This window comes from Ancylobacter tetraedralis (assembly GCF_014195655.1).
Lineage (GTDB): Bacteria > Pseudomonadota > Alphaproteobacteria > Rhizobiales > Xanthobacteraceae > Ancylobacter > Ancylobacter tetraedralis.
The window spans coordinates 449,394-548,154 of the sequence record NZ_JACICD010000003.1; the positions used below are offsets into that span (position 1 = coordinate 449,394).

Below are 98,761 nucleotides of genomic sequence, written 5' to 3' on the forward strand. Positions count from 1 at the left end.
CTCGCCCCCGCCGTGCCGCCGAGGCGGATGGCATCCAGCCGCCGGCGGGCGAGCAGCAGGTCGTCGGGCGCGGTGACGAAACGGTCGATCAGGTCGGCAAGCCAGTCCATGGGCACCCTCACAGATCGACGGACAGCGCGAGCGACACCGGGCCGAGATTGACGCCGAAGGTGAGCCGCAGCGCCGGAATGCCGGTCGCCAGCGCGGAGAAGGCGCCGCCGGCCGCGACGAAGGAGAGATCGAAACCGACATATCCGGCCCGGTCGCGGCTGCGGCTCGGCCGGCAGGCGAGGCAGCGCACGAATTGCGGCGGCTCCATCGGCAGGGTCAGCAGCGAGGCGCCGGGCAGCCCGCATGCCGCGCGCAAGGCGAGGCTCTCCAGGTCCGCCACATCCGAGACGACATAGGCCCGCACGTCGAAGGTCGCCACGCGACGGCCCATATCCTCGGTCACCGGCACCTCGCCGCCGACGATCTGGTGCACCACGACGCGGCGGCCATCCTCCGACGAATCATCCTCGACCCAGAAACGCACCCCGCGAAAGGAGGCGCGGCGCAGGTCGCGCTGCCAGTTGCGCATGCGAACTCCTGATCAAGGTTGTGAGCCGGGCGCCCCTCACGGCGCGCCCGGCGTGCCCGCCGTCGGCATCGAGGCGCCGAGATTGGCGTTCGGCCGGGCATAGGCCCCGCGTCCCACCGGCCCGGAATAGGCCGGCGCCTGTGGCTTCGCCGCCGAAATGGCGGCGGCGGCATCCTGCCCCGCCCGGCGCAGATTGTCGGCCGCGCCATTGAGCAGATCCGCCCCCTGCCGGGCGCCGCCCTCGATCGCGGTGCCGGCCTCGGTGCCCGCATCGGAGACCGAGCCACGCGCCTGATCAAATGCCGCCCGCAGATCCTCGACGCCCGCTCCGACCGGCGCGGCCTCGAAGCTCATCGTCGGCGCCGCTCTCTCAGGGTTCGCCGGCGGCAGAGGAACCCCGCGCAGCGGGCTGGCTTCAGGGCGAGGAGTCGTCGGCATGTCGGCGAGATTGGACCAGATTGGCGCCTCACCCCTCATCCAGGCCGGCGCGCCTTCCGATCCACCCCACCGGCTCTGCGCCTCGGCCTGCGCCCGGTCATTGAGTGCCTGGTCGTGCGCCGCGCGGGCTTTCTCCACCTCGCCGGGGACGTACGGGAAAATCCCGCTGTCGCGCTGCTGCTCCGCCTCACGCAGCGTCTTCTCGGTCGAGACGATCCGCGAATCGCTCTGCACCCGCGTTTTCTCCGCGGCGGCGGCCTCTTCTTCCGGCGTGCCACGCCAGCCGCCCCGCCGCGCCAGGTCGCGGATGTCGTCGCCCGAGGCCCACATGGTGAACTTGCGGCGCTTGGAAGCGTCCCAGCCCTCCTTATCCATGACCTGCTGCGCGACCTTGTTGGCGTCGAGCGCGGATTGCTGCTGATCGACCGCGTAATTCAGCCCGCCCGAAATCTTCTCCATCACCGTGCTGGCCCCGAAACTGTCGGCGGCCTTGCCCACGGTTTTCCAGAGTTTGCCCCAGGCATTGTCGAGCCGGTCGACCGCCGCCTGTGTGTCCGCGAGCACACGATTGAGATTGCCCTCGACCGCGCCTGCCGAATTACCGATCTCCTGCTGATACCCCTTGTAGGCATCCCGCAGCTTCAGGAGCGCGGTGACGCCTGTGCGGGCCTGCTCGTCGGTGAAAATCGACGAGATCATCATGTTACGCTGTGTCTCGCTCATGCCCTTCGTGAGGTTGCCGAGCACGTCGAGCACGGCTTCAAACTGGTCTTTGCCTGTCTTCGCCGCCTTTTCCAGCACCTGCCCGATATTGACGCCCTGTTTTTTGAACGCAGCGGCCACCGTGGGCGACAGGATCTTTTCAAACGCCTGCCGCACGGCGGTCGCGGCCTCTTCCGAGGTGCCGGTGACCTGCCGTACCGTCTGCAGCATCGCCACCAGCTTTTTAGTGCCATCCAGCCCGGAATAGCCGAGCTTGGCGGCCGACGCGGTGAGGCTGGGCAGGTAGCGCGCCATGTCCTTGAGTTCGAACTGGCCGAGCTGGCCACCCGTCACCAGCATGTCGAAGGCCTGCTGCATCTCGCCGCCCGCCACCTTGAACGAGGTGCCCAGCGCATTCGCCGACGCCGCCAGTTCGTCGGTCGAGGATCCGCTGGCCTGCGCCGTGCGCAGCACGGACGGAAGGAAGGCCATTGCCTCCCTCATGTTCATTCCCGTCGCCACCAGCGCGTCGAGCCCGGTTACCGCCTGATCGAGAGGCAGGGCGACAGCGTCGGCGAGCTTGGCGACATCCTGCGTCGCCGACTTGGTCTCCTCGTCCGTGGCGCCGGCGGCAAGGCCGATCCGCGTCATCTGACGTTCGAGCGCGGCATAGTCCTTGACGGCCGAGACAATCGCGCCGGTCGCCAGCGCCCCACCCAGCGCACCCGCCGCCATGCCGCCAAGCCGCCCGACCCCCGCCGCCATCGCGGACTGGCGGGCGACCTGCGCCTCGCGCTGCTCCACTTTTGCCGCAAGCCCATGCGCGCGGTCGATCTTGGCAATCTGCCGCTCCCGCCTCGCTACCTGCTCGGATAGGCGCTCCGCCTTCTTAAGACGACTTTCGAATGAGGCGAAGCCCTTGGCGGTGTCATCAACCGCCTTGATTTTCAGGCGAGCTTCAACGTCCGTGGCCATGAGACACCTTACGATCCGTTCACCAACCGTATATTCTGACAATCAAAACAACACACTTCCGGCGAACGCAGGCCATATCACTACCGACTCTAGCCATATAAACGTGGCTTATCTAATATCTCTATCAAAAATTCTACTTCGTCACGAAATAACACAATCGCGTCGTGTCGCTTTCTCGCAAATATATTTATGGTCTAAATATCGACATTAGAGGGTCGGAATCCAAAACGGATACGATATTCGACGACCGACGATGAGACAAATCCGAGTTGAAAGTCTTTTGTTTCCGTGCGGTAATCGTCCGGTACCTGCCAGCCGACAAACTGTGAGATGAGCGATGGATCCTGCAACAATCGCCTCAATTATCTCTTCGGCGATAAGCTATTTTGACAAGCAAAGCGATTCTAAATGGAAAAACGAAGTATCCTCTAAACTTGATGAGATTTCTTCAAAATTAGATGTCGTAATTGCCGAGTTGAATGAGCTAAAAGTATGGATTGTAATCATTGACGGCAAAGTTAGCAATGTTGCCCCATCAATTTTCAAAAATCAAGTGGAAGGGAACCGAATATCTATTGAGTCAATAGCCCCCGATGTAAGGAACGGCACGGCACCTAGCAGCCAAAGAGATGCATTAATTGTAGCTCATTCGCTGATCACGCAGGCTTTTGGCTCTTTATACGACTGGAATCAATTCGGATTTACGTATTATTCTGGTGTTTTTTCCGGCGTTCTTACCCAGCTCTATGCTGGAAGCGTACTGCGTTTCACCAAATCGTCCATGAGCACGATTCGCATCGGAGCCGTAGAGCAGTACTTCAGTCACGCGATAGCCGCATCGAACCCAAAATCCATAGAACATGCTCGGTTGCGTGCAATTGCGAGTATGGATCAATTAAGGTCCCAAGCTAATTCCTTCCTCGGCACGGCATGGCTATCCAACTATGATGCCGGCTCGGCCCCCAGCACCAATGATTCCGGAAAGCGAATACCAGGAATACCGTCGAAATATGTCGTGACGGTTATTTCCGGTTCCATCGATTCGGGGTTCACTTACTCAAGAGAACAGAAGCAGGGTCCGGGAGGAAAGGAGCCAGTTCCGTGGTTCCCCGGCCTCAAGCATTTCGACGTGGGGGACGGCGAAAGCAGTCTTATCGACATAAGAGCATGCATGGATGGCTTGACCAGGCAGTTCATCGGCTATCAGAAAAACTGCGAAGCTCTCCAGGCCCACGTCACTGCCGTGCAGAATATGATCGATTTTCTGGCCAATTCTCAAATCTTGGAAAAGGATGCGCCGGAAGCGTAGCGAGTAGTATCGGCACTCGCCCTGCTTTCACGGCGAGTGCCGAGGGCTTCGGGCGTGGCCTATCCCACAGCATTTACATTCGAAATTATTCGGGTGGCGAGTGCGTGATCATTGGCACCACAACGCCGCGCCTCAGCTTTCCGTCGATCTGCATCGGTTTGGCGGCGCGGTGTGCGCCCGGCAGCAGGCGCAGCCGGTCCTTCCACGCGTAGCAGATTTCCGTGTCCTCGAAGCCCTGCCGCAGGAACGGATGATCGTCCGCCACGATCATTGCCGGCCCGGCGTCGAGGTCGAGCAGCAGCACGCCATACTCCTCAAGGTCGCGCCGCTTCGCCTTGTCGTTGAGCGCCGCCCGCACCAGTTCGCCCAGTGTCAGCGCGTCGCCCGCGGCGAGGTCCAGCAGAAACGCGAGCGTGTCGTCGGCACTCCACCGGCCGGCGGAAAGCGCAAGCGCCGCGCTCGGTGGCGGGAGCGGACTTCGCTCGATCAGCTCCTGCGCCGCCTTCTTGCCGTAGACCGCGTGATAGACCCGCGCGGCGCTCGACCATGCCGAGACCTCGGCGGGGTGAAGATCACCCTTGAACCGGGGCCGAAGCGGTCGACGGGCCGCCGGCATCACGTACGAGCCCGTCTTACGCAGTGCCGGCAGCACCTCATGGGCGAGCCATCGCTTGAAGCGCTCGGCGGCAGGCTTGCGCGAGGCGAACACCAGCCGGTACACACCGGGCTCGGAAATGACGATAACCTGCTGCTCGCCGCGAGGGGTGGGTACAGTGCACCCACCCCTTTCATCGTCACTGAGCCGATCCAAAGCCTGCGTATGGTCCTTAATTTCGAGGATGCGGCAGACATCCAACCCGACGAACCAAGGTTCATTGTCGATGGTCACGGTGCGGACGCCCTTGCCCTCGAAGTCGAAATTCACGATCGCATTCATGCTCAGTCTCCATCGGCGTCCGGCCGGCCAAGCCTGAGACGCACAGGGTCGCTTTCGCGATCACCGGAGCCGATGGAGCTCGGTGTCGCGTCTTCCCCTTGGCCCCGGGGAAAAGGCGGCAAAGCGTGGGATCAGTTGGACTGGATCAGGCGCAGCGAGGCCTGAATGGTGTTCATGATATCGGCGAATACCTCTTCGGCGGAGATATCGCGATATCCCTTCTCACCCCGCACATGCGCCACATAGGCCGCAAGGCCCGGCGCCGTGCGCGGCACGGTCGTGATCAGCACTTCGTCCCGGTAATCGCAGGCGGCATCGCCGATCTCCTGCTGCTGGTCATAGGCGCTGTGGTAGGCGGCGGACGCCTCGCCAAAGGCCTCTTGGGCGGCATCGGTCCGCGAAATCGCCGCGCCCCAGGCTTTCCACAGGGCGGCATGGCGCTTCAGCACCGCGAAAGTCGGGTCATCGCTGGCGGGCGACGGGTTCGTGTCGGCATGGCGCGGCAGTGCCGCCCGCGCTAAGGTCGCGTCAGCTTCAATCATCGGCTTAGCTCCGATGGAGGGGGTTAGGGCCGAGCAAGAGGTTGCCTCCTCCTGCTCGGCCTGTTACTTTATGACGTCATAAAGTCTTGACGTCAACGGGTGACTTTACAATGGCAAAAATTGGCAGGCCTCCAGCGGACACGGAAGCCGTTACGGTTCGCGTGGCTAGGGATATGATCACCCAGTTAGACGACTGGCGGCGGGAACAGGAAGATTTACCAACCCGCCCTGAGGCAATCCGCCGGATCGTCAAGGACTGGCTGATCGGCCACGGGCTGCTATCGCCAGCGCCGGAGATCGAGGAAGGCGACGATCAGCCGAAATAGCTCAGGCTATCAAGGCAAGAGCGTCAGGGCGTAAGCCCCACCGAGAAAAAGGGACAGCCACGTCGCGATGAGAGCCGCGCGCATGCAGCGCCCATTGCCGCGCAGAATGGCGGCATTGTGCAGTATTTGGTCATCATAGTGTTGAAGCTGCTCGGCAAGCGCATCCTCAAGCGTCACCCTGCGGCGGATATCTTCAATCCAGGATGAAGGTGTGTTTCCGCAATAATGGAAGCCGACGGGGCGCGCCGAGTAACTAGCAAGCCCCATGGCGATGAGGAACCCGCCGGCAATGGCCAGCGCCGGCCGGCCAAATGGTGACGGGTCGGTTTGCAGAAGCAGCGTGAACCCTGTCGCCGCAACGATCGCCGCCGCCGCCGCAATCACACTGACGAAGGAGATGGCCCGCGCATCGGCGGCCAACCCGCACTGCAACTGTGCCGCGAGATAGGATTCGGCTTCCCGCAGGACCTCAGCTAGCATCTTCGGGTCGGCACCTTGGTAAGGATTCCCGCTCATGCAGCCACCTTTCCTTGAAGTTCTTCCTCAGAAACAGCCTACCGGCACAAAAGGCCCCGGCACCAGTGTTGTTCGCACGGGTGATAGCAAGCCCAAGCCAGCACCTCCCCCACCCCCGAAGCCCTCTGGTGGCTCGAAGAAGTGAGATGATGGTCATGCAACAGGTTCATGCATCCGGTTCGCTGCCCAAACCGCCGACGCCGCCAAACCAGCCGGGGCCTGGACCCATCGGAGAGAAATAGCTCAGGACTCGATTTCCGCGTGCACCCTGCGGGGGGATGGCCCCGGGAAAACAAAAGGCCCCGCATGCGGGGCCTTCCACCGTTCGTCATCCTGTGTCCGATTACGCCATGGCAGCGTGTGCACCCAGCATGATGCTCCCCTGACCTTTTTCTCGGAACTGATCCGTGGCCGCGCGCGCGATCACCGCTTCTTGGCGACGGTTCGTCAGCCGCGCAGCGTAGCGGGGCAGCAGTTCCACGGTTTCCGGCCAGCGTAGAAACATGGCGACGATGCCGCTGGCAAGCGCGGTTTCGAAAGCCTCGTTAAGATCTGGGCGTGAAGTCGCCAATTTCGCTAGATCGGCCATCATCGCCTGATCTTCAGCCGATGGCGCGCCCAGTTTCTTCTTTTCACAAAGGCGCCGAGCAAGCTTGGCCGCCAGATCGCGATCAGCCGAAATATCGCTCACAGCCAGTAGTATCTCGACAGCGCTCGCCGGAGCGGCGGGGTCGGTTACAAACGCCTCCATCGCCTCGTAATGCTGGCGCAGGTTCGCCGCGGCGGCGTCGTACTTGATGACAGCTTCACGAACCCTGGCACGACGGCGCGTAACAACGTTCCACGCCAGCGAGATCAGCAGGCTCATCGCGAAGGCGGTCCAGATGTCAAAGGTCTGCGGCATCGTTCATGTCCTGTCCCGCTCGGCACCATTGCCAGAACCATCTGGCTTCGACAACTGCTTTCGCGCCTTCTCGCGAACGCGCGCTCCCTTCTCCGCCTCGATCTTGTCAATCGCTATCTGGGCCATCCGTTCCTTGTGCACGTCCGACCGATCGCGCTTCCAGAAATAGACCCATGCTAGGCCTACCGTCAGAAATACTACCACGAATTGGTCTATGCCTACGCCGAAAAGCACGCCGGCCAGCACCATAACGGCTATGACGACGAAGGCATCTAAACCGTCGCCGCCCAACTTGAGCATTGACGGCAACACGGATTTGAGAAAATCGAACGCCTTCGTGGGATCCATATATGCACCCGGCTTTTCAGGTGCAACGAGGCTTGTCCATTGCCACGCCAGATTGCAACGAGAGTTTTCGTTCTGGCCCGCACCATACACAGGTGCAAACATCGCGGAGCGAGTGTCTTCCTTCTGTTAGGCCGCCGTACGCCCCATCAGATACGTCACCTGCTGCAGAATGACATGGGCGAACTGGTTGCGGGCGATCTCGGCCAGCAGTTCCTCGTAAAGCTTCGGGTTCTCCCGCGCCGCGTGCGCAGCGCTCGGGCCGAACATCATGCGCACCGGGGTGCGCCCGGCATTCTTGTCGCGCCGCATGACATGGCCGGCGATGCTCTTGGCATTCGACGGCGCGATGAAGAATTTCGCCATGCCATCGCCTTCGAGATTGCGGTACATGTCGCGGCCGGTGATTGTAATACCTCGCGCTGACTGGCGCGGGTTCAGTTCTTTCAGCGCGATGTTGCGATCCTTGACCGTGAGGGTCACGAAACCCTCCTCCAGCCTGGACCTCATCGCCCGCTTGATGATCCGCTGCGGCACCCGGATATGTTGGGAAGCGAAGCGCGCATAGGTGCGTTCCACCACCTGTTTGGTCCGCGCCGCCGCGCGGCCGAAGGCGATGCGCTGCATCTTGTAGGGCAGCGCGGTGAACATGCGTTCGATCCGCTGCAAGTCGGCAGTGTCGAGATCCAGCCGGGGGGCCATCATCATCTCCTCCGCGCCCGACGGCGCGCCTCATCCTGATGCCATGTCACCGCGCGGGAAAACCACGCGGCGATCTCGGGCAGGGTCAGCCGGTCGAGATAGGCGGGGTCCCATCCGAGCCGGAAGACGAGTTCGTCGACGCGGGCGCCGACGTCCGGGCATTGATAAAAAAAGCGAGGATGTGATCCTCCAGCGCCAGCGTGTCCGTGAGGTCGAGCACGGCGAGCGCGCCGGCGGCCGGCGAGGTGATGAGCCGATCAACATAAGTGAACACCGCCTCGCGGTCGCGGATCACGATGCCACGCTGCACCTCGTAAACCGGGCCGATCTGCCGATAATCGGCATAGCCTGGGTCGCGCAGCTTGATGACGGCGAAGCTCTCCGAGCCCGCCGTGTAGGTTTTGGAGAGCGGGAGATCCTTCATCCGCCAAGCCTCTGGTAACCGTTGGCATTGATGGTGATGCCCGTCCACTCGCCCGTCTTGCGGTCAACCATCGGCTCGCCCGAGAAAAAGGCGCCCGTGAACACATGGCTCACCCCGGTGAACTCCTCGGCGACATAGATGTCCTGACGCGGCGCCTGCATCAGGGCATCGATGTCGGTGCCATCATCCTCGAGCGTCACCTCCGCGGTGCGCGGGCGCGGCGCCGCAGTGCGCGACACCGACCCATTGTCGTTGGTCACCGCCTCGATCGAATAACGCGACGGGCCGATCGAAAAACTCCCCCGCATCACCAGATTCGCGCCGCTCGCGAGCCGCAGGCGCATGTGCCCGCCGAAATCACTGCCGGCCATGGATGCGTCTCCCGGTTAAGCCGCCATCGAGGCGGGATACTGGCTGTAGATGCGCGCGTTCGCGGCGATCACATCGAGCGGGTTGACCATGTCGAGCGGGGCGTAGATGTCGACACGGTCAGGATTGTCGCCATTGCGCTGCACGATCAGCGCGCGGCAGAAGGCCTGGACGTTTTCCAGCACCCCCGGCATCTCCATGTAGGTTGCCGCCATCGTGTTGCGGATGTCCTCCGGCGTGGAGATCGCCGCGAGATTGCCCGGGTTGTCGTCGGCAACCGCCTTCTGGCCGTGCTCGGCCTGCAGTCGCGCCCGGAAGCGGCGCAGCGCATACATGAGCTGGCCGATTTTCTGCACGTCGCGGAAGGTCGTGTCGACATTGCCCGCGCCATCGGTGCGCTGCATCGTCACGATCTTGTCGATCGCCACCGCCCCGTCGCTGCGCACGAGATAGGTGGAGAGGCCGGAAACCAGGAAGGCGTTGCGGTCGGCATAGGCGTTGAGCCAGCGCGTGCGGTCGCGCGGGGCGGCAACACCTTCCACCACCAGACCGGACTGGGCGCGCGAGACATTGCCGGTCGCGCCGTCCGACAGCCAGGGCACCACCCGCCCCGCCTGCGCCGCCACCCACACCCAGGGCGGCGTTTCGTCACCGCCGGAGGAGAGGCGCGGCAGCACCGAAATGTGCCGCGTGTCGTAGCCCAGGCCGAAGGTCGTCAGGTTGCCGGTCGTGTCCGTCTTGGGCACGAAGACATGGCCATAGACCTGCCGGCTCCACGCCCAGCGGCCGGAAATGTCCGACAGCGCCGTCTGGTAGCGCCCCATATTCGTCGCGTCGGCGAAGGGCGAAGCCCACCAGTCGAACGGATCATCGCCTAGCGCGGCGAGCCCGGCCGCCAGATTCGGCGCGCCGACGCCGGCCGTCACCACCGCCGCGGTGATCAGCGTGGCGAAGATGTTGCCGGAGGCAACGGTGGGCACATAGATGTCGACGGTGTTGTACACCTCGCCGGCATGGCGCGCGGTCAGCGTCACGACATTGGTCGCGACAGTCGCCGTGAAGGGCAGCGCCGATTTGGTGAGCGGGTCCTGATAGGCGTTGATCACGGCCGCGAGCGCGGTCGCCACCGTCGCCGCCGTGTCGCCGGCGCTGACGGTGAGGTCGATCCACTGGCCGGCGATCTTGATCGCGCCGTAGCCGCCATCGGCCGGCACCGCGCCAATGGTGAGGCTGCGCACCTCCGCCGTGCCGGTGGCGGGCACCGGCAGCACCCAGATGTCCTGTGCCGGCGCGTTGCGGCGCGCCGCGATCACCATCTCGGCCAGCATCGAGCCCTTGCCGAAATAGGCGATGGCCTCGGTCACCGCGTTGCAGCGGATCGGCATATTGTCGAGGATGATGGCCGGCGCGCCGGCATTCTTGTGGCCGATCAGCAGCAGGCGCGAGACGTTTTCGAACTGGCCGCCCGAGTTGACCTCGAAGGAGATGATCGGCGCGACGATATTGCCGGGGATGGAATTGAAACCGATGCCCGCCATCACTTTTTCCCTTCCGTCTTGCCCGTGGGCGTGCTTGCCGGCGCCTCCACCAGGTCCCCATCGGCGACCAGGCGCAGGAAGAAGCCGTTCTGTTCGTCGATGACGATGCCGTCCCCGCCCTCGGGGACGAACTGACCCGGCCGCCCGGGCATGGGGATGCGCAGCCCCGGTCTGGCGCGGTAGCGCGTCATGGGTGTGCCTCTCAGGTGGATGTGGTGTTGTGTCAGCCGCCGATTGGCGGGGTGATCGCCGGCCCGTCGCCGGCCGTGGGGTGGATATCCATGCCGGCGAGCGGCGTGCGCGTCGTGGCGGCAAAGGCCGCGCCGAGCTCGATCAGCTTGGCTTTGGCATAGGCACCGTCCGGCAGATCCTCGGCCACCCGCTTGAGCGGCTCCGGCAGGCCCGGCGCATCGGTATATTTGTCGTCGGCGATCCGGCAGGTGAAGGTCATCACGTCGCGCATCATGCGCACGCCATATTGCGGCAGGGCATAGGGTTCGACCTTGATGGACTGGACGGACATCAGCACCCGCCGCAACCCGGCCGCTTTCTCGTCGCGGGTGAACACCCGGCGCACCTGCGCGCCCAGCGCCTCCAGCGTCAGGCGCATCAGGGCGTCGCCCTCGATCACCGCCTGTGCAAACTCCCCGTCCTCGTCGCTCGCCTTCTGGGCGATCTCCACGACCACGATGAGGTCGGCACTCGCATCGCCGATGGTTGAGGTGGCGATGCCGCCCCGCCGCTCGACCATCGTGTCCTCGGTGTAGACCGAAAGGCACGGCGTGCCGGGCAATCGCTTATCCAGCTCATTCACCAGCACCTGACGGCTGTCGAACACCCGGTGCTGCGCCATGGTGGGGAACCCCTCCCCCGTGCCGGCCAGCACCGACGCGGTCGGACACAGCGCCTCGATGGCGGAGAGGCGGAGAGCGGCGCGCGCGAGCATCAGGGGGTCACTCCGTTGAGCCAGAACACGAGGCGTCCGGTGCCGTCGCGCTCCGCATTGGCGGCGACGAGATAGAGCGTCGTCCCCGCCTCGATGCGGTCGCCCTGTCGCGGCACCCACGGCCAGCCCGTGGCCAGCGCGGTGAGGCAGGCGCGAAACACCTGCCGCACATTGCGGTCCTGCGCGCCGGCCGTGCGCGCGCCAGTCATCGCGCTCATTTCCGGCCCGAATTCGAGCGAGCCGGCGAAGACGAAGCTTTCCCGCGTCGGGTCCGCCTCGTCCGCCGACGCATTCACCGCCAGCCCCGGCTTGCACATGGGGATGGCGGTGAAACTGCCGGTGTCGAAATAGCCCGCCACCGCCGCATCGCCGCGCGCGAGGTCATCGTCCCACGACATGGCGGGTCAGGTGAGCGTGAGCTTGCGCAGCACCTGCGGCCGGGTGCACAGCGAGATGGCGTTCATCTGCACCTGCAAGTTCCGGCCCTTGTCGTCGGGAGTCGGGAATTGTTTGGCGTAGAACGGCAGGCCGGGCGTGTTCACGGTCTCCTCATAATCCGCCGGGGCGAAGCGGGTGATGAAGAGATCCGGCACGCCCTTGACGATGACGCGCGCCTCGGTCGCCGCGATGTAGGGCGCACCGAGATCCGTGGTTGCCTTGGCACCCGTGCGGTAGCGTTCCCAGGTCGCGCCGCCGAATTCGAATGTGTCGGGCACATCGAGCCGCAGCTGCGCGGCACCGGCATGGTAGAGAAACGTGTCCATGACCGACTTGTGCGTCCACAGCGCCTTGTGGAAATCGCGGCCGGTCAGCACATGGAAGCCGTCATAGGGCTCATCGAGTGCATCCTCGATCGAGTAGCGCACATCCTGCCACAGCGCGGCGACCTTGGTCGTATCGACATCCAGCTCGAGCGACACGGCCGCCGGCTCGGCGATGCCGAAGCGGGTGTAGAGATTGTGCAGCACCTTGCCGCTCTTGGAGGTGACGATGCCCTTGAGCGAACCGACACGCTGGTGTTCCAGCGTCATGGTCAGGTCCTGGGCGTGTTTCGCCGCCTTGCTGTTCACCCGCTCCAGCACGGTCTCGAGCTGGCTGTCGGTGCCGAAGGCCCGGACGTTCTGCACCTCGTCGGCCTTGACCCCGGAATCCCGCTGGTAATGGTCGACGATGAAGGGAATCAGATCGCGATCGTCATCGTCATTGACCACCTCGCCCGGGCCGCCTCGCGGGGTCGGCTCGATCAGCGACAGCTTGCCTTCCTTGTACTCGATGGACACAACCGTGGTGGAAACGCTGTCCTCGCCGAAGATACCGAGCGCCGACACCTGGCCGGGGCGGTAAGACCGGCTATTGACGGCTGCGGTGAGCGATTCGAGGGAAAAGCCATCGGCCTCCCAGATATTCACGCGGGGCATGCGGGCCTCTCCTCAGCGCGGGATGATGTTGGCCGCCACCAGCTGCGCGTATTTCGCGGCCAGCTTCGTGGCGTCGTTGACCGTCGCATCGACGACCAGATAGGGCTTCTTGACCTCGCCGAGGCGGGCAAGCACCACCACATCGACATCGGCCGACGTGGCGTCGACCGCATAGGCCAGCACGGCCTTTGCGGTTTCCGCGCCCGTGGCGCCGGTGGCGGGCGACGGCCCCCACTTCTTGCTCGCCGTGATCTGGCCGAGCAGCGTGCCCGGCTGCAGCTTGCCCGAGCCCGCGACGACGGTGACGGTGTCGTAGGAGAGCGAGCGCTCATCCGACAGCACGAAGCCCAGATTGCGCGGGCCGATGCTCTTGATCGAGAGATCCATGGTCAGGCTCCCACCTGCTTGGCGCGGGCCGCGAAGATCGCCGCGCGGTCAATCTTGACCTTGGCTTTCGGCGGGTTTCCGCCGCCCCCACCCAGACCGGCGCCGGCGGCGCGGCTGCGCTCATAGGCTTTCGGGTCGGGCAGATCGTCGCCGTCCTCGTCATCCTCGGGCGCGGCGGCCTTGGGCGCGGCGGCGAGCACGGCTTTCGCCTGTTCGATCGTGATGCCGGTGTCGCACAGCGCCTTGGCCTGCGCCTCGCGGCCCTTGGCCTCGTCCAGCGCCAGGATAGCGTCGCGCCGCTCGCGATCCTGTGTGGCCGCCTTCATCTGGGCGAGTTCCTCGCGCAGGCGCTTGATTTCGGCAGCATCCTCGCCGCCGGTCGGTTCCGTCATTGTCTTCTCCTTCTGACGGGGGGGAGCGGGCGGAGCCGCCGGGTCACGAGCCTGAAAGGCCCAGTTCTTCCGCTTCGCCAGCGCGACAAGGCGCGGCGGCGCATGGTCGAAGGTGCGATAGTCGAAGGCGGCAACGGGCACCGCCTTCGTCGCCGTCGTCGCATCCGCGAAACCTTCGGCAACCGCCTGTTCGGGGGTCAGCCAGGTCTCGCGCTTCATGATTTCGCGGCATTCAGCCTCGGTCTTGCCGGACTTTTCGGCATAGACGCGCGCATAGGCGGTCGCCAGCGCCTCGAGCTGTTCGACCGTCTTGGAGTGATCGGCCGACGTGCCAATGGTGTAGCCGCTCGGATCATGGATCATCATGATCGAGCCGGCCGACATGGTGACCGCATCGCCCGCCATGGCGATGAGCGAGGCAGCGGAGGCAGCAATGCCCTCGACAATGATGTTCGTGGGGCCCGGTCGATCCCTCAGCACGGCATGGATGGCGGCGCCCTCGGTCGCAACGCCGCCGCCCGAGTTGATATAGACGTCGACTTCCTCGTCGCGGGCAAAACCGGCAAGGGCGAGGACCACGTCGGCGGCGGTGAAGCCATCCTCGAAGTAATAGTCGCCCACATAGCCGGAAAGCCGAAGCTTCCCGTCTTCAACGATAACGGCCATGGATCGGACCTCAGTAAGGGCGGAAACCGCCGCTAATGGCGAAGCGCGTGCGCTTGCCGCTCTTGGCATCGCAGGCGCGCTGCAGGTCGCGCAGCTCGGCCTCGATCGCCGCAATGTTGCCGGGCGAGAACCGCGTGCGGCGATTGGTGAGAGGCGAACGGATCTCGATTTCCTCGACCTGCTCGCCGGTCAGCACCTTGAGCTTGTAGGCATAGAGCGCCTGCCAGAGCGCGCACGGGTCGTCCGCGTCGACGCTCTGGCCGGCAATGGTGACCATGCTCATGGCTGTGCCGGCTCCCGCCTGCCCTCGGCCGCCGCGCCATTCGGCCCGGCGCCGCCGCTCATTGGTTCGTACGGATTCGGCAGGCCGAGGTCTTTCAGCCGGGCGACTTCGCGCGCCATCTGCTCAAGCTCGGTCTCCCAGTCTTTACCTTCCGCCGCATATTCGGCGGCGAGCGTGGTGAGCTGTTTTTCCAGCCGGGTCTTGGAGGTCAGCGCATCCTTGTAGGCATCGGCGCTCGGGCGCGGCGGACCCTGCCAGATGCCCCGGCAGATCCGCGCCCGATTGGCCGAAAAGGCGCGATAGCCCCCCTTGAACGGGATGCGGCCGGCCGCGATCTCCTCATCCAGCCAGCAGGCGAAGATGCCGAGCACGATCGGCTGCGGCACCCGCGAGCGCCGCCGCTCGATAATCGGCCAGATGGTCGCCACGCCCATTTTTTCCGAGGTGTAGGTGGAACCCTCATGGTCGAGCGAATAGGCCTCATAGGTCACGCCCAGGCACCGAGCGATCTCGCGGCGAATGTCGCGGGAGAAAGGCAGGTAATTGTTGCCGGGCGTCTGGGCAGTGTGGAAATCCAGCTCCTCGCCGGGGCCGAGATGGCCGATGCGCGCCGATTCCGCGAGGTTGATCCCGCCCTTTTTCAGCGCGTCGATCCGCTGGCCCCACACGTCGATGAGGTCGGCCTGAATGCCCCCGACATGCGTCGTCCACTCCGCCGCCGTGCCCGTCCAGCCGGACGGCGGATCGGTATCCGCCAGCGTCTGGATAGCCTCGAATGCCGCCTGGCTCGGTTCCGGGCTCTTGATCGTCGCCGCGAATGCCGTCTGCAGCAGTGCGGTCGCCAGTGTCGCGTCCGCCAGCTGGTCGCTCTGCGCGATCGCCTTGAGGCACGGCGCCAGCGGCGTGATGCCACGCGGGCTGCCCGGCGCCGCGCCGCGATCCATGGCGTGGATCACGTTCGGCAGGCCGTTCGCGGTGCGCGCGGCGATATCCTCGTCGCGATCGATCCCGTCCTGGCAGCGGCGAAAGCGATAATGCGTCGCCCGGCCGTTCGCATCGCGAAAGATGCCCTGATACAGGCCCTCCATCTGATTCGTCGTGCGCGGCACCCGGTGCGGCGCCACCAGGCTGAAGCGCGTGCCGCTCTCGGCCCCCTGCCGCTGCAGGGGGGGCAAAAAATCCAGCACCACAAAGGCTTCGCCGCCCGCGAGATAATAGCGTGTGGCGCCGTCCAGCATCTCGATCAGGGTCGATTCCCCCGCGAGATCGCACTCGTTCTTGTCGCCCGACCATTGGGTGAAGCGGTCCTCGACAAGGCTGGCCCAGGCCGAGGCCTGCTTGTCGTCATAGCCGAGACCGGTCAAGTTCGGTCGAAAGTTGAAGGTCAGCGCGGGGCCGACCATGTCGGTCACAACCTGCTCCACCGCGCCGGCGATCCAGCCATTGTTCTGGACAAAGTCTGTCGCCAGCGCATAGGCGCGGTCTGCCGCCTCCCACACATCGCGCGCGCTGTCCCGGGTATAGGCCCGCCGCATCGACAGGATGCCGGTGCTGTTGTCCCTGAGGTAGCGCGCCGAAGGCCGCATCGCCGGGGCCGCGGCGCCCGCCGCTGGGGCGGGAAGCGCCGGCACGGCGTCCGGCAAAATCGCGCGCGACCCCGCCGCCCGCCGATACCTCGGTTTCGCCTCGACCATGCTCTCTTTTCCCTAGGAATAGGCCCCCCACGATCCCCGCCGGCGGGATGGCTGCGCGGGTGGCACAGGAGGCGGCGGCGCGGGCGAGGCCGGTATCGGACTCGGCGCCGCATCGAGCGGCGCAGAAGCGCTGCCGCCCCCCGCCACCGCCTGCTTTGCAACTTCCGAGGCGAACAGGTCCGCCGGGGCGGCCACCGCGTAGCGTGCCCGCAGCGCCGCCCAGCCGTCGCGCGTCAGGCGGGAGATGCCGAGCAGTTCGGCCATCGCCATGGCGTAGATACGCGCATCGAGTAGATGGTTGTCCTTGCGCAGCTTCTTCCATTCTTCATGGTAGCGCCCGTTGACCATCTTCTGCTCGAACCATTCCGCCGTGATCTGTTTGAAATATTCCTCGCCCAGATCAGCGTGGAAATGACAGTAGCCCGGAGGATCAACCTCGGCGCCCGCTGCCAGTCCCTTGCGATGCAGATTGCCGTAGAATTCGCTTTTCAGCGACCAGGTGCCCACCGGCCATACCTTGCCGCCACGGAATTTCCGTAGCTTTCCATCTTTCTTCACGGACTTGTTCGATGGTTGGCCGATCGCCGGCACACCTCGGCCTTTCAAGCCCTTGATGGCGTAGGCATTCACATGCCGCCGGCACCATTCGATGACTTGCGAGGTGCGGTTTCCGTCGCCGGCATCCACGGCGATGGCATCAAGCCGGCGCGCATTACCATGCGCGTCCGGCCATGACTTGGCGTGCAACTCCTCCAGCAGCAGCCAGGCACCCGCATTCGGATCGTCGGTCGAGCCGGCGAGAAATCCGGCATCGACCACCCAACTCTGCCGATCCTCGGCGAAAGCGGGGAGCTCATACCACAGCCCGTCACCCTGCACGTCGACCCCACCCACAAAGATAAGGCCATCGGGCGGGATCACACCGCGTTCATAGGCCTCGCGCCGCTCCATGAGCCTTTCATGGTCCGGCGCGTTGCCGCGCTCCTGAAACGGCAGGGCGAGAACGCGCTTGGTGTAGCCGGCAATGCCCGCCTCGCTGCCAGTGCGTTCAGCCGTAATCTTGGCATTGGCGATCGCTTCATAGCTCAACATGAGGCTGATGAAGCCGTCGATGTGGAAGCCGGGATGACGATCCGGCCCCTCCCGAGTGGCGATGAAACGGCCGGCGCGTACCGCGGCGACGCGCTCCATCTCGCTCATCCAGTGACCGCAATTGGGGCAGACATAGTAGCTCTTGTGCGGCTGAGCACGATCGACATGGAAGCCCGCATCGGTCTGCACGAATTCGAAGTCATCGGCCGGCGGGCATTCCGGGCAGCGAATGTGCCAGAACCTCTGGTCGGACCTGCGAAAGGACCGATCGATCCGACAATGGCCGGGCGCCTCACCCAGTTCGTCGCCACTATCCTGCTCCGGCGTCGATAGCTCGAAAATCTTGTAGGACTTCTGCCGCAGAAAGGCGGTGAAGCGACCGAAGAACAGCTCTTCCGGGTCCTCGCCCTTCGCCGTCTCACTCCACTTCGACAACTCGTCCTTGACGCCATAGCGCGTGGTGCGCATCGACAGGTCAGTCGCCACATTCGCATTGGCGAGGCTGATATAGCCGCCGGGGAACCTCTTCTCATAGACCGTCGAGCCAGCACCGGAGCGCTCTTTCCCCGGCAGAATGATCCGCTTACCCGTTTCCTTCTGCCACGCGTCGATCAGCGGCTGCAGCTTCTGGCCGTTGATGTCCTGCAACATGTCGATGCCGGGCACGCCGTAGATGATATTGTCCGGCGCCACCTCGGCCAAATACAGGCACCATGCCAGCGCGAGGATCGACACGCCGGTCTGCTGGCTCTTGCGCACCGTGACGAGGTTGCACGGGTGCTCGATCGACAGGCACCGCGCCACCTCGACCAGATAGGGCGCATCCGCCGCCGACCAGCGCTCACCCTTCCTCTCGCCATCGACGAGCACGATGTTCCGCGCCAGCCAGACATCGAACGGCAGGGGCAGTTGCGGGCGGATGGCGGCCGACAGCCGCTCGGCCACCAGCCGCAACGCGCCCGCATGTGCGTTCATCCGCCGTCATCCGTGAGAGCCGCATCGGTCGCCGGCGCCTCCACGCCGATCTTGGCCAGGGCATCCGCGATCTGCGTATTGATTTCCGCCGCGAGCGTGCGCAGCAGCACGCGCACGCCATGCACACCTTCCTTGGCACCGGCAAGAGCGATGTCGTCCGCCTTGTTCGGCAGACGGGCGATGATGGCCTGTGCCTCGCGGCCGACATGGTCCAGCGCCTCGCCGATCTTGTCGGCGCGCAGCAGCTTGCCCGAATCGACACGCTGCTGCAGCCGGGTCTGCTCGACCTTGAGCCACTCGTTGATGCGCCGGGCTTCGTCAAAACTGTCGTTGCGCCCCGTGCCAGGTTCGGCCGGCGGCGCAGATGCGCCGCGCGCCGCCGCGACCTTGGCCGGGTTCACGAACTGCCCGCGGTGAAAGTCATAATGGGCCAGCGAGACCTTCGCGACGCGCCCCCGCCCATCGCGCTCAACCGGGATATCGTGCTTCTCGATGAGCGACTGCACGACTTTCGAGACAGCCTGCTTCGAAATCCCATCCCGCTCGACGATCTGAGAGATCGCCCACATGATGCGCGGCCCGCCGCTGTCAACCGGCTGCGCCATCTGTCAACCCTGTCAACCCAAGCTAAACCACTGTCTCACTGACAGAATTCCGCGCTCCGCCGGGACCGCGGGCTGTCGGAAAGGGGGTACGGTCCCTGAACCCGGGGGGTGCAGTTGCGCGGGCGCAACAGGTCGGAGGGGCGCGGAGGGGGGATGCCTTCGGGGTCACATCGCCACCTCCCGCCGTCAGGTCCGTCGCTTGAAAACGAAAGCGCCCGGCTGGGGGTCCAACCGGGCGCTCTTTCGACGGGGTGAATATGCGTCAAGGTGGATCGGCTGTCAAACGCGCCGTTTCCGCTTTGCTTTCAATGGCTTGCCAGCCGCTGAATTATCGCTCGAAACGGCCTCCAGCACGCGGCCGGTGCGCAGCAGCCACGGCGAATCACTGACTTTCGGCCCTTGCGGCGCCCAGCGGGTGAGGCGATCGGTGAGATCGGTGGCCAGGATGCCGAGCGCCGCGTGCCATACGGCATAGACCGCACGGGCATGCATCATCTCGGCAAAGGTGAGGCCCGGCGCGATCTCGCCATCGCGCGACGGGCGGCCGCGCCGGCGGGCGACATCGGCATAACAGTCCGGCCGCGTGGAGGAACGGGCGTGCAGCAGCAGATGCACCGATATGGTGATCTTGCGGGCCAGCGTCACCATGCCATCCGCCCCGGTGATGCGCGCCCGCTCGCCGGGGAACTCCTCCACCCTGCCGCCCTCGCCCTCGATCATCGCCCGGTCCAGCACCATGGTCGTGCCCGTGTCGGCATCGATCGCCGCGAAGGCCGCATCGAGCGCCATGACGGCGTCATGCACCATGGCCGCGTCGTCGCAATCACCCGGCAGAAGCTCGTAGGGCGACACCCGCACCACGGCGCCGAGCACCGAGGCCCGATCGACCGCACCCCAGCTGGAGGCCAGATCGCCCGGCCCGGTCCACCCCATCCCCGCAACCTTGTCGGCTTCCATGTCACGGTAAGCCCAGACCAGCAGATCCTCGATATCGATCGCTTGTTTCACGCCTCGCCCCTTCTGTCCCACCTGTCCCACCTTTATTTTCAAGAAAACAAAGGTGGGACAGGCATAACGCCTTGCCAATGCTGGCATTGTCCCACCTGTCCCACCTGTCCCACCTCAAATCGACCTTTGAGCCGCGAGAGCGGTGGCGTCGGCGTGATCCACATTCCAACCCCGTGGCTTTCGCGCGCGCGTGATCGCGTACATACGCGCGGCAAGGTGGGACAGGTGGGACAAAACCTTGAAGATGAACCCGTTTTCGCGTCCCACCTTGCAAATCCGCTGCGCGCGAGGTGGGACAGGGTGGACGCTGCCGGGGGATCTACCCCAACAAGACCGGTCTCTCTCACGCATCGGTTTCGCCCCAATCCACGGGCTGGCCGAGTTCAGTGACGAAAGCCTCTCGGCACGCATCGAGTTCGGGCAGCACGTAGCACCATGTGCGTTTGAAAACGCCGGCGGCCACCTCCCAGGTCAGCCGCGTGCGCTTGATGCCCGGCACCAGCTTGCGCAGCTTCATGCCGACCGCCGTCGCCTCCGCCTTGCGGCGGATACCTATCTTCTCGGAGGCGTCGAGATAGTCGGAAAACATCACATCGGCCGATATCTCAGTGAGCCAGTATTCGCCGGTGCGCGTGGTCGTGCCGGTGGTCAGCCGCTCGAACCACCACGATTCGACGCTGTCGAGCGAGCGCAGTTTCTGTTCGAGCAGGCCTTCCGTGCGCGGGATCTTGCGCAGATCGACGGTCGAGAGGTCGAAATGCAGCAGGTCGTGCAGCAGCGCCTCGCGCCCGCCATTATCGAGCTCCTCGTCCATTTCGCGGAAATAGTCGGTGTTCTGGGCGCATCGCGGGTGCACGTCCAGCACACAGAATCGCCGCTCGTCCTTGCCGGCCGGCACCACCCAATCCTCATTCGAGGTCATGAGCAGGCGCACGAAATTGTCGATGCGGATGGGATCGATGCCCTTGGCCTCGATCATCTGGAATTTCGAGGTGACAAGCCCCTTGAGCCGGCCTTCCGCCGCCTTGTCGCCCGCCCACACCGCTTCTTCCGCCTGAAGGAAGATACAGGACGCCATGTGCGCGTTGAACTGCCCCGTCACGTAGCGCGGGTCGTCGACGGCGAAGTAATGGGCGGAGATCAGCCCGCCGATCACCTCGCCGATCTTGGTCTTGCCCGTGCCCATCTTGCCGCGCATCACCAGCGCGGTGCCGATCCGCTCGCGCGGGCGCTGCATCATGTGGGCAAACCAGCCGAACACCCACTTAAACAAATCGAGGTCGCCCCCGCAGACATTGTTCAGCAGATGGTCCCGAAAAATCGCGTAGGAGCCGCCCTTTCGCGGCGCCACGGTGAAGCCGCGCCAGAGGTTGAGATAACCCTCGGTCGGCTCGGCATCGCTCCCCGGCTTGAACTCGATACCCTTGTACTGCCGGCGCTCGCGGCTGGTCAGCCAGCGGTTCGCCCACGTCATCACCTTGAGGTCGCCAGCGGAGTTGACGGTCTCGGTGTATCGATTCGCGAACCATGCCTTGAATGCGTCGATGGAGATGATGCGTAGCCGATCCTCGATCGGACCATCGGCCTGCTCATGCACGATGACGGCCTTCGAGCCCATGAGCACCAGAGCCCATTCCTCGTTCATCCGCTCCAGCGAATAGCCCATAGTGCGACCGCGCGGCGGCTCGCCATCATCATCAGGCGCCGGCGCCTCGGCCTTCTTCCGGCGCTTGGGCTTAGGCGGCGCTGGCGGAGTTGTGGGTGGCGGCTCATCGGGACCTGCCTGTCCCGCCGGGACAGTCCCGCCTGTCCCGATCGCCGGGGCGTCTGCCCCCTCCGGGAACACGGCCGCAAGGATGGCGTCGTCCGGATCGATCGTGGGAATATCGTCCGTCACGCCGCGCACTCCCCGCCTTGCAGCATGGAATTGAAATCGCGGCCCGGCTCCGGCCAGGCCGTCAGGATGCGCCGCCCCGCGCACGCGTGGCGGGCTTCGGCCCGCTGCATGGCGAGGCGCGTGGTGAAGGGGTCGCTGTCGCCGTCGCCGAGCAGGCGCAGGTCGAAGACGCTGTTGGGGATCGTCACCGCCTTGCTGGCCAGGTCCGGCTCCGCGCCCGGCACCAGCAGGGTGCGCCCGGCCGCATCCTTGGCGATGGGATGGCGCACGCGGCAGCCCGCCGCCGCCTTGCCCGCCAGATTGCCCAGGTCGCCCGCCGCCCAGAAGGCGATGCCGTCCAGCGGGCGCCCCTTGCGCACCATGGCGGCATAGATGGACAGCACCGTCTCGATGCCCTCGCCAATGATCAGGCAGGTGGGCGAGGCGCAGCGCAGCAGCTCGATCTGCCCGCCCTGCTTGCTGCCGCGCATCTTCTTGGCCTGCAGCACCTCGCCGGTCTCGGGGTGGGTGATCACCGCCTTGCCCTTGGGCTGGTCGAGATCGAGCCAGGTGATGTGCAGGCCGAGGAAATGCCCGGTTGGTGCCGTGATCGCCGCGATCATGGCCGGCCCGCGATGGATGGCGCGCCACACATCGCGCCCGCGCTCGTCGCGCCCCTCATGCACCATGTAGGGGTGATCGGGGCGGAAGCGCAGCCGCGCGCCGGGCGGCACCCGGCACCCTCGGCGCAGCAGATATTGCTCCGCCGGCGAGCCCGCCACCGGCCGCGCCTCCTGCCACCAACCATAGAGCCTGTCGCGCTCGCGGTTGCGAAAGCCCGCCTGCGCCACCTCCTGCTGCGCCTGCTTTTCCGCCCGCTCGGCCGCGCGCCGCGCCTCCTCCGCGTCATCGACCTCGCGCGGCCCGCCAAGCCATTCCACGGCCTCGCGAAAGCTCTTGTGCTCGTACTCCTCCACCAGCCGGATCACGTCGCCGCCCTTGCAGCAATGGGCGCACACCCAGCCATCGGACCAGCATTCGAAGCTGGTAGAATCCTTGGCGTGCGGGTCCTTGGAGTGCAGCGGACACGGGCCAACCATGCGCCCAGTCTTGGTGCCCCGCCGCAGGCTCACCCATTTGCCAGCCACCTCCGGCACCGGGTTGCGCCGGCGCAGATCTTCGAGAGCGGCGGGGGTGATCATTCCGGAACCTCCAAAAACGTATCTTGAGATGATACTTTTCTCTTGCTCTTCGTATCATAACAAGATACGTTTTTATCATCGAAAGCGGCGAGGCAGCGATGATCGTGAACTTCAAAAACAAGCTGGCGGAAACGGTGTGGACCGGCACCGTCGGCAAGGGGTTCCCGGCCGATCTCGTCCGCACTGCCCAACGCAAGCTGGCCATGCTCAACGCCGCCGTCACACTCGACGCGCTGCGCGTGCCGCCCGCCAACCGGCTCGAAGCGCTGAAGGGCGACCGCGCCGGCCAGCACTCCATCCGCGTGAACGATCAGTTCCGCATCTGCTTCGTCTGGCGCGATGGCAGCGCCGCCGATGTCGAAATCGTCGACTACCACTGAGGAGAGACAATCATGATTGGCCCCCACCCCCCCATCCATCCCGGGGAGATCCTGCGGGAAGAGTTTCTCACCCCCCTCGCCCTCAAGCCCTACACCGTGGCGAAGGCGCTCGGCGTGCCGCGCACCCGCATCGAGCGGCTGATGCGCGAGGAAACACCCGTCACCGCCGACACGGCGCTGCGGCTCGGCCGTTTTCTCGGTACCGGCGCGGAATTCTGGATGAACCTGCAGTCGAGCTTCGACCTCGCCACGGCCGAAGGCGCGCGTCCGGAGATCGCAGAGATCAAGCCGCACCAGGTCGCGGCGTGAATGCCCGGCCCCCGGAATAAAAGTCACGTGCCCGCGCATCACTCCGCTGCCTCCTGAAACAGGGGCATCGCGAGCGGGGCCTTGCGACTGGCGGGGCGCAGGACCTCGCGCGGGCGATAGTTCGCGCGCACCAATGCCTCGGCCTCGGCAGGGCACACCGAGTTGCCGCACATGCGGCCCTGCTGCTCCAGCGTGAAATGCACCGTCGAACCATCCTCGAGGATGCCGCGATCGATGATGTAGTCAGGCCGGAAACCCTGCGCATTGAACCGCTCGCGCGGGGTGAGCATGCGCATTCCGATGTCGACCAGCACAGCCGCATGTCCGTCCACATCCAGGGTGACGAACTCCCCGTCACCCCAGCACCCGTGGGAGCGCAGGAACTCCGCCACCTCGCGCGCACGGGGTTCGTGCTCACGCCCGAAAGGCGGCGCGCAAGCGAGAACATCCACTAGGCCGAACCGGGGCTTCTCGGTCTCGGTGCGGCTGGGCTGGTCGACGGGCGCGCCGTCATCGTCGGTGCCGTAATAGACCGTCATCAACGGCAGAGAGATCACCGCGCTGTGCTGACCGCCGGCGCTTTGCGTGCGCACCGGCGCGTCGACCGAGGCGTCCCTTCGGTCGCTGCCGCGCAAGGTCAACATGCTTGCGGCGACCACACCGTGCTGGGAACCCGCGCCTAGAATGGTATTGGTCGGCTGCTCGACTCGGTGAGCCGGCGAGCCCGGATGCGAACCGGCCGTGTGCTGGGCAATGAAAACCGCCGCAAGGCCGGCTTCGTTCCCGGTCGGCACTGGCGTCGGATGAGGCCGATCAACTGACAGGGATCGCGGCTCCTGCCCATCGCGCTCACCATAGCGCGGGACCAACATGGGCACCGCCACGCACAGGTCCGGCTTGCCGGTCTGGGTCAACACAGGCGCGTCGCCGGGCTGCGGCTCGCTCTGTGCGGCTCGGCCACCACAGCCGACGAGGACGGCAGACACCAGACCAAGGGGCGCTGCGCCACCACCATGCGTTGCGGAGGCATGCGCGGTGACGGTATGCAGCGGTTCATCGATCTTGTGCCCGGTAGAGCCAGAATTGAACTTCGTCACATAGGGCATGATGACGCCGTTCTGGTCTTTCTCGGAGGCGCAGACCGTATGGAGCGGCGCCGTTGACGGCCGCGTGCCGCCGCCCTGCTGCGCATAGGTGACAATGGGCACCGCCACGGCATCGTCCCGCGTCAGGGTGAGCGATGTCACGGGGAGCCCGAGCGCGCGGTCCCGCGGCTCTCCCCGCGCGGTGTGGTTTACCTTGACGAGGAAGGGGCGCGGGTTGTCGAGCACATGCCGTTTCGTGCCGACGGCCAGTCGTGCCCGCGTATTGAACACCAGCGGACGCTTCGCCCGCACGCCGAATTTGCGCTTGATCTCCTCCGCCGTGTCGAAGATCGAGGGGCCCGGCAGCGAGAAGTCGATCACATGGCTGGCCGCCGTCCGCCACGGCTGCAGCTCGCCGCGCGCAATGCGCCCGGCATCCGCGGGATCGCTGGGGTTGCCGAAGGCCGGCTCGGGCCACACGATCGGCTCGCCGTCGCGACGGATCACCATGTAGAGCCGCTTGCGGATGGTCGGCGCGCCCGCCTTCCAGGCGCGGCGCTCGCGCCATTCGATGGCGGGATAGCCAAGATCGCGCCACGCCTGCACGAACTGCTTGAAGATGGCGCCCTTCTGAAGCGGGCAGCGCTTGCCGTCCTGCGTGAGCGGGCCCCAATGGGCGAACTCCTCGACATTCTCGAGGACGATGACGCGCGGGCGCTGCCATTTGGGCAGGGCCTTGACCCAACCGACAATCGCCCAGGCAAGGCCGCGCGTGCTGTCCGCCCCGCGCCGCGGCGGGCCGCCCTTGGCCTTGGAATGGTCGGTGCAGTCCGGGCTCATCCACAACAGGCCGATCGGCTGCCCGGCGCACATGCTCACGGAATCGACCACCAGCACATCCTGCACCAGGTGCCGCGTGCCGGGGTGGTTGATGCGGTGCATGGCGAGGGCCATGCGATCGTGGTTGACCGCGATGTCCGGATCGCGCCCGAGCGCCGCGCGGATGCCTTCCGACGCGCCGCCACCGCCCGCGAAACTGTCGATAACGAGTTCGAGCATCGGGCCCATCACTCCGCCGCCTCCCCACCTGCGAACAACGGCCCGAAGTCCGGCGCCTTGCCCTCCGCCTCGGCGCGCGCCTTGGCGGACTCGCGCTTGCGGGTACCGGCGCCGGCGCCGCACAGCGCCATCCGCCGGCGGATGTCGTCTTGAAATTTCGGCTCGCGCTCGATCAGCACCGCGCGGCAGCCCTCGCGCCACGCGGCCTCGCCCGTGGTGCCCGTGCCCGCGAAAGGATCCAGCACCACGCCGCCCGGCACGGTCACCAGCCGCACCAGCCACGCCATGAGATCGACCGGCTTGACGGTCGGATGCGTGGAGCCGAGCCGGTCATCGGCGTCCGCCTTGGCCGAGTAGAAAAAGCGCGCGGCGGAACCACTGTCGCCACGCGGCTCGGCCCGGCCGGCGCGTGCGGGCATATCGCCATAGACATTGGCGAAGGGCGACGACGGCTCATCGCCAGTGACCGGGCGAAGCGCGCCGGGCGCAACGGGGAAAGCCGCCACGACTTCGGCGCTGCCGTCATGGATGATGTTGGCGGGGTGCCGGCCACCAGCCTTCTGCCGATACACCCCGGCTACGTTCGCGCCGCCATAAACGCCATTGCCCGATGAGCCCAAAGCAACATTGCGCGTAGCGGTGATGCTTTCGGCCGTCGCTACCCGGCACCCGTCGATGTTCAGCGCGCCCGTTCCGTGCGCCAGCACATTTTCTGCGACGCTCCCCACCAGCGGCTTGCGCGCCAGCACGATCGGCTCCCAGGCCGGCTTAAGCGCCGTGCCCCAGCCCTGCCATTCGCGGGCTGCATCGGTTACCGGGGCAGTTGCGAAGGCGCCCATTCCGATGCTCTCGGCAAATGCCGAAGATCCTACTAAGCCTTCTGTGCGCTGGTTCGGCTTGCCGCTGACATGCCTTGCGCTGCGCCCGATGACGGGTCTTTCAGCCCCTGCCATCTTGTCGAGCGCCTTGCTGACATCGTGGCTCTTGGGAAAGCCGGTGCCATAGACCCACGCGAGCAGACCCTCGAATTCGATCTGGTCGGCGAGGCGCAGGAAGGCGTCCAGCTGCGCCGCGTCCAGGCTCTCGACAAAGGCCCGCACGGCGGGGTCAAGGCTGATGGCATTGGCGATGGAATCGCGGATCTCGAAGCCGGCATCCTCGATCGCGCTGGCGAGACGGTGATAGGCTCGCGTGCCCCCGAAGGCGACCACATGGCCGCCGGGCTTGAGCACTCGCCACACCTTCCGCCAGAATTCGGCGGAGAAGGCGACCTCACCCGTGTCCCAGCCCTGCCCCATGAAACCCGCGGAGGCGCGCGCATAGGCGTCATTGCCCTTCGCCGGCGCCGCGCCGTCTTTGCCGAAGCGCTTGCCGATCGACACCAGCGCATAGGGCGGATCGCACACGCAATGATCGATGCTCTCGGGCTCCAGAGTGTCGAGCACGTCCCGGCTGTCGCCGCAGTGAAGCGTCACACGCCCATCGAGAAAGGATTCAGGGGGGCTCATCGCAGCGCCTCCGCCTTGCGACGCTCGCCGGCCTTGCCGATCTCAGCGGGGACGCGAAAGCCCCGGCGGACGCTGTCGCCCGCCAATTCGACATGGCGTGTCTTGGCGACATAACCCCGCGCGCGGTTGCCGACTTCGCGCCCTTCGATCCAGACAAAATAGGGATCGAGCCGGCCTTCGATCAGCCGCCAGTGGCCAACCCGCATATGCGCCCGCACCGACGCCATCTCATCGCAGGACCTCAAGACACCGTTATGCACGGCCGTTTTCGGCAGCAACAGATCGACCTGGTTGTGCGAAAAGATCGGCCGCCCGCGCTGCGCATTGCGCGCGAGAAAGGCGCGGCGCGCAGCATCGCCCTCAGGACCCGGCATGACCCGCCGCGTGCTGGCAAAATGCGGCGATGAGAGCACACCGAGGATCGTGACCACGCGCGCGGAGATGCTCGCGATGTAGTCATTCGCCCCAGCCCTACCTGCCAAGGTGCTGCGCATTGGCGGCAGAAGGAACGCATCTCCGAAGCTGGGCGAATCCGCGGCGACCACAACGCCTGCAACGGGTGTGGGAAAACGCGCCAGCCCCTCAACGGCCGACTGGTCGAAGTAGATCGCCACATCACCATCGACGAGAAACGCCCAATGGTAAGACGGCACATCCAGCCAGAGGCGCGGCAACGGAGAACGGGCCACTTGCCGAAGCAGATCAAACTGACCCGGCTTACTCACGACATCGGCCAAGACATCAGCCGTTGCCGCCGTAAGCACGAACCGATCAACCGCGCCCTGCGGATGCGCCAATATGTCATGGTTCGTGTCCGGCATTTTCAGGAGGTCCCGGGCTCGCTCGAACCATTTGAGTTGCGAGCGAGGCGCCGCCAAGATCCGATCCGCCAACAGTTTCACCGTCCCGCCTCCGCCTTCCATGCCGCGCGCATCCGCGCCATTTGCTCCGGGGTCCAGATGCCGGCGCCCTCGCTGAGGGCGAGGCGCACCAGGCGCTGGCTGATGTTGAGCCGGCTCGCGATTTCCCATTCCCGCACCGAGCGCGCGGCCAGCCCGCGCACCACGGCCACCAGCCGCCGCCAGGGCCTTCGCCGCACCACCACCACGGGCCGGCGTGTGCCGGCGCGCGGCGCGAATGGGCTGGCGGGAAAGGGGCGAGGCGGGCGCGCGAGCATGTCCCTCACCACTGCTTGCGGTCGCCCTCGTCCGCGCAGAGCGCGGCGGGGCTGCCGGAAGAGCCCACGCCGGCCACCAGCCGGCGCCAGTTGAAGGCCGCGCCATCGGCTCGGCCGGGCCGCACATCACGCGGGGCGCCGGCGTGGTGCGCGGAAAGGGCGCACAGAAGCGGATCCTCGCCCCGCGTATCGCGCACCTGCAGGATCTCGTCCGGCTCGGCGCGCTCATCCAGCAGGCCGAGGCGCCCGGCCCTTGCATGCGCGGAATCGGCCGTGCGCCGCTGGCCCGCCCAGCGAAGCTCCTCGGCAATGGCGGAGAAAGAGCGCCCCCGCCGCAGGCCATCCCGCAGGATGGCGTCTTCCGCCGCCGACCACGGTGCGCTCATCTTGTGGCGCGGGGCCGGGCGCAATCTGTCCGGCCCGCTCATGCCGCGCCCCCGATCGCGTCCACCAGGTCCGGCACCTCGATTTCCGGCGCATCCTCTTCCCGCGCGGCCGGCCGGGGCCCGCGCGGGGCCACGCCGTCATGCCGGGCGAAACTGCCGGCGCGGTGCTCCAGCGGCCCGCCGCTCGGGGCGTTGTGGGTGTGGTCGTAATGCGCGGCGCAATAGGAGTGCCCCGCCCGCACCGGGGCGCCGCACACCATCGGCCGCGCGGGAATTGGCGCATGGTCCGGCCAGAGCGGGAAACAGCATTGTTCCGGCGTGCGCCCGATGAACGGCACGCCCCGCCAGCCCACCGGCGGCACGAAGGCCGGGGCAACCGGGACAGTGGGGACGATCGGCGCGGCCACCTCCGGCGCGGCGGCGACGCGGGCGCGGGCCCTCGGCACCGCCTTTTTGACCGCTGCCGCTTGCGCCGCCTCTTGCGCCGCCTTCGCGCCAAGCGCCGCCACCGCGCGAGGCTGCAGCGCCGGCTGCTCGCGCTTTTCCAGCCCCATGCGGTGGCCGCGACCGAGCACCGCATTGCGGCTACGTGCGGGAAACCCCTCCCCGGCCAGCTGTGCCGCGATCTCGCGGGCGCTCAGCCCCTCGGCATGCAGCGCGCGCAGGCGGGCATCTTCCTCGCGCGTGAAGCTCGCCCCTCTCATGGTCAGGCGCCCCGCTCGTCGACATCGGCTAGCTTGCGGGCGATGCGGGTCAGCACATCATGGTGGGCGGCCTTGACCTTGAGGATCTCCCGCCTCTCCGCGGGCGTGACCTTGCCGTCCTGCAGCGCGTCCGCGACCACGGTCTGCACACGCGAGGAGGAGGCCGAGAGGTCCAGAAGGTCCGCCATGCCCAGCTCGGCAAGGGCGTCCTCGTCCTCGGCGATCGGCACCAGCTTGTGGCCGGTGAGCGCGGCCAGCGCCCGGGCGAAGATCGGCTTCTGGGTCAGGAACTCGACCAGGAAGGCGACCTCGATAGGCATCAGGTCCTTGTGCGCGTCGCCGCCCCACCGGCTGATCGTGCCGGCCGAAAAACCGGCCAGATGCTCGATCCGCTGCGGCCCGGTCATGCCCGGCACGGCACAGGCCACCACGGCGAGCCGGGTGGTGTTCTTGATGAGCGGGATGAGCCCGTCAGGCAAAGCGGTATCGGTCACGAAAAAAGCCCTCATGCTTTTTCGTTGGGAAAACGTGCGGTGGGTGCGACGGTCAGCCCGTCAGATCACAGAGACAGCCTCACGGCGGAGCGCGGACATGCAGGGCGGCGAAGAGCATGGAATGAGCCTCGAGGATCGGCGCGCCGCACAGCGCGAGAAGCTGCGCCGCGCGCTGGAGCGTCTGGCGCGGGCAGAGAAGATGAGGGGAGAGGCGGAGAGTCATGCGGCCTCACCGAACGAAGAAGCGGAGCGACGTAAATGCCGGACTGGCTGAACCTGCCCAACATCACGGCTGTGCTGACCACGATCGTGGGAAGCGCGACGGCGCTCCTGCTGTTCATTCAAGACCGGCGCCAGCGCAACGGCGAGCTGCCAGACGTGGAATGCACCATTGCACCGCGCCCGCGCGGCGAGGACTGGTTCCCCGTCGTCATATCGGTTCGAAACTTCGGGCCGAGAACCGCGCATGTGAAGGAGTTTCGGCTCGAGAAGCCGCGCAGCGGTCGCATATTCTCGGCTTATGCTGACAACTTTGGCGACCAGACCGACCCTAAGGTGCTGCCCGTTGGCAGCGATGTATCGGCCGCCGGCTCCACAACAGGCCCACTTCTGCAATCGGGCGTCGCTTTCGCGAGCGGGTCCGCCGTTCGAACCGATACTCAGTCCTGGCGCTTCGCAATCGATCCCGGCGCCTCGAGCGGGGGCATGGGCGCACGGGTGGCAGTCTTGATCAGCGTCATCATCGAGGAGAGAAGCCGGGTGCTTCGATCCAGACGCATCGCCATCCATAGGATCATCAGGCTCTGAAGCAGCAAGACGACCTGCTGAACCATCATTCCCGTTTCGGCAGTCATAACGGATCTCCTTCATGCGGCGGCCTCTTCGGTGGGGGCCGGCACACATGGCGCCGGGTAAAGGTCGGGGCGCAGTTCGTGCCGCGGAACGCCGGTCACGCGCTCGACATCGAGCACGCGCAGCGGCGGCACTCGCCGCCATTGCGAGAGAGCTTGCGGCGATACACCGACCAGCGTTGCCAGCTTTGCAGCCGACCCGATGCGATCGATGGCGCTCACGAGAGATGCGTCGCGGTTCTCCATGCAACATACAAAGCATTGCTTTCATGAAAAATCAAGCACCGCTTTCTGCCTTTCATCAAGCGCGGCTTTATGCTGGCCAGATGAGCCTCGACACGAGAATCCGCGCCGTCCGCAAGCACATGCGCCTTTCTCAGGAGGCGTTCGGCGCGCGGTTCGGAATCACATCGCAAGCCGTCAGCCAATGGGAAAAGCCGGAACGCGCTGGGCAGGCGCGGAGGCCCGCTCGACCGAGCAAGGATAATCTAGCCGAGATGTCGCGCATGGCTGGCGTGCGGCTCGAATGGCTGATGTCCGGCGTCGGGGAGATGCTTCCCGAGCATCTCAGCTCCGAAGACATCGCCGCGTCATTGGACGATACCCGCCAAATTGATTCGATGGACGACGCTTCCGACGGCCGCGCTATCGACCCTGACGAACCCATGACTATCGGCAGCGAGACCGGGCGACGCGGCCTCCCGAAAGATGCTTCGGCACAGCTCGACGTGACAGCAGGAATGGGCGGCGGCGGATTGACCATCATCAGCCCTGGCGTGCCGGGACGAAGCGGCATGACTTTTGCGGCCGAGCATGTGCGGGACTACTGGCGTCTGCCGCCGGAGGTTCTGGCTGGCATGGGCCTGCGCCCGCATGACATTATCGTCATGCCCGCCCAAGGGGATTCGATGCTGCCCACACTCAACGAGGGAGACTTCGTCTTCATCGACACGCGACATCGGCTCCCCTCGCCGGATGGCCTCTATGCCATCACCGACGAGTTCGGCGGCATGATTATCAAGCGGCTGGAAATAGCCGGCACGGAAGATGATGACATCCGTATCCGTGTCATTTCCGACAACGCCGCGCGGCATGAGCCGAAAAGCCGCTTGCTATCGGAAATGCAGATCATCGGGCGCGTGGTGCGTCGGTTTGGCGTGATAATCTGACCTGCGCCTTGCTCTCCGTAGGTTGTTGATTTGCTTGCTGACAACGCGCACAGCCTGTGGCGCATGAGTTCCCGAACGGTATTATGATTCATCCGACCGGGCAGGAGAAACACATGCGCCGAACACTGGCCACCGTCATTACGATCGCTTCGCTCGCAGCCTCCGCTAACGCGTCAGCAGAAGAAGTCACGAAAAAGTTCGGCTCATGGGAAGTATCGATTGATACAGATAGATTTACTGGCCAATCAAAGGTCATTGCTATGAGCTTTCAGCGCGGCGACATCATTGCCGTTCGTTGTTTTCCGAAAGGAATTAGCATTGCTGTCGGAGAATTGGGCGCTGGGCCTGGACGGTTTGATGAAGGCATGGAGTTCGACATAAAGTTTCGTGCGGACACTGGTGATATAATTGAAACAGTTGGTGTAGCGATCAACGATAAAGCTGTCGAACTTGCCGATTCCGCGTCCATGGCGCGGCAGATGAGAAACGCAAAAGAGGTGGCGTTTCGCCTAAGTTACAAAGGCGTAACAGGGGACAAGGTCTTTAAGCTCGGGCCAAATGCGTCGAAAGCGCTAGATGAGGTATTCAAAGCCTGTCCTGAGCCTGCCTGATTGAGGCGCATGGTTGAAAAATGAAACCCGCCATTCTCATGAGTGGCGGTTTTTTTGCTTGAGGCGCCATGGCCATGAATGAAAGCATAGCTTGACATTGATATAAAGCATTGCTTTCATGCTCCCAATCCGCACCGATTGGGAGCGCCTCCATGGACAGTTCCGACCCCGCCAGCCAGCAGGCGATTGTCGCCTCGTTCTTCGGCCGGCATGACATTTCCGTCCGCTTTGCCGAGCATCTGCCGCTGTTTCCCCGCCTTGGCCTGGCGCTGAGCCTGGGCTTCGCGCTGCGCGCGGCGGACTACCAGACCCACGCCCCCGGCCGCCGCAATCTTGGCCGTTGGCAGGTCGGCGAGATGACCTATCCCGAACGGGACTGGCAGCCGGCTTTCGTCACGGCCGCGCAGATTGCCTTGCGGCTCGATGAAATCTGCCTGCGCCGCGATCCCGCCCGCCTGCCGACCGATCGCATGGCGGTCCTCTTCCTCGCCGCCGAGCGCGACAGCATCCCCTGCGACGCCGATTTCCTCGCCCGCGAAGGCTATCCCGCCGCCGTCATCGCCGAATATGCCGGCGAGGCCGCCGCGCTGGCCGCCGCCATCACGGCCGCCGGGCGCGCCTATATCCGCGCCGCCGCCGCGCTGGACCGCGCCGCGCTCGATGAGCCGGCCTCCACCCTCACGGGGGAGGCCGCGTGATGTTCCCACTCACCCTTATGCCTTTCGCCCCAATCGAGGCCGCCAAGCGGCTGGCCGAGCAGATCACGCGCGGCAAGGTTCGCAACCGCGTGCCGCACCCGCGCAATGCCGGGATGGCCTTCGGCGCCGCTTTTCTCCATGCCCGCCAGCTGCACCCCGGCGCGTCCTCCTCGCTGCGCAAGCTGCAACGCGGCTTCCGCATCGCCGGCCGGGCCTATGAGCCCTCCGACATCCGCGCCACGGCGGGCAAGGGGAGAGGGCGATGAGCGAGGCTTCGGTGACATGCGTTTCCTGCCTTTTCCTCGCCGCGCTTGAGGCTGAGATGGCCACGGGGCGCGAGTTCCAGGTCCGCGAGATCGTGCAGGCCTGCGGCGAGATCGTGCGGGACCTGCTCGACAGCGCGCCGAGCGACAAGGTGCGGATGCTGATCCGCGCTCACATCCTGGAATTGATCGCCGCCGACAGTCCCAAGGCGCCGTCCGGCAATGGCCCCGCGGATGGGAGGCCCCTCCAATGATCCGCACCCTGCTGCAGGAGGCCGCCCGGCTCGCCGCTGTCGGCCTGTTCGTCGCCATGGTCGGCGTGGTCGCCGGCCTCATCACCGGGAGCCTCTGATGCCGCGCGCTCTCTCGTCCCGCCCACCCTCTGGCCGGCCCGTCTCTCGCCGGCTCACCACCCGCAATGTGCGCGATGCGCTGCTGTGCGGGCTGGTAGTGCCCTTTCTGGTCGCCGCGCTCGGCACCGGCATCATGCATGTGGCCTTCGCGCTGATGATCTGGAGCGCGCGATGATCCCGCCCGGCGTCACCATTCATGAACCCGCCGCGCGCCGGTCCTCGCCTTGGGCGCAATCGCTCGATGGCCGGCGGATCGACCTTCTCACGCCCACGCCGGGCGCGGTCGATTTCTTCGAGATCGCCCGCACGCTCGGCCAGATCATCCGCTTTGCCGGCTGCGCGCAGCACCCGGTGGTGGTGGCACAGCATACGCTGATCGCGCTGGAGGCTGCCCGGCGCGGCCGCGAACCGCCGCAGGTGCAGGCGCTGGTGGCGCTGCACGATGCGCATGAGGGCTACGGCCTTGGCGACATCACCACCCCGGTGGCGCAGGCGCTGGATGAGATGCTGGTGCGGCTCTACGGGCCGACCCGGCGCGGCGAGCTCAAGCATGCGCTGGCCGAGATCAAAAGCGGGCTCGACCTCGCCATTCACGCCGCCGCCGGGCTCAACCTGCCGACACCGGATCAGCACCGCGCCATCCGGCATTACGACCTGGTGGCGCTGGCCACCGAACGGCGGGATTTTCTCGCCCGCAAGCCTTGCAACTGGGATGCCGAGGTGGAGGCTGCCGCGCCGCTGCCCCGCACCCAGAAGCTGCTCGCCCCCGCCGAAGCCAGCAGCGAGCTCTGGCGGGAATTCACCCGCCTGCTGCCGGCGCTGGTGAATGTGGGGGCCACCCGCCGCGGCACGAAACGGGGGGCGGCATGAGCCCGCGCATCCATTACCTCGCGCGCACCCGCGCCCGGCTCGCGGCCGCCTATGCCGCCTGCCGCAAGGCGCACCGGCCGCGCCGCACGATTGCGGCGCAGCTCAAGCGGGCGACCACCCAGCAGCTGGCCCGCGAGATCGCCGAGCATCGAGCCCGGGCGAATGCACCGGCCCGGCCCGCCGAGCCCGACCTTTTCACCCTTTGAACCGCCGAAGGCCCGAGGAGCCGCCATGTCCACACGCATCATCCGCAGCGCTTTCCAGGCGCTCGGTCTCTCCAACCGCGGACGCTTCGAGGAGAAGGTGAACGCGGAAATGCAGCGCGTCATCGAGGCGCTGGAGCAGCACCCGGAAGAGAAGGCCAAGGGCACGCTGACCCTGACCGTCAACTTCACCAAGCTCGGCGACCGCATCGATATGAAACCGGCGGTCAAGGCCAAGCTGCCGGAGGAGAAGGACTTCACCTCCACGCCGTTCTGGATCGTGGAAGGCGGCCTCTCCGTTCAGCACCCCAGCCAGTCCGACATGTTCGGCGGCCCGTCCGAGGTCGGCGATCGCCGGCGCTCCGCCGAGCCGGCCTGACTTCGCCTCCCCTCAACCCGCTCACCATGGAGCACGCGACCGTGTCCACCGTCACGAAAAACGACATCCCCGCGGCCTCCGCCGCCAGCCTCATCGCCGACATGGCGAAGGCCGCCGCCGGCCCGCACTATGTGCCGATCGACACCAGCGGCCTCGGGCCGGGGCTGCCCTCCGGCATCCCCGCGCTGTGGGATGCCGACAAGCAGCAGCTGGTGAGCGTGCACAGCGAAATCGAGCGCTACCGGCTCAAGCCCAAGGCCAGCACCGGCACCGCCAAGGTCGAGACGCTGGGCAGCTTCATCGAGCTCACCAACCGGCACAAGAGCGAGGCCAGCGCCATCTTCGCCGCCACGGCCTGGCCGAACCCGAAGCTCACCGCCGTCATCGACTATCACGGCACCGACCGCGCGCCGGACTTTCTCAAGCACCGCGTGGAATACGGCTTCCCGCTCACCGATGAATTCAAGGCGTGGGTGGGCAAGAACGGCAAGCCGATGGAGCAGCAGGACTTCGCCGAGTTCCTGGAGGAGCACGCGGCCGAACTGGCAACGCCGTTCGATGCCGAGCGGACGGAATATGAGCCCCTGTTCAAGGAGCGCTTCGCCCTCCCGAACGAACTGGTCGAGCTCTCGCGGCACCTCGAGGTATTCGTCGGCGCCAAGGTCAAGCAGTCGACGCGCCTCCAGTCGGGCGAGCGCCAGATCGTGTTCGAAACCGAGCACATGAACGGCAAAGGCGAGCCGATCGATATTCCCGGCATCTTCATGATCCAGCTGCCGCCCTTCGTGGACGGCGATGTCGTGCGCATCCCCGCGCGCATCCGCTACCGCGCCGGCCAAGGCAGCGTCACGTGGTTCTACCAGCTTTATCGTTGGGAATACTGGCTGCGCACCCGCGTGCAGAACGATCTGCTCAAGGCCGGCAAGGATACCGCCCTGCCCACCTTCGAGGGCTCGCCCGAATCCTCTTGATCCTCCCCCGGCGCCTTCAGGCGGGGCGCCGGAACCTGCCGGGCGGTGCGCCTCCCGCCGCCGCCCGGCTTTTTCTCCAGACAGATCGAGCACCGTCATGACTTACCCGTCGCGAGAATTGCCCAAGTTCATGCTGCGCCTGCCGGAGGAGATGAAGGAGTTTATCGAAGAGCAGTCAAACAAGTACGGCGCCTCGATGAATTCCGAGATTATCCGCTGCATTCGCGAGCGCATGGATCGTGTCCTTGATCCAGCCGCTCATCTTGCTCGGCTCCGCGCGGAACAGAAGCGGATCGAGCGAGAAATCGCCAATCTCGAGCAGGACGCGCCCCGATGAAACTCACGCTGGACCGCGCGCCCCTGCTCGCCGCGCTCACCCGCGCGCACCGGGTGGTCGAGCGGAAAAACACCATCGCGATCCTCTCCCACCTGCGGCTCACCGCCACGGCGGGAGCGATGGTCATCACCGCTACCGATCTCGATATCGAGATGACCCAATCCGTGCCGGCGGATATCGAGACGGCGGGCAGCACCACCGTCTCGGCCGCGACGCTCTTCGAGATCGCCCGCAAGCTGCCCGAGGGCGCCCAGATCAAGCTGGAGGCCGACGGCGATCGTGGCGCCCTCACCCTGCGCGCCGGGCGCTCGCGCTTCACCCTGCAGACCCTGCCGGACAGCGATTTTCCCGATCTCGCCGCCCTGGCGGAGGGAGTGGAATTCGCCCTGCCCGGTGCCGCGCTCGCCGCCGCCATCGGCCGCGTCTCCTTCGCCATTTCCACCGAGGAAACGCGCTATTACCTCGGTGGCATCTATCTGCATCTGCGGCAGACGCAGAGCGGAACGCCGCGCCTCGCCATGGTGACGACGGATGGGCACCGCCTCTCGCTCACGCACCTCGCGGTCGACAATCCGCCGGCGCAGATGCCCGGCATCATCGTGCCGCGCAAGGCGGTTGCCGAAATCCAGAGGCTCGCCGCGGATGCCGACAAGGCGGATATCACGCTCACCACCTCCACCACCAAGCTCGCCGCCAGCTTTGGCGGCGCCCGGCTCACCACCAAGCTGATCGACGGCTCGTTCCCGGATTACGAACGCGTCATTCCGCGCGGCAATACGCGCATCGCCACGCTCAAGGCCGAGGATCTGCGCGCCGCCGCCGATCGGGTGAGCACGGTGTCGAATGTCCGCGGCAACGCGGTCAAGTTCAGCTTTTCCAGCGGCAAGCTGGAGCTTTCCGTCGTCAACCCGGATGCCGGCGAAGCGACGGAATCTCTCGATTGCGCCTTTGAGGGCGAGGGCCTCGCGATCGGTTTCAACTCCCGATACGTGGTCGATGTCATCGGCAACACCGCGCCGAAGGGCGATGTCGAGATCGCCCTCGCCGACCCCGGCAGCCCCACCATTTTCCGCCACCCCGACGCGCAGGACGACCTGTGCGTGCTCATGCCGATGAGGGTTTGAGAGATGAACAAGACCACACCCGTTCAGCCGCAGGCCCTCGAGAAATCTATCGCCGAACTCGACGGATTCCTTGATCGCGGAGAGGCACTCGGCGACGTCGAAGATGAGGTGTCATTCACGGAATCAATTGCGCTCGTTCTGCATGAACTGAATCGCCTCAAAGCGAGCGCACATCACGGCTCGAAAGCCGAGGCCGACGTGCTGGCCGAGTGCCGGCGAATGGTCGAGGTCGAAGGCTGGACGCCGGAGCACGACGATCTGCACATCGACGGCGAACTTGCCCGTGCCGGCGCCGCCTACGCCCTTGCCGCCACGCTCTCGGACCGACAGCGCGCCAGTATATCGGGCATCTACACGATCGAGAACAACAGCATGCTGCGAGACATCTGGCCGTTCGCGCAGCGCTGGTGGAAGCCCAAGACCCGCCACCGCGACCTGGTGCGCGCCGCCGCCCTCATCATCAAAGAGATCGAACGCCTCAACCGCGCCGGCGCGACGCCGGAGGAGGATTGACCATGGCCACCCCGACCTGCCGCACCTGCATTTTCTGGCAGCCCGATGTCGTTCAGCCGCTCAAGGGCGCGCTCGGCAATTCGGATGGAGACTGCCGCCGCAACTCGCCCCGGCTGCGCTTCCCCCGCCACTCCGAGGACGCCGTCTCCTCCGCCTGGCCGCCCACCGCCGCCGATGACTGGTGCGGCGAGCACCGTCCGGACTTTCAGGGTCATCTGCCGATGGAGGCCAGTTGACCATGGCCGGCAGCGTCAACAAGGCGATCCTCATTGGCCATCTCGGCCGGGATCCGGAAATCCGCACCTTCCAGAATGGCGGCAAGGTCGCCAATCTGCGCCTCGCCACCTCGGAGACCTGGCGCGAGAAGGACACCGGCGAGCGCCGCGAGCGCACGCAGTGGCACAGCGTGGTGATTTTCAACGAAGGCCTGCTGAAGGTCGCCGAGCAGTATCTGCGCAAGGGCTCGAAGGTCTATGTCGAAGGCCAGATCGAGACGCGCAAGTCGACCGGCCAGGACGGCGTGGAGCGGTACTTCACCGAGGTGGTGCTGCGCCCCTTCCGCGGCGAGATCACCCTGCTCGACAAGCTGGACACCGGGTCGCGCGGCACGCCCGAGGACTACAACCGCCACGACACGCCGCGCGAGCGCGCGAGCGCCGACGCGGCGACATCCGGTGACGCCGGCGCCAGTGGGGGCCATGCCGACCTTGACGACGAAATCCCGTTCTGAGGAGAGGGATGATGAGCTTCGTGAATATCCCCGCGCCCAAGGTACGATCCGTCGCGGAACTTGCCGAGGAGGTTCATGCGGCATCAAGCGCTCTCGTGGATGCCCGGTCGCGGGCAGACGCGGCGCGTCGCGATGAAACAGCCTGTCTCAACCGGCTGAACTTGGCTCAGAAAAAGATGGATGAGGCCGTCGAAGCGCTGCGCTCAAGCGCCGATAGAGACTCCGATTGGAAAAACCGCAAGAACCCAGGCATCCGCCATCCAGTTGAGGAGTGAGGCAATGCTGCAGATATTCCGTGGGCACCCGCTCCTTGAGCACGGCCTTCGCATCGCCACCGATGGACTCGACAGCAATCTAGCGAGCCCGCGTGTCTACTGGCGGCGCCGCTTCGGCCTTTCCGAGCGGCTGGTCAACGATCCGCGCCGCCTCGGGCACATCGTCGATGATGTGTATGCAACGGGGGAGGCATCATCGCGATGATCCGCACCGCCATCCTCCTCGCCGCGCTGCTGGCCTCCGGCACCGCCCGCGCCGAGATCCGCGTGCTCGATGGCGATACCATCGTGGTCGAGCACGAGCACATCCGTCTCGTCGGATTCAACGCCCCGGAAACCGCGCACGCCAGCTGCGAGGCCGAGCGCCGGCTGGGTGCGCTGGCCAAGGCACGGCTCACCGATCTGCTGCTCGCCGCCTGCGGCCCGCTGGACCGCGCCGGCGCCAGCTGCATGGACCTTGCGCGCGAGCCGCGGAAAGACCGCTACGGCCGCTCGCTGGCGCGCCTCAGCCTCGGCGGGATGGATGTGGCCGCGATCCTGATCGGCGACCGTCTGGCCGAGCCCTATGTGTGCCCAGCCGGCCGCTGCCCGCGCCGGCTCGACTGGTGCCGTGGCAAGCCGGGGGAGGCGCCGCCATGATCGATCGACACGCCGGCGATCCGATCCCGCCCGTCCTGCTCGCCGCGTTCGAACACCGGATCAGCCTCACCCCCAAGGAGACCGCCAGGCTGCTGGGTATGGACTACTCCACCCTGCAGCGGCACGTTAAGGCGGGCAATATCCGCTTTCGGGCCATGGGCGTAGGTGTCGTGCGCCCGCGGCGGGAATTCACTCTCGCCGACGTCTTGGAGTTTCTCGAGCGGCAGAGGAGGCTTGCATGTCCGTCTACAAGCGGCCCGACTCGCCGCACTACCACTACGACTTCCAGCGCCGTGGTGTACGGTTTCACGGCTCAACGGGAGAAACGTCTCGCCGCGCGGCGGAAGAGTTCGAGCGGGCCGAAAAAGAGCGGGTAAAGGCAGCCTTTGCGCGCGGCGCCGGCGCCAGCGCGCGCATGACGATTGACGATGCCGCCGGCCGCTACTGGCTGGAGGTCGGCCAGCACACCGCCAAGGCGGCAGACCTCGATCGCGAACTCGCCGATCTGATCAAGACCATCGGCGCATCCTTGGCCATGGGCGACATCACCGACGACAAGCTGGCCGCGTGGGTCGCGCGGCGGCGCGGCGAGCACCGTTTCGGCGATCCAAGGCGAGGCCTGGTGAGCCCCGCCACGGTCAATCGCGGCTTTACCCAGCTCCTGCGCCGCATTTTCATTCGCGCGCGGAAGGTGTGGAAAATCGCCCTGCCGGATGAGCCGGACTGGTCGAGCCACATCCTGCGAGAGCCCCGCGAGCGCGTGCGTGAGTTGCGCGTCGATGAGGAGATCGGCCTCGAGGAGGTCGAGCGGGACGACTATCGCCCGCTGCGCCTCTTCGCCCAGGCGAGCGGCCTGCGCCGCCGCGAGCTCGTCAGCCTCACCTGGCCGCAGGTCGATTGGGCCTCGGGCATCATCCGCGTCGTCGGCAAGGGCGACAAGCCGCATGTCGTGCCCATCACGCAGGAGATCACCGGCCTGCTCTGGCCGCTGCGTGGGCACCATCCCACGCATGTCTTTACTTTCGTGGCCCAGCGCACCCGCCGCTGCGCCAAGTCCGACAACACCTATGTGCGCGGCAAGCGCTACCCGGTCTCTTATTGGGGGTGGGGTTCGCGCTTCGCCCGCGACAAGGTCAAGGCCGGCCTTTCCGACCTCAAGATCCACGACCTCCGGCACACCAGCGCCACCCGCACGCTGCGGGCGTCCAAGAATCTGCGCGCGGTGAAGGAGATGCTCGGCCATTCCGACATCAAGACCACGATGCGCTATGCGCATGCCCTCACGGACGACATCGCCGAGGCCATGACCGCGCGCGTCAAGGACGAGGCGGAGCGCCGCGCGAAACACGAGGCCGACAAAAAGTCCCGAGAAAGTCCCGAGCCAGCAAAACAAACGCCTGCCAAACGATTGACCAAGAAAGCAAAATAGCCCCAGCGGCATTCCGCCTTCTAAGCGGCAGGTCGCTGGTTCGAGCCCAGCCGCGGTCGCCAGTTTCGCCCTCGCCAGCGGCCCGGGCTGCGCGCTTGTAGACCGCCGCGAAACGCGCAGTCTCCCTGCTTTCCGGTATCTCCTGACTTTGAGGATTCTCCCGGCTTTGAGGATTGTCCCGGCTTTCAGGTTTTGCCGACCGGCCGCCGTGTGTCGAAGGCGCTGGCCGCCTCCTCCAGATCCTCGAACACCATATCCGCGCCGATGCGGCCCAGCACGCCGGCGCGTTCCAGCAACTGGCGCGGCGCGTGATTGAGTTCGGCCAGACCGAAGGCGACGCCGCGCTCGGCCGCCTTCGCCCACACGTCGCCCAGCATTGCCGCCGCCGTCGAATCGAGTTGCACCACCGCGCTCGCATCCAGCACCAGCCAGCGTGCATCGGCGGGCAGTTCGCCGATCAGCTGCTCCAGCCGCTCGCGGACATAATCGACATTGAAGAACAGCAGGCTCCCCTGGATGAGGCAGAGCGTGAGCCCCGGCACCGGCCGCGCCTCGGGAAAACGATGCAGCTTGTAGAAGCCGGAACGGCCGGGCAGCCGCCCGAGCAGCGCGTCGCGCGGGCGCATTTCCTTCAAGAGCACATAGAGCAACGTGGCCGAGACGGCGACGATGACGCCATTCAGAACGCCCAGGCTGACCGCGCCCCACATGCCGATGAGCGCGAACGCAAATTCCATGCGGCTGATATGCCAGAGATCGCGCAGGCTCTTGAGGTCGATCAACCCTATGGACGCCGCGACGAGGATCGCCCCCAGCGCGGGCGCCGGCAGCAGGCTGAGCGCATCGTTGAGGAAGACCAGCAGGCTGGCCAGCGCCAGCGCCGCCACGACGCCCGCCAGCTGGCTGCGTCCACCGACCGACAGGTTCACGGCGGTGCGCGAATCCGACACCGTCACCGGAAAGCCGCTGAACACGCCGGTGGCGAGATTGGCGCCGCCGAGGCCGCGCAGTTCCTCATTGGCATCCACGACGAAGCCCCCGCGCGCGCCGAAGCTGCGCGCGGCCACCAGCCCGGAACTGAAGCTCACCAGCCACAACGCGCCCGCGCCCAGCAGCAATTGCTGCAACGGCACGGCAGCGGGCACGGGGATGGAGAAGGCCGGCAGGGATTGCGGCAGGCTACCCACGACCTTGATCCCGAGCCCGGCGAAATCGAACAGGGCCGACGCCGCGATCGCCACCGACACCACGACGAGCGGCCCCGGAATGGGTGATTTCAGGCGCTCCAGCAGCAAGGTCAGCGCCAGCAGCGCACCACCCAGCGCGACGGAGGGCCAATGCACATCGCCGGCCTTGCCGACCAGTTCGAGAATCGGCGCGACGAGCCCATCGGACGCAATGGCGAGCCCGGTGAAGCGGCCGATCTGCCCGACCATGATGGAGATGGAAATGCCGCTGATGAAGCCGATGAGGATCGGCCGCGAGAGGAATGCGGCGATTTCGCCGAGTCGCAGCCGGCCGGCGATGAGGCACATCCCCCCGACGCACAGGGCGAGCAGCGCGGAGGTCGCGACCCGGTCCATGCCGGGATCCTGCGCGGCGATGGCGGCCAGCACGGCGGCCAGCAGGGTCATGGTCGCCGCATCCGGGCCCACCACCAGCCGGTGCGAGGGCCCCAGCAGGGCGTAGCCGAGCAGCGAGAAGATGCTGGAATAGACGCCCACTTCCGGCGGCAGGCCGGCAATGGCGGGGTAGGCGACCGCGCTGGGAATGGCGACCGCGGCAATGGCAAGCCCGGCCATCGCGTCCCGCCCGGCCCAGTTCATGCGGAAGCCGGCGAAACCCTTGAAGAATGGCAAGGCCAGCTTCATCGGACCACTCCTGCGCGAGGCCGGCCGTACGGCGTCAATTCTTGCGACGTCATCTTTCGCGTCATTACTGATGAACGTAGATACGCTCGGCGGCAATGTTCGCATTGAGCCGGCTCAACCGCGCCGCTGGCGCCCGGGCGGCCTCGGCCTGACCCGCGCGGGCCAGACCGCCCTGCCCCGTCGCGCGGTCAGTCCGCCCCCTCCGGCTCCTCATAGAGTTCCAGCGGCAGCCCATCGGGATCGGCGAAGAAGGTGAAGCGCCGCTCGGTGTAGGGATCGAGGCGTATCGGCTCGACGACAACGCCAAGCCGCGTGAGCCGCTCCACCTCCGCCGCGAGATCGGATACCGCGAAGGCGAGATGGCGCAGCCCGCACGCCTCCGGCCGGCTCGGCCGCGGCGGTGGATCGGGAAAGGAAAACAGTTCGATCCGCGCATTGCCGGCGTCGAGGTCGCATTTCCACGACGAGCGCGCCGCCCGCCAGGCCTCGTGCAGCACGGCAAAGCCCAGCACCTCCACATAGAAGCGCTTCGAGCGTTCATAGTCGGAGCAGATGATCGCTATGTGATGGACGCCGCGCATGGGGGCGAGGCTAGCGCGACCGGGTGCCATCGCGCCAGCCCGGATGCGGCGGGCCTCGATCAGCCGGTCACTCGTGCGCGGACGGCGCGGGCGGCCTTGGCGAAGTTCAGTGCCAGTTGCGGCGGGCGGTCCTTGCGATAGGCCACGACCAGCCCAACGCGCGGCTCGGGCGCACGGACCGTCCGAAACGCTACGCCCGGCACGTTGAGCTGCCCGAGCGAGGCGGGCACCAGCGACACGCCGAACTCGGCGGCGACCAGTGACAGGATGGAGGCGATCTGCGGGGCCGGCTGGCCGAGCCTTGGCTCGAAGCCGACCGCGCGGCAGGCGGCGAGTGCGGCATCATGCAGGCTGGTGCCGACCGAGCGCGGTGTAAGGATGAGCGGATCCTCCTTCAGCCTCGTGAGGTCCAGCGGCTCCGCCCCCCGGGCCTCGGGATGGCCGGCCGGCAGCGCCGCCACCAGCGGCTCCTCCATGAGGCTCTCCTCGCGCAGGTCCTGCGGGTCCGATTCGGCGGGGCGCAGAATGGCGACATCCAGCCGCCCTTCCACCAGGCTGGAGAGCAGCACGAAGGAACTGGCCTCCTCGATCCTGAGCTCGACATCGGGATAGGCGCGGCGGAACGCGCGGATCGCCGCCGGCACCAGCGGGTTGAACGCGGCGGTGCCGGTGAGGCCGACGCCGAGTTGGCCGGTTTCGCCGCTGGCCGCACGCCGCGCGGATCGGATCGCGACCGTGGCCTGATCGGGCATCGTCGCCACGCCCGCGCGAAACGCCCGGCCAGCCTCGGTCAGCTCGGCCCCGTGCGCCACCCGATGGAACAGCTGCGCGCCGACTTCCCTCTCCAGATCCTTGATCTGCGAACTGAGCGGCGGCTGGCCGATGCCGAGGCGCGCCGCCGCCCGGGTGAAATTGCCTTCCTCGGCCACGGCCAGGAAATAGCGGATGTGGCGCAGCTCCATGACCATACCCATCCCATACCTTTTGCAGATGACAAACGTCATTTCCATATATTGGACGGATGCCGGCGGCGTGGCTATCTCCCTGTCGAAACAGGAATGGCCTCCGATGTGCCCACCCGCGATAGCTGCCGAGACGACCGCCCCGACCTCCCTCGCCCCCTCATCCCCGACGATTGCGCTCGACGCCTCGATCGACACGTCCCGCCCCGGCTTCGCGGCGGGTGCGTCTGCTGGCTGGATCCGCAGCGGTACGGTTGCCTATCGCCGTGCCGGGCTCGCGCTGTTCCTCGCCGGATTCGCGAGCTTCTCCCTGATCTATTGCGTGCAGCCGCTGCTGCCGGCCTTCGCGCACAGTTTCGCGCTCAGCCCGGCGGAGAGTTCGCTGGCGCTGTCGCTGACCACCGGGCTGCTGGCCCTTTCCATCGTGCTGGCCGGGGCTTTCTCGCAGATGCTGGGCCGGCGCGGGCTGATGTTCGGCTCCATGCTGCTGGCGGCGCTGCTCAATCTCGCCGCCGCGCTGGCGCCGAGCTGGCACGGGCTGCTGGCGGCGCGCGCGCTGGAAGGCTTCGTGCTCGGCGGCGTGCCGGCGGTGGCCATGGCCTATCTCGCCGAGGAGATCGAGCCCAGCCATCTCGGCAAGGCGATGGGGCTCTATATCGGCGGCACCGCTTTCGGCGCGATGATCGGCCGGGTCGGCATGGGGCTGATGACCGAGTTCGCCTCCTGGCGCGCGGCACTCGGGGTGCTGGGCGTGCTGTGCATCCTCTCGGCTGTCGGCTTCCTGCTGCTGCTGCCGCGCTCACGCCATTTCGTGCCGCAGCGCGATCTCAGCCTGAGCTTTCACCTCTCCGCCTGGGCCGGGCACCTGCGCAATCGGGCGCTGCTGCGGCTTTATGGAATCGGCTTCCTGCTGACGAGCATCTTCGTCACGCTGTTCAACTATTCCACCTTCCGGCTCTCCGGCGCACCCTACCATCTCAGCCAGACGCAGGTGAGCATGCTGTTCCTGGCCTTCGGCTTCGGCATCGTCTCGTCATCGCTGGCGGGCAGCCTGGCCGATCGCTTCGGCCGTCGGCCGCTTGTGGTGGCCGGCTTCCTGATCATGCTCGCCGGCGTGCTGCTGACCATGGCATCGCCGCTTGTCGCCATCGCCGGCGGCGTTGCGCTGGTGGCCACCGGCTTCTTCATCGGCCATTCGGTGACGAGCAGTTCCGTCGGGCGGCTCGCCGGCCTGTCAAAGGGCCATGCCGCCTCGCTCTACCTGTTGTTCTACTATATCGGCTCAAGCGTCACCGGCTCCATCGGCGGCTGGTTCTGGGAGCATGGCGGCTGGGTTTCCATTGCCGCCCTCACCGGTGCGCTGGCGCTGGCCGGCGCGGGGCTGGCGCTCGGCCTGCCAGCACTGGCCGAGTCTGGCAGCCCCAAAGCTTACAACCCCAAATCTTCCAGCCCCAAGTCTTCCAGCCCCAAGTCGTGCCGGCCCGACGCGCGCGGCAGCATGTGAGGCTCTCCGCGAACCTCACGGCCGCGCGCTGGCCGGGAGCTTGCGATTGTCCCGATCCCGCGCTTTTGAGGCGCGCCGGCGCTTCCACCGAGGCGGAAATCGCGGCAAAACGCGTGCATGGATATTTTTCACTGGGTCGCCGTTGTTCTGTCGACCATGCTGGGCCTCGGCATCGCCCGGCTTCTCTCGGGCTTCGTCATCGCCTTCAAGTCGCGCCATCGCGGCGGCATTGACTGGCTGCCGCTATCGGTAGCCGGCATCGTACTGGGAGAAATCCTGCAGTTCTGGTGGGCGCTGGCCGAACTCGCCACGCGGCCCGGCTGGAGCCTGGGCGATTTCAGTTTCCTGGTGCTGCTGGTGATGCTGCTGTTTCTCGCCGCGGCGCTCATCGTGCCTACCGACACCGATGTGACCAACCCGTCCGAGGCCTTCGCCCGGGATGGTCGCTGGGCGCTGCTGCTGCTCGCGCTCTATCACGGGGTCGCCATCGCCGCGAACGGGTGGTTCTGGAACAGCCCGTTGCGCTCCGTGGGAACGCTGCTGGTGGCATCGCTGGCGGTAACGAGCGCCGCGGGCGCCCTCATCCCCGGCCGAGCGGCGCAGTCGGCCGTCGTCATTGTCTATTGCGTGCTGGCCGTGACGGGCGTGATCATCCTCTCGCCCATCCGCTACTAGAGCACTTTCCGCGTGATCAGTTGGAGCATTTCAAGACGCGAAAGTCGATCACCTCTCGCGGGAAACGCTCTGACCCGAGGCGTCGGCGCGCGCGACGGCGGGATCGCCGGGAGGAGCGCCATCAGGCGGAGCGGCGCCGCACCGGACAAAAGGGCCGCGCGCGGCGGCCCTCTGTCGACAGGATTGCGGAGTTTCAGGATTTCGGCATCAGCACGGCGTTGATGACATGCACCACCCCGTTGGACTGGAGCACGTCCGGCGTCTCGATGGTGGCGGTGTGGCCGGCCTGATCGACCACCACCCATTTGCCCATCTTCTCCTCGACAGTGAGCGTCTGCCCCTCCACCGTCTTGAGCGTGGCCTTCCCGCCGTGCTTCATCGCGTCCGCCTTGAGGTCGGCGGCCGTCAGCCGTCCGGGCACGACGTGATAGGTGAGGATCGCCGTGAGCTGCGGCTTCATCTCGGGCTGGACGAGCTTGTCCACCGTGCCGGGAGGCAGCTTGGCGAAGGCGGCATCGGTGGGCGCGAACACCGTGAAGGGCCCCTTCCCGTTCAAGGTATCGACAAGGCCGGCGGCCTTGAGCGCCGCCACCAGAGTCTTGAGATTGCTGGCCTTGGCGGCATTCTCGGGGATCTTCGCGTCCGACATCATCGACGCGCCACCGACCATCACGGTGGTCGCGGCCAAGGCCGGGACAGCGATGACCGGTGCGGCGATGATCAGGCCGGACATGATGGCCGTCAGGGCGAGGTTCGTCAGCTTGAGCGTCATGGGACGTCTCCTGTGAAGACCATGCGTTCTGCAGGGTCGTCAGCTCTACGAACCCCGCGCGCCGGAGGCTCAGTCGATCAGGCGTTCGTGATGCGGGTCGGGTGAAAGCGGCGCGATTGGCAAAGAAGAGCCGGGCCGATCCGCCGCGGCGTCGGGAGGCGTCGCAGGTGCATCCCTTGGGCAGGGCAGATAGCGGGGGGCACGGTGGCGAAGCAGGTTGCACCGCAGCGGCCGGCAGTCGCTATGCCCGGAAAGGGCAATCGAAAGATGGGAGGCGAGCCCGACGACGTCATCGCGGAGAATGGCCGCACGCGCGGCTCAGACGCGCGCATTGCAAGCGATCATCTTCGGGCGACAGGCGCCATAAACCGCGCCGCGGGCGGGGCGCCGGAAAGGCAAGGATCAGCCGCGGGCTTTGCCACGGGTCGGGCTGGATGCGGCGCGCTCGGCTGTCGCGTCGCTGGCTTCCTTGGCGAGGCGAGCCTCGCGCAGGCGGGCCGTCTTCGCATCGCGACGGACCGTTTCCTGCTCGACCATTCCCATCGCGACGCGCGAAATGGAATCGGCCTTGGTTTCGGACGGTGTCGGCCGCGGCTTGAACGGATTGTTCTCGATCTTCTTCGCCATCGCTCCAATCCCCGACATGAAAAAAGGCCGGGTTACCCCGGCCTTCCCAAAACTGCCTCGACGATCGGTGCCAGTACATCCGTGGTCAAGGACCGGAGGCAATTCCTCACGCGGCCTTGATGTTGCCCGCGGACTGCTTGCCGGTGCGGCGGTCGGACTCGATGTCGAACGACACCTTCTGACCATCGCTGAGGCCAGAGAGACCAGCACGCTCCACGGCGGAAATGTGGACGAACACGTCCGAACCACCATTGTCAGGCTGAATGAAGCCGTAGCCCTTCTGCCCGTTGAACCACTTCACGGTTCCTGTCGTCATGACGATACCTTTTTAATCGACATAGAAATTCAATCATTCACGTTGCCGCGAATGTCACGTAAGCATCGATTTGAGAGGAAGTTCGCCACGGCGCCGGAGCGCAAACAAAATTCAACGTGCAGATCGATTGGGATACTATACAGCTAATCGCCAGTATTACAAGCCCATAGTTGGCCTATTTTGGTTCGGAGGGCCTCACGGCGGCAGCGCCCGGAGCACCGCGGCCGAGCAGGGGCTTCTTCTTCGGCGCGGCAATGAGACCATCGCGCACGGCCTGCTTGCGGGCCGCCTTGCGCGCCCGACGAATGGCCTCGGCGTCTTCGCGATTGCGGCGCTCGGAGGGCTTCTCATAGGCACGCCGGGCTTTCATCTCCCGAAAAATACCTTCACGCTGCATCTTCTTTTTGAGAACGCGCAGCGCCTGGTCGACATTATTATCCCTCACTAAGACCTGCAAAGCATTTCCGATCATGGGCTTCTCGGCGAAGCCGTTTCAACCTCGCGGCGATATTGCCGGAAGCTTTCTCAATATGGACCTTTCCGCGCAATATTGAAATGCCGCTCAGGGATCGGCAAGAATTGGCGTTGGCCGCGCCGGTGCGGGTGCGCGAATTCGATCGTTCCACATCGCGGCAACGCCGGCGGGGACGCGGTTTATTTGGAGCCGCACGCCGATCTCGCGAGTGTCGCGAAGGATGAACCGGAACGCGCGCGCCGGGCGGATGCACCCGCGCGATACCCGGCCATCCCGATCCTGTCATGCGGCCATTGGCGTTGGCGAAGCCCGCCCATCTCGGCTAAGCAGGATCGGCCACACGCGATCCTGAGCCGCGCCCTCATCCTGGATGTCGACGGAGTTGGAATGACAGACGCGCAGAACGTGAAGCAGCGTTTCATCGAGGATTTCGCCGCCCGCCATGGCCTTGGCACCGACGCTGTCGAGACCCTGCTGCGCGCCGTGGCGGCGGGCGGTGGCACCATGGCGCAGTTCAGCCATCCGGAGCTGGGCGGCATGGGCCAATGGTCGCGCGGCGGCATGATCATGGTTGGCGACATGTTCAACCAGGGCCTCAAATATCGGGTCGACACGCTATGCACGGAGATTTCCGATGCGCTGGCGCAAAATCCCGCGCTCGGCGCCGAGCCCGGGCTTTACGGATCGGGCGGCGTCTCCGGCGCGGGAAACTGGTGGCCGGCCGAATTCGGCAGCCCGAGCTCCTCGGGCGCGCAGAACGACCTGCGCTACGCGTTCTTTCCCGGATCACGGCGTCTGGTGATCGAGAAGGCCGGCGCGCAGGCGATCTATGATACCGGCGAGCATATGATTTCCGGCGTGTCGCAGCAGCAGGGCAGCGACCAGTCGCTCCGTTTCTCCAGCCAGTTCGGCACGGTCTGGCTCTCGGCGCTGCCGCGGATCGACAGCCATTTTCGCGAGAGCGACGCCCGGCACGACAACCTGGAGCAGGAGAGCCGCTGGAACGCCGCGCCGGCACCGATGGCGGACACGGCGCCTGCGAGCGTGCAGCCCTCCCCACCCGCCATCGCACCCGCCGCGCAGACTGCCCAGCCTGGCGCGCGCGGCAGCGACGACATCTTCGCGATGCTTGAGCGCCTCGCCGACCTGCGGTCCAAGGGCATTCTGTCCGAGGAGGAATTCGCGACCAAGAAAACCGAGTTGCTCGCGCGCCTGTAGACGGCCCCGCAGATAGACGACCCCGCAGACATCGTCAGGACAGGACACGCGACATGTCCGCGGACGCTCTCGCAACCCGCGCGGATATCTGGCTGTGGTACGCGCGTTTCGTGAAGACGCGCGCTTTGGCGGTCGAGGTGATCGAGCGCGGGCGCGTGCGGCTGACCCGCAGCGGCCAGCAGACCCGGCTGGACAAGCCGAGTCGCGCCGTGCGGCCCGGCGACGTGCTCACGATCGCCCTGCCCCACCGCGTCGTGGTGGTGCGAATAGAGGCGTTGCCGGAGCGACGCGGGCCTGTGGAAGAGGCACAGGGCCTGTACACGCTGCTCCAGGAGCCTGTGTGAAAAACCCTCGGGAGCGCCGCCATCCCGTCCGCCGCCAGCGGCGAGGAGCGGAGATCTTCCATCGAGATACCATCCTGATCCCGGCTATGGCCTGCGGTCCTTCCCGGGTGACTAGGTGGAAGGGCTTCCGAACAGGCTCTGAAGTCACGCACGCCTGACGATCGGGCGCGGCAGATGGATCCGCTGGCTGGCACGGGAACAGCAGACCCGACGCGGCCCGTCTCGGGCCTGCGGATGGGGACATTCATCGATCGAGAAGAACAGGCCGTGCCCCACTGCCCCGACCGAAAGGCGCAGGAAGGTGCAGGCGCATGATGCATATCGCACGCTCAGCAGCAGCCTCGCGCGGCGAGTGATTCGCACAAGGAGGCGCGAGGCGGGACGCAGATCGGGAATACAATCGGGCCGCGCGAAGCCAAGGCTAACAAGCTGCCGATCGCCCTTGATGGGGAGACAGCCGAATGGGTTGCGGCGAACCACAGGATGCAGGCCACGCGGTCAAAGCGCGCGTACCGCCCTGAGACGCCCGTCTTCACGGCGATTGGCCGGATCTCGGGTCCAGGGGCTCCGCCATCCCGTGGCGGGCATCAACGTCTCGGCAGGTCCCGGCGCATATCCGCGGACGCCGGGAAAATCGAGCGGCGCCCCGCCGAATGCCTTCGAGCATGCGGCGGGGCGGGCTGTCGATCCTGCGTCAGGCGGGGCGGATATCCCCGGCCGACTGCTTGCCCGAACGGCGATCGGTCTCGATTTCATAGGAAACCTTCTGACCATCGCTGAGGCTCTGCAGGCCGGCGCGCTGCACGGCGCTGATGTGCACGAACACGTCCTGCCCGCCCTGATCCGGCTGAATAAAGCCGTAGCCCTTCTGTTCGTTAAACCACTTCACGGTACCGGTCGCCACGAAACTTCCCCTAGATTGACTGTCTTGCCATCGTCGCTCGGTGTCGAGCTTGGCTACCGATCTAGCATAGATCGCGGCGCAGGCACCATGCCTCTCCCACTGTCGATGGCCCGCAAATGTGCGCGCTCCGCCCTGTCCGGCGCGGATCGTTGCGGTGGGCGGGGCGCCAGCGCCCCCAGATGCGTCGCGCGCAGGTATGGAAAGTGCCCGTTGAGCGAGGCGCGTTCGCGGGACAATTGGCGAGCGAGCCCCGATCGGGGCGAATCGTCCACACCCCCGCCACCGCCAGAATTCCCGGCGCGACCGCGTCCACGCGCTGGCGTCAGGCGGGGCGGGGCGGCGTTCCGGTGATCCGCTCGTGGATCCGATGGCAATGGCGCACCAGCCGGGGCAGGCCGGCCAGATGCCGTTTCAGTGGCGTCTCGATGGGGTAGAACAAGATGTTGGCGATAAAGCCGTAAATGGCGGCATCCGCGCTGCCGGGTTCGCCACCGAACAGGAAACCGTGATCCGGCAGCAGGCCCTCGATCGCATCGAGATCGGCGATTCCCCGGGCATAGGCCTGCGGCGGCTCAAAACGACCGATTCCCTGATAATGGTAGCGCTGCTCATTGTAGCTGCGGGCACGGATCAGATCGTCTTCGGTGAGGGAGGGATGCTGATCGCGCAGCGCCGCGCTGAAAGCCGGCCAGAACGCCTCGTCCTTCCATCGCGAATAGGACATGACCCAGTAGAGATCATCCAGCGTGCGCCGCAACATGACGCCGGTTTGCCGTTGTGCAAGCGACAGCCCCGCATCGAGATCGGCCCCGTGCCGCCGCGCCACATGGTCGATGATGGCATCGCTGTCGCCGATGACCGCGTCATCATCCGTGATGTAAGGCAACTGGCTGCGCGGGGCCGCCGATGCATCGAAGCTATGGCGATGGACGAACGGCACGCCCGCCAGCCTGAAACAGGCGAAGACCTTCAGCCCGTATCCATTGTTATCGGCGACGCCGAACAAGGCAGGATAGGAAAAGAGGGTGATCATGCCTGCCCCCGGGAGAGAATCCTGGCCTGAGCATCCGCCCCGCTCGACCTCTCGGCAGCCGAGGCAGCCGTGCGCGGCTCGCGCTCAGCTTCGCACAAATCGGCGACATTGGCGCCACGCTTTCCATCAATCGTCACGACGGCGGATGCCGCGCCGCGCGCCGCGATGGGCCTGCCCGTGCGCCGCGCCTCGCGGGGCCTCGCGAACCGTCACGCACCCGAATCGGCGGGATGAAGCCGAGTCCCGGTCGCATGGCGCAGGCACGATCGCGCCGGCTCCCTCAGGCCCTATCCGGAAACAGGCGCTTGCTGAGGATGGCATGGACCCCCCAGTTGCCGTCCACCACCTGGGTGATGCCGAAATCGACGGCCGCCGACATCAGCGCGATGGCCTCGTCCTCGCTCAGGCCCTTGGTGGTCATGAGGAAACGCCGCACCTTGCGGAAGGCGTCGCGCATGGCAAGATCGAGCGAGGATTTCGCATAGACCTCGCTTTGGCCGTTGGCGCCGAATTCCGCGAGATAGTTGGGGTGGCTGAAGCCGGTCAGCACCCAGCTTTCGGGGGTCTCGATCAGAGGATAGGTCAGGTCGGCGAGCACGGTGCCGGCAATGTCGGCCTTCTTGTGCAACACGACCCGGAAGGTTCCGGTCATGGAGCACTCGATGGCCGTTCCGGACAGTTCCCCATCGCCCTGCGCGGCATGTGGATCGCCCACCGAGAGCAGCGCCCCCGGAACCGATACCGGGAGGTAGACCGCCGCGCCCTTGCCGAGCCGCCAATTGTCGAGATTTCCGCCGAAATAGGCGGGGGGAACGGAATCCACCAGTTCCGCCTCGCGCGGGGCCACCGCGATGACGCCGAAATGCGGCCGCAGGGGGATGCGCACGCCCTCCAGCACATTGCGCCGGGGCAGAATCGTCTCCGGCTTAACCAGCACGCCGGGATAATCATACAGCGCGTGCCGCGTGCCGGACGGATCGGTCTGGGGCTCCCAGCGATAGGAATGGATGGCCCGCGCGTGGGGCTCGTCCGTCGCCGTGAAAATCTCGTAGATCGTCACGGTCTCGCGCGGGTGCGGTTCGTCGAGAAACTCCGAATAGTGAAATCCCCACCAGGCCGCGACGCTGCTGCCGAAGACCCGGCCCGCGTGATCGGGGTGGCAGGAGGGGCGCGGTTCGATGTCGAGGATGCGCACCTCCAGCACATCGCCGGGCTGGGCGTCGCGCACGGCGATGGGCCCGGTGCAGATATGCACGCCGAACCCCTCGCCGGCGCCCCGGCCGAACACCGATGCGTCCAGCGGCCCGGCGCCGCGCCGGTCCACCGCCTTGGAGCCGGACGTCCAGTGGAAGACGCTTTCCGCGCCGGGATCGCCTTCGATCATGCGCTCGGGATCATCCGAGGCATGCTGCGTCAGCGTCTCGATCGTGACGATGTCACCCGAGGCGATCTCGATCAGCGGCTTCAGGGAGCGGCTGAAATAGCCCCAGTGAATGTTCTGGGCGTTCACCGGCAGGTAATGGCGCATCGGCGCCTGCGGGGTGCGCTCGGGCCGCGCGGCTCCACCCGGCGCCACGATGCGGCGCGTGTCGGGATCGGCCCGGGTCTGGCGCGCGCGCAGCTGGGCGAGAGCCTCCTGTGGCCAGCCGCGCTGGCCATTGGGCAGGGTCGCCTGGCTGTCCCGCGTGGCCTCGCGCCGGCGCAGTTCACGCGGCGGCAGGCCGAAGCGCTCGCGAAACAGCCGGCTGAAATGGGCGGAATCGGAGAAACCGTAGCGATAGGCGATTTCCGAAATGGGAACGGCCGCCTCCGCCGCGTTGGCGAGATCATGCCAGGCGCGTTGCAGCCGGCGCTCGCGCACATAGTGGCTGAAGCTCTCGCCGGTGCTCTCGAACAGCTTCTGCACATAGCGTTCGGAGATGCCCTCGGCCTGGGCCACCTCGGCGACCGAAATATCCTCCCGGCCAATGCTGCGCTCGATGATCGCATAGAGGCGCTGGAGCAGAGCCGCGCGGCTGGAGGAGGGATCGGCCGTCGTCGTCACCAGCTCGGCGGAAAGCTGGAGCAGAAGCTCGGCCACGCTCTGCGCGACCGCCTCCCATTCCGGGTCGGAGAGCCGGTCGAGCGCGCCCACCGCCGCGCCCGTGGTGCCGGCGAGAATGCCGGCCAGCCCTTCGGCGGCGAAGACGCGGGGCGGACAGGCCGCAAGCGAGGGGGCCTTTCGCCCACGGAAGGCCTCCGGCACCACCGAGAGCACGATAGCGCGCAACCCGCGCTGGAACTGCAGCTGCCAGTCGCTCTCGCGCGGGGCGAGGATGATCTGCCCGGCCCGCACGATCTGCTGCTCGTCGCCCACGGTCAGCACCGCGCTGCTGTCCACCGGCAGCACGAGCAGCGGCAACCCTCCGCGTGCGGGCAGCGAACGCAGGATCGGGGCATCGGCCGACACCCTGCCCAGACGCACGCCGGCGGAGGAAAGCCGCCACAGCGCCGTGGCCTGCACCGGCGCGCCGCTGCGCGAGCCCAGGCATTCAAGGCCGAAACCGCGTAGCACATCCTGCCATGCACGCTCGCGCACATCGCCGGAATAGGATTCGCTCGTGAACGGCTGCGCGCTCATGGTTCCGACCTTGGCATCGGAACCATTCAGGCAAGAATCATGCCTTGCCCGAGCCACCGCGGCGGGCCCCGGGGGTCAGCGGCCCGCGAACAGGCTCTTGCGGATCGTGCCGGTGACGCCCCAATTGGCATCGACCACCTGCGTCACCGCGAAGTCGGCCGCCACCGACATGAGCGAGATCGCCTCGTCCTCGGTAAGCTTCTGCGTGGTCATCAGGAAACGGCGCAGCTTGCGGAAGGCGTCCCGCATCGCGCCATCGAGGCTGGAGCGCTTGAGGATTTCGCTCTGGTGGTCCGGACCAAGCTCGGTCAGATAATTGGCGACGCTGAAACCGTAAACCGACCAGACATCATCATTTTCCAGCAGCGGATGGTTCAGCCCCTCGAGAACCGTGCCGTCAAGGTCGGCCTTCTTGTGCAGGATGAACTCGAATTCGCCGGTGAGCGAAATCTCGATGGCCGTGCCGGACAGTTCGCTGTCGCCCTGCGAGGCATGGGCATCGCCGCAGGAAAACAGCGCCCCCGCCACCGCCACGGGGTAGTACATCCGCGCGCCCTTGGCGATGCGCCAGTCATCCATGTTGCCGCCGGTATAGTTGGGCGGAATGGTGGAGACGTAATCCGCCTCGGCCGGCGCCAGGCCCATGGTGCCGAAATGCAGCCGCGCGGGCACCTTGATGCCGGAAAGGATGCCCTCCTTCTTGACGACCGTTGCATGGTCGACCCGCACGCCGGGATAATCGATGGTGGGATGGACGATGCCGTCCGGGTCGGTCTGCGACGTCCAGAGATAGGAATAGAGCGCCGTCACCGATGCTTCGCCCATGTCGAGCTCGTAGATGGTCACGACCTCGCGCTTCTTCGGCTCCTCGATCAGGTCGTTATACTGGAAGCCCCAGTTGGCCGAAGGGTTGGAGCCGAAGAAGCGCCCCTTATAGGCCGGGTTGGCGCTCGGGCGGGGATAGGTATCGATCACCCGCACCTCAAGAACGTCGCCCGGCTGCGCGCCCTCGACCGCGATGGGGCCGGTGAGCAGGTGAACGCCGAGCCCCTCGCCCGCGCCATGGGTGAACGGCCCCTCGGTGGCGCCCGCCCCGCGGCGGCGCAGGGTCTTCTCATCCTTGGTCCAGAGGAAGATTTTCTCGGCAGCCGGATCGCCGGCGATCATCCGCTCGTAATCATCATTGGCGTGGTGGGTGATGCTCTCCACCGTGACGCTGTCACCCGAGCGGATGGTGAGCACCGGCGCCAGCGTTCGGCTGAAATAGCCCCAGTGAACGGTTTCCGGCGTGGCGGGCAGATAATGCTTGGTCATGTCGGGCCTCTGATCTGACACGGGTGGTCCGGCCGCCGCGCGAGGACGGGCGACGCACCGCTATTCGGCGTTCATGGTGCTCAGGAACCGGGCGGTGAGCGGATGGCTCGGGGCCCGCAGGACCTGTTCGGCCGGCCCTTGCTCGATCACGGTTCCCTCGGCGAGAAACACGATGCGGTCCGCGACTTCGCCGGCGAAGCGCAGCTGGTGGGTCGAAATGATCATGGCGAGCCCCTCCTCCACCGCGAGGCGGCGGATAACCTCCAGCACCTCGCCCACCAGTTCCGGGTCGAGCGCGGAGGTCGGCTCGTCGAGCAGCAGCACGGCGGGACCGGGCGCCACGGCGCGGGCGATGGCGACGCGCTGCTGCTGGCCGCCGGAGAGATGACGCGGCAGCGCATCGGCACGATGGGCAAGGCCGACACGCTCCAGCAATTCCTGCGCGCGCCGGTCGGCCTCAAGGCGCGACAGGCCCTGCACCCAGCGGAGGGGGCCGGCAATGTTCTCCCTGGCGGTGAGATGGCCGAACAGGTTGAACTGCTGGAACACCATGCCGACCCCCACGCTGGCGCGCATCTGCGCGATGCCGCGTGGGGAGAGCGGGCGCCCCGCCTCGTCACTGCCGAGCCGGCGGCCGCCGACGCGGATCGCGCCGTCCTGCCAGCCCTCCAGCCGATTGATGCAGCGCAGCAGCGTGCTCTTGCCCGATCCGCTCGGACCCAGCAGCGCGACTACCTCGCCGGCGCGCACCGAGAGGTCGACCCCCTGCAGCACGGGCTGGGTGCCATAGCTCTTGCGCAGGCCCTGCACATCCACCGCGACATTGTTGCCGGCCAGACGCCGGGCCCGCGCCGCGCGATCCAGCGGCGCGCTGGCCTGCGGCGGCCGCGCGGCCTTCGCCGATGCCGGCGGCAGGGGATCGGCGACGATGTCGGCGAGGATCTCCGCCGCGACATCGGGCGGCGTCGCCACCGCCACGGCGGCCGGCTGGGCACGACCGGGCATCAGCGCGCGCAGGAAGCGGGCAAGCTGCTGCTTCGGCGGCGGCCGATCAAGGTCCAGCAGCATCTCGACGACGATCTGGATGGCCGCGATGGCCCCGGTCAGGATCAGGTAGATCAGTCCCGAGGCGAAAAAGACGGAAAAGAAATCGAAGGTCGCCGAGGCGAGCTGCGTCGAGCGCAGCGTCAGCTCCTGCACGGCCACGACCGAGGCGAGCGAGGAATTCTTCAGCGCGCTCACCGCCTCGTTGCCGAGCGCCGGCACCATGGAACGGATGGCCTGAGGCGCGATCACCCGGCGCATGATGGCCGCCGGCGTCATCCCCAGCGCCTGGCCCGCGCTCACCTGCCCGCGATCGACGCCGATCACGTTGGAGCGGAGGATCTCGGCGATGAAGGGCGCCTCGTTGAGCGCCAGGGCGAGCCCGGCCGCCGCGATGGCCGAGAGCTTGATGCCGATCATCGGCAGGGCATTGTAGCAGAACACCATCTGCAGGATCAGCGGCGTGCCGCGGAAGATGATCGAATAGGTACGCGCGACGATGGCGAGCGTCCGAAACCGGCTGAGTTGCATAGCCGCCAGCACGACGCCCATGGCCAGGCCGCCGAGCAACCCGAGCAGCGTGATCAGCAGCGTGTAGCCCACCCCGTCGATGAGGTACGGCATGCGCAGATAGTGCAGGAAAAGATCCATGGGCCTCATCGCGATCCTGGCAGACCCGGCCGCGGGCGCTTGGCCCACCCGCGGCTCGGGAGACGTTGAAGGACCTCAGTCGGCCAGAACGAGAGTGGGCGCTTCCAGCTGCTCGGCCGGCAGGTTCCACTTCTTCATCAGCTCGGCCTGGAGGCCGGCCTTCTGGATTTCGGTCAGCGCCGCCATGACCGCATCGCGGAACTCGACCTTGTTGCGCGGCACGGCGATGCCCACGGAATAGGGCAGCGTCACCGCCGTCGCCTTCGCCAGCTTGTCGGGATAGGCCTTCACCGCGCCGTCGACCGTGTTCACGTCGTTGATGTAAGTGTCGGCCCGACCGGCGAGAATCGCCTGGATGCAGTTGGCGTTGTTGTCGAACAGCAGGATTTCCGGCGCCGGCTTGCCGGCCTTCTTGCACTCACCTTCCAGCGCCTGGATCAGCGGCACCTCGACATAGCCGGTATTCTCGGCCGCTACCGTGCCGCAGAGCGACAGGTCGATGCCGGTGATGCCCTTGGGATTGCCCTTGGCCACCAGCACGCCATCGAACACCTTGAGATAGGTGATGAAGTCGGCCGCCTTGGCGCGGTCCTTGGTTGCGTAGATGTCGGAGATGACAATGTCCGCCTGGCCCGCCTGAAGCGTGGTCAGCAGCGACGCGAAGGTCACCGGCGTGTAGGTGATCTTGAAGCCGAGGCAGTCGCCGATGGCCTCGCCGAGATCGATATCGAAGCCGATATACTTGGATGGGTCCTGGGGATCGATGGTCTCGTAGCCCGGCGTGTGCGGGTTGATGGCGTTGACCAGCGTCTTGCCCTTGAGCGAGGGATACTTGGCCTGAAGCGCGGCGCAGGCGGCCGGAGACGCGGCCTTCGCCGGCTGCGGCAGACCCGCCACCATGCCGGTGGCGGCGACGGCGAGGCCCAGAGCCCCGAGCAGCGCCGACCGGAGCGGCGCGGTGCCGATCTCGCGACCCCCGCCGAAATGCCTGATGAGATTGAGTGCCACTGAACCTTCTCCTCTGCTTCCGCACGCCCATGCGCGGTGACGGGGACTGAGGAGCCGAGTGTGGCGCAGGACCTCCGCGGGATACTTGTCTCTGGGCGCACCGATTGTTGGACGGGCAGCTGCCAACATTCAGGCAAGCGCTGCCCAATGCATGGGCATACCCAACCGATCACCGGCGATGAAGCGCATATCGCTTACGCTGGATCCCGCGGCCAGATGACCAACGGGTGATGAATCCGCCAGCGTCCCCCTCGCCCAGCGGAGCGCCCGGCTCACAACCCGGCAGCGAGAGTACGCGCAACGATGCGTGGGAGCGCGCCACCAGCCTGCGCAAGGGCCAAGGGATAAGACGCGCGAACCCAGCCTGTTGTTCGCGCCGCCACGCCGATTAAATCCGACGCCCCTTCACCACCCCTGTGATAGGTTATTCCAGAGCGTCATCCTGAGATCCGGTATTTGACGGCGTTCCTGCCGAGTGATGGCTCGCCCCGCGAGTTTTCGGCCCATGAGGGCCATAGTCGTGAAACAAGAACCGACTGCGCATCTCGAAGCGGCGAGCACGCTGGCCGTGGTGGTCTCCTCGAACGAGCCGCTGCTTTTCCTGACCATGGACCAGAAAGTCATCGCGGCGAGCACGTCCTTCTGCCGCGCCTTTGGCATCGACCCCGCGACCATTCCCGGCCGACGTCTGAGCGATCTCGGAAAAGGCGAATGGGCCCTGCCCCGGCTTGCCTCCCTGCTGAAGGCGACCGCCTCGGGCAGCGCGCAGATCGACGCCTATGAAATTGACCTCGAACGGCCGGACCAGATGACACGACGACTGGTCGTGAACGCCCGGCAGCTCGACGATGGCGACAAGGAGCGTATCCGGCTGCTGCTGGCTATCACCGACGTGACGGACATACGCGCCGAGGCGCGTCTGAAGGACGATCTCGTCCGGGAAAAGGCCATCCTCTTGCAGGAGGTGCAGCACAGGGTCGCGAACAGCCTGCAGATCATCGCCAGCGTTCTCATGCAGAGCGCGCGCCGGGTGCAGTCCGAAGAGGCGCGCGGGCATCTCCACAATGCCCATCACCGGGTCATGTCGATCGCGGCCGTGCAGAAGCAGCTCTCCACCTCAAAAGCGGGCAAGGTCGATCTCTCGACCTATTTTACCCAGCTCTGCGAAAGTCTCGGCGCTTCGATGATTGCCGATGGCGAGCGGCTGTCGATCGCGGTCACGGTGGATGACAGCGCGGTGGACGCCGACGTCTCCATCAGCCTGGGCCTCATCGTCACCGAACTGGTGATCAATTCACTCAAGCATGCTTTCCCGGACCAGTCGAAAGGCCGCATCACGATCGATTACCACTCGAGCGGCAAGGACTGGACCCTGTCGGTCTCCGATGACGGCATCGGCATGCCGAGGGGGGCCGATGCGCCCAAGGCGGGCCTTGGCACCGGCATTGTCGAGGCGCTTGCCCGCAATCTTGAGGGAACGATCGAATTGAGCGATGCGAACCCCGGTACGAACATCACCATTCGCCATAGCGGAGCTGCCCATCGCCAGACGGACGTTCCAGCGGCCGAATAGGAACCTATTGCGCAGCAAAACGCTATATCATCAGCCGGCGAAACCTTCGGCTTGCACAACCCGAGTAAGTGATGTTCAGGGGCAAGGCGGTCATCCTCGTCGTCGAGGATAGCGCGATCATTCGAATGAGTGCCGTGGACCTTGTTCTATCCGCGGGTTATCTTGCGCTGGAAGCCAGCAGCGCCGAAGAGGCCGTTCGGATTCTCGAATCGAGAACCGACGTCGATCTGGTCTTTACCGATGTGCAGATGCCGGGAACGATGGATGGCATCCGGCTGTCCCACTACATCCGCGAGCGCTGGCCGCCGGTGCGGTTGATCGTGGCTTCCGGCAAGGCGATGCTCGCAGAGAGCCACCTTCCCGAGGGAAGCCGGTTCTTCTCAAAACCCTATAATGACCACGCGATCACCGACGCGATCGGTCGCCTGCTGTCGGGGGATGCCGGCTGATTCCGGCTCGGCCGTTAACATCCCCGCGCCATCGTCCGCCGCCGCCGCGCACCGCGCCGATCCCGGCACCGTCGGCTTGTGCTGAGGGGTCGCGCGAGGACGGACGGCCCCTCATCCGTGCGGATGGCCGTCAAAGGGCTGTTGCGTAGGGGCGCGAACATGCCTTGTATGCCGCCCGGCGGGTTCAGCGCGAACCGGCCTGCACAGTCTGGAGAGTGAAATGGCCGACATCGTCATCATTGCCTACGAGTCCGAAGCCAAGGCGGAGGCCGCGCGGCAGGAGCTTCTGAAGCTCCAGAAGGAATATCTGATCGAGCTTGGCGATGCGGTTGTGGCGGTCCGGCAGGAAGACGGCACGATCAAGCTGCACCAGATGGTGAACACGACACTTGCCGGCGCGGCCTCGGGCGGGCTCTGGGGCGGCCTCGTGGGACTGCTCTTCCTCAACCCGCTGATCGGCATGGCCGTGGGCGCGGGTGCCGGCGCGCTGGCGGGCAAGTTCACCGACGTGGGCATCAATGACGACTTCATCAAGGATGCCAGTTCCGCGCTCGGTCAGGGTCAGGCGGCGCTGTGCGTCCTCATCCGCAAGGTGACGGCGGACAAGGTGGTCGAGGACATGGCCAAGTTCGGCGGCACCGTCCTTCATACCAACCTGACGCACGAGCAGGAAGAGAAGCTGCAGGCCGCGCTGAAGGGCGCCTGAGAACTTCCGGTTCCGGGAGGCCTCAGGCCGAGGCCTCCGCCGAGCCCTCCACAACCCGCGCGTGGCATGGCGGGAGACACGGGTCACCGGTGTCTCCCGCCATCTCGGGTCGCCCATTCCGGCGGATCGGAGCACCCCCGCGTCATGGATCTTGCGGTTCCGGCGGGAGCGGCAGAGCCTCGAATTGAGCGTGGATCTCACGCGCTACCCCGCCAACAGCACCACGCAGCAGAGCGACAAGATCCTCATGGGGGACCGGACATTCGAGGTGTCGGAAGTTCGTCGGGACTGCCAGAGCCGCGTGGTGCGCCTGCTGGCGTCGGGCGGGCTGGACAATACCGAGGACGGTTGAGGTCGGACTTGCACGAAGGCGAAAGGAGGTCAGCCTCCGCATGGCATCATGCCAAGCCGGCTCAGCCACCTAGAGTACAGGCAAGAACGACACATCCCACCAGGAAACAAAGCAGAGACAGAGGCGCCACCGAGAGCCGCCCCCAGCGCCCATAAAATCATCGGAGCTCGGATCGAGCCTAACAGATGACCAACGGCCAATGCACCGACTTGGCTGAGGAGGGCAACAGCAGCACCCCCATTCAGGAGGATTACCGCTTTGATCGCACCTTGGGCGTAGTCCTGAGAGATCTCGCGAAAGTCTGCCATGTAACCGGTCTCAAAACCCTGCGCGAGAAGAACGCCATCAGTGTCAAGCAAGCGGTTAGAGACGACTCAACAGCCGATCTCAATTAGGAACACAAATAGTAGACACCAAGCCCGCCGCAGAAAATTTTCTGCAATTCAATAACTTAGGAAAAAATTTTGGCGGGCCGCGAGTGACCTAGAAGAGAACTATGTGTTCGCCATAGCCCTATGACGTGTGTTGACCCATAGCGGCGGCTCGGAAGGTCCGTTATGGACAAGATCACTGCATAGAAAAGTGCGGCGAAGCCACCAAAATGCCGAACATCACGAAACGCCCGCCCATGTCTCGCGGCGCCAGTCGGCGCAGCTAATGGGTTGGCCGTCCTTGAGACCCGCACTGACGATCGCCCCGAAACGCAGATCTCCGTCCTTTAGCCATTCGACGTCGTGGCCCTTCGCTGCGAGTTCTGCGCCGTGCCGATGGCCACGCTCGACCAGCAGCCTACCGTCCTGACTCCGCCAGCGCGGACGGGCAATGGCGGTCGCGAGATCGTCGCTGCCGACAAACATATTGGTGAGCACCTGCGTCAGCGTCTGCACCTGTCCATCGGCACCCGGCGTCGCCAGCGCGAGACACCCGGTCTCGGTCTCCAGCAGCACTGGCGCTAGCGTGTGGATCGGACGTTTCCCGCCGGCGCAATCGTTCGGCGCAACGGTGAACCCGGCGGCCCGGTTGTTCAGCGTGAAGCCGCCCTCGGGCACGAAAACGGCCGAGCCGAAACTGTCGAACACGCTGATCAGCGAGGAGACGACAAGGCCGTCGCGGTCGGCGACCGCCACCCCCGCCGTGTGGAGATAGGCACGCGGCCCGGTCCTGCCGCTCGCTTTTTCGATATCGACCGCGAGTGGTTCCGACAGCAGCGTAGCACCTTCGCTGGCGCGATCGCGGAAGGAGAAACTGCTCGCGGTAAGTTCGATACCGATGTGATCGCGCGACGCTGGCGAAGAATGAGCGAGCTTCTCCTCAGCCGCGAGCACCATCGACAGCAGGATACCCTGCGAGATGGGCGGCTGAACGTGCAGCCGCATGCCACGCCAATCCGTGGTTATGGGCGGAGCGACGACGGTTTCATGCCGGTCGAGGTCCGCTAGACTCATCACGCCGGCACTGCGTTCGATCGCTCGGCAGAGCGCTACGGCCATATCCCCCGCATAGAAAGCGTCGCGGCCGGTCTCGCCGATGGCTTCAAGCAGGCGGGCCAGTTCCGGCTGGGATTGCCGTGTACCGGCCGGCGCCCCGCGCAGAGCCCAATCCTGCGCCCCGCCACGCACCAGCCGCGCCTCGTACGTGCGAAAGGTCTGTGCGAGATCCGCGCCGACCAGTATCCCGTCCTCAGCGAGGCGGATGGCAGGCGCGAGGACACGCCCGAGCGGCAGTCGTCCCCAGCGACGGCTCATCTCGACCCAGGCATCGACGATGCCGGGAACCGTGACGCTGTTTCCCCCGTCGGTATCGGCCCGGCTCATCGCGGCGGGAGCGGCACCCGTGCCGTTGACTGCCGTCACCACGCCATCACCAGTGCGCACCAGGCAGAGCTGATCACCGCCGAGGCCGCAATTGTCAGGCGACAGCGCACACAGCACGGCCTGCGCCGCAATCGCTGCATCCACGGCCGAGCCGTCGGCCGTCAGCATCTCGGTGGCGGCCGTGACCGCCAGTGGATGCGCCGCGGCGACGGCCCCGCGATTGCCGAACAGGACCGGGCGCTGCTGCGAGGAGAACGGGTCGGCGACGTGCATGGAAACTCTCGACGGCTTAGACTGCGGTATAGCCACCATCCACCACCAGCGAGGCGCCGGTGATGTAGGCGGCGGCGGGCGAAGCAAGGAACAGCACGGTGGCGGCGAGCTCTTCCGCCGTTCCCTGCCGGCGGAGCGGAATTCCCGCGACAAGGTCGCGCTCGGCCAGTTGCTTGTCGGGTTGGTGCGACCAGAACGGACCGTTGAACGGCGTGTCTACCCAGCCCGGCAGCAGGCAGTTGACCCGGATACCCTGGGGCGACAGCTCGTCGGCGAGGCTGCGGCACAGCCCGACGAGCCCGGCCTTGGTCGCATGATAGGCGGGCATGCCGGCGTGCCCGCGCAGCGCACCGGTCGACGACGTGAAGAGAAGGCTCGGATTGGGCGAGCCCCTCAGCGCCGGCGCCGCCGCCTGCGCGAACAGGAACGGCGCGGTAAGGTTCACCGCCAGGCTGGCCTGCCAGTCGGCGAGCGTCCAATCCGTGAGCGCGGCCGCGCGCAGCAGCCCGGCATTCACGAACACCGTGTCGAGGCTGCCGAAGGCTTCCAGGGCGGCTTCAATCGCCGCCTTGGGCAGGGCTGGATCGGTAAGATCGCCGATCAGCACTTCTGCTGCTCCAGCCCCTGTTTCAACACACGCCGCCTCGGCTTCCTCCCGGTTGATATCAACCAGAAACACATTGTCGCCCTGGGCGCGGAAGGCCTGCAGGCTGGCACGCCCGATGCCGGTCGCACCGCCCGCTATGAGGATGGTGGCTATGACACGCACTCCCGTTCCGCCCTGGCCGCGCGGGTCGCGTCCCAGTCGATGGCGTGCGCGGGGGTGAGCACCACGGCATAGTCGCGCAGCGCCGCTTCACGTGAGAGGCGTCCATCCAGCACGTCGTCGCGCACGCGTTCCGGTTCGCGCTCCAGCGGATCGCCAAATCCGCCGCCACCCGCCATGACATGGCTGAACAGCGCGCCCTTGCGGAGCGTCAGCGGCGCGGTCGGCAGGACGGGCAGCACCGTGGATGCGTTGCCATCGGTGACGAGGTTCATCGAGGGCGTTCCCTCGCCGCCGCCGAACAGCCCGTGCGGCCGAAAGGCCCGCTTGTCCGAGCGCACGCCGAGAAAGCAGTCGTCGGTGAGCACACGATAGTCGCGGCGCAGCGCAAGGCCACCGCGCCGCCGGCCAATGCCGCCGGTATCGGGCACAAGCCCATAATATTCGATGCGGAGCGGATAGCCGGCCTCGATCATCTCGACGGGGACGTTGGACTGATTGGAACCCATATGCGGCACGCCGTCCTGCCCGTCCTCGTCGCGGCTGGCGCCCCAGGTGCCCATGATGCACTCGGAGAACACGAACGGACTTCCTTCATGCTGCCCGGCGAAGGTCGGCAGGGTCGAGCCTCCGGCTCCGTCCGCCGTCACCCTGTCAGGCAGTGCCGGTGCGAGAGCACCAAAAATGCAGTCGATGATCCGGTAACCCGTGATGCCGCGCGCGCCACAGGGCGCCGGCAGCGTGCAGTTGACCAGCGTCCCCTCCGGCGCGCGCACGGTGATCGGCCTCGTGTAGCCGTGGCAGTTCGGCATTTCCTGCGGCATCACCGAGCGCAACGCGGCATAGACGTTCGACTTGGTAAACGACAGCGGGGCATTGATGCCGCCCTTCACCTGTGCCGCCGTGCCTTCCCAATCGGCGACGATGGTGTCGCCGCTGACCGTCAGGGCCACATTGAGAATGATCGGCACGGGATTGTCGCCAAGGCCGTCAATGTGATCGGTGAACCGATAGACGCCGTCGGGAATCGCCGCGATGTGGTGGCGTGCCATCCGTTCGGCGAGGTCGTGCAGATCCGCGAGCGCCTGCCGCGTGATGTCGGCGCCGAAGCGCGTGTACAGCTCGTCGAGGCCCCGGACGCCGGCCTCCGCCGCGGCGACCTGCGCACGCAGATCGCCAAGGACGAGATGCGGCACGCGCACATTGGCCGCGACGATGCGCCAGATCTTGGGATCGTCGACACCATCCTCGCGCAGCTTGAGGAAGGGCAGGCGCAGCCCCTCCTGATAGATCTCGGTCGCGCCGATGGAATTGGAGCCAGGCACCAGCCCGCCGACATCGACATGATGGGCAATAGTGGTCGCCCAGCCCTCCAGCCGCGCCTTATGGAAGAATGGCTTGATGATGTAGATGTCCGGCAGGTGCTGACCGCTGGCGAGATAGGGGTCGTTGCCGATGAAGATATCGCCGTCGCGGATGTCGCCGTCATATTCGCGAATCAGGTGGTGCATCGCATCGTGGAAGCTGCCCAGATGCATCGGCGTGGTCAGGCCTTGACCGACGATCTCGCCCTCGGCGTCGCAGACCGCCGTCGAATAATCCATGGAATCGCGGATGATGGCCGAGTAGGCGGTCCGCATCAGGATCAGCGCCATCTCGTCGGCGACGGTGTCGAGGCCGTTGCGGATGACTTCCAGCAGCAGCGGATCGGTGGTCGCGCTCCCTGTTTTCGCGGTCGCGTCACTCATGCCGGCACCTCCACGGTCTGGTCGATCAGTATATTGAGCCGGCCGTCGAGGCTGGCGGTCCAACCGGGCGGAACGATGATGGTCGCGTCCGGCTCCTCGACAATGAGCGGGCCGTTCAGTGGCGCTGCAAGATCATGGCGCTCGACGATGCGCGCCTCGAGCCAACCCTCTTCGCCGAAATAAGCCGGGCGGGTCGACACCTCGCCTTGTCGCGGACGCGCCGGAAGATGACTCTCCGGCCGCTCTGTGATGACCGTTCCGATCACGCGCAGGGTCACGATCTCGCGCGGATGGGCCCGCGGCAGGCTATGGCCGTAGGTGCGGGCGTGCTCCTCGTCGAACGCGGCGGCAAGTGCGTCACGCATGGCGGCATCGAAGGCGCCGTCCGGCATGTCGACGGCGAGTTCGAACGCCTGGCCGGCATAGCGCAGGTCGAGCCGCCGGCGCAGCCGGACCGTGTCGGCCGGCCGTCCGAGATGGTGCAGGACGCTGGCTTCCAGAGCGGAGAAGGCGTCGTCCAGCTTCACCGGATCGGCGCCATCAAGCTGTGTCAGCAAGCCTTGGGACTGCGCGAACTCGATCTCCGAATAGAGAAGACCAAAGGCGCTGAACACGCCGGCGGCGGGGGGAATGATCACCCGGCGCATGCCGAGAGACGCGGCAAGACCGACCGCATGCAGACCGCCGCCGCCGCCGAAGGCCAGCAAAGCGAAGTCGCGCGGGTCGCGGCCACGCGAGGTGGTGACCGAACGGACCGAACGAGCCATGAGCGCATTGGCGATGGCAAGGACGCCATAGGATGCTTCCTCGACCGAGCGGCCAAGCGGCGTGGCCACCTTGCGCTCGATCGAGGCACGCGCGGCGGCCAGGTCGATCGCCACCGTGCCGTCGGCGATCGCCACCGGGTTGAGATAGCCTAGCGCCACATTGGCATCGGTGACCGTCGGCTCGACGCCGCCCCGGCCATAAGCAACCGGCCCCGGCATCGCGCCGGCACTCTGCGGGCCGACACTGATATTGCCGGCGGTATTGAGGCGAACGATGCTGCCGCCACCCGTGCCGACCTCCGACACGTCGATGACCGGAAGCCGCAGTGCATAGCCGCCACCCTTCACGAGGCGGCTCGACAGTGAAATGCCGCCGCCCACTTCATACTCGTCCGTGGTGAGGTAGCGCCCGCGCTCGACCACCGACGCTTTGGCAGTGGTGCCACCAACGTCCAGAGCAATGACGTTCTCGAAACCGGCGCGGCGCCCGACATAGCCCGCGCCGATCACGCCCGCCGCCGGACCACTTTCCACAACCAGCGCCGGCCGCTGCAGCACGGTTTCGAGATCGAGAATGCCGCCGGAGGACTGCATCATGAACAGAGGCGCCGTGATGCCCTCCTTGTCCAGCCCGGCGCGCAGCGAGGTCAGATAGCGGCTGACCGGCGGCGCGACATAGGCGTTGATGACGGTGGTGCTGGTGCGCTCGTACTCGCGGATCTCCGGCAGCACGTCGACCGAGAGCGTCACGAAGCAATCCGGCAGCAGCGCGCGCAACAGTTCGCCGGCGCGGCGCTCATGGTCCGGGTTGGCGTAGGAATGCAGGAAGCAGACGGCGACCGCCTCGATCCCGGCCGCCTCGATCTGACCGGCGATGCCAGGCAAGGCAGCCTCGTCCAGCGCACGCAGCACCTCGCCGCGTGGGCCGACGCGCTCCGCCACCTCGAAGCGATGGCGGCGCGGCACGAGGGGTGGTGGCTTGCGGTAGAGCGGCTCGTAAAGCCGTGGCACGCGGATGCGCCGCAGCTCCAGCACGTCGCGAAAACCCTCCGTCGTGACGAGCGCGGTACGCGCGCCCTTGCCCTCCAATATGGCGTTGGTGGCGACCGTGGAGGCGTGCAGCATCTCGGAAACGTCCGAAGCGGCCACATTCTCGCGCATGAGAATCTGCCGGCACCCCTCGATGACACCTCTCGCATAGTCGTCCGGCGTCGAGGGGACCTTGGTCGTGGAGAGGCGGCCGTCCGGCGCCAGCAGCACCACATCGGTGAAGGTGCCGCCGATATCGACGGCGAGCCGGAAACTGCCCGTGGCGCTCAATGCGATCGGCGTGCTCACAGCGCGTACTTCCGGACCTTGGCCTCGTCCACCTCGATGCCAAGGCCGGGGGCCTCCAGCGGCAGCAGCATGCCGTCGGCAAAGGGGAAGGGCGTGGATATGACATCGTCCTCGAAATAGTGCCCGCCGATCTTGCACGGGTGGGTGCCGGCCGGCGCCGAGATGGGGATGACGGCGGGAAGGCATACCGCGCGTGCGGACAGCGCAAAGGCCAGGTTGGCGGCATTGCCGATGGCGGATTCGATGGAGCCGTTGACGTCGCACGGAAGGCTGGCCGCCTCCGCGATGGCGGCGACCTCGCCCGCGCGGCGCAGGCCGCCGGCCTTGGCGAGATAGATGGAGATCGCATCAGCGCCCCGCGCGGCGACGAGGTCGAGCGCGTCACGCGGCGACCAGCAGCTCTCGTCGGCGATGATCTTGACGCGGCTCTCCGCCGTCACGCGAGCGGTATCGGACAGGCCGGCGACGGGCTGCTCGATGTAGTCGATTCCCGCGCCCTCAAGCCGCCGCGACACATCGAAGGCCACCTTGAGCGGCCGGTAGCCCTGATTGGCATCGAGCCGCAGGCGCATGCCGGGCAGCCGGCGACGCAGCTCGTGCATTAGTTCGATGTCCCGCTCGGCATCCTGTCCACCCTTGATCTGCAGAGCCCTGATGCCATCGGCGCTGGCAGCTTCGGCCTCGGCGATCGCTTCCCCAATCTCCATCAACCCGACCATGTGCGCCACGACGACGCCGGGGCGGACGGCGCCACCAAGCAGCCGATGCACCGGCAGGCCGACTGCCTTGCCCCAGAGATCGTGCAACGCCATCTCGATCGCGCATTTGGCGTAGGTGTGACCAATCGCGAGTTCATCCATGAGCGGGATGATCGCCCCGATCTCGGTGGGATCGCGGCCGATCAGTTGAGGGCCGATCACCGAGCCCACCATGTGGCTCACCGTCACCAGCGTCTCGCCGCCATGCCGGCCATATTCACCGCCCCAAGTGGCGAGCGGAGTGGCCTCGCCATAGCCGACGATTCCCGTATCGGAAACAACGCGGACGAGCACGAATTCTCCGAGCTCCTGATCCAAGCCGTTCCAACGAAAGCGCCGCCGGATGGGCAATGCGAACGGGACGGCTTCTACGGCCTTGATCTTCACGGGGGCACTCTCCTGCCTAGTTTGACGGCGACTATTCCCTGATATGAAAATTATTTCCGATGCGAGAATCAAGTTGATTTTTTCTTCCTGGTGAAATTATCTTCTCGATATGGATGGCGTGACCGGTGAAGGAACGCGGGCAGATCGATGACAAAGCCGCAGGTGCAGAGGACTTCCGTCGGCTCGAACGCGGTAAGCGAACGACTGAAGCTGGTGCGGCAGGATGCCGAGCTGACGCTCGCCGAGGTGGCGCAGCGCACCGGGGTCTCGGTGTCCAACCTGTCGAAGATCGAGCGGGGCGAGGTGTCGCCGTCCTTCGACGTGGTGATCCGGCTCTGCGAGGGCCTGGGCATCGCCATCGAGCAGTTCGTTACCCCGGGCTTGAAGCCGACAGTCAGCGGTCGCAAGACCCAGACCGCCCACGGTCAGGGCGTGCCGTTCTCGACCGAGCAATATACCTATCTGGCTCATTCGACCGAGATCTCCCGCAAGAACATGATCCCGCTTGAGATGTGGGTCACCGCGCGCTCTCCGGATGAGTTTGCGGACTGGGGTCAGCATGAGGGCGAGGAGTTCGTCTACGTCATCAGCGGTGAGATCGAAATCCATACCGATCAGTACGCCCCTTTCCGCGTCGGGCCGGGCGAAAGCACCTATTTCGACAGCGGGATGAAGCATGTCTACGTCTGCGTGAGCAAGAATGACGCTCACATATTGTCGGTATCCTACAATCCGCGCGGGGCGTCCGCGCCCGTCGAGCGGTTCATGCATCCCTCGGCTCGGCCCGGCCGGGCGGAGAAATAGGCGCAACGATCGCCTTTGCAGGCCGGCGGAGACCGGCGTCGCAGCGAGATAACGCTCAAATAAATACAACTTCCAGTATATTATATCTATGGAGAACAGCCATGCGTTCGTCTATGCTACGCTTTGCCGTTGCTGCATCCGTACTACTGATCGGCGGCCCGGTTCTTGCCGACGCGCCGAAATGCGAGCCTGAAAAGGTCGCCCAGAAATATCCGGAACTTGCCGGCAAGACCCTGCTGATGGGTGCCGACGGCCAGACCCCGCCCTATGCCTTCCTCGATCCGAAGACCAACACTCTCGTCGGTTCCGACATCGATCTCGCCAAGAAGGTCTTCGACTGCATCGGCGTGAAATACGAGATCCGGCCGGCCGCCTGGTCGGGCATCTTCCCCTCGGTCGTGGCCGGGCAGATGGATCTGATGTTCTACATCTATTACAACGCCAAGCGGGTGCAGCAGGCCGATTTCGTCGTCTACATGAAGGCCGGCACTGGCGCGATCACGCAGAAGGGCAACCCGAAGAATATCAAGTCGAACGACGATCTGTGCGGCAAGACCGTCGCCGTTGGCCTCGGCACGGTCGAAGAGGCGCAGATGAAGGAACTCGGCGGCAAATGCGTCGCCGGTGGCAAGGAAACCGTGACGGTGATGACCTATCCCGATCACGCAGCGGGCTTCCGCCTCGTCGCCAACAACCGGGCCGACATCATGTTGACAGACCTCGCGCTCGTCGACCGCACTATCGCCGACAACCCGACGGTCTATGAGCGCGCCTACGGCATCATCAGCGGTTTCCAGATCGGCACCGCGGTGAAGAAGGGAAACGCCGCGCTCGCGCAGGCGCTGCTTGACGGACTGAAGGCTGTGCAGGCCTCCGGCGGCCAGCAGGAAGTGTTCAAGAAGTACGGCGTCGATCCGGCACTTGAACTTCCGGCCGAACTCAAGACCAACTGATCGGCCAGAGCTGATCTATACGCGCGATCGCCCGGCGGCCTCCCCGAGGCCGCTGGTTCGCGGCGCGCCTTCATGTTTCTCCTGGGAGTAATCCGATGGAGTGGGCGACCGAAGTCCTCAGCTATTTCACATCCGATTTCCTTTGGGCCGGCGCTGTTCTCGCCCTCCAGATCACCGTCGTGTCGATGGTGATCGGGCTTGCCTTCGGTCTCGTTCTCGCCCTGATGCGCATAAGCGAATACCGCCTGATCAGCGGTATCGCCTGGGTCTATATCTGGGTCATGCGCGGAACGCCGCTGCTCCTGCAACTGGTGTTCATCTTCGATGCATTACCGCTGATCGGGCTCAAATTCGACAGCTTCACCACAGCCGTCATCGGCTTCTCGCTCAATCAGGCCGCCTTCTCGGCGGAGATCATTCGCGGCGGCATCCTGTCGGTGAACCCGCAGCAGGCGGTGGCGGCATCCTCGCTCGGCATGGGCCCCATGCTGACCTTGCGCCGCATCGTGCTGCCGCAGGCCATGCGCGCCATCCTTCCCGCGCTCGCCAACGACACGATCGGCATGCTGAAGATGACGTCGGTGGCCTCCGTCATCTTCGTCAACGAACTCACCTTCCGCGCCCAGCAGATCGTCGGCGAGAATTTCAAGTTCTTCACCGTTTTCGCCGGCGCCGGCCTCATCTATCTGCTGCTCACCAGCATCATCTCGATCGCCCAGATGCTGATCGAGCGCTCGCTCGACCCAGAACGGCGCCAGCAGACAGGATCGCGCGGATGGCTGGGCCGGGGGCGCAGGACGACCGCGCCCGCCCCTGCCGCCACGCCGGTCCGCGCCACGAAGGCCTCGCGTGTCGAGGCGGTGCGCGAGCTCATTCCGGCGGCAGCCCCCGCGGCATCGGACGAACCGTTCCTGCAATGCGCCAATGTCTGGAAGGCCTATGGCGAGCGTGATGTGCTCAAGGGCATCAGCTTCAACGTGAAGCCCGGCGAGGTCGTCGCGGTTATCGGCCCGAGCGGATCGGGCAAGTCCACGCTGCTGCGCCTGGTCAATCATCTCGAATCCATCGACCAGGGCGAGATTCGCGTCGGCGGCCGATATGTCGGCTATGTGAAGGAGAACGGTCGGCTCAGGCCAACCTCCGGCCGCGCCAAGGCACGCGCGGAGGTCGGCGTCAGCATGGTGTTCCAGTCGTTCAACCTGTTCGCCAATCTGACCGCGCTCGAAAACATCATGGAAGCGCCAGTGCGGGTCCACGGCGTGCCGCGAGCGGAGGCGGAGGCGCTGGCGCGCCGGCTGCTGGCCGCAGTAGGACTGTCCAGCCACGCCGACCATCTGCCGCAGCATCTGTCCGGCGGCCAGCAGCAGCGTGTCGCCATTGCCCGCGCCCTCGCGGTCAAGCCACGCCTCATGCTGTTCGACGAGCCGACATCCGCGCTCGATCCCGAGTTGGTCGGCGAGGTGCTGAACGTGATGCGCGCACTCGCCGAAGCCGGCATGACGATGATCATCGTCACCCACGAGATCCGCTTCGCCCGTGAGGTGGCCGACCGTGTGGTGTTCTTCGACGAGGGCAGCATCGTCGAGGAAGGGGCGCCCGCCGACATACTCGACAAGCCCAGCAAGGAGCGCACGCGCCGGTTCCTGAGCGTGATTGGCAATGAAGTCGCCGACGAGGAAGTGGCGTGAATACCGATCCGCTCGACCGCGACGCGCTTACCGCGGAGGTGCTGATCGTCGGCGCCGGACTCTCGGGCGGCGTGGTCGCCCGGCGGCTGGCGGAAGCCGGCGTGGACGTGTTGTGTCTGGAACAGGGGCCACGTCCCGATCCCGCATCTTATCGCGGCGAGCACGACGACTGGGAGTTGACCTCTTTCGGCCCGTGGAGCGCCAGCCCGAATATTCGCCGCGGCCCCGGCGACTATCTCATCGACGATAGCCGCTCGGACATCAAGCCGATGATGTATAATGGCGTTGGCGGTGGCACCGTGCTCTACGGCGCGCAATGGATGCGCTTCATGCCATCCGACTTTCGCACCTATTCGACCGACGGTGTCGGCGACGACTGGCCGCTTTCCTACGAGGAGCTTGCGCCCTTCTACGACCGGATCGACGTCGATTTCGGCGTGTCTGGCCGCAATGGCGATCCGGCGATGCCACCCCAGCCCGACTACCCGATGGAAGCGCTGCCGCTGTCTCCCATCGGCCGCAAGATCATGGAAGGACATGTGAAGCTTGGCTGGCACTGCTGGCCCGGCTCTAACGCAATTACCAGCCGCCAGTATCTGGGCCGTCAGCCTTGCGTTCAGCTCGGCGTCTGCGGGCAAGGCTGCCCGGTCGGAGCCAAGACCAGCGTCGACATCACCCACTGGCCCATCGCCGAGGCGCGTGGCGCAAGGCTGATGACCGGCGCACGCGTCTCCCGTGTGACTCTCGACGCGCATGGGCGCGCGGACGGCGTCGTGTTCAAGGGCGCGGACGGTGTCGAGCGCAAGGCACGCGCCCGTACGGTCATACTCGCTGGCAACGCCATCGGAACCGCCCGGCTTCTGCTGGCCTCCCGCTCTGCCCTGTTCCCGAACGGTCTTGCCAACAGTTCCGGGCTGGTTGGCAAACGGCTGATGCTGCACCCGTTCAGCCGGGCTGTAGGGCTTTTCGACGAGCCCCTGGAAAGCTCGCAAGGCCACTGGGGCCAGACGGTCTATTCGCTCGAGTTCGCTAACACCCGCGCTGATGCCGGGTTCGTCCGGGGAGCGAAGTGGAATCTGGGCCCCTCTGGCGGGCCGCTGGGCGCTGCGCTGTTTCCGTGGCCGAACGAACCGCTCTGGGGCGAAGCGCTGCACCGGCATGTCGACGCCTGGCTCGGCCGAAGCGGTGTCTGGGGCATCATCTGCGAAGATCTGCCGGAAGAAACGAACCGGGTGGAGATCGATTCCGCAAGGCTTGATAGCGACGGCAATCCGATCCCCATCCTTCATTACAGGCTGTCGGAGAATTCGAAGGCGATGCTGGCCTTCAACCTCGCCCGCGCCGAGGAGTCGCTGCAAGCTGCGGGTGCTACGCGCACTCTCACCGTCCCGCTGCTACCCGACTATGGATGGCACCCGCTTGGAACCTGCCGGATGGGGGACGACCCGGCGACGTCGGTGGTTGACCGCTTCGGCGCCTCGCACGACGTTCCGGGGCTGCACATCGTGGATGGCAGCACCCTCGTCACCGGCTCCTGCGCCAACCCGGCAGCGACGATCGCGGCGCTCGCCCTGCGCGCCGCCGAGCGCCTGATCGCGACGCGCGGACAATCTCAATGAACGCCGCACCGCAAACGTTGACACCCGATGAGCGACAGGCGCTGTCAGCGATCGCCGACGTGCTGATCCCACGCTTTGCGCACATGCCTTCGGCGTCCGACGTCGAATTGTGCGGCCCCCCCATAGACCGGGCACTTGGCGCAAGGCCAGATCTGCTGGCCACGGCACGGTCGCTCGCCAAACAGGCGCGTGGCAGTCACGCCGAGGACATCGTCCGAGAGATCGAGGTCGACGATCCGAAAACGTTGAACGCTGTGCTTCAACTGATGGCAGGCGCGTACTTCATGTTACCGGAAGTCCGCAGCATTCTCGGCTATGCCGGGCAGGAGCGCCGCTAGGCCATCGGCTTGGGGAATACGCCTTAACTGTATGGTACCTCACGAGGATTCACCATCGATTCTCGCCCGATATTGAGGGTAAGCGTCGTCCTGGGGGCTGAACTGAACCGCCCCGGCTTTGCCGGAGGCCCCATCTCCTGAGAGGATGGGGCTATGACGAGCAAGACGACGAACAAGTTCTCGCCTGAGGTGCGCGCTCGCGCGGTACGGATGGTGCTGGACCACGAGGCTGAACACCCTTCGCGCTGGCAGGCGATCGTGTCGATTGCGACCAAGATCGGCTGCTCGGCACACTTGCTGAACGAGTGGCTGAAGAAGGCTGAGATTGATGCCGATAAGCGGGCCGGCATGACGACGGATGTGTCGGCGAAGCTGAAGGCCCTTGAGCGCGAGAACCGCGAGTTGCGGCAGGCGAACGAGATCCTGCGCAAGGCATCTGCATATTTCGCATGGCCCCCATCGGCGAATGCAGGCATTCGCCTGTCGGGTGAGAGGAACTCGACCGCCGGTCGAAGACATGATCGCGTTCATCGATGATCATCGCGGTGCGTATGGGGTCGAGCCGATCTGCAAGGTCCTGCCGATCGCCCCATCGACCTATCATGCGCATGTCGCCCGGCGGCTTGATCCGTCGAAGTGCTCGGCACAGGCGCTACGGGACGCGGCCTTGCGGCCCGAGATCGAGCGCGTGTTCGCCGAGAACTTCGAGGTCTATGGAGCGCGCAAGGTCTGGCGACAGATGATGCGCGAGGGGTTCGACGTGGCGCGCTGCACCGTCGAACGGCTGATGCAGGGCATGGGCTTGGCCGGTGTGATCCGCGGCAAGCCGGTCCGCACGACCATCTCGGACAAGGGGGCGCCGTGCCCACTGGACCATGCGAACCGGGTGTTCCATGCGCCGGCGCCGAACAGGCTCTGGCTGTCCGACTTCACCTATGTCAGCACCTGGGCGGGCTTCGTCTACCTCGCCTCGCGACAAATGCTCCGCATTTGCGCTGATGTGATCGACGCCTATGCCCGCCGCATCGTCGGCTGGCGGGTGAGCCGGACCGCTCATGCCGGCTTCGTGCTGGATGCGCTGGAGCAGGCCCTTCCACCAGCGACGGCCCGCCCATCGCGGCCTGGTGCATCATAGCGACTGCGGCTCGCAATATGTGAGCATCCGCTACACCGAACGCTTGGCTCAGGCGGGCATCGAGCCCTCTGTCGGTAGCGTCGGTGACAGCTATGACAACGCCCTGGCCGAGACGATCAACGGCCTCTACAAAGCCGAGGTGATCCATCGCCGAGGTCCTTGGAAATCCTTCGAGGCTGTCGAGTTCGCCACGCTGATCTGGGTCGACTGGTTCAACAATCGACGGCTGCTGGAGCCTATCGGCAACATCTCGCCGGCCGAAGCCGAGGAACGCTACTACGTCATGCTCGGTGAGCCAGCCATGGCGGCGTGACTTGAACCAAATGGCCTCCGGTGAAGCCGGGGCGGTTCAGTCTGGACCGTGCCAGCGCATCGCATGAAGGCGGGGTGCGAGCATCGGGTGCCGCTCCCGGCGCGCACGATCGAGCTCCTGACTGGCATGAAGCCCCCGGGCTGCGACGTTCCGGACAGCGACATGTTCGTCTTTCCCGGTGCCCGGAAGGCGAAGCCCTCGTCGGTCATGGCCTTCGACATGCAACGGCGCCGGCTGGACTGCGCGTACACGGTGCACGGCTTCCGTTCGGCATTCCGTGATTGGGTCGGTGAGGAGACAACGTTCCAGCGCGAGGTCGCCGAAGCCGCGCTGGCGCATACGGTGGGTGATGAAGTCGAGCGTGCCTATCGCCGCGGCGATGCGCTCGAGAAGCGGCGCACGCTCATGGAAGCGTGGGCGATGTATTGCGAGCATGGTGACGATGAGGCGGATGCCAATCGGGCCTCATCATCGGGTGAAGAGCGTGCGGATGTCACCCCATTCTCGGGGGAACCGGGGGAACAAGGGGAACAGTTTTCGTCCACCCGACGTTTCCTCTGCTACGGTCCGATCGGCGCTGGATCACGAGGCCGAGCATCCGTCGCGCTGGGTAGCGATCATGTCGATAGCGAGCAAGATCGGCTGCACGGCGCAGATGCTGAACGAGTGGGTCGAGAGGGCCGAGGTCGACAGCGGCCGCAAGCCCGGTCTGACGGTGGATATGGCGGCCAAGCTCAAGGCTCTGGATCGCGAGAGCCGGGAGCTTCGGTAGGCGAATGCGATCCTACCCAAGGCATCGGCGTATTTTGCCCAAGCGGAGTTCGACCGCCGACACCGGTCATGATCGCCTTCATCGACGATCACCGCGGTGCCTAGGGGGTCGAGCCGATCTGCAAGGTCTTGCCGATCGCCCGGTCAACCTATCATGAGCATGTTGGCAGGCGGACCGAATGCCAATGAGCAGCCCAGCCAAACCGACATCACGGCGGCTTGACGGCTTCCAGGGTCGCGTTCGTTCGCCCGAGAAAGGGCGAACTTTCGCCACTCGGCCGTTGCGCCCATGCTGGTCTCTATCCGTTGGCGATGCGGAGGCGGCGCCCCATCCATACTCCGGCCATACAGGCTGGTTTCAGCCGTAGCGCCTGTCGATGATCCTTTTGGCACTATAATACCGAAAAGTGGCGAATCTGTAGTAACCATGGCATGGCGTACATGTCATGGTTGCAGGGTGGTATGATGTGTGGGCATTACTTCCGTTGTCGACATAGTCATAAGTCAACGTGATCCCAGAGGCACCGGACATGGGCGGCGGAGCTCCCTCATGGGGGAAGTGTTCATCCGACCGACAGAGCTTTCATCATCTCATTCATCATTCAGCTGACGTCGCAGCTGTCTTCTTGTCTCTACTGGGCCAGCCCATCTTTCGACGCAGGGCCGATGCGGCGCTGCGGCGCCCTTTAGAGGATTCTGAATTACGTGCGTTAGCCGTCCTTGTCTTTCTGCATGACATCGGCAAACTTGCGCCCGGCTTTCAGGCTAAGGGCTGGTCAGAGCCACACGGGGTGCCGCTGCGCGGTCATCTGGAATGCGGCTGGCTCTGGACCCGCACGCTCGACGCCAAGTCCCTCGCGGGGACGGCGGGGCATGTGGCGCGTTGGCCCGCTATCCGCACATGGCTGCTGGCGTTGTTCGCGCACCATGGCCGACCCGTCGTAGAGCCCGAATCGGGCCTTGCCAGCCCTTTCTACACGCTTCGCCATGTCGCCTATGACTGGAAGGCCGAGGAACAGCATATGGGCGAGGCGCTACTCGCCTGGTTTCCCGATCTCCCGACCGTTCGTCCGCCGCCGGCATCGCCGCGTTTCGTGCATTTTTTCTGCGGTCTGCTCACGCTGGCCGACTGGATAGGCTCGGACCGGCGCGCCTTCCCGTTCGAGGCGGCGTTTCGGCCGGATTATTGGCGCACGGCACAGGCGCAGGCGGAGCGGCGCGTACGGGAGATCGGCCTGTCGCCGCACGGCCTCGCCTTGCGCGGCGAACCGGGTTGGGCGCTGATTTCCGACCATGTGGCGCCGAGGACGGCGCAAGCAGCGATAGGGACCGTTCCGCCCGGTGAGCGTCTGGTTCTGCTGGAAGCCGAAACGGGGGCAGGCAAGACGGAGGCGGCGCTTTGGCGCTTTGCCACGCTGCTGGCCGCCGGCGAAATCGAGGCGCTCTACTTTGCCGTGCCTACTCGTGCGGCGGCGCGACAGCTCCAGCGCCGGGTCAACGAAGCGCTGCAGCGCATGTTCGCCGATCCACCCGAGGCCGTGCTGGCCATTCCCGGGCAGGTGAGAGCCGGCGAGGCGGCGGGCATGCGCCTGCCGGATTTCACCATGCTCTGGGACGATGCGCAGGAGAGGCCGACGCGTTGGGCGGCCGAGCACTCCGCCCGCTTCCTCGCCGCGCGCGTGGCTGTCGGTACGGTCGATCAGCGGCGCTCGGCGGGCTTCAGGTGAAATACGCCCATCTTCGCGGCGCCACGTTGAGCCGGGCATTGCTCGTGATCGACGAGGTGCACGCCTCCGACGCCTATATGACCGCGGTGCAGGCCGCGATGGCGCGGGACCACCTGGCGCTGGGCGCGCGAGGTCATTGACCGCAAGGTGCTGGATGGCTGGACGGGCGGGATCGATGAGGCCGTGCTCAAGCCGATCCGCGAGGCGCTGCTGGTGGCCGTCTACGGCAAGAACGGCGTGGACAAGAAGTCCCGCCAGACCCTGCTGTTGGGCGAGGCCGAGATCGCCTTTCTCACCGCCGAGGCAAGGCGGCTGGCGACGAGCGCGGCGGGAGATGCGAGGGCGGCGGAGGAACTCGCCAAGGAATGGCGTAAGACCGACAAGGCCAATCTCAAGGCCCTTGGGGAGGGAGCGAAGCTGCCCGGTGGCCTCACCGCCGCCCTGTTCGGCCGCATGGTCACGTCCGACCCACGCGCCAATATCGATGCGCCGGTGCATGTGGCGCACGCCTTCACCGTCCACGCCGAGGAGGCGGAAAGCGACTATTTCATCGCCGCCGACGATCTCGCCCGCGAGGAGGATACCGGCGCCGACACCATTCAGGAAACCGAGCTCACCTCGGGCCTGTTCTATGGCTATGTCGTAGTCGACATCCCCGGCCTTCTCTCCAATCTGGCTGGGGATGCGGCGCTTGCCGGCGCGGTGCTGCACAATCTGCTCTATCGGATCGCCGAGGTATCGCCCGGCGCCAAGATCGGCTCGACGGCGCCCTATTCGCGCGCCTCCTTCCTGCTGGTCGAGGCCGGCGACCGCCAGCCCCGCTCGCTGGCCGAGGCGTTCCGCGACCCCTGCGCGGCGAATGCCGGGGTGGCGATCGGACGGCTGGTCGGCCATCTCGCCAGGCTCGATGAGACCTATGCCACCGGCGAGACGCGGCACTTTCTCTCGCTGGTGAACACCGACATGCCCGGTGCGGAACGGGGCTCGCTGGCCGATCTGGCGCGCTTTGCCGGCACCCTGCCGCTCACGCTTGCGGAGCCTGCCACATCATGACCCTGCGCTGGCTGCATCTGCGCCTTGCCGCCCCTCTCATGGCCTTCGGCGACGTGGCCATCGATCACGTCGGGCCGACGCGCGACTTCCCCTCCGCCTCCGCGCTTACGGGACTGTTCGGCAATGCTCTGGGATGGCGTCGCGCGGATGGGGCGGCGCATCAGGCCCTGCAGGACCGGCTGGTGTTCGGCGCGCTCATTGCCCGGGCGGGGCATTTGCTGACCGATACCCAGAACGCCAAGCTGGAGGCGAATGATCGCGGCTGGACCACCTGGGGGAGGCCGGACGAACGGGCGGGTGCTACCTATGATTCGCCGCACCGCCGCCGCCGCGACTATCTCGCGGATCACGAGTGCCGCGTCGTGTTACGCCTGCTTGATGTCCCGGATGGTCCCAGTCTCGACGCCCTCGCGCAGGCGCTTGACCGGCCGGCCCGCCCGCTCTTCCTCGGTCGCAAGCCGTGCCTGCCCTGTGCACGCCTCGTCGGCGGATGGGTCGAGGGAGCGAATGCGCGCACGGCCCTGGCCGCGCTCGGTCTCGCCGGGCGCGCGCTATGGCCGGCGGAGGACGGCGGCGGCACGCGGCGCGATGTTGCCGATCGGCGCAACTGGCGGACCGGGCTGCATGGCGGCAGCTATCCGGTGTGCGAGGGAGAGATCGCATGAGCCTGCACTTGATCGAAGCGCCGATTGCGTTGCGCGATCTGCATTTCTGGGCCGGGGCGCGCAATCTCGGGGGCGGCGGCGTCGACGAGGGGGTGGTGCTTCATCACCTCCTGGGCGAAACCTTTGGTCCCGCCGCGTTGCAGCCCTTCCGCCTGCTGGTGGCCGAAGGCGGACAGGCCGGAACGCTCTACGCCTATGCCGATCAGGATGCCTCCGCCCTGCGGCAAACGGCGCTGGCCAGCCAGACGCCTGGACAGGAGGCCGTCATCCGACTTGACCGCCTGCGCTCCATCCCTCGTCCGGTCTCTGTCTGGCGGGAGGGCCAGCGGCTCGGCTTCGATGTGCGACTGCGTCCGGTGGTGCGGCTTCACAGCGAACTTGTCGGACATAACGAGCAGGGGGAGCCGGTTTCGCTGCGCATGGGCGCTGAGGTCGACGCCTTCCTGGCGCGCAGCCTGCGGACAAAGGCGGAAGGCCTGGATTTGCCGAGCCGCGAGGCGGTTTATCTCGACTGGTTGGGCGAACGCCTGGTCGGCGCCGCACGGCTTGAGAGAGAGACGACACGCCTTGCCGGCTTTCGGCGGCAGGTCGCTGTGCGCAAGGGGCGGCGGCTCGAAGGGCCGGACGCGACGGTGCATGGCACGCTGGTTGTGACCGACCCCGAGGCTTTTGCCGGACGGCTGGCCGCGGGCATCGGCCGTCACCGCGCCTATGGTTACGGCATGCTTCTGCTGCGCCCGCCGCAACGTCCAAAGACGGCATGAGGGGAGCAAGCCATGCTGCTGGGACGCCTCGGCCTGGAGACCGCCCGCCTGCCCCATGCCGACCGGCATGGGCTGCTGCTGCTCGACCGAGGAGCACTGACGGTCGAAGCAGGCTGCCTGCGCTTCGCCTCGGCCGGCGGCGGTGCGGTGGAACGGGGCGAATACACCATTCCCCACCAATCCATCTCGCTGCTCCTGCTGGGGCCGGGCTCGACGGTGTGCGGCTCTACACGGCGCCGCCTCTGATGCCGGATTTCTCCCACCTCGCCCGGCGGCAGGCTGAACTCTGGGCCGACGCCAATCGCGGCCGGCTGGATGTGGCCCGCCGCATGTATGCTTGGCGACTCGGCGAGGTGCTTCCTCATCGCGACATAGCGGTGCTCCGTGGCATCGAGGGAGCACGGGTGAAGGCGCTGTACGCCAATCTCGCCGAGCGTTTCGGCATCCAATGGAAGGGACGGCGCTATGACCGGGCCGATCCCCTTGCCGCCGACTTTCCGAACCAGGCCCTCAACCATGCGGCCAGCGCGGTCGAGGGAGCGGCGGCGATCGCGGTGACGGCGACCGCGACCATTCCCCAGCGCGGCTTCGTTCACGAGGATTCCGGCCAGAGCTTCGTGCTCGACATCGCCGACCTGTTTCGCGACAAGCTGACAGTGCCCTGCGCCTTTCGGGCGGTGGGAGTTCAGAAGAAGACGCCCCATCTCTCCATAGAACGTGTCACGCGGCGCCTTGTCGGCGATCGGCCGCCACCTTTCCGGGGTCAGGCGCGGCGACGGCGGGATCGAGTGGGAGATTGGCCTGCAGAGAGGGCTGGGGTTGTGAGATCGATGACCGTAGGTGCAACGCTGCGGGACGGCACTCCCGCACCTTGCTGCTTCGGCCTGAGAAACTCACCATTCCCAGAATGGCCTCCGCGAGAACCAGGTTGCCGGTCAGCCGACGCTACCTCAAGGCTGGCGCTATGCGCCTCCGCTCACGCGGCTGCGGCCTTGACCCAGCCACGGCAGACCGGAAGGGGCTGACCGAATGGCAGACGCGGATCGTGCAGCTCTCCTTCGATGGCCACCACAACGCCTCGATCGCCCGGCTGCTGGATACTTCCTTGGGCGAAGTGAAGGACCAGAAGCTGCGCATCACGACAAGCTCGACATTACCAGCGAACGCGAATTGCTGCCGGCCTTTCTCATGAGCCTGTGACAGCCACTGGCCGGCGTCAGGACGCGCCGGTCGCCACCGGAGGGCGCGGCCGGCAGGGCTTCTTGCCCGCGCGCAGGCTCACCCCTCACGGTTGGCGAAACCGGCCGGGCCGCGACAAAATTCGTCTTGCCAATGTCGGTAACTGCCCTATTGTACGTACAAGACCGCGAACCAGTCCTGTGACCTTCATGCGCAGCATCGACCGCCAATCACCGGAACCCTACTACCTCCAGCTCGTCCGTCTGGTGGAAGAGGATATCGATGCCGGAAAGTACGCTGTGGGGGATCGTCTTCCGGCTGAAACCGAGCTGTGCCGCCATTTCGATCTCGCGCGCTCGACGGTGCGCGAGACGTTGCGGAACCTCCAGGAGAAGGGACGCATCAAGATGGTACCGCGTCGCGGTGCCTTCGTGGTCGATCCTCTGGAGGCTGGCTGGTCACTACAGGTAGCCGACGGCTTCTTTGAAGCGGAGGTGGATCATCACCGCCGCGATGTAAAAACGCAGGTGGTGAAGGCGGGCTTGTCCGCCCTGCCCGTGGCGGCCGCCGAGGCTCTCGGCCTGCCCGCCGGCGCCACCGGCTACAGGCTGAAGCGGCTGCGCTATCTCGACGGGCAGATCGCCTTGCTGTCGATCAATTATCTGGTGCCGGATGTGGCGCCAATCCTCGATGGCAGTGAGGTACTGACCGGGAAGGCCTCGCTCAACCGCACCCTGCGGGATGGCGGCTTCAGTGTGTTCGGCGCGCGCCGCAGTGTCGAAGCGCAGGCCGCGACCGCCGAACTGGCCAAATATCTGCAAGTGCCGGTGGGGGCACCTCTGCTCCTCGTCACCTCGGTATCGTGGGGCCGCGACGAGAAACCCTTCGACTTCTACACCTCATGGGTGCGCAGCGACATCGTCAAGGTCACGATCGAGGCACGCGCACCGACCGATTGACGCGCATCCGCGCGCACCAACTGCCGCGCAGGCGCGCGGTGGAATCTCCGACGAGAATACTCGCGGAACACCAATGAATGGGAGAAACGCCAGCATGAAGGACACCCGACCGGCCTGACCGCCGCAAATCCCGATCGACCTGCTCAAGGCGCGCCCGCGCGCCGCAGGTCGACCGGCGCAGGCGTCGCCGCCAGCCCATCCCCTTGATCAAGCCGCCCTGCACGTCCTTGGCGCCACGCGCGCCCTAGCCGTCGCATAGGCTGATGTCTGAAGCCGCTCGCGCGCCCCCCGCGCGACGAACGCGCCCGCATGTCCGAGCGCTCGCGCCGCGCGCATCCCGCGCCGCGAATGAGCGCGCATGCCCGAAGCCTTCGTGCCGGCCGAGGCCAAGCGCCCGGAACGGCACGTCACGACAAGACCAACAGCCGAGCGCGGACCAACGAAGTCCGCGCCATTCAAGGAGGACGCCATGAAGGAAACATTGATGAACGCTCGCACACCGCTTATCCGCACAGCCCTGGTCGCCGCTCTGGCGTTGACGCTGGCACCGTGCCTTACCGTCGGCTCCGCACAGGCGGCTGGCTTCGATCAGGGCGCCCTGATCAAGCCTGTCAGCAAGGTGAACCTCATCTTCATCCCGAAGGTGGTGCACCCCTGGTACGACGTGGTCGAGCAGGGCGTGAAGTTCGCCATTGCCGAGTACAAGAAGGAAGGCATCGACGTCAGCTACACCTGGGACGCCCCGCCCACGGCCGACATCGACCAGCAGAATCGCCGCATCGAGACCGATATCGGCCGCAATCCCGATGGACTCGCCGTGTCCTGCCTCGACCCGGCGACGAATAGCCAGCTTCTGAAGGAAGCGGTGAAGAACAAGGTGAACCTGATCACCTTCGACACGTTCTGCGACGCGGCGTTCCCCTTTGTCGGCCACCGCAAGGACGAGGAGGACGGCCGCACCGCCGCGGACTATCTCGGCGAGAAGCTCGGCGGCAAGGGCAGCGTCGGCATCCTGGTCGGCAGCCTCACGGCGCCCAACCACGTTGCCCGCGTGAAGGGCTTCAAGGACGAACTGGCCAAGAAGTACCCCGGCATCAAGATCGCCTTCGAGCAGCCCGACAACGACAATCTGGAACAGGCCGTGTCGATGGCCGAGAGCGGCCTGCAGGCGACGCCCGACCTCGGCGGCATCTATGGCGCCAACGCCTCCGCCCCGATCGGCGCCGCCCGCGCGGTGATTGCCGCCAAGCGCGTCGGCAAGACGCTGGTGGTCGGCGCCGGCGACATCCCAGAGACCTACCAGCTCATCGAGGACGGAGTGATCTCGGCCATCACGGCCCAGCGGCAGTGGGAAATCGGCTACTGGGCCGTGCGCTACCTGGTCTCGGCCAAGCAGAATCACACCATCCCGATGGATCACGCCACCGGCGGCTTCCTCATGACCAAGGAAACGCTCGGCAAGTAAGCCGCTCCCCCTGAGGCACTTTCCCGGCGGGCGCCGTCCCGCCGGGACCTTTCCCGCCTGCCCGGAAGCAGCCCCCCTGATCCCGCGAGACCGCTTTCATGCACAGCGCTTTCGAAGTCCGCGACCTGTCGAAGAGCTTCGGCCACGTCTATGCCGTGCGCGGCGTCTCGCTGCGCGTGAAGGCCGGCGAGGTCGTCGCGGTGATCGGCGAAAACGGCGCCGGCAAGTCCTCGCTGATGTCGGTGATTTGCGGCCGGCTGACGCCCACAGCCGGCGAGATCCGCATCGACGACCAGCCCGTGCACTTCGCATCCCCTAGCGATGCCCAGCGCGCCGGGATCGCCATCGCGCCGCAGGAGATCAACCTCGCCGCCGACCTGACGGTGATCGAGAACGTCATGCTCGGCCGGCAGGTAGCCCGGGGGGGCTTCATCAACTGGCGTGCCACCGAGGTGGAAGCGCGCCGCCATATCGCCGCGCTCGACCCCACCATCGATCCGCAGGCCCGCGCCGGCTCCATCACCGTCGCCCAGCAGCAACTGGTGCAGATCGCCCGCGCCACCGCGACCGGCGCCCGGCTGCTGATCTTCGACGAGCCTACCGCCGCGCTCACCGAGCGCGAGGCCGAGCGTCTGTTCGCCTTCATCCGCCGCTTCCGCCAGGAGGGCGGGCTGGTGCTTTACATCTCGCACCGTCTCGATGAGATCCTCGCGCTGGCCGACCGTATCACGGTGCTGCGGGACGGCCGCCACATCGCCGATCTCGACCCGCAGACCACCAGCAAGGAGGCGATGATCCGCGCCATGGCCGGTCGCGACGTCGAGGAGCTGAACCTGCGCGCCGTCATCCCCTCCGCCGCCACCGACGAGGTGGTGATGGAAGTGCGCGACCTCTCCCGGCCCGGCGAGTTCACCAATGTGAGCTTCGACCTGCACCGGGGCGAGATCCTCGGCATTGGCGGGCTGATCGGCGCCGGACGCACCGAGACGGTGCGCTGCCTGTTCGGCGACACCCCGCGGGCCTCCGGCACGGTGAAGCTGTTCGGCCGCGACGTCGCCTTTGCCGGCCCGGCTGATGCCATCGCCGCCGGCCTCGTCTACCTGCCGGAGGAGCGCCGGCGCGACGGGCTGTTTCCCGATCTGTCGGTGGCCGAGAACATCGTGCTGCCCAACCTCGCCAAATTCGCCAGCCGGCTCGGCATACGCTGGCTCGACGCCTTCGGCGCCGCCGACCGCTATGTGAACGCGATCCCCGTGAAGGTGCATTCCAGCCACCAGCTCATTTCCGAACTGAGCGGCGGCAACCAGCAGAAATGCATTCTCGCCCGCTGGATGATGAGCAAGTGCCGCATCCTGATGCTGGACGAGCCGACCCGCGGCATCGACGTCAATGCCAAGTGGGAGATTCAGAAACTGCTGCGCCAGCTCGCCCGAGACGGCCTTTCGGTCATCTACATCTCCTCGGAACTGCAGGAGGTCATCGATGTCTGCGACAGGGTGATGCTCATGCATGAAGGGCGCGTGCGCGCCATCGTTCCCACGGAAGGAGCCACGCAGGAAAAGCTGCTTGGCCTCGCGATGAAGTAGCGGGCCGCGCCATGGACACCCTAGCTCATCGCCCGCGCGACACGACCGCCGGACCGGCCCTCGCGACGCTATCCGGCGCCGAACGGACCTGCCCCGACCTTCCCCGACACGGAATGCTTGCCGCCATGCCCCAGACCACGCTTCACAGGCTCAGAAGCCGGATCGGCCGCTTCGAGGCGGCCGGCATCATCCTCGCCCTCGCCATCATGTGCGGGCTGCTGGCTCTGGCGACGGAAAACTTCGCCACCAGCTACAATCTGGCGGTCGTATTGCGGCAAGCCTCCTTCGTCGGCATCATCGCGCTCGGCCAGACCCTGGTGCTGCTGATTGGCGGCATCGATCTTTCCGTTGGCGCGGGAGCCGGCTTGTCGGCGATCATCGGCGGGCTGCTGCTGGTGCATCTGGGGGTGGACCCCTGGCTGGTGATCCCGCTCACCTGCCTGTTCGGCTTCCTGCTCGGCAGCATCAATGGCGCGCTCGTGGCGTATGCCCGGCTGAACCCGTTCATCGTCACGCTGGCGGCGTGGGAGATGTTCGCGGGGACGACCCTAGTCATCACCGGCGGCTCGCCGATCCGCCCGCTCGGCACCAGCTTCCAACAGTTCGGCCTCGGCGCGCCATTCGGCATTCCGGTACCGGTGATCGTCTTCGCCGTCATCGCGCTGGTGCTGGCCTTCGTGCTGAACCGTACCGCCTTTGGGCGCAACATCTACGCCATTGGCGGCAACCGTCAGGCGGCGGTGCTGGTGGGCATCCCGGTCAAGCGGGTGGAGATGATGGTGTTCGGCCTCTCCGGCAGCCTCGCGGCGCTGGCCGGCATTCTCTACGCCAGCCGGATGGACTCGGCGCAGCCCTCGGTCGGCGAAGGCTGGCTGATGCCCTCGATCACCGCGGCCATCATTGGCGGCGTCTCCCTGCGGGGCGGCCAGGGCACGGTGACCGGCACCGTCACCGGCGCGCTGCTGATGGCCGTGCTCGCCAACGGAATCGTACTGCTCGACATCTCCAGCTACTGGCAGCGCGTGATCGTCGGCGCCGTGGTGCTGCTGGCCATCCTCATCGATCTCGTCCGCCGCCGTCGCTGACACCGGCGCCGGATTCAGTCGCCGATCCATGGCGCCGGCCGGCCGCCGTGCGGCCTCCCCGAATCATAACCCCTGAGGGCATCATGAGCCTGGATTCGCTTTTCGATAGTGCCGCCCGCGGCCAGATGAAGGCGGTGCGCATCACGCAGGACCATCGCGTCTTCATTGCCGAGGTGCCCGTGCCGACGCCGGCCGAGGATGAGGTGCTGATCCGTCCCGCCGTGTGCGGCCTTTGCGGTACCGATCTGCACATCCTGCACCATGGCTTTCCCGGCTCAGTCTACCCGGTCACGCCCTGCCACGAATTCTCCGGCCATATCGTGGCGGTCGGCAGCGCCGTGCGCGGGCTGCGCGAAGGTGACTTCGTGGCGGTCGACCCTAACGTCACCTGCGGCACCTGCCGCTGGTGCCGCGCCGGGCGGCCGAACCTCTGCCCGCATCTCTCCCCGATCGGCGTCGCCCGCCCGGGCGCCGCGGCGGAACTTGTCGCCGCCCCGGCGCGCAACACCTTCCGGCTGAACACGACGTTACGCGCGGATGTCGCTGCGATGATCGAGCCGCTGGCCTGCGTGCTGCACGCGGTCGATTCCTCGCAGGGCGTCAAGGACCGCGACGTGCTGGTGATGGGTGGCGGCACCATGGGGCTGCTCATCGCCATCGTCTGCGATCTGTTCGGCGCTGCACGCGTCACCATCGCCGACCCCTCCCCCGGCAAGCGTGAGATCGCCGCCCGCGCCGGCATGGTGAACACCATCGACCCCGCGGCCCTCGGGGCCGATGGGGCGCTCGGCGAGACCTGTTTCGACGTGGTGTTCGAGGCGGCCGGTGTGCGCCGCGCGCTGGAACAGGCGCTCGACCATGTGGAGAAGACCGGCGTGCTCGTGCAGGTCGGCGTCCACGACGCCGAGGCGCTCGTCGGCATCAACCCCTTCCGCGTCTATGAGCGCGAGCTGCGCATCATCGGCTCGAACTCGCTCGCCGACAAATTCCCCGCCGCCGTCGACGTCATGAACGACATCGCCGGCCGTGCCTCCGTGCTCATCGGCGACACCTTCCCGGTCTGGCAGTTCGCCGAGGCGGCACAGGCGATGGCCGCCGGCACCAGCATCAAGACCCAGCTCGCTTTCCTCTGATCCCGCGCCTTTGCGCACATCGTGAAACAGGAGACCCACGTGGCCAACCGTTATTCCACCAGCTACCGCATGAACCGAATCTTCCGCGAGGACCGCGCCGCCCTCGTGGTACCGATCGACCACGGCCTGGTCTGGGGCCGGGTGCCGGCGCTGGAAGCCCCGGTCGAGGTGATGCGTCGCTTCCTCCCCGAGGACATCACCGGCTTCATGGTCAGCACCGGCATCGTCAAGGCCAGCGAGGTCGAACTCGCCCGCGCGCCCGCCATGTCCCGCATTCTGGCCATCGACGCCTTCTGGCCCACCTCCACCCCCGCGACCGGCACCGGCTGCCTCGTCGCCAGCGTCGAGGACGCGGTGCGCATGGGCGTCGACTGCGTCAAGCTGCTGCTGCCGTGGAACGTGGTCGACGAGGAGAAGGTCAACTACTGCCAGCGCATCGGCACGGTGGTGTCGGAAGCCTCCAAGTGGCACATCCCGGTGATGGTGGAGCCGGTGTTCCTCAACACGCCGCGTTCGCCGGAGATCATCGAGAAGGAGCTTGAGGTGGCGCGCGTCGGCTATGATCTCGGCGCCGACATCATCAAGATCACCTTCCCCGGCCCGGATGCCACCGCCAAGCTCTGCGCCGAACTCGACATCCCGGTCGTGGTGGCCGGCGGCCCGCTCTCGGGCGACAGTGCCTCCACACTGCGGGACGTGAAGGACGCCATTGAAGCCGGCGCGCAAGGCGTGGTGGTCGGGCGCAAGGTGTGGCAGCGTCCGCCGGAGGAGGCCGCCGAGGTCATCGCCGAGATGGCGCGCATCACCCGCACCAGCTTCACCCGGCGCTGGTGAGGATCCGATGACAGGCGCCGGCCCGGGAGATCCGCCATGATGGAACGCCTGTGCGGCATCGACATCGGCACCACCAATCTCAAAGTGGTGCTGATGGACGAGGCCGGTGCCTGCCTCTGGAGCCGGGCGATACCGACGCCGCGCGTCCCCTTCCGCGAGGGCGTCGCCACCGATGCCGAGGCTCTCCTCGCCACGGTGGAAGCACTGGTGATCGAGGCATGGCGGGCCACCGGCGCCGGCCCCGCCCTGCGCGCCATCGCCGCCACCGGCGTCGGCGAGGACGGGATCGGGCTCGATGCGCAGTTGCGCCCCACCGGCCCGGCCTTGCCCTGGTTCGACGCGCGGGCGGCACGGGAGGCGGAGGAACTCGCCCGCCATCCCGCTGCCGACGCCCGCATCGGCCTTCCCATCGGCCCCGACCGCACCGTGGCGAAATGGCTGTGGCTGCGCCGGCATGCGCCGGAACATCTGGCCGACGCAACGCACTGGGTGGCGCTGACCGACTACCCGGCGACACGCTGGAGCGGCACGCCGTTCATGAGCCGGACGCTCGCCGCGCGCACCGCCGCCTATGACGTGTTCGCACGCGAATGGGTGGGCGAACTTCTGGCGGCGGCGGGCGCGCCGCTGCTGCCGCCGGTGTGTGACGCCGGCACCGTGATCGGCACGGTCGCCGGCGGCGCCCTGCGCGCCAGTGGCGCGGCCGACTCGAAGACTCTGCTGGTGGCGGGCGGGCACGATCACCCGGTCGCCGCCGCCGCCATCCGGCGCAGCGATCCGCTGGCGCGGATCGACTCGCTCGGTACGGCCAATGTCGTCTATGGCGAGACGGGGCTTGTGCGGGCTCCCGCACTGCATCCCCCACTCGCCCTGTCGGTGCCGGTGATCGCGGGGCCCGGCCTTGCCTGTCTCGGCGTGTTCGAACTCGCCGCCCATATCGCGCCGGACGTGGCGACGCGCGCCGCGCTGGACGACGCCCTTGCCGCCGCCCGGCTGACGGGCGGGCCGTTGGCTGGCGGGTTCCTGCGCCACCGGCTTGAAGAAGCGAGCCTCGCCGCCCGCACCATGTTCCGCGCGATGGACGCTCTCGGCGTTCCGGCCGGGCCGATCTATGCGACGGGCGGGTGGTCACGCTCGCGGGCCTTCATGGAGCTGCGCGCCAGCGTATTCGGCTGTCCTCTTCACGTCGTCGACGAGCCGGAATTGACCGCTCTGGGCGCGGCCTTGCTGGCCGCCGATGGCGCGGGATTGCGCATCGGCTTCGATGCCCGCGCCCGCCTCGCCACGGTCAAGCCGCTAGCCGGGTGGGCCGACGCCTGCCTCCTGCCTCCTGCATCCGAGTGACCCCACACCGATGAAAAAGCTGATCAACGATCCTCGCACCGTCGTTCCCGATATGCTCGGCGGTGCCGTCGCGCTCGCCCCGGCGCAGGCGCGCCTCGCGGCCGAAAACGTGGTGGTGCAACATCCCCTGCGTCCGTTGGAGACCCGGCCCGTCGCCGTGCTGTCCGGCGGCGGCAGCGGGCATGAGCCCGCCCATGCCGGCTATGTCGGCACCGGCATGCTCACCGCCGCCGTGGCGGGCGACGTGTTCACCTCGCCGAGCACCGATGCCGTGCTCGCGGGAATCGAGGCCGTGGCCGGCCCGGCCGGGGCGCTTCTGATCGTCAAGAACTACACCGGCGACCGGCTGAATTTCGGCCTCGCGGCCGAAATCGCCCGTGGCGCGGGAACGCCCGTGGAGATCGTTGTTGTCGCCGACGATGTCGCCCTGCACGAGACCGTGCCCAAGGCGCGGCGCCGGGGCATCGCCGGGACGGTGCTGGTGCACAAGGTGGCCGGCGCGGCGGCCGCAACCGGCCTGCCGCTCGAAACGGTGGCCCGGCTGGCGCGCGCCGCGGCGCAAGACGTGGGCTCGATGGGGATCGGCCTTGAGCCCTGCATCGTGCCGGCGGCGGGCAAGGCCGGCTTCCAGCTCGGCGACGACGAGATCGAACTCGGGCTCGGCATCCATGGCGAGCCCGGCGTGCGGCGCGGGCCGATGCAGCCCGCCGACGCGCTGGTGACGACCATGCTCGACGCCATCATCGGGGATATCGGCCTCGGCGCCGGGGAACGCTGCGTGCTGCTGGTCAATGGCCTCGGCGGAACCCCGCCGATGGAACTGGACATCGTCGCCGGTCTCGCGCTGGGGCAGCTTCGCGCGCGCGGCGTTGCCGTCGAACGGGCGTGGCGGGGAACGCTGCTTTCCGCGCTGGACATGCGCGGCTGCTCGCTCTCGCTGATGAAGGTGGACGACGAGCGCCTCGCGCTGCTGGACGCGCCGACCGCCGCGCCGGCCTGGCCCGGCAGCGGCCGGCTCAACCCGCAGCCGCTTCTGCCGGCGCGCCTCTCCCCGGAGCGCACAGCGCCCGACGCGCCGCTGACCCCGGCGATGCAGCAATTTCGTGCGGCGGTACTCGCCGCCGCGCGCGCGCTTGAGGAGGCCGAGCCTCATCTGACCGAACTCGACGCCCGAGCCGGAGACGGCGATCTCGGCGCCAGCCTCGCCCGGGGCGCCGCCGCCATCCGCGCGCTGCCCGATGCCGCCTGGAGCGGGCCGGCACCGGCTCTGTCCGCCATCGGCAACGCCATGCGCCGGGCCATCGGCGGCAGTTCCGGCCCGTTCTACGCCACCGGCCTGCTGCGCGCCGCCCGCCGTCTGGGCGATGGGGCTGCCACGCCGAAAGAGGCCGCGATAGCCTTTGCAGCCGCGGTCGCGGCCGTCGCTGACCTGGGCGGCGGCGGTGAAGGGGACCGGACTATGCTCGACGCGCTGTTTCCCGCCGCCCGGGCGATGGCCGAAAGCGCGGCGCGGGGCGGCACTCTCGGGCAGAGCCTCGCCAGCGCCGCCAGCGCCGCCGAGCAGGGGGCGGCCGCGACGGCGCAGATGGTGCCGAGGCTCGGCCGGGCCAGCTATCTGGGCCAGCGGGCGCTCGGGGTGGAAGATGGCGGCGCGGTCGCGGTGGCGCTGTGGCTGCGCGCCCTGGCAGACGTCACCGGTGAATAGGACCGCTCGCGCGGCAGAGCATCGACAGGAGAGATGAGATGAGGCTTTTCGACCTGACCGGGCAGATCGCCTTTGTCACCGGCGCCGGGACCGGCATTGGCCGCTCGATCGCCATAGGCCTCGCCGAGGCGGGCGCGGATGTCGCCTGCTTCGGGCGCACCCACAAGCGCGCCGCGCTGGACGAGACGGCGCAGGCCATCACCGCAAAGGGACGGCGGGCGCTGGTGCTCGAAGGCGACGTCACCCGGAAGGCCGATCTCGACGCCGCCATCGCCGCGGTGGAGCGCGAGCTGGGCCCGCTCGACATCGCGGTGAACAATGCCGGCGTCGCCAATGCCGAGCCGGCCGAGACGCTGTCGCTCGACCAGTGGAATGCCCTGTACGCGGTCAACGCCACCGGCGTCTTCCTCTCCTGCCAGGCGGAAGGCGCGGTGATGCTGCCGCGCCGGCGCGGGGCCATCATCAACATCGCTTCCATTTCCGGCACCATCGTCAATCGCGGCATCACCCAGGTTCACTACAATTCGTCGAAGGCGGCGGTGATCCAGCTCACCAAGAGTCTTGCCATGGAATGGTCGGATCGCGGGATCCGGGTGAACGTCATCAGCCCCGGCTACACCTTCACCCCGATGAACGACCGCAGCGAGGTCGCCGACCATCTGGAAGTGTTCCGCAAGGACACGCCGATGCAACGCATTGCCAGCTCGGACGAGATGATCGGGCCCGCCGTGTTCCTGGCGTCGCAGGCATCGTCTTTCGTCACCGGCATCGACCTGATCGTCGATGGCGGCTTCGTCTGCTGGTAGGCCGCGCAGAAGCCCGCAACGCCGTTGGCGGTTGGCCGTTGGCGGGCGAATTGAAAGCGCGCCGCCACGGCATGACTATGACGTAACGTAATTGCTACTTTTTCGGCAGGTCATAAATCAGAGCCTGTTTGCACAGCGTTTCTGAGCGTCGTCATCCCGGCTGCTGCTGAAGCGGCAGAGCCGGGATAGCTCTCAGACCCCTTGTTCGGAGCAGCGGCTGAAACGGACATAGACCGAGTTCCGCTTGCCATAGCGTTCGTGCATGTCGCGCCAGGCGCAGCCGACCCGCAGCACGTAGAGCATTCCATTGAGAAAGCGGCGATTGTCCAGGTCCGGACGAGACCATCGACCACGCTCGGCCGGCAGCGATGCCCCAACCAGCGCCCACTCCTCATCCGGCAGATAGCCCCGAGCCAAAACGGCCTCCTCTGAAAGGAAGCCTTGAATCAGTCAGGGATCGATTCGGGCATCCTTTTTGTCAACACGGCATAGACATCAACCTCCAGGCTGGATGCTGCAGCGGAGGCTCCGGCATGACCGCTCCGCTGCGTGCCGCTTTGTACCTGCGCGTCTCCACAGCCCGGCAAGCCGAGCACGATGTCTCGATTCCCGACCAGCGCCGGCAGGGCGAAGCCTATTGCCAGGCGCGCGGCTATCAGCTGGTCGAAACCTATGTCGAGGCGGGAGCCTCGGCGACCAATGACCGACGGCCCGAATTCCAGCGGATGATCGAAGCGGGCACGTCAAAACCCGCGCCCTTCGACGTGGTGATCGTCCACTCGTTCAACCGCTTCTTCCGCGATCATTTCGAGCTGGAATTCTATGTGAGGAAGCTGGCCCGAAACGGCGTGAGGTTGGTGTCGATCACCCAGGAGATGGGCGACGACCCGATGCACGTCATGATGCGCCAGATCATGGCGCTGTTCGACGAGTACCCGTCCAAGGAGAACGCCAAGCACGTGCTGCGCGCACAGAAGGAGAATGCCCGGCAGGGCTTCTGGAATGGCGCCCGCCCGCCGATCGGTTATCGCGTGGTCGAGGCCGAGCAGCGCGGCGCGAAGGTGAAGAAGAAACTGGAGATCGATCCTCTCCACGCGGACACCGTGCGGCTGATCTATCGACTCGCGGTGGAAGGCGACGGCACCACCGGCCAGATGGGCGTTAAGAACATCGTCTCGTGCCTCAACACGCGCCGCATCTTCACCCGCGACGGTGGGTGCTGGGGCATCGGGCAGGTTCACCGCATCCTGACCCGCCGCACCTATATGGGCGAACATGAGTTCAACAAGCGGTCCAAGACCAAGGAGCTGAAGCCAGTCAGCGAGATCGTTGTCGTGCCGGTGCCGCCGATCATCAGTCGGGAGACCTTCGACGCCGTTCAGGTGCTCCTGAAGGCGCGACATCCCAAGGTGACGCCATCCGCCGTGATCAGCGGCCCGACCATGCTCACCGGCCTGATCCGTTGCGCCAAGTGCGGCGGCGCCATGACCATCCGCACCGGCAAGGGTGGACGCTACCGTTACTACGCCTGCTCGATGAAGGCGCGGCAGGTGCCGACCGCCTGCACCGGCATGGCGGTGCCGATGGAAAAGCTGGACGATCTTGTCGCCAGTCATCTGGACGAACGCCTGCTCCAGCCGGAGCGGCTGGAAACGATTCTCGCCACAGTGCTCGACCGGCGGCAGGAGCGATCCGAGCGCCAGCGCGAGCACATCGCCGAGCTGAACAGGCGTGCAGCCGAATCGGAAGCCCGCCTCAGGCGGCTCTACGATGCCATGGAGGCAGGCGTCGCCGATCTGGACGACCCGGTGCTGAAGGACCGCATTGCCGGCCTCAAAGTCATCCGGGATCAGGCCAAGGCTGACGCCGAACGGGCCCAGGCCTTGCTTCAGAACGCCGGGAGCAAGGCCGTTACGCCGGAGATGTTGAGCAAATTCGCCAAAGCCGCGCGTCAGCGCATCCGGCTTGAGGGCGGCGGCTATCGCCGAGACCATCTCCGCGCGCTCGCCCAGCGCGTCGAGGTTGCCGAGGTCGAGGTTCGGATCATGGGATCGAAATCCCGGCTGCTTCAGACGCTGGTATCGGGTGATGGCGTAAACGCAGTGCCCAGTTTTGGACCGAAATGGCGGAAGAGGTGTCCGTAATATCACGCTCCTTGTTCCTCCCCTATCATCTCATGAGAATATTGTTTTTATTGGTTTTTGACGATCATCTGTCTGTCATTCTCCCAAGACGCCCGATAGAATCTCACGCTTAAGGTGGGGCCAATAGTGGGGCCAGAGCATCGCGATTGAGGTGCATCTGGCGGAGAGATCTGGACGGGGGCAACATGGCGCGCACACGCAACCGGCTGACCGCGAAAGGTGCAGCGGCACTTTTGGAACCCCGCCGGCACGCCGATGGCGGTGGCTTGTATCTCGTCATCGATGGAGATGGCCGCAGTGCCGATCGGCGCCGGTGGCTGTATCTGTTCCAATGGCGTGACAAGCGGCGGGAGATGGGACTGGGCGGCTATCCGACCGTCTCCCTTGCCGAAGCGCGCAAGGCACGCGACGAGGCTGAACAGGTCGTGCGGGATGGTCGCGATCCGATCCTCGCCCGCGAGGAGGCGCGCCGTGGGCGCGAACGCACGCCGACCTTCGGGGAGGCGGCGGAAGCCCTGATCGAAGCCATGCAGGACGGTTGGCGGAATGCCAAGCACCGAGCGCAATGGGGCACCACCCTGCGCACCTATTGCAAGCCGTTCTGGTCCACTCCCGTCAATGAGATCGGAACCGACGCCATCGTTGGCGCGCTGAAACCCATCTGGATTGTGAAAGCCGAAACGGCGTCGCGCCTGCGTGGCCGCATCGAAGCGGTGATCGATGCGGCCCGTGCGGCAGGCCATATCCCGCCGAATGAGGCCAATCCCGCTCGCTGGCGCGGCCATCTCGACAAACTGTTGCCGAAGAAGCAGAAGTTGCAGCGCGGGCACCATCGGGCCATGCAGCATGAGGCGTTGCCCACCTTCATCCGTGATCTGCGCGACCGCCAGGCAACAGCGGCGCTCGCTTTGGAGTTCCTGATCCTGACCGCCGCCCGTTCCGGCGAGGTGCGGGACATGCGGTGGAGCGAAGTCCACCTTGGCGATCGCCTGTGGAGCGTGCCAGCCACGCGGATGAAGGCAGGCCGGGTACACCGCGTGCCGCTGTCCAGCCGGGCGATCGAAATCCTTGAAGCCGTCAAGCCGCTCTCAGAAGGCGAGACCGATCCGCTGGTGTTTCCTGGCCACAAGCCGGGCAAGCCGCTCTCCATCATGGCGATGACCATGTTGCTGCGCCGAATGGGAACGGATGTCACGGTGCACGGCTTCCGCTCTGCGTTCCGCGATTTCGCCGGCGACGAGACCGGCTTTGCCCGAGAGGTCGCCGAGGCGGCGCTCTCCCACGTCATCGGCGACAAGGCCGAGCAGGCGTACCGGCGCAGCGATGCGCTCACCAAGCGTCGGCAACTCATGGAGACATGGGCGGCCTATGTCGAGCCGAAGCCGGCGAACGACGTAACAGCGCCAATGCTCCAGCCGGCCCACGAGCCAGTTTGACGACTTGGGTCGCCCGGACTGTCCTGAGTTCCGTCTGGCCATTGGAGGAAACGGTCATGAAGACAAGAGCGACAAGGCCGGCCCGTGGCCCGAAAGCGCGTGGTAAGCGCACGCCCGGCCACATGATCGGATGCACAGAGCCCGGCGACTGGGCACTATCGGAGGCGCAGTGGCTGAAGGTCGGTGAGGCGTATTGTCCTGCCTTCTGCTGTGCCCTTTTGGCGGAGATCGCGATCAGGGCGGCTGAGGCCGAGAGGCACGCCGACGGTCCGACGGCCTTGGCAGAGGCCCAGCAACGCGCGAGCCGGGCCAGGAACGCCTATCGGCGGCATGTAAATGCCCATGATCTGTCGAATCTCACGATGGAAGCGTGGGCCCGCGGGGCTGCCGAATGGAAAGAAGCAATTACCGAAATCGTGAATCGGTACATCTCGCAGGTGAAGATGGAGGCTGAGGCGCCGCCGGTCGCTGGCACGATGGCGTGGATGAGCAAGCTCGGCCGCGCGGCGGCGGATCTCCTCGCTGCCTATGAGGCGCCTCTGAACCCCGAAGCAAAGTCCCTCGTCCGCGCCGATCCCGAACGCGCCATGGGCGGCTCTCTGCGCTACCAAGACATGCCGGGTGACATACGGGCAGAAGTGGCTACCCTGGCCCGGATCTTACCGGTGAGCCGCCAAACGGTTCCAGGATCCTGCCTGACGCGGGTGAGCTGTTTCGTGACGATGAGGGGCGGCCGT

The 98,761-nt window shown here is 66.3% G+C and carries 110 protein-coding genes, 3 pseudogenes and 2 other annotated features (1 of these 115 running past the window's edge); of the genes and pseudogenes, 60 read left to right on the forward strand and 53 right to left on the reverse strand.

Translation table 11 applies throughout. The features are described 5' to 3' along the window. The 3 genes in view from FHS55_RS10505 to FHS55_RS10515 are tightly spaced (at most 36 nt apart) and all read right to left on the reverse strand, a layout consistent with a single transcriptional unit that may run on beyond the window. Positions 1–110, reverse strand: the 5' portion of a protein-coding gene (locus tag FHS55_RS10505; protein WP_183189662.1) for a hypothetical protein. It extends 472 nt beyond the left edge of the window; the window shows 110 of its 582 coding nt (coding positions 1–110); it begins with the start codon at positions 108–110; its stop codon lies off the left edge, out of view. 8 nt (positions 111–118) lie between these two features. Beyond that, positions 119–580, reverse strand: a complete 462-nt coding sequence (locus FHS55_RS10510) for a DNA circularization N-terminal domain-containing protein (RefSeq protein ID WP_183189664.1) — start codon at positions 578–580, stop codon at positions 119–121. 36 nt (positions 581–616) lie between these two features. After that, complete coding sequence (locus tag FHS55_RS10515) at positions 617–2,695, reverse strand: phage tail tape measure protein (RefSeq protein ID WP_183189665.1); 2,079 nt, start codon at positions 2,693–2,695, stop codon at positions 617–619. Between the two features lie 337 nt (positions 2,696–3,032). Between FHS55_RS10515 and FHS55_RS10520 the strand changes: the two genes are divergently transcribed. Continuing rightward, positions 3,033–4,004, forward strand: coding sequence for a hypothetical protein (locus FHS55_RS10520; protein WP_183189666.1), 972 nt, complete (start codon positions 3,033–3,035; stop codon positions 4,002–4,004). An 85-nt stretch (positions 4,005–4,089) separates the two neighbouring features. Here the strand turns inward: FHS55_RS10520 and FHS55_RS10525 are convergent, their stop codons facing one another. Both FHS55_RS10525 and FHS55_RS10530 read right to left on the reverse strand, forming a co-directional pair. After that, a complete protein-coding gene (locus FHS55_RS10525; protein WP_183189667.1) occupies positions 4,090–4,941 on the reverse strand; it encodes a BRO family protein in 852 nt (283 codons plus the stop codon). Between the two features lie 131 nt (positions 4,942–5,072). Further along, the gene (locus FHS55_RS10530) at positions 5,073–5,483 is read right to left on the reverse strand and encodes a hypothetical protein (RefSeq protein WP_183189668.1); all 411 of its coding nucleotides are present in this window, start codon (positions 5,481–5,483) and stop codon (positions 5,073–5,075) included. 173 nt (positions 5,484–5,656) lie between these two features. Between FHS55_RS10530 and FHS55_RS10535 the strand changes: the two genes are divergently transcribed. Beyond that, a complete protein-coding gene (locus tag FHS55_RS10535; RefSeq protein WP_183189669.1) occupies positions 5,657–5,809 on the forward strand; it encodes a hypothetical protein in 153 nt (50 codons plus the stop codon). A 9-nt stretch (positions 5,810–5,818) separates the two neighbouring features. Here FHS55_RS10535 and FHS55_RS10540 read toward each other — a convergent pair whose 3' ends face one another. The 20 genes from FHS55_RS10540 to FHS55_RS10635 all read right to left on the reverse strand — a co-directional run bounded on the left by FHS55_RS10540 (position 5,819) and on the right by FHS55_RS10635 (position 23,151). Then, on the reverse strand, positions 5,819–6,325 hold the full coding sequence (locus FHS55_RS10540; RefSeq protein ID WP_183189670.1) for a hypothetical protein: 507 nt from the start codon (positions 6,323–6,325) through the stop codon (positions 5,819–5,821). Positions 6,326–6,668: 343 nt separating this feature from the next. Next, positions 6,669–7,229, reverse strand: coding sequence for a hypothetical protein (locus FHS55_RS10545; RefSeq protein ID WP_183189671.1), 561 nt, complete (start codon positions 7,227–7,229; stop codon positions 6,669–6,671). 3 nt (positions 7,230–7,232) lie between these two features. After that, on the reverse strand, positions 7,233–7,679 hold the full coding sequence (locus FHS55_RS10550) for a hypothetical protein (RefSeq protein ID WP_183189672.1): 447 nt from the start codon (positions 7,677–7,679) through the stop codon (positions 7,233–7,235). Between the two features lie 24 nt (positions 7,680–7,703). Then, positions 7,704–8,282, reverse strand: coding sequence for a hypothetical protein (locus tag FHS55_RS10555; protein WP_183189673.1), 579 nt, complete (start codon positions 8,280–8,282; stop codon positions 7,704–7,706). A 79-nt stretch (positions 8,283–8,361) separates the two neighbouring features. After that, the gene (locus FHS55_RS10560; RefSeq protein WP_183189674.1) at positions 8,362–8,700 is read right to left on the reverse strand and encodes a hypothetical protein; all 339 of its coding nucleotides are present in this window, start codon (positions 8,698–8,700) and stop codon (positions 8,362–8,364) included. Beyond that, positions 8,697–9,071, reverse strand: a complete 375-nt coding sequence (locus tag FHS55_RS10565) for a phage tail tube protein (protein ID WP_183189675.1) — start codon at positions 9,069–9,071, stop codon at positions 8,697–8,699. The genes FHS55_RS10560 and FHS55_RS10565 overlap by 4 nt, the downstream gene beginning before the upstream one ends. 15 nt (positions 9,072–9,086) lie before the next feature. Continuing rightward, entirely contained in the window at positions 9,087–10,607 is a 1,521-nt protein-coding gene (locus FHS55_RS10570) for a hypothetical protein (RefSeq protein WP_183189676.1), read from the reverse strand. After that, a complete protein-coding gene (locus FHS55_RS10575; protein WP_183189677.1) occupies positions 10,607–10,798 on the reverse strand; it encodes a hypothetical protein in 192 nt (63 codons plus the stop codon). The genes FHS55_RS10570 and FHS55_RS10575 overlap by 1 nt, the downstream gene beginning before the upstream one ends. A 32-nt stretch (positions 10,799–10,830) precedes the next feature. Then, complete coding sequence (locus tag FHS55_RS10580; protein ID WP_183189678.1) at positions 10,831–11,553, reverse strand: hypothetical protein; 723 nt, start codon at positions 11,551–11,553, stop codon at positions 10,831–10,833. Beyond that, positions 11,553–11,951, reverse strand: coding sequence for a hypothetical protein (locus FHS55_RS10585; RefSeq protein WP_183189680.1), 399 nt, complete (start codon positions 11,949–11,951; stop codon positions 11,553–11,555). The genes FHS55_RS10580 and FHS55_RS10585 overlap by 1 nt, the downstream gene beginning before the upstream one ends. Positions 11,952–11,957: 6 nt before the next feature. Then, on the reverse strand, positions 11,958–12,971 hold the full coding sequence (locus FHS55_RS10590; protein ID WP_183189681.1) for a major capsid protein: 1,014 nt from the start codon (positions 12,969–12,971) through the stop codon (positions 11,958–11,960). 12 nt (positions 12,972–12,983) lie between these two features. Continuing rightward, on the reverse strand, positions 12,984–13,358 hold the full coding sequence (locus FHS55_RS10595; RefSeq protein ID WP_183189683.1) for a head decoration protein: 375 nt from the start codon (positions 13,356–13,358) through the stop codon (positions 12,984–12,986). Between the two features lie 2 nt (positions 13,359–13,360). Beyond that, positions 13,361–14,416 carry a head maturation protease, ClpP-related gene (locus FHS55_RS10600; RefSeq protein ID WP_183189684.1) on the reverse strand — a complete coding sequence of 352 codons (1,056 nt, stop codon included), beginning with the start codon at positions 14,414–14,416 and terminating at the stop codon, positions 13,361–13,363. A gap of 10 nt (positions 14,417–14,426) precedes the next feature. Beyond that, positions 14,427–14,699, reverse strand: a complete 273-nt coding sequence (locus FHS55_RS10605) for a hypothetical protein (protein ID WP_183189685.1) — start codon at positions 14,697–14,699, stop codon at positions 14,427–14,429. After that, entirely contained in the window at positions 14,696–16,285 is a 1,590-nt protein-coding gene (locus FHS55_RS10610; protein WP_246340021.1) for a phage portal protein, read from the reverse strand. Before FHS55_RS10610 ends, FHS55_RS10605 begins: the two co-directional genes overlap by 4 nt. Before the next feature lie 120 nt (positions 16,286–16,405). Continuing rightward, entirely contained in the window at positions 16,406–18,430 is a 2,025-nt protein-coding gene (locus tag FHS55_RS10615; RefSeq protein WP_343056122.1) for a terminase gpA endonuclease subunit, read from the reverse strand. A gap of 26 nt (positions 18,431–18,456) precedes the next feature. Then, complete coding sequence (locus FHS55_RS10620) at positions 18,457–19,065, reverse strand: hypothetical protein (RefSeq protein WP_183189690.1); 609 nt, start codon at positions 19,063–19,065, stop codon at positions 18,457–18,459. Positions 19,066–19,344: 279 nt separating this feature from the next. Then, on the reverse strand, positions 19,345–20,073 hold the full coding sequence (locus FHS55_RS10625; RefSeq protein ID WP_183189692.1) for a hypothetical protein: 729 nt from the start codon (positions 20,071–20,073) through the stop codon (positions 19,345–19,347). 343 nt (positions 20,074–20,416) lie between these two features. Beyond that, the gene (locus tag FHS55_RS23805) at positions 20,417–21,970 is read right to left on the reverse strand and encodes a DUF5906 domain-containing protein (protein ID WP_183189694.1); all 1,554 of its coding nucleotides are present in this window, start codon (positions 21,968–21,970) and stop codon (positions 20,417–20,419) included. Then, complete coding sequence (locus tag FHS55_RS10635) at positions 21,967–23,151, reverse strand: DUF7146 domain-containing protein (RefSeq protein WP_183189696.1); 1,185 nt, start codon at positions 23,149–23,151, stop codon at positions 21,967–21,969. Before FHS55_RS10635 ends, FHS55_RS23805 begins: the two co-directional genes overlap by 4 nt. A gap of 98 nt (positions 23,152–23,249) precedes the next feature. Between FHS55_RS10635 and FHS55_RS10640 the strand changes: the two genes are divergently transcribed. Then, positions 23,250–23,531 carry a type II toxin-antitoxin system RelE/ParE family toxin gene (locus tag FHS55_RS10640; RefSeq protein ID WP_183189698.1) on the forward strand — a complete coding sequence of 94 codons (282 nt, stop codon included), beginning with the start codon at positions 23,250–23,252 and terminating at the stop codon, positions 23,529–23,531. Between the two features lie 12 nt (positions 23,532–23,543). After that, positions 23,544–23,840, forward strand: coding sequence for a HigA family addiction module antitoxin (locus FHS55_RS10645; RefSeq protein WP_183189700.1), 297 nt, complete (start codon positions 23,544–23,546; stop codon positions 23,838–23,840). 38 nt (positions 23,841–23,878) lie between these two features. Here the strand turns inward: FHS55_RS10645 and FHS55_RS10650 are convergent, their stop codons facing one another. From FHS55_RS10650 to FHS55_RS10685, 8 genes are all read right to left on the reverse strand, one after another. Next, positions 23,879–25,984: a DNA cytosine methyltransferase gene (locus tag FHS55_RS10650; protein WP_183189701.1), complete on the reverse strand. Its 2,106-nt coding sequence runs from the start codon at positions 25,982–25,984 to the stop codon at positions 23,879–23,881. Between the two features lie 8 nt (positions 25,985–25,992). Then, positions 25,993–27,492: a DNA-methyltransferase gene (locus tag FHS55_RS10655; protein WP_183189703.1), complete on the reverse strand. Its 1,500-nt coding sequence runs from the start codon at positions 27,490–27,492 to the stop codon at positions 25,993–25,995. Next, on the reverse strand, positions 27,489–28,394 hold the full coding sequence (locus FHS55_RS10660) for a hypothetical protein (RefSeq protein WP_183189704.1): 906 nt from the start codon (positions 28,392–28,394) through the stop codon (positions 27,489–27,491). The genes FHS55_RS10655 and FHS55_RS10660 overlap by 4 nt, the downstream gene beginning before the upstream one ends. Next, positions 28,391–28,669, reverse strand: a complete 279-nt coding sequence (locus tag FHS55_RS10665; RefSeq protein ID WP_183189705.1) for a hypothetical protein — start codon at positions 28,667–28,669, stop codon at positions 28,391–28,393. Before FHS55_RS10665 ends, FHS55_RS10660 begins: the two co-directional genes overlap by 4 nt. Positions 28,670–28,674: 5 nt before the next feature. Next, positions 28,675–29,097, reverse strand: coding sequence for a hypothetical protein (locus tag FHS55_RS10670; protein ID WP_183189706.1), 423 nt, complete (start codon positions 29,095–29,097; stop codon positions 28,675–28,677). Beyond that, entirely contained in the window at positions 29,094–29,759 is a 666-nt protein-coding gene (locus FHS55_RS10675; protein WP_183189707.1) for a GcrA family cell cycle regulator, read from the reverse strand. The genes FHS55_RS10670 and FHS55_RS10675 overlap by 4 nt, the downstream gene beginning before the upstream one ends. A 2-nt stretch (positions 29,760–29,761) precedes the next feature. Further along, positions 29,762–30,253 carry a phage regulatory CII family protein gene (locus FHS55_RS10680; RefSeq protein WP_183189708.1) on the reverse strand — a complete coding sequence of 164 codons (492 nt, stop codon included), beginning with the start codon at positions 30,251–30,253 and terminating at the stop codon, positions 29,762–29,764. A 79-nt stretch (positions 30,254–30,332) separates the two neighbouring features. Continuing rightward, positions 30,333–30,476 (reverse strand): hypothetical protein, encoded by a 144-nt coding sequence (locus FHS55_RS10685; protein WP_183189709.1) that lies wholly within the window; start codon positions 30,474–30,476, stop codon positions 30,333–30,335. A 35-nt stretch (positions 30,477–30,511) separates the two neighbouring features. On the opposite strand from FHS55_RS10685, the gene FHS55_RS10690 reads away from it, so the two are divergent. Further along, a complete protein-coding gene (locus FHS55_RS10690) occupies positions 30,512–31,060 on the forward strand; it encodes a hypothetical protein (RefSeq protein WP_183189710.1) in 549 nt (182 codons plus the stop codon). 59 nt (positions 31,061–31,119) lie between these two features. On the opposite strand, the gene FHS55_RS10695 is transcribed toward FHS55_RS10690, so the two are convergent. Beyond that, positions 31,120–31,350 (reverse strand): transcriptional regulator, encoded by a 231-nt coding sequence (locus FHS55_RS10695; protein ID WP_183189712.1) that lies wholly within the window; start codon positions 31,348–31,350, stop codon positions 31,120–31,122. Positions 31,351–31,373: 23 nt separating this feature from the next. On the opposite strand from FHS55_RS10695, the gene FHS55_RS10700 reads away from it, so the two are divergent. From FHS55_RS10700 to FHS55_RS10790, 20 genes are all read left to right on the forward strand, one after another. Beyond that, positions 31,374–32,273 carry an XRE family transcriptional regulator gene (locus FHS55_RS10700; protein WP_183189713.1) on the forward strand — a complete coding sequence of 300 codons (900 nt, stop codon included), beginning with the start codon at positions 31,374–31,376 and terminating at the stop codon, positions 32,271–32,273. A 113-nt stretch (positions 32,274–32,386) separates the two neighbouring features. After that, positions 32,387–32,884, forward strand: coding sequence for a hypothetical protein (locus FHS55_RS10705; RefSeq protein WP_183189715.1), 498 nt, complete (start codon positions 32,387–32,389; stop codon positions 32,882–32,884). A gap of 152 nt (positions 32,885–33,036) precedes the next feature. Continuing rightward, positions 33,037–33,582, forward strand: a complete 546-nt coding sequence (locus FHS55_RS10710; protein ID WP_183189716.1) for a hypothetical protein — start codon at positions 33,037–33,039, stop codon at positions 33,580–33,582. Continuing rightward, positions 33,582–33,848 (forward strand): hypothetical protein, encoded by a 267-nt coding sequence (locus tag FHS55_RS10715; protein ID WP_183189718.1) that lies wholly within the window; start codon positions 33,582–33,584, stop codon positions 33,846–33,848. Before FHS55_RS10710 ends, FHS55_RS10715 begins: the two co-directional genes overlap by 1 nt. After that, entirely contained in the window at positions 33,845–34,099 is a 255-nt protein-coding gene (locus FHS55_RS10720) for a hypothetical protein (protein WP_183189719.1), read from the forward strand. The genes FHS55_RS10715 and FHS55_RS10720 overlap by 4 nt, the downstream gene beginning before the upstream one ends. A gap of 97 nt (positions 34,100–34,196) precedes the next feature. After that, positions 34,197–34,373, forward strand: coding sequence for a hypothetical protein (locus FHS55_RS10725; protein ID WP_183189720.1), 177 nt, complete (start codon positions 34,197–34,199; stop codon positions 34,371–34,373). After that, entirely contained in the window at positions 34,370–35,068 is a 699-nt protein-coding gene (locus FHS55_RS10730; protein ID WP_183189721.1) for a hypothetical protein, read from the forward strand. Before FHS55_RS10725 ends, FHS55_RS10730 begins: the two co-directional genes overlap by 4 nt. Continuing rightward, positions 35,065–35,274 (forward strand): hypothetical protein, encoded by a 210-nt coding sequence (locus FHS55_RS10735; protein ID WP_183189722.1) that lies wholly within the window; start codon positions 35,065–35,067, stop codon positions 35,272–35,274. Before FHS55_RS10730 ends, FHS55_RS10735 begins: the two co-directional genes overlap by 4 nt. A gap of 25 nt (positions 35,275–35,299) precedes the next feature. After that, positions 35,300–35,650, forward strand: coding sequence for a hypothetical protein (locus FHS55_RS10740; protein WP_183189723.1), 351 nt, complete (start codon positions 35,300–35,302; stop codon positions 35,648–35,650). Between the two features lie 41 nt (positions 35,651–35,691). Continuing rightward, the gene (locus FHS55_RS10745) at positions 35,692–36,621 is read left to right on the forward strand and encodes a DUF2303 family protein (protein ID WP_343056116.1); all 930 of its coding nucleotides are present in this window, start codon (positions 35,692–35,694) and stop codon (positions 36,619–36,621) included. 97 nt (positions 36,622–36,718) lie between these two features. Continuing rightward, positions 36,719–36,958 (forward strand): Arc family DNA-binding protein, encoded by a 240-nt coding sequence (locus FHS55_RS10750; RefSeq protein ID WP_183189725.1) that lies wholly within the window; start codon positions 36,719–36,721, stop codon positions 36,956–36,958. Further along, positions 36,955–38,082: a DNA polymerase III subunit beta gene (gene dnaN, locus FHS55_RS10755; protein ID WP_183189726.1), complete on the forward strand. Its 1,128-nt coding sequence runs from the start codon at positions 36,955–36,957 to the stop codon at positions 38,080–38,082. Before FHS55_RS10750 ends, dnaN begins: the two co-directional genes overlap by 4 nt. A 3-nt stretch (positions 38,083–38,085) precedes the next feature. Beyond that, positions 38,086–38,595: a hypothetical protein gene (locus FHS55_RS10760; protein ID WP_183189727.1), complete on the forward strand. Its 510-nt coding sequence runs from the start codon at positions 38,086–38,088 to the stop codon at positions 38,593–38,595. A gap of 2 nt (positions 38,596–38,597) precedes the next feature. Then, the gene (locus tag FHS55_RS10765) at positions 38,598–38,831 is read left to right on the forward strand and encodes a hypothetical protein (protein WP_183189728.1); all 234 of its coding nucleotides are present in this window, start codon (positions 38,598–38,600) and stop codon (positions 38,829–38,831) included. A 2-nt stretch (positions 38,832–38,833) separates the two neighbouring features. Beyond that, entirely contained in the window at positions 38,834–39,325 is a 492-nt protein-coding gene (gene ssb, locus FHS55_RS10770) for a single-stranded DNA-binding protein (protein ID WP_183189729.1), read from the forward strand. A gap of 8 nt (positions 39,326–39,333) precedes the next feature. Continuing rightward, the gene (locus FHS55_RS10775; protein WP_183189730.1) at positions 39,334–39,600 is read left to right on the forward strand and encodes a hypothetical protein; all 267 of its coding nucleotides are present in this window, start codon (positions 39,334–39,336) and stop codon (positions 39,598–39,600) included. Positions 39,601–39,604: 4 nt separating this feature from the next. After that, positions 39,605–39,805, forward strand: coding sequence for a hypothetical protein (locus FHS55_RS10780; RefSeq protein WP_183189731.1), 201 nt, complete (start codon positions 39,605–39,607; stop codon positions 39,803–39,805). Beyond that, the gene (locus FHS55_RS10785) at positions 39,802–40,239 is read left to right on the forward strand and encodes a thermonuclease family protein (RefSeq protein WP_183189732.1); all 438 of its coding nucleotides are present in this window, start codon (positions 39,802–39,804) and stop codon (positions 40,237–40,239) included. The genes FHS55_RS10780 and FHS55_RS10785 overlap by 4 nt, the downstream gene beginning before the upstream one ends. Further along, positions 40,236–40,616 carry a helix-turn-helix domain-containing protein gene (locus FHS55_RS23915; RefSeq protein ID WP_425485801.1) on the forward strand — a complete coding sequence of 127 codons (381 nt, stop codon included), beginning with the start codon at positions 40,236–40,238 and terminating at the stop codon, positions 40,614–40,616. The genes FHS55_RS10785 and FHS55_RS23915 overlap by 4 nt, the downstream gene beginning before the upstream one ends. Positions 40,617–40,654: 38 nt before the next feature. Then, entirely contained in the window at positions 40,655–41,668 is a 1,014-nt protein-coding gene (locus tag FHS55_RS10790) for a tyrosine-type recombinase/integrase (RefSeq protein WP_425485802.1), read from the forward strand. A gap of 185 nt (positions 41,669–41,853) precedes the next feature. Here FHS55_RS10790 and FHS55_RS10795 read toward each other — a convergent pair whose 3' ends face one another. The 3 genes from FHS55_RS10795 to FHS55_RS10805 form a co-directional block, all read right to left on the reverse strand. Further along, entirely contained in the window at positions 41,854–43,539 is a 1,686-nt protein-coding gene (locus FHS55_RS10795) for a SulP family inorganic anion transporter (RefSeq protein ID WP_183189734.1), read from the reverse strand. Between the two features lie 188 nt (positions 43,540–43,727). Continuing rightward, positions 43,728–44,150, reverse strand: a complete 423-nt coding sequence (gloA2, locus tag FHS55_RS10800) for an SMU1112c/YaeR family gloxylase I-like metalloprotein (RefSeq protein WP_246340023.1) — start codon at positions 44,148–44,150, stop codon at positions 43,728–43,730. Between the two features lie 29 nt (positions 44,151–44,179). After that, complete coding sequence (locus FHS55_RS10805) at positions 44,180–45,082, reverse strand: LysR family transcriptional regulator (RefSeq protein ID WP_183189820.1); 903 nt, start codon at positions 45,080–45,082, stop codon at positions 44,180–44,182. A 106-nt stretch (positions 45,083–45,188) separates the two neighbouring features. On the opposite strand from FHS55_RS10805, the gene FHS55_RS10810 reads away from it, so the two are divergent. Then, positions 45,189–46,586, forward strand: a complete 1,398-nt coding sequence (locus tag FHS55_RS10810) for an MFS transporter (RefSeq protein ID WP_183189735.1) — start codon at positions 45,189–45,191, stop codon at positions 46,584–46,586. 117 nt (positions 46,587–46,703) lie between these two features. Continuing rightward, positions 46,704–47,261: a hypothetical protein gene (locus FHS55_RS10815; protein WP_183189736.1), complete on the forward strand. Its 558-nt coding sequence runs from the start codon at positions 46,704–46,706 to the stop codon at positions 47,259–47,261. A 193-nt stretch (positions 47,262–47,454) separates the two neighbouring features. On the opposite strand, the gene FHS55_RS10820 is transcribed toward FHS55_RS10815, so the two are convergent. From FHS55_RS10820 to rpsU, 4 genes are all read right to left on the reverse strand, one after another. Next, positions 47,455–48,033 (reverse strand): fasciclin domain-containing protein, encoded by a 579-nt coding sequence (locus FHS55_RS10820; protein ID WP_183189737.1) that lies wholly within the window; start codon positions 48,031–48,033, stop codon positions 47,455–47,457. A 402-nt stretch (positions 48,034–48,435) separates the two neighbouring features. Then, entirely contained in the window at positions 48,436–48,660 is a 225-nt protein-coding gene (locus FHS55_RS10825) for a hypothetical protein (protein ID WP_183189738.1), read from the reverse strand. Positions 48,661–48,766: 106 nt separating this feature from the next. Then, entirely contained in the window at positions 48,767–48,976 is a 210-nt protein-coding gene (locus tag FHS55_RS10830; protein ID WP_183189739.1) for a cold-shock protein, read from the reverse strand. Positions 48,977–49,151: 175 nt separating this feature from the next. Further along, positions 49,152–49,433, reverse strand: a complete 282-nt coding sequence (gene rpsU, locus FHS55_RS10835; protein WP_183189821.1) for a 30S ribosomal protein S21 — start codon at positions 49,431–49,433, stop codon at positions 49,152–49,154. Between the two features lie 405 nt (positions 49,434–49,838). Between rpsU and FHS55_RS10840 the strand changes: the two genes are divergently transcribed. Both FHS55_RS10840 and FHS55_RS10845 read left to right on the forward strand, forming a co-directional pair. After that, complete coding sequence (locus tag FHS55_RS10840; RefSeq protein ID WP_183189740.1) at positions 49,839–50,669, forward strand: SHOCT domain-containing protein; 831 nt, start codon at positions 49,839–49,841, stop codon at positions 50,667–50,669. Between the two features lie 53 nt (positions 50,670–50,722). Further along, positions 50,723–51,013, forward strand: a complete 291-nt coding sequence (locus FHS55_RS10845; RefSeq protein ID WP_183189741.1) for an RNA-binding S4 domain-containing protein — start codon at positions 50,723–50,725, stop codon at positions 51,011–51,013. A 694-nt stretch (positions 51,014–51,707) separates the two neighbouring features. Here the strand turns inward: FHS55_RS10845 and FHS55_RS10850 are convergent. The 6 genes from FHS55_RS10850 to FHS55_RS10875 all read right to left on the reverse strand — a co-directional run bounded on the left by FHS55_RS10850 (position 51,708) and on the right by FHS55_RS10875 (position 59,545). Continuing rightward, the gene (locus FHS55_RS10850) at positions 51,708–51,917 is read right to left on the reverse strand and encodes a cold-shock protein (protein WP_183189742.1); all 210 of its coding nucleotides are present in this window, start codon (positions 51,915–51,917) and stop codon (positions 51,708–51,710) included. 322 nt (positions 51,918–52,239) lie between these two features. Then, positions 52,240–52,950 carry a glutathione S-transferase family protein gene (locus tag FHS55_RS10855; protein ID WP_183189743.1) on the reverse strand — a complete coding sequence of 237 codons (711 nt, stop codon included), beginning with the start codon at positions 52,948–52,950 and terminating at the stop codon, positions 52,240–52,242. Between the two features lie 280 nt (positions 52,951–53,230). Continuing rightward, positions 53,231–55,570: an acetamidase/formamidase family protein gene (locus FHS55_RS10860; RefSeq protein ID WP_183189744.1), complete on the reverse strand. Its 2,340-nt coding sequence runs from the start codon at positions 55,568–55,570 to the stop codon at positions 53,231–53,233. A gap of 75 nt (positions 55,571–55,645) precedes the next feature. After that, entirely contained in the window at positions 55,646–56,884 is a 1,239-nt protein-coding gene (locus FHS55_RS10865) for an acetamidase/formamidase family protein (RefSeq protein ID WP_183189745.1), read from the reverse strand. Between the two features lie 60 nt (positions 56,885–56,944). After that, complete coding sequence (locus FHS55_RS10870; RefSeq protein ID WP_183189746.1) at positions 56,945–58,579, reverse strand: amino acid ABC transporter permease/ATP-binding protein; 1,635 nt, start codon at positions 58,577–58,579, stop codon at positions 56,945–56,947. 75 nt (positions 58,580–58,654) lie between these two features. Beyond that, on the reverse strand, positions 58,655–59,545 hold the full coding sequence (locus tag FHS55_RS10875; RefSeq protein WP_343056123.1) for an ABC transporter substrate-binding protein: 891 nt from the start codon (positions 59,543–59,545) through the stop codon (positions 58,655–58,657). A 547-nt stretch (positions 59,546–60,092) separates the two neighbouring features. Between FHS55_RS10875 and FHS55_RS10880 the strand changes: the two genes are divergently transcribed. The 5 genes from FHS55_RS10880 (at position 60,093) to FHS55_RS10900 (ending at position 63,062) form a co-directional block, all read left to right on the forward strand. Next, positions 60,093–61,160, forward strand: a complete 1,068-nt coding sequence (locus FHS55_RS10880; protein WP_210286919.1) for a sensor histidine kinase — start codon at positions 60,093–60,095, stop codon at positions 61,158–61,160. A 71-nt stretch (positions 61,161–61,231) separates the two neighbouring features. Further along, positions 61,232–61,609 carry a response regulator gene (locus FHS55_RS10885; protein WP_183189748.1) on the forward strand — a complete coding sequence of 126 codons (378 nt, stop codon included), beginning with the start codon at positions 61,232–61,234 and terminating at the stop codon, positions 61,607–61,609. 220 nt (positions 61,610–61,829) lie between these two features. Further along, positions 61,830–62,315 carry a DUF1269 domain-containing protein gene (locus FHS55_RS10890; RefSeq protein ID WP_183189749.1) on the forward strand — a complete coding sequence of 162 codons (486 nt, stop codon included), beginning with the start codon at positions 61,830–61,832 and terminating at the stop codon, positions 62,313–62,315. 184 nt (positions 62,316–62,499) lie between these two features. Continuing rightward, positions 62,500–62,667 carry a hypothetical protein gene (locus tag FHS55_RS10895; protein ID WP_183189750.1) on the forward strand — a complete coding sequence of 56 codons (168 nt, stop codon included), beginning with the start codon at positions 62,500–62,502 and terminating at the stop codon, positions 62,665–62,667. A gap of 185 nt (positions 62,668–62,852) precedes the next feature. Then, positions 62,853–63,062 carry an MBL fold metallo-hydrolase gene (locus FHS55_RS10900; protein WP_183189751.1) on the forward strand — a complete coding sequence of 70 codons (210 nt, stop codon included), beginning with the start codon at positions 62,853–62,855 and terminating at the stop codon, positions 63,060–63,062. 216 nt (positions 63,063–63,278) lie between these two features. Here the strand turns inward: FHS55_RS10900 and FHS55_RS10905 are convergent, their stop codons facing one another. From FHS55_RS10905 to FHS55_RS10925, 5 genes are read right to left on the reverse strand one after another with little or no spacing between them, the layout of a single operon-like run. Beyond that, entirely contained in the window at positions 63,279–64,754 is a 1,476-nt protein-coding gene (locus FHS55_RS10905) for a gamma-glutamyltransferase (RefSeq protein ID WP_183189752.1), read from the reverse strand. Between the two features lie 16 nt (positions 64,755–64,770). Beyond that, positions 64,771–65,523 carry an SDR family oxidoreductase gene (locus FHS55_RS10910; RefSeq protein WP_210286920.1) on the reverse strand — a complete coding sequence of 251 codons (753 nt, stop codon included), beginning with the start codon at positions 65,521–65,523 and terminating at the stop codon, positions 64,771–64,773. After that, positions 65,511–67,268, reverse strand: a complete 1,758-nt coding sequence (locus FHS55_RS10915; protein WP_183189753.1) for a hydantoinase B/oxoprolinase family protein — start codon at positions 67,266–67,268, stop codon at positions 65,511–65,513. The genes FHS55_RS10910 and FHS55_RS10915 overlap by 13 nt, the downstream gene beginning before the upstream one ends. Next, the gene (locus tag FHS55_RS10920; protein ID WP_210286921.1) at positions 67,265–69,373 is read right to left on the reverse strand and encodes a hydantoinase/oxoprolinase family protein; all 2,109 of its coding nucleotides are present in this window, start codon (positions 69,371–69,373) and stop codon (positions 67,265–67,267) included. The genes FHS55_RS10915 and FHS55_RS10920 overlap by 4 nt, the downstream gene beginning before the upstream one ends. Beyond that, complete coding sequence (locus FHS55_RS10925; protein WP_183189754.1) at positions 69,370–70,518, reverse strand: enolase C-terminal domain-like protein; 1,149 nt, start codon at positions 70,516–70,518, stop codon at positions 69,370–69,372. Before FHS55_RS10925 ends, FHS55_RS10920 begins: the two co-directional genes overlap by 4 nt. Positions 70,519–70,665: 147 nt before the next feature. On the opposite strand from FHS55_RS10925, the gene FHS55_RS10930 reads away from it, so the two are divergent. The 23 genes and pseudogenes from FHS55_RS10930 to FHS55_RS11035 all read left to right on the forward strand — a co-directional run bounded on the left by FHS55_RS10930 (position 70,666) and on the right by FHS55_RS11035 (position 94,444). After that, the gene (locus FHS55_RS10930; RefSeq protein WP_183189755.1) at positions 70,666–71,322 is read left to right on the forward strand and encodes a helix-turn-helix domain-containing protein; all 657 of its coding nucleotides are present in this window, start codon (positions 70,666–70,668) and stop codon (positions 71,320–71,322) included. A gap of 101 nt (positions 71,323–71,423) precedes the next feature. Further along, entirely contained in the window at positions 71,424–72,275 is an 852-nt protein-coding gene (locus FHS55_RS10935; protein WP_183189756.1) for an ABC transporter substrate-binding protein, read from the forward strand. A 95-nt stretch (positions 72,276–72,370) separates the two neighbouring features. After that, positions 72,371–73,963, forward strand: a complete 1,593-nt coding sequence (locus tag FHS55_RS23720) for an amino acid ABC transporter permease/ATP-binding protein (RefSeq protein ID WP_183189757.1) — start codon at positions 72,371–72,373, stop codon at positions 73,961–73,963. Then, positions 73,960–75,582, forward strand: coding sequence for a GMC oxidoreductase (locus tag FHS55_RS10945; protein ID WP_183189758.1), 1,623 nt, complete (start codon positions 73,960–73,962; stop codon positions 75,580–75,582). Before FHS55_RS23720 ends, FHS55_RS10945 begins: the two co-directional genes overlap by 4 nt. Next, the gene (locus tag FHS55_RS10950) at positions 75,579–75,920 is read left to right on the forward strand and encodes a hypothetical protein (RefSeq protein ID WP_183189759.1); all 342 of its coding nucleotides are present in this window, start codon (positions 75,579–75,581) and stop codon (positions 75,918–75,920) included. The genes FHS55_RS10945 and FHS55_RS10950 overlap by 4 nt, the downstream gene beginning before the upstream one ends. Positions 75,921–76,073: 153 nt before the next feature. Beyond that, a pseudogene (locus FHS55_RS10955) lies at positions 76,074–77,368 on the forward strand (IS3 family transposase). Next, positions 76,398–76,512: a sequence feature (AL1L pseudoknot), on the forward strand. It overlaps the preceding pseudogene by 115 nt. A gap of 490 nt (positions 77,369–77,858) precedes the next feature. Beyond that, a pseudogene (locus FHS55_RS23450) lies at positions 77,859–78,319 on the forward strand (IS3 family transposase); the annotation flags it as partial. Beyond that, positions 78,167–78,283, forward strand: a sequence feature (AL1L pseudoknot). It overlaps the preceding pseudogene by 117 nt. A 350-nt stretch (positions 78,320–78,669) precedes the next feature. Then, a complete protein-coding gene (locus FHS55_RS10965; RefSeq protein WP_183189761.1) occupies positions 78,670–79,866 on the forward strand; it encodes a CRISPR-associated endonuclease Cas3'' in 1,197 nt (398 codons plus the stop codon). Then, on the forward strand, positions 79,863–80,006 hold the full coding sequence (locus FHS55_RS10970; RefSeq protein ID WP_183189762.1) for a hypothetical protein: 144 nt from the start codon (positions 79,863–79,865) through the stop codon (positions 80,004–80,006). The genes FHS55_RS10965 and FHS55_RS10970 overlap by 4 nt, the downstream gene beginning before the upstream one ends. 7 nt (positions 80,007–80,013) lie before the next feature. Next, on the forward strand, positions 80,014–80,919 hold the full coding sequence (gene cas7e / locus FHS55_RS10975) for a type I-E CRISPR-associated protein Cas7/Cse4/CasC (protein WP_343056119.1): 906 nt from the start codon (positions 80,014–80,016) through the stop codon (positions 80,917–80,919). Next, complete coding sequence (gene cas5e / locus FHS55_RS10980) at positions 80,916–81,584, forward strand: type I-E CRISPR-associated protein Cas5/CasD (RefSeq protein WP_183189763.1); 669 nt, start codon at positions 80,916–80,918, stop codon at positions 81,582–81,584. The genes cas7e and cas5e overlap by 4 nt, the downstream gene beginning before the upstream one ends. Continuing rightward, positions 81,581–82,348, forward strand: a complete 768-nt coding sequence (locus tag FHS55_RS10985) for a type I-E CRISPR-associated protein Cas6/Cse3/CasE (protein ID WP_183189764.1) — start codon at positions 81,581–81,583, stop codon at positions 82,346–82,348. The genes cas5e and FHS55_RS10985 overlap by 4 nt, the downstream gene beginning before the upstream one ends. A 12-nt stretch (positions 82,349–82,360) precedes the next feature. Continuing rightward, positions 82,361–82,594: a hypothetical protein gene (locus tag FHS55_RS23245; RefSeq protein ID WP_210286923.1), complete on the forward strand. Its 234-nt coding sequence runs from the start codon at positions 82,361–82,363 to the stop codon at positions 82,592–82,594. Continuing rightward, positions 82,594–83,373 (forward strand): CRISPR-associated endonuclease Cas1, encoded by a 780-nt coding sequence (locus tag FHS55_RS23250; RefSeq protein WP_210286924.1) that lies wholly within the window; start codon positions 82,594–82,596, stop codon positions 83,371–83,373. Before FHS55_RS23245 ends, FHS55_RS23250 begins: the two co-directional genes overlap by 1 nt. Before the next feature lie 363 nt (positions 83,374–83,736). Further along, complete coding sequence (locus FHS55_RS10995) at positions 83,737–84,486, forward strand: GntR family transcriptional regulator (RefSeq protein ID WP_183189765.1); 750 nt, start codon at positions 83,737–83,739, stop codon at positions 84,484–84,486. 484 nt (positions 84,487–84,970) lie between these two features. Then, positions 84,971–85,951 carry a substrate-binding domain-containing protein gene (locus FHS55_RS11000; protein WP_183189766.1) on the forward strand — a complete coding sequence of 327 codons (981 nt, stop codon included), beginning with the start codon at positions 84,971–84,973 and terminating at the stop codon, positions 85,949–85,951. 98 nt (positions 85,952–86,049) lie between these two features. Further along, on the forward strand, positions 86,050–87,537 hold the full coding sequence (locus FHS55_RS11005) for a sugar ABC transporter ATP-binding protein (RefSeq protein ID WP_183189767.1): 1,488 nt from the start codon (positions 86,050–86,052) through the stop codon (positions 87,535–87,537). 125 nt (positions 87,538–87,662) lie between these two features. Next, complete coding sequence (locus FHS55_RS11010) at positions 87,663–88,622, forward strand: ABC transporter permease (RefSeq protein WP_183189768.1); 960 nt, start codon at positions 87,663–87,665, stop codon at positions 88,620–88,622. Between the two features lie 83 nt (positions 88,623–88,705). After that, positions 88,706–89,755, forward strand: a complete 1,050-nt coding sequence (locus FHS55_RS11015) for an alcohol dehydrogenase catalytic domain-containing protein (RefSeq protein ID WP_183189769.1) — start codon at positions 88,706–88,708, stop codon at positions 89,753–89,755. Between the two features lie 39 nt (positions 89,756–89,794). Beyond that, positions 89,795–90,589, forward strand: a complete 795-nt coding sequence (locus FHS55_RS11020; RefSeq protein ID WP_183189770.1) for a Cgl0159 family (beta/alpha)8-fold protein — start codon at positions 89,795–89,797, stop codon at positions 90,587–90,589. A 36-nt stretch (positions 90,590–90,625) separates the two neighbouring features. Next, a complete protein-coding gene (locus FHS55_RS11025) occupies positions 90,626–91,933 on the forward strand; it encodes an FGGY-family carbohydrate kinase (RefSeq protein ID WP_183189771.1) in 1,308 nt (435 codons plus the stop codon). Between the two features lie 10 nt (positions 91,934–91,943). Further along, entirely contained in the window at positions 91,944–93,638 is a 1,695-nt protein-coding gene (locus FHS55_RS11030; protein WP_183189772.1) for a dihydroxyacetone kinase family protein, read from the forward strand. A gap of 38 nt (positions 93,639–93,676) precedes the next feature. Then, complete coding sequence (locus FHS55_RS11035; protein WP_183189773.1) at positions 93,677–94,444, forward strand: SDR family oxidoreductase; 768 nt, start codon at positions 93,677–93,679, stop codon at positions 94,442–94,444. A 195-nt stretch (positions 94,445–94,639) separates the two neighbouring features. On the opposite strand, the pseudogene FHS55_RS11040 reads toward FHS55_RS11035, so the two are convergent. Continuing rightward, a pseudogene (locus tag FHS55_RS11040) lies at positions 94,640–94,861 on the reverse strand (transposase); the annotation flags it as partial. A 116-nt stretch (positions 94,862–94,977) separates the two neighbouring features. Here FHS55_RS11040 and FHS55_RS11045 point away from each other — a divergent pair. The 3 genes from FHS55_RS11045 to FHS55_RS11055 form a co-directional block, all read left to right on the forward strand. Next, positions 94,978–96,588, forward strand: coding sequence for a recombinase family protein (locus FHS55_RS11045; protein ID WP_183189826.1), 1,611 nt, complete (start codon positions 94,978–94,980; stop codon positions 96,586–96,588). Between the two features lie 185 nt (positions 96,589–96,773). Continuing rightward, on the forward strand, positions 96,774–98,024 hold the full coding sequence (locus FHS55_RS11050; RefSeq protein ID WP_183189774.1) for a tyrosine-type recombinase/integrase: 1,251 nt from the start codon (positions 96,774–96,776) through the stop codon (positions 98,022–98,024). 56 nt (positions 98,025–98,080) lie between these two features. Next, positions 98,081–98,761, forward strand: a 681-nt coding sequence (locus FHS55_RS11055; protein ID WP_183189775.1) for a hypothetical protein, incomplete at its 3' end; no start/stop codon positions are given.

Coding starts and splice junctions, on each gene's coding strand:
- FHS55_RS10510 (WP_183189664.1), bottom strand. CDS start 580: ATGCGCAACTGGCAGCGCGACCTGCGCCGCGCCTCCTTTCGCGGGGTG.
- FHS55_RS10515 (WP_183189665.1), bottom strand. CDS start 2,695: ATGGCCACGGACGTTGAAGCTCGCCTGAAAATCAAGGCGGTTGATGAC.
- FHS55_RS10520 (WP_183189666.1), top strand. CDS start 3,033: ATGGATCCTGCAACAATCGCCTCAATTATCTCTTCGGCGATAAGCTAT.
- FHS55_RS10525 (WP_183189667.1), bottom strand. CDS start 4,941: ATGAATGCGATCGTGAATTTCGACTTCGAGGGCAAGGGCGTCCGCACC.
- FHS55_RS10530 (WP_183189668.1), bottom strand. CDS start 5,483: ATGATTGAAGCTGACGCGACCTTAGCGCGGGCGGCACTGCCGCGCCAT.
- FHS55_RS10535 (WP_183189669.1), top strand. CDS start 5,657: ATGATCACCCAGTTAGACGACTGGCGGCGGGAACAGGAAGATTTACCA.
- FHS55_RS10540 (WP_183189670.1), bottom strand. CDS start 6,325: ATGAGCGGGAATCCTTACCAAGGTGCCGACCCGAAGATGCTAGCTGAG.
- FHS55_RS10545 (WP_183189671.1), bottom strand. CDS start 7,229: ATGCCGCAGACCTTTGACATCTGGACCGCCTTCGCGATGAGCCTGCTG.
- FHS55_RS10550 (WP_183189672.1), bottom strand. CDS start 7,679: ATGTTTGCACCTGTGTATGGTGCGGGCCAGAACGAAAACTCTCGTTGC.
- FHS55_RS10555 (WP_183189673.1), bottom strand. CDS start 8,282: ATGATGATGGCCCCCCGGCTGGATCTCGACACTGCCGACTTGCAGCGG.
- FHS55_RS10560 (WP_183189674.1), bottom strand. CDS start 8,700: ATGAAGGATCTCCCGCTCTCCAAAACCTACACGGCGGGCTCGGAGAGC.
- FHS55_RS10565 (WP_183189675.1), bottom strand. CDS start 9,071: ATGGCCGGCAGTGATTTCGGCGGGCACATGCGCCTGCGGCTCGCGAGC.
- FHS55_RS10570 (WP_183189676.1), bottom strand. CDS start 10,607: ATGGCGGGCATCGGTTTCAATTCCATCCCCGGCAATATCGTCGCGCCG.
- FHS55_RS10575 (WP_183189677.1), bottom strand. CDS start 10,798: ATGACGCGCTACCGCGCCAGACCGGGGCTGCGCATCCCCATGCCCGGG.
- FHS55_RS10580 (WP_183189678.1), bottom strand. CDS start 11,553: ATGCTCGCGCGCGCCGCTCTCCGCCTCTCCGCCATCGAGGCGCTGTGT.
- FHS55_RS10585 (WP_183189680.1), bottom strand. CDS start 11,951: ATGTCGTGGGACGATGACCTCGCGCGCGGCGATGCGGCGGTGGCGGGC.
- FHS55_RS10590 (WP_183189681.1), bottom strand. CDS start 12,971: ATGCCCCGCGTGAATATCTGGGAGGCCGATGGCTTTTCCCTCGAATCG.
- FHS55_RS10595 (WP_183189683.1), bottom strand. CDS start 13,358: ATGGATCTCTCGATCAAGAGCATCGGCCCGCGCAATCTGGGCTTCGTG.
- FHS55_RS10600 (WP_183189684.1), bottom strand. CDS start 14,416: ATGGCCGTTATCGTTGAAGACGGGAAGCTTCGGCTTTCCGGCTATGTG.
- FHS55_RS10605 (WP_183189685.1), bottom strand. CDS start 14,699: ATGAGCATGGTCACCATTGCCGGCCAGAGCGTCGACGCGGACGACCCG.
- FHS55_RS10610 (WP_246340021.1), bottom strand. CDS start 16,285: ATGCGGCCTTCGGCGCGCTACCTCAGGGACAACAGCACCGGCATCCTG.
- FHS55_RS10620 (WP_183189690.1), bottom strand. CDS start 19,065: ATGGCGCAGCCGGTTGACAGCGGCGGGCCGCGCATCATGTGGGCGATC.
- FHS55_RS10635 (WP_183189696.1), bottom strand. CDS start 23,151: ATGATCACCCCCGCCGCTCTCGAAGATCTGCGCCGGCGCAACCCGGTG.
- FHS55_RS10640 (WP_183189698.1), top strand. CDS start 23,250: ATGATCGTGAACTTCAAAAACAAGCTGGCGGAAACGGTGTGGACCGGC.
- FHS55_RS10645 (WP_183189700.1), top strand. CDS start 23,544: ATGATTGGCCCCCACCCCCCCATCCATCCCGGGGAGATCCTGCGGGAA.
- FHS55_RS10650 (WP_183189701.1), bottom strand. CDS start 25,984: ATGCTCGAACTCGTTATCGACAGTTTCGCGGGCGGTGGCGGCGCGTCG.
- FHS55_RS10655 (WP_183189703.1), bottom strand. CDS start 27,492: ATGAGCCCCCCTGAATCCTTTCTCGATGGGCGTGTGACGCTTCACTGC.
- FHS55_RS10665 (WP_183189705.1), bottom strand. CDS start 28,669: ATGCTCGCGCGCCCGCCTCGCCCCTTTCCCGCCAGCCCATTCGCGCCG.
- FHS55_RS10670 (WP_183189706.1), bottom strand. CDS start 29,097: ATGAGCGGGCCGGACAGATTGCGCCCGGCCCCGCGCCACAAGATGAGC.
- FHS55_RS10675 (WP_183189707.1), bottom strand. CDS start 29,759: ATGAGAGGGGCGAGCTTCACGCGCGAGGAAGATGCCCGCCTGCGCGCG.
- FHS55_RS10685 (WP_183189709.1), bottom strand. CDS start 30,476: ATGACTCTCCGCCTCTCCCCTCATCTTCTCTGCCCGCGCCAGACGCTC.
- FHS55_RS10690 (WP_183189710.1), top strand. CDS start 30,512: ATGCCGGACTGGCTGAACCTGCCCAACATCACGGCTGTGCTGACCACG.
- FHS55_RS10695 (WP_183189712.1), bottom strand. CDS start 31,350: ATGGAGAACCGCGACGCATCTCTCGTGAGCGCCATCGATCGCATCGGG.
- FHS55_RS10700 (WP_183189713.1), top strand. CDS start 31,374: ATGAAAAATCAAGCACCGCTTTCTGCCTTTCATCAAGCGCGGCTTTAT.
- FHS55_RS10705 (WP_183189715.1), top strand. CDS start 32,387: ATGCGCCGAACACTGGCCACCGTCATTACGATCGCTTCGCTCGCAGCC.
- FHS55_RS10710 (WP_183189716.1), top strand. CDS start 33,037: ATGGACAGTTCCGACCCCGCCAGCCAGCAGGCGATTGTCGCCTCGTTC.
- FHS55_RS10715 (WP_183189718.1), top strand. CDS start 33,582: ATGTTCCCACTCACCCTTATGCCTTTCGCCCCAATCGAGGCCGCCAAG.
- FHS55_RS10720 (WP_183189719.1), top strand. CDS start 33,845: ATGAGCGAGGCTTCGGTGACATGCGTTTCCTGCCTTTTCCTCGCCGCG.
- FHS55_RS10725 (WP_183189720.1), top strand. CDS start 34,197: ATGCCGCGCGCTCTCTCGTCCCGCCCACCCTCTGGCCGGCCCGTCTCT.
- FHS55_RS10730 (WP_183189721.1), top strand. CDS start 34,370: ATGATCCCGCCCGGCGTCACCATTCATGAACCCGCCGCGCGCCGGTCC.
- FHS55_RS10735 (WP_183189722.1), top strand. CDS start 35,065: ATGAGCCCGCGCATCCATTACCTCGCGCGCACCCGCGCCCGGCTCGCG.
- FHS55_RS10740 (WP_183189723.1), top strand. CDS start 35,300: ATGTCCACACGCATCATCCGCAGCGCTTTCCAGGCGCTCGGTCTCTCC.
- FHS55_RS10750 (WP_183189725.1), top strand. CDS start 36,719: ATGACTTACCCGTCGCGAGAATTGCCCAAGTTCATGCTGCGCCTGCCG.
- dnaN (WP_183189726.1), top strand. CDS start 36,955: ATGAAACTCACGCTGGACCGCGCGCCCCTGCTCGCCGCGCTCACCCGC.
- FHS55_RS10760 (WP_183189727.1), top strand. CDS start 38,086: ATGAACAAGACCACACCCGTTCAGCCGCAGGCCCTCGAGAAATCTATC.
- FHS55_RS10765 (WP_183189728.1), top strand. CDS start 38,598: ATGGCCACCCCGACCTGCCGCACCTGCATTTTCTGGCAGCCCGATGTC.
- ssb (WP_183189729.1), top strand. CDS start 38,834: ATGGCCGGCAGCGTCAACAAGGCGATCCTCATTGGCCATCTCGGCCGG.
- FHS55_RS10775 (WP_183189730.1), top strand. CDS start 39,334: ATGATGAGCTTCGTGAATATCCCCGCGCCCAAGGTACGATCCGTCGCG.
- FHS55_RS10780 (WP_183189731.1), top strand. CDS start 39,605: ATGCTGCAGATATTCCGTGGGCACCCGCTCCTTGAGCACGGCCTTCGC.
- FHS55_RS10785 (WP_183189732.1), top strand. CDS start 39,802: ATGATCCGCACCGCCATCCTCCTCGCCGCGCTGCTGGCCTCCGGCACC.
- FHS55_RS23915 (WP_425485801.1), top strand. CDS start 40,236: ATGATCGATCGACACGCCGGCGATCCGATCCCGCCCGTCCTGCTCGCC.
- FHS55_RS10790 (WP_425485802.1), top strand. CDS start 40,655: ATGACGATTGACGATGCCGCCGGCCGCTACTGGCTGGAGGTCGGCCAG.
- FHS55_RS10795 (WP_183189734.1), bottom strand. CDS start 43,539: ATGAAGCTGGCCTTGCCATTCTTCAAGGGTTTCGCCGGCTTCCGCATG.
- gloA2 (WP_246340023.1), bottom strand. CDS start 44,150: ATGGCACCCGGTCGCGCTAGCCTCGCCCCCATGCGCGGCGTCCATCAC.
- FHS55_RS10805 (WP_183189820.1), bottom strand. CDS start 45,082: ATGGAGCTGCGCCACATCCGCTATTTCCTGGCCGTGGCCGAGGAAGGC.
- FHS55_RS10810 (WP_183189735.1), top strand. CDS start 45,189: ATGTGCCCACCCGCGATAGCTGCCGAGACGACCGCCCCGACCTCCCTC.
- FHS55_RS10815 (WP_183189736.1), top strand. CDS start 46,704: ATGGATATTTTTCACTGGGTCGCCGTTGTTCTGTCGACCATGCTGGGC.
- FHS55_RS10820 (WP_183189737.1), bottom strand. CDS start 48,033: ATGACGCTCAAGCTGACGAACCTCGCCCTGACGGCCATCATGTCCGGC.
- FHS55_RS10825 (WP_183189738.1), bottom strand. CDS start 48,660: ATGGCGAAGAAGATCGAGAACAATCCGTTCAAGCCGCGGCCGACACCG.
- FHS55_RS10830 (WP_183189739.1), bottom strand. CDS start 48,976: ATGACGACAGGAACCGTGAAGTGGTTCAACGGGCAGAAGGGCTACGGC.
- FHS55_RS10840 (WP_183189740.1), top strand. CDS start 49,839: ATGACAGACGCGCAGAACGTGAAGCAGCGTTTCATCGAGGATTTCGCC.
- FHS55_RS10845 (WP_183189741.1), top strand. CDS start 50,723: ATGTCCGCGGACGCTCTCGCAACCCGCGCGGATATCTGGCTGTGGTAC.
- FHS55_RS10855 (WP_183189743.1), bottom strand. CDS start 52,950: ATGATCACCCTCTTTTCCTATCCTGCCTTGTTCGGCGTCGCCGATAAC.
- FHS55_RS10860 (WP_183189744.1), bottom strand. CDS start 55,570: ATGAGCGCGCAGCCGTTCACGAGCGAATCCTATTCCGGCGATGTGCGC.
- FHS55_RS10865 (WP_183189745.1), bottom strand. CDS start 56,884: ATGACCAAGCATTATCTGCCCGCCACGCCGGAAACCGTTCACTGGGGC.
- FHS55_RS10870 (WP_183189746.1), bottom strand. CDS start 58,579: ATGGATCTTTTCCTGCACTATCTGCGCATGCCGTACCTCATCGACGGG.
- FHS55_RS10880 (WP_210286919.1), top strand. CDS start 60,093: ATGAGGGCCATAGTCGTGAAACAAGAACCGACTGCGCATCTCGAAGCG.
- FHS55_RS10885 (WP_183189748.1), top strand. CDS start 61,232: ATGTTCAGGGGCAAGGCGGTCATCCTCGTCGTCGAGGATAGCGCGATC.
- FHS55_RS10890 (WP_183189749.1), top strand. CDS start 61,830: ATGGCCGACATCGTCATCATTGCCTACGAGTCCGAAGCCAAGGCGGAG.
- FHS55_RS10900 (WP_183189751.1), top strand. CDS start 62,853: ATGACCAACGGCCAATGCACCGACTTGGCTGAGGAGGGCAACAGCAGC.
- FHS55_RS10905 (WP_183189752.1), bottom strand. CDS start 64,754: ATGCACGTCGCCGACCCGTTCTCCTCGCAGCAGCGCCCGGTCCTGTTC.
- FHS55_RS10915 (WP_183189753.1), bottom strand. CDS start 67,268: ATGAGTGACGCGACCGCGAAAACAGGGAGCGCGACCACCGATCCGCTG.
- FHS55_RS10930 (WP_183189755.1), top strand. CDS start 70,666: ATGACAAAGCCGCAGGTGCAGAGGACTTCCGTCGGCTCGAACGCGGTA.
- FHS55_RS10935 (WP_183189756.1), top strand. CDS start 71,424: ATGCGTTCGTCTATGCTACGCTTTGCCGTTGCTGCATCCGTACTACTG.
- FHS55_RS23720 (WP_183189757.1), top strand. CDS start 72,371: ATGGAGTGGGCGACCGAAGTCCTCAGCTATTTCACATCCGATTTCCTT.
- FHS55_RS10950 (WP_183189759.1), top strand. CDS start 75,579: ATGAACGCCGCACCGCAAACGTTGACACCCGATGAGCGACAGGCGCTG.
- FHS55_RS10965 (WP_183189761.1), top strand. CDS start 78,670: ATGGGCGGCGGAGCTCCCTCATGGGGGAAGTGTTCATCCGACCGACAG.
- cas5e (WP_183189763.1), top strand. CDS start 80,916: ATGACCCTGCGCTGGCTGCATCTGCGCCTTGCCGCCCCTCTCATGGCC.
- FHS55_RS10985 (WP_183189764.1), top strand. CDS start 81,581: ATGAGCCTGCACTTGATCGAAGCGCCGATTGCGTTGCGCGATCTGCAT.
- FHS55_RS23245 (WP_210286923.1), top strand. CDS start 82,361: ATGCTGCTGGGACGCCTCGGCCTGGAGACCGCCCGCCTGCCCCATGCC.
- FHS55_RS23250 (WP_210286924.1), top strand. CDS start 82,594: ATGCCGGATTTCTCCCACCTCGCCCGGCGGCAGGCTGAACTCTGGGCC.
- FHS55_RS10995 (WP_183189765.1), top strand. CDS start 83,737: ATGCGCAGCATCGACCGCCAATCACCGGAACCCTACTACCTCCAGCTC.
- FHS55_RS11000 (WP_183189766.1), top strand. CDS start 84,971: ATGAACGCTCGCACACCGCTTATCCGCACAGCCCTGGTCGCCGCTCTG.
- FHS55_RS11005 (WP_183189767.1), top strand. CDS start 86,050: ATGCACAGCGCTTTCGAAGTCCGCGACCTGTCGAAGAGCTTCGGCCAC.
- FHS55_RS11010 (WP_183189768.1), top strand. CDS start 87,663: ATGCCCCAGACCACGCTTCACAGGCTCAGAAGCCGGATCGGCCGCTTC.
- FHS55_RS11015 (WP_183189769.1), top strand. CDS start 88,706: ATGAGCCTGGATTCGCTTTTCGATAGTGCCGCCCGCGGCCAGATGAAG.
- FHS55_RS11025 (WP_183189771.1), top strand. CDS start 90,626: ATGATGGAACGCCTGTGCGGCATCGACATCGGCACCACCAATCTCAAA.
- FHS55_RS11030 (WP_183189772.1), top strand. CDS start 91,944: ATGAAAAAGCTGATCAACGATCCTCGCACCGTCGTTCCCGATATGCTC.
- FHS55_RS11035 (WP_183189773.1), top strand. CDS start 93,677: ATGAGGCTTTTCGACCTGACCGGGCAGATCGCCTTTGTCACCGGCGCC.
- FHS55_RS11045 (WP_183189826.1), top strand. CDS start 94,978: ATGACCGCTCCGCTGCGTGCCGCTTTGTACCTGCGCGTCTCCACAGCC.
- FHS55_RS11050 (WP_183189774.1), top strand. CDS start 96,774: ATGGCGCGCACACGCAACCGGCTGACCGCGAAAGGTGCAGCGGCACTT.